The organism is Cytobacillus eiseniae (genome assembly GCF_017874625.1).
In the GTDB taxonomy this organism is placed as follows: Bacteria; Bacillota; Bacilli; order Bacillales; family Cytobacillaceae; genus Cytobacillus; species Cytobacillus eiseniae.
Map to the genome: position 1 here is coordinate 1 of NZ_JAGIKZ010000002.1, position 115343 is coordinate 115343.

At 35.6% G+C, this 115343-nt stretch carries 122 protein-coding genes and 1 tRNA gene (1 of these 123 running past the window's edge); 84 read left to right on the top strand and 39 right to left on the bottom strand.

From position 1 onward, the window contains the following. Positions 1–534 precede the first annotated feature (534 nt). The 4 genes from nhaC (at position 535) to J2Z40_RS02175 (ending at position 4582) form a co-directional block, all read left to right on the top strand. On the top strand, positions 535–1917 hold the full coding sequence (nhaC, locus tag J2Z40_RS02160; RefSeq protein WP_066393012.1) for a Na+/H+ antiporter NhaC: 1383 nt from the start codon (positions 535–537) through the stop codon (positions 1915–1917). A 140-nt stretch (positions 1918–2057) separates the two neighbouring features. Then, on the top strand, positions 2058–2534 hold the full coding sequence (locus J2Z40_RS02165; protein WP_066393014.1) for a hypothetical protein: 477 nt from the start codon (positions 2058–2060) through the stop codon (positions 2532–2534). Between the two features lie 162 nt (positions 2535–2696). Continuing rightward, positions 2697–3443, top strand: a complete 747-nt coding sequence (gene sigI / locus J2Z40_RS02170; protein ID WP_066393018.1) for an RNA polymerase sigma factor SigI — start codon at positions 2697–2699, stop codon at positions 3441–3443. Further along, entirely contained in the window at positions 3440–4582 is a 1143-nt protein-coding gene (locus tag J2Z40_RS02175) for an anti-sigma factor domain-containing protein (protein ID WP_066393031.1), read from the top strand. Before sigI ends, J2Z40_RS02175 begins: the two co-directional genes overlap by 4 nt. 54 nt (positions 4583–4636) lie before the next feature. Here the strand turns inward: J2Z40_RS02175 and J2Z40_RS02180 are convergent, their stop codons facing one another. Further along, positions 4637–4837, bottom strand: coding sequence for an alpha/beta-type small acid-soluble spore protein (locus J2Z40_RS02180; protein WP_066393034.1), 201 nt, complete (start codon positions 4835–4837; stop codon positions 4637–4639). A 269-nt stretch (positions 4838–5106) separates the two neighbouring features. Here J2Z40_RS02180 and J2Z40_RS02185 point away from each other — a divergent pair, with 269 nt between their 5' ends. From J2Z40_RS02185 to J2Z40_RS02210, 6 genes are all read left to right on the top strand, one after another. Then, complete coding sequence (locus J2Z40_RS02185; protein WP_157087808.1) at positions 5107–5259, top strand: hypothetical protein; 153 nt, start codon at positions 5107–5109, stop codon at positions 5257–5259. Between the two features lie 12 nt (positions 5260–5271). Beyond that, on the top strand, positions 5272–5733 hold the full coding sequence (locus tag J2Z40_RS02190) for a cytochrome c oxidase subunit II (RefSeq protein WP_066393041.1): 462 nt from the start codon (positions 5272–5274) through the stop codon (positions 5731–5733). A gap of 14 nt (positions 5734–5747) precedes the next feature. Next, positions 5748–7442 (top strand): cbb3-type cytochrome c oxidase subunit I, encoded by a 1695-nt coding sequence (locus J2Z40_RS02195; RefSeq protein ID WP_066393043.1) that lies wholly within the window; start codon positions 5748–5750, stop codon positions 7440–7442. Between the two features lie 508 nt (positions 7443–7950). Then, positions 7951–8583, top strand: a complete 633-nt coding sequence (locus J2Z40_RS02200) for an SCO family protein (RefSeq protein WP_066393045.1) — start codon at positions 7951–7953, stop codon at positions 8581–8583. Further along, positions 8583–9143 (top strand): hypothetical protein, encoded by a 561-nt coding sequence (locus J2Z40_RS02205; RefSeq protein WP_066393047.1) that lies wholly within the window; start codon positions 8583–8585, stop codon positions 9141–9143. The genes J2Z40_RS02200 and J2Z40_RS02205 overlap by 1 nt, the downstream gene beginning before the upstream one ends. A 107-nt stretch (positions 9144–9250) precedes the next feature. Further along, entirely contained in the window at positions 9251–10615 is a 1365-nt protein-coding gene (locus tag J2Z40_RS02210) for a TrkH family potassium uptake protein (protein ID WP_066393050.1), read from the top strand. A 95-nt stretch (positions 10616–10710) separates the two neighbouring features. On the opposite strand, the gene J2Z40_RS02215 is transcribed toward J2Z40_RS02210, so the two are convergent. Beyond that, a complete protein-coding gene (locus tag J2Z40_RS02215; protein WP_066393053.1) occupies positions 10711–11058 on the bottom strand; it encodes a DUF3905 domain-containing protein in 348 nt (115 codons plus the stop codon). A gap of 196 nt (positions 11059–11254) precedes the next feature. Between J2Z40_RS02215 and J2Z40_RS02220 the strand changes: the two genes are divergently transcribed. Then, on the top strand, positions 11255–11416 hold the full coding sequence (locus J2Z40_RS02220) for a hypothetical protein (RefSeq protein ID WP_162840477.1): 162 nt from the start codon (positions 11255–11257) through the stop codon (positions 11414–11416). A 48-nt stretch (positions 11417–11464) separates the two neighbouring features. Here J2Z40_RS02220 and J2Z40_RS02225 read toward each other — a convergent pair whose 3' ends face one another. Then, positions 11465–13219, bottom strand: coding sequence for a B12-binding domain-containing radical SAM protein (locus J2Z40_RS02225; protein ID WP_066393059.1), 1755 nt, complete (start codon positions 13217–13219; stop codon positions 11465–11467). A gap of 158 nt (positions 13220–13377) precedes the next feature. Next, complete coding sequence (locus J2Z40_RS02230) at positions 13378–13860, bottom strand: CBO0543 family protein (RefSeq protein WP_066393060.1); 483 nt, start codon at positions 13858–13860, stop codon at positions 13378–13380. 346 nt (positions 13861–14206) lie between these two features. Here J2Z40_RS02230 and J2Z40_RS02235 point away from each other — a divergent pair, with 346 nt between their 5' ends. Continuing rightward, positions 14207–14860, top strand: coding sequence for a glycoside hydrolase family 73 protein (locus J2Z40_RS02235; RefSeq protein WP_066393061.1), 654 nt, complete (start codon positions 14207–14209; stop codon positions 14858–14860). A gap of 47 nt (positions 14861–14907) precedes the next feature. On the opposite strand, the gene sinI is transcribed toward J2Z40_RS02235, so the two are convergent. From sinI to J2Z40_RS02255, 4 genes are all read right to left on the bottom strand, one after another. Continuing rightward, positions 14908–15036, bottom strand: a complete 129-nt coding sequence (sinI, locus tag J2Z40_RS02240) for a DNA-binding anti-repressor SinI (RefSeq protein WP_157087809.1) — start codon at positions 15034–15036, stop codon at positions 14908–14910. A gap of 589 nt (positions 15037–15625) precedes the next feature. Then, on the bottom strand, positions 15626–15814 hold the full coding sequence (locus J2Z40_RS02245) for a DUF4177 domain-containing protein (protein WP_066393064.1): 189 nt from the start codon (positions 15812–15814) through the stop codon (positions 15626–15628). 137 nt (positions 15815–15951) lie between these two features. Further along, positions 15952–16025: transfer RNA gene (locus J2Z40_RS02250), tRNA-Arg, on the bottom strand. Between the two features lie 86 nt (positions 16026–16111). Further along, on the bottom strand, positions 16112–17152 hold the full coding sequence (locus tag J2Z40_RS02255) for an acyltransferase family protein (protein ID WP_066393067.1): 1041 nt from the start codon (positions 17150–17152) through the stop codon (positions 16112–16114). Positions 17153–17525: 373 nt separating this feature from the next. Here J2Z40_RS02255 and J2Z40_RS02260 point away from each other — a divergent pair, with 373 nt between their 5' ends. Next, entirely contained in the window at positions 17526–18539 is a 1014-nt protein-coding gene (locus tag J2Z40_RS02260; protein ID WP_066393071.1) for a 2-oxoacid:acceptor oxidoreductase family protein, read from the top strand. After that, a complete protein-coding gene (locus J2Z40_RS02265; protein ID WP_066393074.1) occupies positions 18539–20833 on the top strand; it encodes a thiamine pyrophosphate-dependent enzyme in 2295 nt (764 codons plus the stop codon). The genes J2Z40_RS02260 and J2Z40_RS02265 overlap by 1 nt, the downstream gene beginning before the upstream one ends. A gap of 452 nt (positions 20834–21285) precedes the next feature. On the opposite strand, the gene J2Z40_RS02270 is transcribed toward J2Z40_RS02265, so the two are convergent. After that, the gene (locus tag J2Z40_RS02270) at positions 21286–21738 is read right to left on the bottom strand and encodes a GNAT family N-acetyltransferase (protein WP_083953997.1); all 453 of its coding nucleotides are present in this window, start codon (positions 21736–21738) and stop codon (positions 21286–21288) included. Positions 21739–21958: 220 nt separating this feature from the next. Here J2Z40_RS02270 and J2Z40_RS02275 point away from each other — a divergent pair, with 220 nt between their 5' ends. The 3 genes from J2Z40_RS02275 to J2Z40_RS02285 all read left to right on the top strand — a co-directional run bounded on the left by J2Z40_RS02275 (position 21959) and on the right by J2Z40_RS02285 (position 26089). Further along, complete coding sequence (locus J2Z40_RS02275; protein WP_245349958.1) at positions 21959–23764, top strand: methyl-accepting chemotaxis protein; 1806 nt, start codon at positions 21959–21961, stop codon at positions 23762–23764. Between the two features lie 439 nt (positions 23765–24203). Next, positions 24204–25643: a PAS domain-containing sensor histidine kinase gene (locus J2Z40_RS02280; RefSeq protein ID WP_066393079.1), complete on the top strand. Its 1440-nt coding sequence runs from the start codon at positions 24204–24206 to the stop codon at positions 25641–25643. A 179-nt stretch (positions 25644–25822) separates the two neighbouring features. Next, on the top strand, positions 25823–26089 hold the full coding sequence (locus J2Z40_RS02285) for an aspartyl-phosphate phosphatase Spo0E family protein (RefSeq protein WP_066399192.1): 267 nt from the start codon (positions 25823–25825) through the stop codon (positions 26087–26089). A 156-nt stretch (positions 26090–26245) separates the two neighbouring features. On the opposite strand, the gene J2Z40_RS02290 is transcribed toward J2Z40_RS02285, so the two are convergent. Next, positions 26246–26977, bottom strand: coding sequence for a ZIP family metal transporter (locus tag J2Z40_RS02290; protein ID WP_066393081.1), 732 nt, complete (start codon positions 26975–26977; stop codon positions 26246–26248). Between the two features lie 598 nt (positions 26978–27575). On the opposite strand from J2Z40_RS02290, the gene J2Z40_RS02295 reads away from it, so the two are divergent. The 4 genes from J2Z40_RS02295 to J2Z40_RS02310 are packed head-to-tail and all read left to right on the top strand — an operon-like array spanning position 27576 to position 31027. Continuing rightward, positions 27576–28400, top strand: coding sequence for an electron transfer flavoprotein subunit beta/FixA family protein (locus J2Z40_RS02295; RefSeq protein WP_066393083.1), 825 nt, complete (start codon positions 27576–27578; stop codon positions 28398–28400). Between the two features lie 26 nt (positions 28401–28426). Next, a complete protein-coding gene (locus J2Z40_RS02300; RefSeq protein WP_066393085.1) occupies positions 28427–29455 on the top strand; it encodes an electron transfer flavoprotein subunit alpha/FixB family protein in 1029 nt (342 codons plus the stop codon). Then, positions 29448–30743 carry an FAD-dependent oxidoreductase gene (locus tag J2Z40_RS02305; RefSeq protein ID WP_066393091.1) on the top strand — a complete coding sequence of 432 codons (1296 nt, stop codon included), beginning with the start codon at positions 29448–29450 and terminating at the stop codon, positions 30741–30743. The genes J2Z40_RS02300 and J2Z40_RS02305 overlap by 8 nt, the downstream gene beginning before the upstream one ends. Then, positions 30743–31027 carry a ferredoxin family protein gene (locus tag J2Z40_RS02310; protein ID WP_066393095.1) on the top strand — a complete coding sequence of 95 codons (285 nt, stop codon included), beginning with the start codon at positions 30743–30745 and terminating at the stop codon, positions 31025–31027. Before J2Z40_RS02305 ends, J2Z40_RS02310 begins: the two co-directional genes overlap by 1 nt. Positions 31028–31162: 135 nt before the next feature. Here the strand turns inward: J2Z40_RS02310 and J2Z40_RS02315 are convergent, their stop codons facing one another. The 3 genes from J2Z40_RS02315 to J2Z40_RS02325 form a co-directional block, all read right to left on the bottom strand. Next, the gene (locus tag J2Z40_RS02315) at positions 31163–31510 is read right to left on the bottom strand and encodes a hypothetical protein (protein WP_066393103.1); all 348 of its coding nucleotides are present in this window, start codon (positions 31508–31510) and stop codon (positions 31163–31165) included. A 258-nt stretch (positions 31511–31768) separates the two neighbouring features. Further along, positions 31769–33001 (bottom strand): MFS transporter, encoded by a 1233-nt coding sequence (locus J2Z40_RS02320; RefSeq protein ID WP_066393106.1) that lies wholly within the window; start codon positions 32999–33001, stop codon positions 31769–31771. Between the two features lie 155 nt (positions 33002–33156). Beyond that, positions 33157–34653: an ATP-binding protein gene (locus tag J2Z40_RS02325; RefSeq protein ID WP_066393109.1), complete on the bottom strand. Its 1497-nt coding sequence runs from the start codon at positions 34651–34653 to the stop codon at positions 33157–33159. A 171-nt stretch (positions 34654–34824) separates the two neighbouring features. Between J2Z40_RS02325 and J2Z40_RS02330 the strand changes: the two genes are divergently transcribed. From J2Z40_RS02330 to J2Z40_RS02340, 3 genes are all read left to right on the top strand, one after another. Further along, on the top strand, positions 34825–35265 hold the full coding sequence (locus J2Z40_RS02330; protein ID WP_066399195.1) for a MarR family winged helix-turn-helix transcriptional regulator: 441 nt from the start codon (positions 34825–34827) through the stop codon (positions 35263–35265). 247 nt (positions 35266–35512) lie between these two features. Beyond that, positions 35513–37207: a M3 family oligoendopeptidase gene (locus J2Z40_RS02335; protein WP_066393113.1), complete on the top strand. Its 1695-nt coding sequence runs from the start codon at positions 35513–35515 to the stop codon at positions 37205–37207. Between the two features lie 207 nt (positions 37208–37414). Then, complete coding sequence (locus J2Z40_RS02340) at positions 37415–38467, top strand: GerAB/ArcD/ProY family transporter (RefSeq protein ID WP_066393115.1); 1053 nt, start codon at positions 37415–37417, stop codon at positions 38465–38467. An 18-nt stretch (positions 38468–38485) separates the two neighbouring features. On the opposite strand, the gene J2Z40_RS02345 is transcribed toward J2Z40_RS02340, so the two are convergent. Together J2Z40_RS02345 and J2Z40_RS02350 are read right to left on the bottom strand one after the other, a co-directional pair. Beyond that, positions 38486–39154, bottom strand: a complete 669-nt coding sequence (locus J2Z40_RS02345) for a hypothetical protein (RefSeq protein ID WP_066393117.1) — start codon at positions 39152–39154, stop codon at positions 38486–38488. A 101-nt stretch (positions 39155–39255) separates the two neighbouring features. Next, a complete protein-coding gene (locus tag J2Z40_RS02350; RefSeq protein ID WP_066393120.1) occupies positions 39256–39867 on the bottom strand; it encodes a CPBP family intramembrane glutamic endopeptidase in 612 nt (203 codons plus the stop codon). A gap of 158 nt (positions 39868–40025) precedes the next feature. On the opposite strand from J2Z40_RS02350, the gene J2Z40_RS19705 reads away from it, so the two are divergent. After that, on the top strand, positions 40026–40139 hold the full coding sequence (locus J2Z40_RS19705; RefSeq protein WP_245349959.1) for a DUF6254 family protein: 114 nt from the start codon (positions 40026–40028) through the stop codon (positions 40137–40139). Between the two features lie 83 nt (positions 40140–40222). Here J2Z40_RS19705 and J2Z40_RS02355 read toward each other — a convergent pair whose 3' ends face one another. After that, the gene (locus tag J2Z40_RS02355) at positions 40223–40411 is read right to left on the bottom strand and encodes a YkvS family protein (RefSeq protein ID WP_066393123.1); all 189 of its coding nucleotides are present in this window, start codon (positions 40409–40411) and stop codon (positions 40223–40225) included. A gap of 204 nt (positions 40412–40615) precedes the next feature. Between J2Z40_RS02355 and J2Z40_RS02360 the strand changes: the two genes are divergently transcribed. From J2Z40_RS02360 to J2Z40_RS02390, 7 genes are all read left to right on the top strand, one after another. Next, positions 40616–41551 carry an AAA family ATPase gene (locus J2Z40_RS02360; protein WP_066393125.1) on the top strand — a complete coding sequence of 312 codons (936 nt, stop codon included), beginning with the start codon at positions 40616–40618 and terminating at the stop codon, positions 41549–41551. 2 nt (positions 41552–41553) lie between these two features. Then, on the top strand, positions 41554–42750 hold the full coding sequence (locus J2Z40_RS02365) for a DUF58 domain-containing protein (RefSeq protein WP_066393127.1): 1197 nt from the start codon (positions 41554–41556) through the stop codon (positions 42748–42750). Then, positions 42747–43982, top strand: coding sequence for a hypothetical protein (locus tag J2Z40_RS02370; RefSeq protein ID WP_066393129.1), 1236 nt, complete (start codon positions 42747–42749; stop codon positions 43980–43982). The genes J2Z40_RS02365 and J2Z40_RS02370 overlap by 4 nt, the downstream gene beginning before the upstream one ends. 69 nt (positions 43983–44051) lie before the next feature. Then, positions 44052–44318, top strand: coding sequence for a phosphocarrier protein HPr (locus tag J2Z40_RS02375; protein WP_066393136.1), 267 nt, complete (start codon positions 44052–44054; stop codon positions 44316–44318). A 304-nt stretch (positions 44319–44622) separates the two neighbouring features. Then, positions 44623–45084, top strand: a complete 462-nt coding sequence (locus J2Z40_RS02380; RefSeq protein ID WP_066393139.1) for a hypothetical protein — start codon at positions 44623–44625, stop codon at positions 45082–45084. 85 nt (positions 45085–45169) lie between these two features. Further along, on the top strand, positions 45170–46051 hold the full coding sequence (locus tag J2Z40_RS02385; protein WP_066393142.1) for an NAD(P)-dependent oxidoreductase: 882 nt from the start codon (positions 45170–45172) through the stop codon (positions 46049–46051). A 60-nt stretch (positions 46052–46111) separates the two neighbouring features. After that, positions 46112–46291 (top strand): hypothetical protein, encoded by a 180-nt coding sequence (locus J2Z40_RS02390; RefSeq protein ID WP_066393143.1) that lies wholly within the window; start codon positions 46112–46114, stop codon positions 46289–46291. A gap of 60 nt (positions 46292–46351) precedes the next feature. Here the strand turns inward: J2Z40_RS02390 and J2Z40_RS02395 are convergent, their stop codons facing one another. Then, positions 46352–46552, bottom strand: coding sequence for a hypothetical protein (locus J2Z40_RS02395; protein ID WP_066393146.1), 201 nt, complete (start codon positions 46550–46552; stop codon positions 46352–46354). Between the two features lie 283 nt (positions 46553–46835). Between J2Z40_RS02395 and J2Z40_RS02400 the strand changes: the two genes are divergently transcribed. Together J2Z40_RS02400 and J2Z40_RS02405 are read left to right on the top strand one after the other, a co-directional pair. Then, positions 46836–47369: an RDD family protein gene (locus tag J2Z40_RS02400; RefSeq protein WP_066393154.1), complete on the top strand. Its 534-nt coding sequence runs from the start codon at positions 46836–46838 to the stop codon at positions 47367–47369. A gap of 94 nt (positions 47370–47463) precedes the next feature. After that, positions 47464–48366, top strand: a complete 903-nt coding sequence (locus J2Z40_RS02405; protein ID WP_066399198.1) for a chemotaxis protein CheW — start codon at positions 47464–47466, stop codon at positions 48364–48366. Positions 48367–48516: 150 nt separating this feature from the next. Here J2Z40_RS02405 and J2Z40_RS02410 read toward each other — a convergent pair whose 3' ends face one another. Beyond that, positions 48517–48975 (bottom strand): YkyB family protein, encoded by a 459-nt coding sequence (locus J2Z40_RS02410; RefSeq protein ID WP_066393157.1) that lies wholly within the window; start codon positions 48973–48975, stop codon positions 48517–48519. 344 nt (positions 48976–49319) lie between these two features. Between J2Z40_RS02410 and J2Z40_RS02415 the strand changes: the two genes are divergently transcribed. Beyond that, complete coding sequence (locus tag J2Z40_RS02415) at positions 49320–51416, top strand: EAL domain-containing protein (RefSeq protein WP_066393159.1); 2097 nt, start codon at positions 49320–49322, stop codon at positions 51414–51416. Positions 51417–51482: 66 nt separating this feature from the next. Here the strand turns inward: J2Z40_RS02415 and J2Z40_RS02420 are convergent, their stop codons facing one another. Beyond that, positions 51483–52355 (bottom strand): metallophosphoesterase, encoded by an 873-nt coding sequence (locus tag J2Z40_RS02420; protein WP_066393161.1) that lies wholly within the window; start codon positions 52353–52355, stop codon positions 51483–51485. Positions 52356–52657: 302 nt separating this feature from the next. On the opposite strand from J2Z40_RS02420, the gene fadH reads away from it, so the two are divergent. The 4 genes from fadH to J2Z40_RS02440 all read left to right on the top strand — a co-directional run bounded on the left by fadH (position 52658) and on the right by J2Z40_RS02440 (position 57334). Continuing rightward, positions 52658–53422: a 2,4-dienoyl-CoA reductase gene (fadH, locus tag J2Z40_RS02425; protein WP_066393164.1), complete on the top strand. Its 765-nt coding sequence runs from the start codon at positions 52658–52660 to the stop codon at positions 53420–53422. 226 nt (positions 53423–53648) lie between these two features. Then, positions 53649–55064: an aspartate ammonia-lyase gene (aspA, locus tag J2Z40_RS02430; protein WP_425351353.1), complete on the top strand. Its 1416-nt coding sequence runs from the start codon at positions 53649–53651 to the stop codon at positions 55062–55064. Positions 55065–55202: 138 nt separating this feature from the next. Further along, on the top strand, positions 55203–56417 hold the full coding sequence (locus J2Z40_RS02435) for an EAL domain-containing protein (RefSeq protein WP_066393166.1): 1215 nt from the start codon (positions 55203–55205) through the stop codon (positions 56415–56417). Between the two features lie 257 nt (positions 56418–56674). Next, a complete protein-coding gene (locus J2Z40_RS02440; protein ID WP_066393168.1) occupies positions 56675–57334 on the top strand; it encodes a DUF3993 domain-containing protein in 660 nt (219 codons plus the stop codon). A 65-nt stretch (positions 57335–57399) separates the two neighbouring features. Here J2Z40_RS02440 and J2Z40_RS02445 read toward each other — a convergent pair whose 3' ends face one another. Continuing rightward, positions 57400–57645, bottom strand: coding sequence for a glutaredoxin family protein (locus J2Z40_RS02445; RefSeq protein WP_342590312.1), 246 nt, complete (start codon positions 57643–57645; stop codon positions 57400–57402). 268 nt (positions 57646–57913) lie between these two features. Here J2Z40_RS02445 and J2Z40_RS02450 point away from each other — a divergent pair, with 268 nt between their 5' ends. The 6 genes from J2Z40_RS02450 (at position 57914) to J2Z40_RS02475 (ending at position 62031) form a co-directional block, all read left to right on the top strand. Beyond that, the gene (locus tag J2Z40_RS02450; protein ID WP_066393172.1) at positions 57914–58150 is read left to right on the top strand and encodes a YkuJ family protein; all 237 of its coding nucleotides are present in this window, start codon (positions 57914–57916) and stop codon (positions 58148–58150) included. Positions 58151–58278: 128 nt separating this feature from the next. Then, the gene (gene cbpB, locus J2Z40_RS02455) at positions 58279–58728 is read left to right on the top strand and encodes a cyclic-di-AMP-binding protein CbpB (protein ID WP_066393176.1); all 450 of its coding nucleotides are present in this window, start codon (positions 58279–58281) and stop codon (positions 58726–58728) included. A 135-nt stretch (positions 58729–58863) separates the two neighbouring features. After that, on the top strand, positions 58864–59757 hold the full coding sequence (locus J2Z40_RS02460; protein ID WP_066399200.1) for a transcriptional regulator CcpC: 894 nt from the start codon (positions 58864–58866) through the stop codon (positions 59755–59757). A gap of 161 nt (positions 59758–59918) precedes the next feature. Continuing rightward, positions 59919–60461: a peroxiredoxin gene (locus J2Z40_RS02465; protein WP_066393178.1), complete on the top strand. Its 543-nt coding sequence runs from the start codon at positions 59919–59921 to the stop codon at positions 60459–60461. A 96-nt stretch (positions 60462–60557) separates the two neighbouring features. Then, entirely contained in the window at positions 60558–61016 is a 459-nt protein-coding gene (locus J2Z40_RS02470; RefSeq protein ID WP_066393179.1) for a redoxin domain-containing protein, read from the top strand. Positions 61017–61371: 355 nt separating this feature from the next. Continuing rightward, positions 61372–62031: an NAD-binding protein gene (locus tag J2Z40_RS02475; protein ID WP_066399201.1), complete on the top strand. Its 660-nt coding sequence runs from the start codon at positions 61372–61374 to the stop codon at positions 62029–62031. 627 nt (positions 62032–62658) lie between these two features. On the opposite strand, the gene J2Z40_RS02480 is transcribed toward J2Z40_RS02475, so the two are convergent. From J2Z40_RS02480 to J2Z40_RS02490, 3 genes are all read right to left on the bottom strand, one after another. Next, entirely contained in the window at positions 62659–63138 is a 480-nt protein-coding gene (locus J2Z40_RS02480; RefSeq protein WP_066393182.1) for a hypothetical protein, read from the bottom strand. A gap of 135 nt (positions 63139–63273) precedes the next feature. Continuing rightward, a complete protein-coding gene (rnjA, locus tag J2Z40_RS02485) occupies positions 63274–64941 on the bottom strand; it encodes a ribonuclease J1 (RefSeq protein ID WP_066393185.1) in 1668 nt (555 codons plus the stop codon). Positions 64942–64943: 2 nt separating this feature from the next. After that, positions 64944–65156 carry a DNA-dependent RNA polymerase subunit epsilon gene (locus J2Z40_RS02490; protein ID WP_066393188.1) on the bottom strand — a complete coding sequence of 71 codons (213 nt, stop codon included), beginning with the start codon at positions 65154–65156 and terminating at the stop codon, positions 64944–64946. A 512-nt stretch (positions 65157–65668) separates the two neighbouring features. Here J2Z40_RS02490 and J2Z40_RS02495 point away from each other — a divergent pair. Beyond that, positions 65669–66439: a Cof-type HAD-IIB family hydrolase gene (locus tag J2Z40_RS02495; RefSeq protein WP_066393193.1), complete on the top strand. Its 771-nt coding sequence runs from the start codon at positions 65669–65671 to the stop codon at positions 66437–66439. A gap of 261 nt (positions 66440–66700) precedes the next feature. Here the strand turns inward: J2Z40_RS02495 and def are convergent, their stop codons facing one another. Together def and J2Z40_RS02505 are read right to left on the bottom strand one after the other, a co-directional pair. After that, positions 66701–67255: a peptide deformylase gene (gene def / locus J2Z40_RS02500; protein ID WP_066393195.1), complete on the bottom strand. Its 555-nt coding sequence runs from the start codon at positions 67253–67255 to the stop codon at positions 66701–66703. Positions 67256–67423: 168 nt separating this feature from the next. After that, positions 67424–67555 carry a YjcZ family sporulation protein gene (locus J2Z40_RS02505; protein WP_083953871.1) on the bottom strand — a complete coding sequence of 44 codons (132 nt, stop codon included), beginning with the start codon at positions 67553–67555 and terminating at the stop codon, positions 67424–67426. A 263-nt stretch (positions 67556–67818) separates the two neighbouring features. On the opposite strand from J2Z40_RS02505, the gene J2Z40_RS02510 reads away from it, so the two are divergent. The 5 genes from J2Z40_RS02510 (at position 67819) to lpdA (ending at position 73907) form a co-directional block, all read left to right on the top strand. Next, entirely contained in the window at positions 67819–68484 is a 666-nt protein-coding gene (locus tag J2Z40_RS02510; protein WP_066393199.1) for a YkyA family protein, read from the top strand. Between the two features lie 482 nt (positions 68485–68966). Further along, entirely contained in the window at positions 68967–70082 is a 1116-nt protein-coding gene (gene pdhA, locus J2Z40_RS02515; RefSeq protein WP_066393202.1) for a pyruvate dehydrogenase (acetyl-transferring) E1 component subunit alpha, read from the top strand. 3 nt (positions 70083–70085) lie between these two features. After that, entirely contained in the window at positions 70086–71063 is a 978-nt protein-coding gene (locus tag J2Z40_RS02520) for an alpha-ketoacid dehydrogenase subunit beta (protein WP_209795144.1), read from the top strand. A gap of 105 nt (positions 71064–71168) precedes the next feature. After that, entirely contained in the window at positions 71169–72494 is a 1326-nt protein-coding gene (locus tag J2Z40_RS02525; RefSeq protein WP_066393206.1) for a 2-oxo acid dehydrogenase subunit E2, read from the top strand. Positions 72495–72497: 3 nt separating this feature from the next. Beyond that, positions 72498–73907 carry a dihydrolipoyl dehydrogenase gene (gene lpdA, locus J2Z40_RS02530; RefSeq protein ID WP_066393208.1) on the top strand — a complete coding sequence of 470 codons (1410 nt, stop codon included), beginning with the start codon at positions 72498–72500 and terminating at the stop codon, positions 73905–73907. Between the two features lie 343 nt (positions 73908–74250). Here the strand turns inward: lpdA and J2Z40_RS02535 are convergent, their stop codons facing one another. The 3 genes from J2Z40_RS02535 to J2Z40_RS02545 all read right to left on the bottom strand — a co-directional run bounded on the left by J2Z40_RS02535 (position 74251) and on the right by J2Z40_RS02545 (position 75947). After that, positions 74251–74628: a hypothetical protein gene (locus tag J2Z40_RS02535; RefSeq protein ID WP_066393209.1), complete on the bottom strand. Its 378-nt coding sequence runs from the start codon at positions 74626–74628 to the stop codon at positions 74251–74253. A 447-nt stretch (positions 74629–75075) separates the two neighbouring features. After that, positions 75076–75420 carry a hypothetical protein gene (locus J2Z40_RS02540; protein WP_066393210.1) on the bottom strand — a complete coding sequence of 115 codons (345 nt, stop codon included), beginning with the start codon at positions 75418–75420 and terminating at the stop codon, positions 75076–75078. Between the two features lie 92 nt (positions 75421–75512). Next, the gene (locus J2Z40_RS02545; RefSeq protein WP_180316797.1) at positions 75513–75947 is read right to left on the bottom strand and encodes a DUF1885 family protein; all 435 of its coding nucleotides are present in this window, start codon (positions 75945–75947) and stop codon (positions 75513–75515) included. Positions 75948–76105: 158 nt separating this feature from the next. Between J2Z40_RS02545 and J2Z40_RS02550 the strand changes: the two genes are divergently transcribed. Next, a complete protein-coding gene (locus tag J2Z40_RS02550; RefSeq protein ID WP_066393220.1) occupies positions 76106–76405 on the top strand; it encodes a DUF3055 domain-containing protein in 300 nt (99 codons plus the stop codon). Between the two features lie 308 nt (positions 76406–76713). Then, positions 76714–76836 (top strand): GapA-binding peptide SR1P, encoded by a 123-nt coding sequence (locus J2Z40_RS02555; protein WP_083953873.1) that lies wholly within the window; start codon positions 76714–76716, stop codon positions 76834–76836. Positions 76837–76921: 85 nt separating this feature from the next. Here J2Z40_RS02555 and J2Z40_RS02560 read toward each other — a convergent pair whose 3' ends face one another. Beyond that, positions 76922–78391, bottom strand: a complete 1470-nt coding sequence (locus tag J2Z40_RS02560) for an aminotransferase class I/II-fold pyridoxal phosphate-dependent enzyme (RefSeq protein ID WP_066393222.1) — start codon at positions 78389–78391, stop codon at positions 76922–76924. A 242-nt stretch (positions 78392–78633) separates the two neighbouring features. Between J2Z40_RS02560 and J2Z40_RS02565 the strand changes: the two genes are divergently transcribed. Continuing rightward, positions 78634–79599 carry an NAD(P)H-dependent flavin oxidoreductase gene (locus tag J2Z40_RS02565; RefSeq protein ID WP_066393225.1) on the top strand — a complete coding sequence of 322 codons (966 nt, stop codon included), beginning with the start codon at positions 78634–78636 and terminating at the stop codon, positions 79597–79599. A gap of 39 nt (positions 79600–79638) precedes the next feature. After that, entirely contained in the window at positions 79639–79911 is a 273-nt protein-coding gene (locus J2Z40_RS02570) for a UPF0223 family protein (RefSeq protein ID WP_066393227.1), read from the top strand. Between the two features lie 38 nt (positions 79912–79949). On the opposite strand, the gene J2Z40_RS02575 is transcribed toward J2Z40_RS02570, so the two are convergent. Beyond that, entirely contained in the window at positions 79950–80570 is a 621-nt protein-coding gene (locus J2Z40_RS02575; protein ID WP_066393229.1) for a YktB family protein, read from the bottom strand. A gap of 199 nt (positions 80571–80769) precedes the next feature. Between J2Z40_RS02575 and J2Z40_RS02580 the strand changes: the two genes are divergently transcribed. Together J2Z40_RS02580 and J2Z40_RS02585 are read left to right on the top strand one after the other, a co-directional pair. Next, positions 80770–80973: a hypothetical protein gene (locus tag J2Z40_RS02580; RefSeq protein WP_066399203.1), complete on the top strand. Its 204-nt coding sequence runs from the start codon at positions 80770–80772 to the stop codon at positions 80971–80973. Between the two features lie 214 nt (positions 80974–81187). Next, complete coding sequence (locus tag J2Z40_RS02585) at positions 81188–81988, top strand: inositol monophosphatase family protein (protein WP_066393232.1); 801 nt, start codon at positions 81188–81190, stop codon at positions 81986–81988. 510 nt (positions 81989–82498) lie between these two features. Here J2Z40_RS02585 and J2Z40_RS02590 read toward each other — a convergent pair. Next, complete coding sequence (locus J2Z40_RS02590; RefSeq protein WP_066393235.1) at positions 82499–82684, bottom strand: YlaF family protein; 186 nt, start codon at positions 82682–82684, stop codon at positions 82499–82501. A 338-nt stretch (positions 82685–83022) separates the two neighbouring features. Between J2Z40_RS02590 and typA the strand changes: the two genes are divergently transcribed. Genes typA through J2Z40_RS02605 form a run of 3 tightly spaced genes read left to right on the top strand, consistent with a single transcriptional unit; the run spans position 83023 to position 85506 of the window. Then, positions 83023–84861: a translational GTPase TypA gene (typA, locus tag J2Z40_RS02595; protein ID WP_066393237.1), complete on the top strand. Its 1839-nt coding sequence runs from the start codon at positions 83023–83025 to the stop codon at positions 84859–84861. 23 nt (positions 84862–84884) lie between these two features. Continuing rightward, a complete protein-coding gene (locus J2Z40_RS02600; RefSeq protein ID WP_066393240.1) occupies positions 84885–85199 on the top strand; it encodes a YlaH-like family protein in 315 nt (104 codons plus the stop codon). Between the two features lie 16 nt (positions 85200–85215). Further along, a complete protein-coding gene (locus tag J2Z40_RS02605; RefSeq protein ID WP_066399205.1) occupies positions 85216–85506 on the top strand; it encodes a hypothetical protein in 291 nt (96 codons plus the stop codon). Positions 85507–85760: 254 nt separating this feature from the next. Here J2Z40_RS02605 and J2Z40_RS02610 read toward each other — a convergent pair whose 3' ends face one another. After that, positions 85761–85961, bottom strand: coding sequence for a YlaI family protein (locus tag J2Z40_RS02610; RefSeq protein WP_066399208.1), 201 nt, complete (start codon positions 85959–85961; stop codon positions 85761–85763). A 133-nt stretch (positions 85962–86094) separates the two neighbouring features. On the opposite strand from J2Z40_RS02610, the gene J2Z40_RS02615 reads away from it, so the two are divergent. After that, positions 86095–86550, top strand: a complete 456-nt coding sequence (locus J2Z40_RS02615) for a pyridoxamine 5'-phosphate oxidase family protein (protein ID WP_066393242.1) — start codon at positions 86095–86097, stop codon at positions 86548–86550. Between the two features lie 23 nt (positions 86551–86573). On the opposite strand, the gene J2Z40_RS02620 is transcribed toward J2Z40_RS02615, so the two are convergent. Continuing rightward, positions 86574–87164 (bottom strand): YhcN/YlaJ family sporulation lipoprotein, encoded by a 591-nt coding sequence (locus tag J2Z40_RS02620; protein ID WP_066393245.1) that lies wholly within the window; start codon positions 87162–87164, stop codon positions 86574–86576. Between the two features lie 150 nt (positions 87165–87314). Between J2Z40_RS02620 and J2Z40_RS02625 the strand changes: the two genes are divergently transcribed. Further along, a complete protein-coding gene (locus J2Z40_RS02625) occupies positions 87315–88643 on the top strand; it encodes a PhoH family protein (protein WP_066393248.1) in 1329 nt (442 codons plus the stop codon). 43 nt (positions 88644–88686) lie between these two features. On the opposite strand, the gene J2Z40_RS02630 is transcribed toward J2Z40_RS02625, so the two are convergent. Further along, positions 88687–89184, bottom strand: coding sequence for a hypothetical protein (locus J2Z40_RS02630; RefSeq protein WP_066393250.1), 498 nt, complete (start codon positions 89182–89184; stop codon positions 88687–88689). Between the two features lie 160 nt (positions 89185–89344). Here J2Z40_RS02630 and glsA point away from each other — a divergent pair, with 160 nt between their 5' ends. From glsA to pyc, 4 genes are all read left to right on the top strand, one after another. Further along, complete coding sequence (glsA, locus tag J2Z40_RS02635; RefSeq protein WP_066393251.1) at positions 89345–90274, top strand: glutaminase A; 930 nt, start codon at positions 89345–89347, stop codon at positions 90272–90274. Between the two features lie 120 nt (positions 90275–90394). Further along, positions 90395–90676 (top strand): Fpa/YlaN family protein, encoded by a 282-nt coding sequence (locus J2Z40_RS02640; RefSeq protein ID WP_066393253.1) that lies wholly within the window; start codon positions 90395–90397, stop codon positions 90674–90676. A gap of 234 nt (positions 90677–90910) precedes the next feature. Further along, positions 90911–92071, top strand: a complete 1161-nt coding sequence (locus J2Z40_RS02645; RefSeq protein WP_066393254.1) for an FtsW/RodA/SpoVE family cell cycle protein — start codon at positions 90911–90913, stop codon at positions 92069–92071. A 124-nt stretch (positions 92072–92195) separates the two neighbouring features. Then, positions 92196–95636 (top strand): pyruvate carboxylase, encoded by a 3441-nt coding sequence (gene pyc, locus J2Z40_RS02650; RefSeq protein ID WP_066393262.1) that lies wholly within the window; start codon positions 92196–92198, stop codon positions 95634–95636. Positions 95637–95877: 241 nt separating this feature from the next. On the opposite strand, the gene J2Z40_RS02655 is transcribed toward pyc, so the two are convergent. Then, the gene (locus J2Z40_RS02655; protein ID WP_066393265.1) at positions 95878–96849 is read right to left on the bottom strand and encodes a COX15/CtaA family protein; all 972 of its coding nucleotides are present in this window, start codon (positions 96847–96849) and stop codon (positions 95878–95880) included. Between the two features lie 603 nt (positions 96850–97452). Here J2Z40_RS02655 and cyoE point away from each other — a divergent pair. The 7 genes from cyoE to J2Z40_RS02690 all read left to right on the top strand — a co-directional run bounded on the left by cyoE (position 97453) and on the right by J2Z40_RS02690 (position 104312). Continuing rightward, the gene (gene cyoE / locus J2Z40_RS02660; RefSeq protein ID WP_066393268.1) at positions 97453–98388 is read left to right on the top strand and encodes a heme o synthase; all 936 of its coding nucleotides are present in this window, start codon (positions 97453–97455) and stop codon (positions 98386–98388) included. 270 nt (positions 98389–98658) lie between these two features. Continuing rightward, the gene (gene coxB, locus J2Z40_RS02665; RefSeq protein WP_066393271.1) at positions 98659–99729 is read left to right on the top strand and encodes a cytochrome c oxidase subunit II; all 1071 of its coding nucleotides are present in this window, start codon (positions 98659–98661) and stop codon (positions 99727–99729) included. A gap of 24 nt (positions 99730–99753) precedes the next feature. Then, on the top strand, positions 99754–101628 hold the full coding sequence (ctaD, locus tag J2Z40_RS02670; protein WP_066393274.1) for a cytochrome c oxidase subunit I: 1875 nt from the start codon (positions 99754–99756) through the stop codon (positions 101626–101628). Then, positions 101628–102257 carry a cytochrome (ubi)quinol oxidase subunit III gene (locus J2Z40_RS02675; protein ID WP_066393276.1) on the top strand — a complete coding sequence of 210 codons (630 nt, stop codon included), beginning with the start codon at positions 101628–101630 and terminating at the stop codon, positions 102255–102257. Before ctaD ends, J2Z40_RS02675 begins: the two co-directional genes overlap by 1 nt. Positions 102258–102260: 3 nt before the next feature. Beyond that, positions 102261–102596, top strand: a complete 336-nt coding sequence (gene ctaF / locus J2Z40_RS02680) for a cytochrome c oxidase subunit IVB (protein WP_066393277.1) — start codon at positions 102261–102263, stop codon at positions 102594–102596. 150 nt (positions 102597–102746) lie between these two features. Then, the gene (ctaG, locus tag J2Z40_RS02685; protein ID WP_066393279.1) at positions 102747–103649 is read left to right on the top strand and encodes a cytochrome c oxidase assembly factor CtaG; all 903 of its coding nucleotides are present in this window, start codon (positions 102747–102749) and stop codon (positions 103647–103649) included. 195 nt (positions 103650–103844) lie between these two features. After that, entirely contained in the window at positions 103845–104312 is a 468-nt protein-coding gene (locus J2Z40_RS02690; protein WP_066393281.1) for a DUF420 domain-containing protein, read from the top strand. 89 nt (positions 104313–104401) lie between these two features. Here the strand turns inward: J2Z40_RS02690 and J2Z40_RS02695 are convergent, their stop codons facing one another. Then, a complete protein-coding gene (locus J2Z40_RS02695; protein ID WP_066393284.1) occupies positions 104402–104761 on the bottom strand; it encodes a YugN family protein in 360 nt (119 codons plus the stop codon). Positions 104762–104992: 231 nt separating this feature from the next. Between J2Z40_RS02695 and J2Z40_RS02700 the strand changes: the two genes are divergently transcribed. Further along, the gene (locus J2Z40_RS02700) at positions 104993–105622 is read left to right on the top strand and encodes a CAP domain-containing protein (protein ID WP_066393286.1); all 630 of its coding nucleotides are present in this window, start codon (positions 104993–104995) and stop codon (positions 105620–105622) included. A 173-nt stretch (positions 105623–105795) separates the two neighbouring features. Beyond that, positions 105796–106869 carry a CAP domain-containing protein gene (locus J2Z40_RS02705; RefSeq protein WP_342590313.1) on the top strand — a complete coding sequence of 358 codons (1074 nt, stop codon included), beginning with the start codon at positions 105796–105798 and terminating at the stop codon, positions 106867–106869. Between the two features lie 12 nt (positions 106870–106881). On the opposite strand, the gene J2Z40_RS02710 is transcribed toward J2Z40_RS02705, so the two are convergent. After that, positions 106882–107373 (bottom strand): PaaI family thioesterase, encoded by a 492-nt coding sequence (locus J2Z40_RS02710; RefSeq protein WP_066393290.1) that lies wholly within the window; start codon positions 107371–107373, stop codon positions 106882–106884. A gap of 136 nt (positions 107374–107509) precedes the next feature. On the opposite strand from J2Z40_RS02710, the gene J2Z40_RS02715 reads away from it, so the two are divergent. The 5 genes from J2Z40_RS02715 (at position 107510) to J2Z40_RS02735 (ending at position 109878) form a co-directional block, all read left to right on the top strand. Then, the gene (locus J2Z40_RS02715; RefSeq protein WP_066393292.1) at positions 107510–107926 is read left to right on the top strand and encodes a YlbD family protein; all 417 of its coding nucleotides are present in this window, start codon (positions 107510–107512) and stop codon (positions 107924–107926) included. A 16-nt stretch (positions 107927–107942) separates the two neighbouring features. After that, the gene (locus J2Z40_RS02720) at positions 107943–108182 is read left to right on the top strand and encodes a YlbE-like family protein (protein WP_066393294.1); all 240 of its coding nucleotides are present in this window, start codon (positions 107943–107945) and stop codon (positions 108180–108182) included. Between the two features lie 447 nt (positions 108183–108629). After that, a complete protein-coding gene (locus tag J2Z40_RS02725) occupies positions 108630–109055 on the top strand; it encodes a hypothetical protein (protein WP_066393296.1) in 426 nt (141 codons plus the stop codon). 56 nt (positions 109056–109111) lie between these two features. Further along, positions 109112–109555, top strand: coding sequence for a YlbF/YmcA family competence regulator (locus J2Z40_RS02730; RefSeq protein WP_066393298.1), 444 nt, complete (start codon positions 109112–109114; stop codon positions 109553–109555). Positions 109556–109602: 47 nt separating this feature from the next. After that, positions 109603–109878 (top strand): YlbG family protein, encoded by a 276-nt coding sequence (locus tag J2Z40_RS02735; protein WP_066399211.1) that lies wholly within the window; start codon positions 109603–109605, stop codon positions 109876–109878. Positions 109879–109965: 87 nt separating this feature from the next. On the opposite strand, the gene J2Z40_RS02740 is transcribed toward J2Z40_RS02735, so the two are convergent. Further along, positions 109966–110355, bottom strand: coding sequence for a DUF7147 family protein (locus J2Z40_RS02740; RefSeq protein ID WP_066393303.1), 390 nt, complete (start codon positions 110353–110355; stop codon positions 109966–109968). A gap of 214 nt (positions 110356–110569) precedes the next feature. Here J2Z40_RS02740 and J2Z40_RS02745 point away from each other — a divergent pair, with 214 nt between their 5' ends. From J2Z40_RS02745 to coaD, 3 genes are all read left to right on the top strand, one after another. Further along, positions 110570–111994: a stalk domain-containing protein gene (locus J2Z40_RS02745; protein ID WP_066393311.1), complete on the top strand. Its 1425-nt coding sequence runs from the start codon at positions 110570–110572 to the stop codon at positions 111992–111994. A 360-nt stretch (positions 111995–112354) separates the two neighbouring features. Continuing rightward, on the top strand, positions 112355–112906 hold the full coding sequence (gene rsmD, locus J2Z40_RS02750) for a 16S rRNA (guanine(966)-N(2))-methyltransferase RsmD (RefSeq protein ID WP_066393314.1): 552 nt from the start codon (positions 112355–112357) through the stop codon (positions 112904–112906). Positions 112907–112917: 11 nt separating this feature from the next. Then, entirely contained in the window at positions 112918–113400 is a 483-nt protein-coding gene (coaD, locus tag J2Z40_RS02755; RefSeq protein WP_066393317.1) for a pantetheine-phosphate adenylyltransferase, read from the top strand. Between the two features lie 29 nt (positions 113401–113429). On the opposite strand, the gene ylbJ is transcribed toward coaD, so the two are convergent. After that, positions 113430–114644: a sporulation integral membrane protein YlbJ gene (gene ylbJ / locus J2Z40_RS02760; RefSeq protein WP_066393318.1), complete on the bottom strand. Its 1215-nt coding sequence runs from the start codon at positions 114642–114644 to the stop codon at positions 113430–113432. Positions 114645–114879: 235 nt separating this feature from the next. Between ylbJ and J2Z40_RS02765 the strand changes: the two genes are divergently transcribed. Continuing rightward, a protein-coding gene (locus tag J2Z40_RS02765) for a patatin-like phospholipase family protein (RefSeq protein ID WP_066393320.1) crosses the window boundary here: on the top strand, positions 114880–115343 show its 5' portion. The gene runs 328 nt beyond the window's last position; 464 of the gene's 792 nt are visible here — the first part of the coding sequence; the start codon lies at positions 114880–114882; its stop codon lies off the right edge, out of view.

Genomic DNA, 115343 nt, shown 5'->3' on the forward strand with positions numbered 1-115343 from the left:
GAATTACGTTCTACCCCGGCTACCGTAATAATAAAACCATATAAAAAATGGTCAACCAGAAATATCTGGCTGACCTTATAATACGAAGCGGAATTTATCCGGTTAAATGCAAAATAAAGCTCTTTTTGGCGGAAATAAGCGGAACATTTCCGCTTATTTATTGAAAAATCCCCCGTTTTTGGGTTTTATAAGACAATAGGCGGAAAATTTCCGCTTATTCGGGCTTTTTTTATTAATAATTACGAAATAGACGGAAATTTTCCGTCTATTTCTCCGCCCGGATGCTCAACCTAATCCCCGACCGATTAGCACGAAGCATCTCGATCCTAGTCGAACGACTGACAATATATGGAGCCTTTTTTCATCTAAACGATCTTTCTTGTTCTCAACTTTAGCATTGACAACTCGGTTGAAAAATAATATAGTAGCATCATGTTATTTCGCTTTAACGCTAAAAAGCGTCTAAGTGAAATAGATATGTTCGCAGATCAATAGAATGAATGCGGCGATTATCATACTAGGAGGACACACAATATGCAGCATGACCATTCTATTCTAAAAATGAAACCTATGGAAGCTCTTATGATTACTATTATTATTTTTGGTGGGATCAGCTACGCCATTATTATTGCTGGTGTAGTTCCGCATGTTCCTATTGTATTAGCAATCATTTCATTGCTAGCTTATGGATTGATGAAGAAAGTAGCAATTAAGGATTTAGAGGCAGGAATTATAGATGGAGCAAAGTCAGGTTTAGGTGCTGTCTTTATCTTTTTCTTTATTGGGATGTTAATTAGTAGTTGGATGGCGAGTGGAACGATTCCAACATTTATTTATCTTGCTTTAGAAATGGTAGACGGTCGATTTTTCTATTGTATTGTATTTCTTGTCAGCTCTCTAATAGGCTTGAGCATCGGCAGTTCTTTGACAACGGCTGCTACCATTGGAATTGCTTTCATGAGTGTTGGATCTGCACTTGGATTATCCGAAGCAATCACTGCTGGAGCAGTAATTTCAGGTGCATTTTTTGGTGATAAAATGTCTCCATTATCAGATACGACGAATCTGGCATCAATGATTGTAAAGGTGGATATTTTTGAACATATTAAAAATATGGCCTGGACGACTGTTCCAGCTTTCGTGATTACGATGATTATATTTGTGATCTTATCACCTAATGAAGCTTCCGCTAGTTTCTCAACCATTACCTTATTAAAAGAAACACTAATAGAACTTGATTATGTACATTGGTATTCCCTCATTCCCTTTCTTTTATTAGTTATTCTAGCTATTAAAAGAATATCAGCTATGATTACTCTTTCGGCAGGAGTAATAGCTGCGCTTATTATAGGTTTCTTTGTACAAAAGGATTTTGGAATCGAAGGGATGTTGAATCTTTTATTTTCTGGCTTTCATTCAGCAAGTGGAGTCGAAGAAATTGATTCTCTATTGACTAGAGGAGGCATGGAGGGAATGATGTTTTCTATTTCATTAGTTCTATTAGCCTTATCAATGGGTGGCCTATTATTTAAACTAGGAATTTTACCAGCTTTATTAGATGGTATGAAAGGGTATTTGAAAAATGTTCCTGCATTAATTGCCTCAACGGCAGGTACAGCGATTGGGATAAACGTCCTGCTTGGAGAGCAATATTTATCTATTTTGATCACGGGGAATGCCTATCAGTCATCGTATGACCATGCAGGACTTGAACAAAAAAATTTATCAAGGGTATTGGAAGATGCGGGAACGGTCATTAATCCTTTAGTACCATGGAGTATTTGTGGTGTTTTCTTAACGAGTGTATTAGGTGTTGCAACGATTGATTATTTGCCATTCACCTTTTTCTGCTTATTATGTCCGTTATTGACAGTTATTTATGGAATGACAGGTTTTTCAATTACGAAAAAGGTATAAAATAAAAATTTTCCGTTAATCGCTGATTAACGGTTTTTTTATGTAAATGGAGAAATAATAGTAATATTGAATCGGTAGGTGACAATAATTAGATTGCATGGATACATTAGACCATAATTAGAGCAGTTGGTGATTTTCGGATGAAGAGATTAAGTAAACTTGAGGCTGTTTTATGGAGTATCGCATTGCCGGGATTCAGCCAGTTATTATCAGGGCAATTTGTAAAGGGCGTGCTTTTTGTTATCCTTGAATTTATTATTAATATGTACAGTAACTTTAATACAGCAATAATGTATAGTTTTTTAGGTGAAATTGATCACGCGATTGATGTGATTAATTTCCAATGGTTAATGTTTTACCCATGTCTTTATATGTTTGCAATGTGGGATGCCTATCGCGAGGCAATGCCAGAGGATGAGAAGTTGTCATTCCTCCCGTTTGCCTTTTCTGCTTATACAGTAACAGTAGGACTAATGTATTCCACTAAATTAACTATTTTCGGTATTCTTTTCGGACCGATTTTTTTACCTATGCTTTTTGTTATCCCTGGATTGCTTATTGGCTTTTTTATTAGGTGGATTCTTCTTACAATAAAAAAGTCTCAATTGGTTAATTAAATATATTGTTTTTATTACCCCCAATCCCACAAAGATCATTACGTACATTTGTAATGAATAAGAAATATTTCAGCCTCTTTATTTCAATTATATTACACGAATCCTTGTCCGATTTTAAAGGGAAATCGTATGATATAATATTTTGAATGAAGAGGTGAGGCTATGCTTAGTATGCTGTTCATGGCAAAAAAACAAAAAAAATCACTAGAAGAAACGGTTCTTTTAATACAGCAGGGTGATGATCAATTACTTAATGAATTGATTCAATCATATAAGCCATTTATTGCGAAGACCGTTTCGTCTGTTTGTAAGAGATATATTCATGAATCTGATGATGAATTTAGCATTGGTCTCATTGCATTTAATGAAGCGATTCAAAAATATAATTCAGATAAAGGAAATTCATTAATTAGCTTTTCAGAAATTCTTATTAAAAGACGGGTCATTGACTATATTCGTACACAAGTAAAATATCAAAACATAAAAAGAACGATTGATCATGATCTTAACGAGGATGATCAATCAGGCAAAGCGATTGAAAATGACCTTTCCATTGATGCTTTTAGAAAAATGACAGAAGAAGAACGAAGAAGAGAAGAAATTATTCAATTTACGAAAATTCTGCAAAAATTTGATCTTAGCTTTCAGGACTTACTTGAACAGTCCCCTAAGCATGCAGATGCAAGAAGGAATGCAATGCTAGTAGCTAGTAAGCTTGTAGAAAATGAGAAACTTAAAGAGAGTTTAATAGAAAAAGGGAAACTTCCAATTAAACAGCTTGAAAAGGAAGTATCCATTAGTCGAAAGACAATTGAGAGAAATCGAAAATATATCATTGCTATTTCACTTATTTTAATAGGTGATTACGTGTATCTTAAAGATTATATAAAAGGGGTGTTGAAAACATGAAAACAGGAATCATAATGGAAGTGGATGACCGGTTTTTAACAGTTTTAACCCCAGAAGGAGAATTTCTTCGCGCGAATAATCATCATAATCAATTTCAAATTGGCGAAGAAATTGAATTTATCCCGATTGAATTAGATAATCCAAAGAAATCATTTTCTTCCTTATTTACTATGAATATGAAGTGGAAAGCAGCACTTTCAGTGGCGATTATGCTTTTAATTGCCTTTGTGGTCGTTAGTCCACTATCTAGCAATAATAAAGTGTATGCCTATTTATCGATAGATGTGAACCCTAGTATTGAAATTGGGATAAATGAACAATTCGAAGTAATTGAAATTTCTTCTTTTAATGATGAGGGAGAACAAATCATCAATCAATTAAACGGATGGAAAAAGAAAAATATTCATGTCTTAACAAATGATATTCTTCAGGAGATGAAAGTACAGGGGTATATTAAGGACAGTCAAGAAATAATAATAGCCACTGTATATAAAGAAGCACAATCGAAAAAGGACCCTCGTTTGGAACAAGAATTAAATGAAGTAAAGAATATCATTAATCAGGAAAACCTTGAATTGAAAATGGTAGAAGGATCTTCAGAAGAACGCGTAAAAGCAAAAGAAGAAGGTCTAACAATAGGTATATATAAGGAACAGAAACAAATTCAAACACAGAAGTCTGTCCCAAAAGAAAAAGAGAATCTAATCGTAAATGAGCAAAAATCAGAGTTGAAAGATACAGAAAAAAGAAATTCAACCCAAAATGATGTAAAGAAGTCTCCAAGTCAACAAAAAAGAAATCCAGCAACTCGAGTTGAAAAAGATTTGAATCGAGAGGACAAAAATGAGCTAAAGAAGATCCCATCAGCTCAAGAGAAGAAAAAGATTGATCGAGAAAGACCACATAATCATGAGAAGAAAAATGAAAACCGGGAAAACCATATTAAAAAGGATCAAAAACAGGATGATCGATGGAAACAGAGAAAAAATGATGGAAAAGATCAAAAACAATATCATAAAGAGCGAACCACTCAAAAGCATAAAGAAGGAAGAGAAAATAAACAAAAACAGAAAAATGATAAAAATAATGGTCAAAAGCATAGAGATAATCGTCATAAGCAAAATGAGCAGAAGAGATGAGTAAGAATGAGAAAGTCCGGAGAAATCCGGACTTTTTTCCATGTTTATTTAGTTTTAAGGGTTTTGTTTTCCCGCCATTTGTGCCTGTGCTTGCTGTACTAGCCTTTTTGTAATTTCGCCCCCAACTGAGCCATTAGCACGGGAGACTGTATCAGAGCCTAAGTTTACCCCAAACTCCTGGGCAATTTCATATTTTACTTGATCTAAATATTGTTCTATACCAGGAACTAATAATTTATTGCTGCTTCGTGCCATTGTTTTTCCACTCCTTTAATTTACTCTTACAGAGTTTGCTTTTCTCTGTACATGTATTATTGGCAAATTTCCTTTAATTATTGATGGGAAATTTACGAAAATTATTATTAGTTTTAAATTAGAATGACTCTTGAACATTTTGTGAAAATCTAATCCTCTTTATGAACAAATTTTTAAAATCACAAACGCTATGTGATATTACGCACTATTCGTCATATAACCTTCACCTATAATGAGAACAGATATCAAACAAGGAGGGGATTAGTTCTATGGAAACAAAGGTCAATAAATCAAATACAGAAGTCGTTTCAGCAACAGAAGAAGAAACAACAAAAGGCACTATGTTTTCTTTAGGTATAGTAGGATTGGTCATTCTTATCACATATATAGTTCTATACGGACTATTTATGGCTAGATTTTAGGAGGGGAAAAATATGCATCGTTCTGAGAAAGTTTGGTTAACATTAAGTTTCGGTATGATTATGGCATTCATGATTTTTGCTGGGTATCAGACATTTGCTTTAGAAATGGGACCACCAAGTCATGGCGAAAGAATAGATCCACAAAAAGTAGATGAAACAGCACCATTTAATGAACCTGGTGTAAAACAAATTGGAGAAAATGAATATGAAGTAGTTATGACATTACAAATATTTAGCTTTACTCCAAGTGATATTGAAATTCCTGCAGGATCAACTGTACATTTCACATTAACATCTAAAGATGTGGTTCACGGATTCCAAGTGGCAGAAACAAATATTAATGCAATGGTTATGCCAGGATACGTACAAAAAATCACACAAAAATTTGACAAAGCTGGCGAATATTTAGTGCTTTGTAATGAATATTGTGGAGCTGGTCACCAATTGATGGGGACTACTATTACAGTTAAATAAGGGGGGAAGCTAGAATGGAATCAGTCATCGCACAAAACACAAATACATCTTTAAAAGAAAAAACAAATAAAGTTCTTGGTGTAAATCTGCAAGATGCCAAATTATCGAAATCGTACTTATCTGTAGCATTTATTGCATTACTAATTGGCGCCACTTTAGGATTACTACAAGGATTAAACCGTGCAGGATTACTCGAATTACCAGCATGGCTTAACTACTATCAAGTTCTTACAGCTCATGGATTACTATTAGTAGTAGTATTTTCAGCTACCTTTACAATTGGATATTTCTATGCAGGTATGTCCCATACTTTAGGAGGACTTCTTCCGAAAGTTAGAACAATGGCATGGATTGGTTTTTGGCTTAAAATAATCGGTGTAGTATTAGTTGTGATTCCGATTTTAATGAATGAAGCTTCTGTTATGTATACATTCTATCCACCGATGGCAGCACATCCAGTATTCTACTTTGGTTTAGTACTTGTAGTTCTTGGTGTATGGATGGCCTGTTTTGGAGGATTCATTCAAGTAGCTAATTGGAGAAAAAATCATAAAGGTCAACATCTTCCAATCTTCTCATTCTTTGCTACTGGAGTATTTATTCTCCTAGTTGGCGGAACTGCATTTGTTGCAGTCGAAGTAATTTTCATGATCATCCCTTGGTCACTTGGCTGGGTTGATACAATTAACGTTATGGTTGCTCGTACACTATTCTGGGCATTTGGTCATACAGCAGTTAACATTTGGTATTTAACAGCAGTTTCTGCATGGTATGTAATCGTACCGAAGATCATCGGCGGAAATCGCTGGAGTGACGTTTTAACTCGTGTCGTTGTAATTGCTTTAGTTATCATGAATATTACTGGTGGATTCCATCACCAAATCGTTGACCCTGGTATTTCATTATCAGTTAAATACATGCACGTATTCATGAGTTTAGCGATTGGATTCCCATCATTGATGACAGCTTATGCGTTATTCGCAGTATTTGAAAAAACAGCTAGAAAAAAAGGTGGAAAAGGCTTAATCGGCTGGTTTAAAACATTACCTTGGGGCGATGTTCGTTTCCTAGCACCATTTATCGCAATGGCAGCATTTATTCCAGCAGGTGCAGGTGGTATTGCTCAAACTACTAACCAATTAAACCAAGTTGTTCATAACTCACTTTGGGTTGTTGGTCACTTCCACTTAACATTAGGTATGTCTGTAGCTATGACATTCTTTGGTATTAGTTACTGGTTAGTTCCACATTTATCAAAACGTGTATTAACGAAAGGCATGAACCAATTCGGTGTTGTAACAACAATCATCTGGACAATTGGTATGATTACAATGTCAGGTGCAATGCACACAGTAGGTCTATTTGGGTCACCACGTAGAACGTCATACTCAACATATTTTGATAATGCAACAGCATTAAGCTGGGATCCATATTTAATCTTCCTAGCTATCGGTGGTACAATGCTTATGGTTGCTGCAATCATGCAAGTATATTCAGTATTTAACTTAATGTTCTTTGCTCCTAAAGGTGAAACTGAATTCCCGATTGCAGAAGAAGAAAAAGGAGCTTCAAAAACTCCATATTGGACAGAACGTTGGGGCGTTTGGGTAGTACTAATGATAATCGTTGTCGCAATGGCTTACGTCATACCGTTAACAGACTTTATCGTCAATGCACCACCAGGATCCCCACCATTCAAAACTTGGTAAAAAGAAAAGCGGAGGCGCCTTGTTAGGGGCGACAAGCATAAGACGGGCTGGATGGAAGGATGTACTTTAACCTTCAAGCCAGTACGGCTTATGACTCGAGCCCCTAGGTGCTGGAGCTGGACAAAGAAAAGCGGAAACGGCTTGTTCAGATCCGACAAGCATAAGATGGATCGGATGGAAGGTTGTACTTTAACCTTCTAGCCGATACAGCTTATGACTCGAGGGTCTAGCCGCTGGAGCTGGACAAAGAAAAGTGGAAGCGCCTTGTTCAGGGGCGACAAGCATAAGACGGGCTGGATGGAAGGATGTACTTTAACCTTCAAGCCAGTACGGCTTATGACTCGAGCCCCTAGGCGCTGTAGCTGGACAAAGAAAAGCGGAAACGGCTTGCTTGGATCCGAATAATATTGTTCTTTCAAAAAAGGAGATAGCTCGATATATTGGGCTATCTCTTTATGTTAAGATAGAAGGATAGTTGTTAACAAAAATAGATCTAGGAAGTGATCTCATGATCAAAAATCGAAATAATACGATTGCATCTATTATTGTTCTATTGTTTGGTGTTGTATTATTTTTCTTTGGCACTGATGGCTTCCAAGCATACACTGCAGAAACTGCAAGGGTAAACCAATTAATTGATGATAAACCTATCTTTCCTGAAGTAACTCTTGAGGATAGCAATGGAAGAACATATTCTATTGATGAATTTAAGGATAAATACGTATTTATTACATTTTTATATACATCCTGTGCAACGGTTTGTCCTCAATTAGAATTAAATATGTCGCAAGTGTATGACCTGCTGCCACCTAAATATATTGGCGAGGACATTGTCTTTTTAAGTATTAGTTTTGATCCGGAAAGAGATGACCCAGCTACATTGGACCGTTATAAGGATGCCTTTAATAGTGATGGGGAAACGTGGAGAATGGCTAGAGTTCCTGATCAAAGTGAATTAGAGTCATTGCTGGAGAAGTTTGGTGTGATCGTCATCCCTGATGAAACGGGGAACTTTGCTCACAATTCAGCCTTTTATTTAGTGGATAAAGAAAGCCGATTGATTGATGTAATGGATTATACGAAAATTAATGAAGCAGCAGAAAAAGTGACACAAATTCTTGAAAATGAAGGAGGAGAATAATGATGAATCAATCAACATTGGGCCTTCTCCTACTTGTTTTCCTCATTATTCCTCCTGTTGCTAATTTGATGGAATCAGTCATGATCATTCATATGCATATGCAAATGCCATTACTTATCATTGCAGGGTTTTTGATGGGGAAGTTTTTCCAAATGCGCTTTCCACGTTTTTTCGAAAAATGGAACAATAATGGGATACCAGGAGTTCTTCTATTTATTATTATAATGGCCTATTGGATGCTGCCACGAACAATGGATGAAGCATTGAATTTAACAAGTATTGAGATCTTCAAATTTATAAGTTTGCCATTTTTAGCTGGGGTACCGCTTCGGGACAGTTGGAGGAAGCTAAGTAAATTTGGCAAAAATACACTTATCGTTCTTTTTACACTCGCATTTATATTCATGGGTTGGTTATATATTAATTCACCCATTCAGTTATGTAATAATTATCTAGTCATTGAGCAAATCATCCTTGGATGGGGTTTTTTAACAATGGGAATTGGTTTAATAGTCTATTTAGGGTATACATTCTTCGTCGACCCTTCAGATTATGTTTAAGTAAAAGGGATAGCCACTTAAATAAGGCTATCTTTTTTTTGTCTTTCAATCCTATCCTTAATTCATTATTATAGGGATATGAGAAATTTTGAAAGGAATTGTATTCCATGTGGAGAAAGATTCGTATTTGGCTCGATAAATTAACACCTGCTCAAGTGATTACAGGGTATTATTTATTAGCTGTAACCATCTCTGTATTATTATTAAGTATTCCGGCTGTTCATAAGCCTGGAGTAAAGGTGGCATTCATTGATACTGTTTTCACAGCAGTTAGTGCAGTAAGTGTAACAGGATTGACCGTTGTGAATATTTCCGAAACATATAGTGTTTTTGGTTATTTTGTAATCATGGTGATTTTACAATTTGGCGGGGTTGGCATTATGGCGATCGGTACGTTCTTCTGGATGCTGCTTGGCCGGAAAATTGGACTCCGCAGTAGAAAATTGATAATGGTTGACCATAATCAATTTGCTTTAGCGGGGCTCGTGCATTTAATTAAGGAAATTATTAAAATTATTTTTCTTATTGAATGTATTGGCGCTCTTATCCTAGGGTTTCACTTTTTAAGTTATTATTCTACTTGGGAAGAAGCTTTTCTTCAAGGCTTGTTTGCAGCAGTTAGTGCTACAACAAATGGCGGCATGGATATTACCGGAAAATCCCTCCTTCCGTTTGCTGGGGATTACTTTGTTCAATTGATGAATATTATTTTGATTACTTTAGGTGCAATTGGTTTCCCTGTCCTAATTGAGGCAAAAGAGTATTTGTTTAGGAAGAGAAGTGAACATGAAATTCCTTTTCGCTTTACGCTATTTACAAAGCTTACAACATTAACATTTGCTGCTCTACTTGTATTTGGGACCGTTATTTTGCTTCTTTTAGAATTTCAGCATTATTTTAAAGGAATTGAATGGCATAAAAGCTTCTTCTATGCATTCTTTCAAGCAGCTACGACGAGAAGTGGTGGACTTTCTACAATGGATGTCAGTCAATTTACTTTGCCAACACAATTAGTCTTAAGCATTTTAATGTTTATTGGTGCTTCTCCAAGTTCTGTAGGTGGAGGAATAAGGACTACAACCTTTGCATTAAATATTTTATTTCTATTCCACTTTGCTAAAGGGAACCGGGAAGTAAAAATATTTAATAGAGAGCTCGATCAAAATGATATTATAAAATCATTTGTTATTACTACTTTGGCTACGATTATGTGTTTTGTATCCGTCTTATTGATAAGTATTTCAGATCAACAGCTTCAACTAATTGAAATTATTTTTGAAGTTTGTTCTGCTTTTGGAACAACAGGACTTTCAATGGGGATTACGTCTAGTATGAGTGATTTCGGTAAATGTGTGCTGATGGTTTTAATGTTTATCGGAAGAATCGGGTTAACATCCTTCTTATTCATTATTGGTGGGAAGGAAAAGAAAGCGAATTATCATTATCCAAAAGAACGAGTAATTATTGGTTAAGCAAAAATAAGAGGAATCATTTAATTAAATAAAGCTCCTTTTTAATGAATAAGGTTAAATAAAAAAACGCTCATTTTGAGCGTTTTTTCATCTGTTTAATCTGTTCCTCGTCCAACGTCTTTCGTTGGATGCATGAAGGGAACGGCTTTAGGCGGCTTTTTGCTTTCCAGTAACTCCTTATTTTCTGGTGTGTTCCATCCAATATCATTCGTTGGGTGAACCCATTCATCTCCAGCCATGATCGAAGGATCGGTTTCATCACTCCAATTTTCTAATGGAGATTGTTTCGATGCGTAGAAGCTGTCACCAATTATGACTCCATGTGAATTCTTAAATGGCGGTTCCATCTTAATTCCTGTGTGTTTAAAACTCGGTGCCTCAATCTGATGTGGAAGGGTTTCATCAATATCTAATTTTTGATTTACTTGTTTTTTCTCGTCCATTTAGGTATCATTCCTTTTTGAAAAAATCGAAAATTTTATTAACTGCTCATTTCGTTTATATGAGACCTATAATTTTCTTCTTATTGTTTGGATTAAAAGTGATTTTATTAATACAATATAAGGAATTTTGTTGGTGAATGAAAAAAAGCTGCAAGCAGAAAATAAGAATGTACTAATATAAATAGGAGGCGTTCATATGGCAAAAAGAAAAGCACAATTTGATGCCGTTGAAAAATATAGCAAAACACCGAAGAAAAACTTAGCAGAAACTGAATTTTCAGCAGAGTTCAGTCAGGGAGAGAACCCAATGAAAGGTGCTAATCGAAATTCGAAGCAGGGAAGAAAAGGCAGAGCTTAAATAAGAAAAAGCCGATTTCAATGAAGTCGGCTTTTTGAAATTCATTATTTATTTTTTAAATGCAGTTGCAAAAATTGTAGACCTTTCTATACTAGAATCAAAATAGGATAAAATAGTCGTCTCTCTTTTTTCGATGATTCCTTCTGCAAAATATTTATCCAGATTAAATGAGAGTTTCTCAACAAGTGTATGCTTGTATAAGTCCTTTTCGGAAAGCTTTAGCTGGATGAAATCAGTTCCTAACTGATTAGGGTTTTGGATAATTTCTTGATAAATGGCCGATCTTTCAGGTTTTTCATAACTTGAGGCAGCCCCCCACCATGGTTTACGAGGCTTATATTTCTGTCTAGTTAAATAATCATATTTCATTAGTCCTTCGATCACGTCAAGATTAACGATGTCTTTTGTTTCTAAAAATTCATAGAGCCGCTTGTATAAATCCTCTAATTGGTGACCAATTCTTGACCAGCCTTTTTGCTCCCAATAACTTCCGAATTCTTGGAAAAAGTCAAAAGGGGAAGGGAAAGATTCGGTTACAAGGTATTCGATTGTGAAGTCCATCCGGTGGTCATTCCAATATTTTTCAAGTACATCCTCTACCTGTTTAATACGAATAATATCATCAAAGGATAGGACATTGTTTCCGAGCATTTCATATGGAGAATGATCCATATAAATATATTTATGTGCATCCGCATTTAATCGAAGCCCTGTACCTCTTAATAACTTCAGAAATCCAAGCTGTAATTCCTCCGGACGCATAGCAAATACATCATTAAATGTCTTTCTAAATGAGTAATAATCTTCTTCTGGAAGACCTGCAATTAAATCAAGATGCTGATCTATTTTTCCACCATTTTTCACCATCGTTACAGTGCGTGATAACTTCTCAAAGTTTTGTTTTCTTTTAACAAGTTCGTTTGTATAATCATTGGTTGATTGAACGCCGATCTCGAAGCGGAATAACCCAGGGGGTGCTTCCTCATTTAGAAATTCAATAACTTCTGGTCTCATAATGTCTGCCGTAATTTCAAATTGGAAAACCGTTCCTGGTAAATGTTCATCAATCAAAAAGCGGAACATCTCCATTGCATAGCTTCGGCTTATATTAAATGTACGGTCAACAAATTTTATCGTCTTTGCTCCATTTTTCATTAAATAGCGAATATCATCTTTCACTTTTTCTCGATCAAAATAGCGGACACCAACTTCAATTGAAGAAAGACAGAATTGACAGCTAAATGGACAGCCCCTGCTTGTCTCAATATAGACGACTCTTTTTCCAAGATGAGGGATATCTTCCTCAAATCGAAAGGGGGAGGGGAGTGTACGAAGATCGAGTTTGTTTCGCTGAGGATTAATTTTCACTTTTCCTTCACTGCGGAAAGCTATGCCATGTACATTTTCCATATGCATTTCACCGGCAAGCTCTGTGAGCAATTGCTTAAAAGTTTCTTCGCCTTCACCAATGGCAATATAGTCAAATTCATTTACATTTTCCATCCATTCGTGTATATCATAGGAAACTTCAGGTCCGCCTACAATAATATGAATGGTTGGATCGATTTTTTTAATCATTTTTACTACCTTAATGGTTTCTTCAATATTCCATATGTAGCAGCTAAAGCCGATGACATTCGGCTTTTTCCGGATTAGATCAGTAACTATATTCATGATCGGATCTTTAATTGTATATTCTACAATTTCAATATCAAATTCAGGCTGTGCAAATGCTTTTAAATAACGAATAGCAATATTCGTATGAATGTATTTCGCATTCAAAGTTGAACAAATTATCTTCATAGCAGAAAACTCCTTTAGAGTAATGAACATCAGCTAACTATTATAACATATTGTCGTCAAATACAAGAAAAGAGATTCAAATCAGTACAATAAGAAAAGCCGTAATCCTTTGAACTGGATAATACGGCAATGTATCGAATGCGAGGATGAATGAAAAATCAGGATGTTGAATTTATCTTGAAAAACCAGCGATGGAAAATTCTCGAAACAAAATAGGTCAGCCATATAGTGGAAAAGCTCCAGTACCAACTCCATTTTTTGTACTTAATTAGTTTTGTATATTTAACAGCATAAATTTCAAAAACAATAATAATGGAAGTATGGATCGCATAATAAAGTGTTTTTATATAATAATTTCTCTTTTCAGGGTAATGCAAATTAAATAAGGAACATAAAGCAGGGTAAACAAAGTATTCGAATGTAAAGCTAGTCTTGCTTGCTTTCTTAAAAAACAGCCTGGATGGATAAGAAATGAGTCCTCTTTCAACTACTAATAAACCAAAGAGCCAAGTGATTATGTGTTTAACTAAAAATGATACGCTGGCCTCTCGAATTCGGTTTTTAGGTACAAAAATAAATAATAATAATGTTGTAACAACCCAAGCAGATAATTCAATTTTTTTTTCAAATTTTTGTTTCATTTTTTTCACCTTTTCATTTCCAAGTTTTCCTTCTGCTAAGGCTATTTATCGACTTTACACCTCACTAATTTCATTCATGGGAATGAACAGAAGCTTATGGATGAATCCATTATATTTCTCAATATAAAAGTCCAATTCATCACCTTCTGTATAGTGATTATTCTTAGATTATCCGTTGAAGTAAATCTTATTCTCCGGAGTGAAGGTTGTTAATATAGAAAAAATGCTGTCAATCTCTTTCATACTAAGGGCTGTTTAATCAAATTAAAATGATCTCGAAAATGAACGATGATATTGGTACAAGCATTCCATTATAGTCATCATAAAATAGCAGGAGGTGATAAAATTGGCATTTATTGAAGAGATTTCATCTTTTGCTGTTAAATATATGAAGCAGGAAGGAATACTTGCTTCTTTAACCCTTGCTCAAGCGATATTGGAAAGTGACTTTGGTCAATCAGAATTGGCTGTGAAAGCAAATAATCTATTTGGAATGAAGGCACATTCAACTTGGAAAGGTCCAGTCTATCAAAAGAAGACAAAGGAATTTTCAAGAGGCAAATGGGTTGAAGGGCTCGCTGTATTTTGCAAATTTGCGAGCGTGGAAGAATGCATTGAATACCGAAGTACCGTATTCTTGAAAAAAGCACAATACAAGCCTTTATGGGGTGTAACAGATTATAAAGAAGCATGCCGCATCATTTGGCAATGTGGCTATGCAACAGATCCCAATTACCCGCAAAAGCTCATAGATGTAATTGAGAAGTACAAACTGTATGAATTTGATAATGAGTTGAAGGCTATGCCTGAAAGGGGAGAAAGTGCGAGTACTGATACAAAAAAGGAAGCTGCCTTAGAGGAATTACAAAAGGAAGCAATCCGTTTAGGAATCACAGATGGAAAAAACTCACTAAGGAAATTAAATCAATTTTATACTTGGGCTGCGACAGTTCCTTTAGTCCAACGAGTGGTGGAGCTGGAAAAGAAATTAAAGGGATAAAGCCCCTTTTATAAAAGTATTAAATCAGACATAAATAAAAAAGGGACCTACTTTGGTCCGACAGAAGCTTGGGCAAAAAACTCTCTAATTTCTTTTAAGGGAATGCCCATCTTAAATGCAAGTAGAATAAGTTCTTTCCATTCATTATCTACTTTTTCATTTTTGATTTCACTCATTTGCATCCTCCTGGTTATGGGTATATTTTGGTATTGTTTATAAATAATGGGAGTACTGTGGATATATTGTAAATTTCCTATCTTTACAATTTCTATACAATTAAGATTAATGAGTCAACGGAAGGAAATTTATTACCGTTTAATCATTTGCAAATAGTTAAATCAGAAAAGTTGGTGAAAAGTATTTATAGTGATTTTGGGGATTATTGACAAATTAGAAGTCGTGATCAAGATTTTAGGTATGTTACGACAAAAGTATCCTACATTCAATTTGAAGTCAGATTTACGAGTGTAAGATTCAAACGAAAAAATGTTGAGAGAACAGAGAATTCAATATGGGAAATTTAACAGTCCGTTATGCCCAAAATAAAGACCGCTAACACCTTATATATCAAGGGTTAGCGGTTTTATTTTTACATCCCAGAAAGGAATTGAAAATACGACCAAGCATAGGTGGTGAGGAAATTGTGGGAAACTAATACAAAGTCATAGTCTTGAAGTTAACGAATCATAAAATGAGATGACCTTAGAGATTATTATGATATACGTTTTGTAATGTGTTTTTAAAAATAAAAAACCCCTACGAAAACTAATTAAGGGGTCTCTCGAAAATCAATTCAAAATAAGCGGCTGAACCATATCCTTTAGTTGAAGGAGCAAAGATTTGAACAAATCTCCATCCGTTTGATGCATGTTTGTTAATAATTTCCTGGTAGTTTTCTTTAGGTTTACTGCTCCAAGTACTTAATTCGATTTTAACGTATTTGTATTCGTACATGAATATCACCTTTTTTCAGTAATGTTGTCTTGGTTAATATACGAATTAAGTGGTAGATGGTTTCATATTGAATGATAAGAATTAAAAACAGCCGACAGTCCCTTAAGTAGTAAGAGTTGACGGCTGCTTTTAATATACGTCCCAGATAGGAATCGAACCTACGACCTACAGCTTAGGAGGCTGTCGCTCTATCCTACTGAGCTACTGGGACAGTAGAATATATTATAAACGGATATTTATAGTGTCGTCAATGGATTTGTATCGATTAGAGACGAAAGAGGCGGTCGTAATCTAGCATTAATTCATTAATTTCCTTCTATAGAAATGTAGAAGGGATCTTACTTTTATTTTTAAGCTTTTTATTTTCGAAGTATTTAATTCAATAATCGGCTGGGTTAATGAAGTGATCAATTTGCTTGATAATAAGAATGTGAGCAATAGAGAAACGCCCGCAAGCAGTAAAAAATTTTCCGGTGTTGTGAAATAATCCTGCACGGCACTTTCTCTAAAGATCCGTACGAAAAAGCCATGGAGCAAATACACATAAAATGTATTTTTCCCGAGACTTGTAAAAAAGTATTGTCTTTTAGGCATAAGGGAGAAAAAGCTTAATACGATCGCTAGGCTAAGGATATAAAAACCTAATCGAGTAAAAAGGGCAGTAATTGTTGCTGCACCCATTTCTGCATAAGGTTTAGACCCAAGGAGCCATTCATAATTAATGTCTGGAAAATAATAAAAGCCTGTAAAAGCAAGGATGAAAATAGTTATGGCAACACCTTTTATATGAGGCTTTAATAAAGATCGAAACTGTTCTTTCTTCATATAATAGCCAATTAAGAACAAAGGAAAGAATACAAAAGTTCGAGATATGCTTAAGTAACTTGAAAATCCTTCTATATATCCAATGGCTAGGCCGATTATTAAGGCCGTTGCAATTGAGTAAGTAGGTTTCATTTTTGCAAAAATCAACAGCAACATATTCCAGAAAAATAAACTAATTAGAAACCATAATGACCAATGCGGTGTAAGTGGATCCATTTGGAAATTTGATTTATCAAATAGAAAATAGTAAAAAATTGAATAGATTAATTGAAAAATAATATATGGCAGGATAAGTTTTTTTGCGATCTTCGGCAAATATCCTTTTTTGTGATAGCCTTTGGCAAAATACCCTGATACGAGTATAAAAGCTGGCATGTGAAAGGTGTAAATCACCTTATACAAAGTGAAAATTGTTTCACTTTCAGTAATATATGAACGTAGGAAGTGACCGAAAACGACCAAGAATATCAAGATGAATTTTGCATTATCGAAGTAAAAATCACGTTGCTTCATAATATCCTCCTCTTTTATAGACCCCCCTATAAAAGATTCCCTCCGATTCTACTTACCCACATTAGTATGAAGAATAAACAAAATAAAAGAAAGAAAGAGAGGAAGATCGACCAAAGTCTGGCTAAACAAGAAATTGCAGCTCTCTGTTATAGTACAAAAATAAACTGTTATATAATTGTGAATTCGTTTTCAATTCTTATTGTTTCAATGATTTTCGATAATTTATTAAATCTGTTTCACTAAAATCGAAGAGATGTTTGACTTTTGTCACAGCTTAACATGAAACAATTACATACAATGAGAATAGGGGAATATTGTCATTGCTTTTGAAAAGGCAATATAAATTAGTTGTTTTCATAATGGGAGGGAGAATATGTCAATTTTGCCAAAGAAGAATGAACTTGGATTCTTCGAAATAAGACTGGAATCAATCGGTGGACTTGGTGCTAATTTAGCCGGGAAGATGTTAGCTGAAGCTGGTGTGCTAGGACTTGGATTAAATGGATCGAACTTTTCTTCATATGGGTCTGAAAAGAAAGGCTCCCCTGTTAAAAGCTTTATCAGGTACTGTGATCCAGATGTAGAAATACGTGCCCATAGTCCAATTGAACAGCCACATGTTGTTGGTGTGTTTCATGAAGCGCTATATAAAACAGTTGATGTTGTCAGCGGCTTAGAGCCAGATGGAATTTTATTAGTGAACTCAACGAGAGAATTTGATGAAATAAAAGAAGATTTAAAGTTAGAATTCGGAACATTAGCAATTGTAGATGCGTTGCAAATTGCCGTCGAAGAAAAAACAAAAGTGAATACAGCGATGCTTGGCGCTTTATTCCGTATTTGCGATTTTCTTGATCCAGAAGCAATGAAAACCATTATTCGTAAAACATTTGAAAAAAAATATCCACACTTAGTTGAACCGAATATTCGTACATTTGAACGTGGATATAATGAAGTTCAATTTAAAACATATGAAACACCAGTGGACGCTGTTGGGAAATTATTCTCCAGACCAGTGCCGCTACTTGGCTATGAAACACAAGAAATGGGTGGTGTAATTACCGCTCAAGCGAATAGTGTGTTAAAGGATTTAAGTGGTTCAAGACAAGGTTTCCTGCCAAAATTTGAGATTGAACAATGTATTAACTGTGCAGCCTGTGATACTGTTTGCCCGGATATGTGTTTCGTATGGGAAGAAGGCGAAGATAAAAGAGGCAGAAAGCAAATGTTCCTAAAGGGAATTGACTATCAATACTGTAAAGGCTGCTTAAAATGCGTAGAAGCATGCCCAACAACTGCATTAAGTGATTTGCGGGAGATGATTGGCTATGCTGAAACAAATAGTGTTAAGCACAACTTTCCTTATGTAGCAGGAGGGGTTTCTTAATGGCAATGACAGAAGAAAATTTAAAAGTAGCAAATAAAACAGAGCAGTTAACTACATTTGAAAGTGGAAATGAAATGGCTGCGATGGCAGCTGCACAAATTAATTATCATATAATGGGGTATTTCCCGATTACACCTTCTACAGAGGTTGCACAATATTTAGACCAAATGAAAGCGCGTGGCGAGCATGATGTGAAATTAATACCAGCAGATGGCGAGCATGGTTCAGCAGGTATTTGTTACGGGGCAGCAGCTACAGGTGCAAGGGTTTTCAATGCGACAAGTGCTAATGGTTTTATGTATATGCTTGAACAGATGCCGGTACAAGCAGGAACTCGTTTTCCGATGGTCATGAATTTAGTGACTCGTGCTGTTAGTGGTCCTCTAGATATTAGAGGAGATCACTCAGACTTGTACTACGCGTTGAACACAGGCTGGGTTATTTTAACTGCAAGAACACCACAGGCTGTCTATGATATGAATATTATGGCTTTGAAAATTGCTGAGCATTCGAAAGTTCGATTGCCTGTCATTGTAGCATATGATGGATTCTTTACTTCTCACCAGAAAAGAAAAGTAAATTATTTCAAGGATCGCAAGGTCGTACAAGAATTTGTTGGAGAATGCCCAACAGAATATAACTTTGCCCGTGATCCGAAGCTTCCGGTAACAATTGGTGCACATATGAATGGCGAAGACTTAATGAATAATCATTTCCAACAGTCAGAGGCTATGTATGCAGCAGGTGAAGTATATCAAGAAGTAGCGGCTGAATATGCGAAACTATCTGGACGTAACTATGAAGTACTTGATTTATATGGGATGGAAGATGCGGAAGTTGCTCTATTTTTATTAAATTCTGCTGCTGAAACAGCAAAGGATGTTGTTGATAAACTGCGAGCACAAGGGATTAAAGCTGGAGTAATCAGCCCAAATATTATTCGTCCATTCCCCGCAAAGGAAATTAGAGAAGCATTAAAAAATGTAAAAGCTCTATTAATTGGTGAAAGAGCAGACTCCTATGGTGGTCACGGACCAAACCTAACACACGAAGTGAAATCAGCATTACAAGAGGATAAGAACAATGAAACGATTGTTCTCAGCCGTGTGTTTGGTCTCGGAGGAAAAGATTTTTATGCTGATGATGCAGAGAATTTCTTTCAAGCTGCAATCGTAACAATGGAAAAGGGCTATGCCGATAAGCCATTTGATTATTATGGTCATGTTCCTGGCAATCCAGAGAAGGTTCTAAAGCCAGTCATTACACCTCAACACGGTGATGTATACAATTCAGGACTTATTCATGTTGAAAACGATCCTGAAACGAATAAATTAAAAGTGAAAATACCGCCATTACGTTCTCTTACTTCCAAACCAAAGCGGATTGCTTCAGGTCATGGTGCATGTCCAGGATGTGGGATCTTTACTGGGCTTGAATTGTTCTTTAAAGGGATTGAAGGTGATGTCGTTGTTCTTTATCAAACAGGCTGTGCCTATGTAACGACTACGGCTTATCCATATACTTCCCATAAACAAACGATGATTCATAACTTATTCCAAAATGGTGCTGCCACATTATCAGGTACGGTTGAAGCATTCTTTGAACTGAAAGAACGCGGGGAAATAAATGTATCTGATGATGCAACATTTGTCATGATAACAGGTGACGGTGGAATGGATATCGGAATGGGGTCAGCAATCGGCACCGCACTGCGAAATCATAAGTTAATCATGCTAGAGTACGATAATGAAGGCTATATGAATACGGGCTCTCAAATGTCCTACTCAACACCAAAAGGTCATATGACAAGTACGAGCAATGTTGGCAAATCGCAACAAGGGAAATCATTCCATCATAAGGATACAGCCCAAATAATGGCTTCAACAAATATTCCGTATGTATTTACAGGTGTCGAGGCTTTCCCGCAAGATTTAATTAAGAAGGCAGCAAAGGCACAATGGTACGCACAAAATGTTGGTACAGTATACGGGAAAATTCTAATTACCTGTCCGTTGAACTGGAAGTCAGAGGATCGGTACGGGGAGAAAATTCTTGAGGCTGCTGTGAACACTTGCTTCTTCCCACTCTATGAAGTAGAAAATGGAATAACAACGATTACTTATAACCCAGATGAGAAGAAGAAAAGAGTCTCTTTAGAAGAATGGTTAAAGTACATGGGAAAAACAAAGCATTTATTAAAAGAAGAAAATCATGAATTACTTGTTGAATTAGAAGAAGAAATTGAACATAGATGGCAGCGAATACTTGCGAAACATGAAAATCCTCACTTATAAAATATTTTGGATTATGAAATAGAGTATTGACAGTAGAGGCGCTTGGAGAGAATTCTTCTTCAAGCGTCTTTATATAACATATTATTTGTACCTTCGAGGTAACCTTTCTTCTTTTTCATTCGTCTATTAATAGAATAGATGAATATTAGATAAGGATGGGATTTTTGTGCTATATCCAACAGTAATGTGTCATAACGGGCGTATTCATGCAGTGAAAGATCAAACATCATGTATTTGTGGTGTGAGTTACCAAATTCAACATGCTAAAAATCAAAGAGAGATTTTGAAATCCATTCATTTTAGACATATTCATACGATCGATTGTCGAAAATGTAAATCAAAATTGAGTGAGATGGTGCAAATCCTTTGAGGAAGTATGAATAATAAAAGAAGAAACCATGTATTCCCTCTTTTATTAGTATATTCAAAGTGATTGATTTAGTAGGATTAATCTAATCATTAATTGATAGTTCCAAATCGTCATCCACTTCAATAAATCCAAATTTCTTATATACTGGTTTGCCCATTTTTGATGCAGTGAGCCATATTTTTGTAATGCCCAATTGTTTCACTTCATTTACTAATGTAGATAATAACTTCGTAGCTATCCCTTGCCCCCGATAATGATCCTTCGTATACATATTGGCGATGTACGCCCTTTTTCCAGTCCTATTCGTATAACTTGGTGGAAATTCATAAAATATAATAGCCCCGCAAGCAATGATGTCTTTGTGATCTTCTACTAGCCATTGAATAATTGTTCCGTCACCAAGTTTATTTTTGAAGAACATAGATAGTTCAGCATCGATATTGATACTTGGCTCAATACCCTCATCAATTAATTGCAGTTTTCTTAAATTAACCAGTTGATTGCAATCATCAATGGTTGCCTTTCGAAATTTCAACATTCATTTAATCTCCCTTCTATTTACTCATTATTATACCATTTCCCTGCTATGAAAAAGGTTTCCAAGCATCCATTAGTTCGTTAGTAATAATAAAAATGCAACATTCTCTTCAAAAGTAATTATGATTGAATTATAATGAAATAATAAACTAGTAAAAATGTTTCATATCTTTACATATTTTAGTATATTGAATTGGATATACAAAGGAGTGCAATGTATGAAAGACATTAAGGGGAGCAAACAAAAAAGAGAAAAAAATTCAAAAAGGAGTAAGCAATTAAAGAAAAAAACAAAGAATAATATGTTATTAAAATTAACTCAATTAAACATTTGGAAAAAGTTAAAGTTGGGACAAAAATATGGAGTAGCCCTCTTTATCACAATTGGCCTCTTTACAATTTCCACCATAATTACCTTTATGCTTTTGAGCATTGCCAATTCCAATATGGATTTAGTAGAGGAAACTGGTGAAAAGGCGATTAAGATTACCGAAGCAACAGCTATTTTCCATTATAAGGGAAGTGCGATTGGGAATTTCATCATAGATTCAAATCCCAAACACTTGAAAAGCTTTGATGAACTAACTGAAAAATTTAATGAAGTAAAAAAGGAAATTACTCCAGCACTTAAGACGGAGGAAACAAAACAGTTATTAACTGAAATTAGTGAAAATGATGAAAAAATAAATAAAGTTTTCTATGAAGTCATTGAACCTGAGGTGAAACTTCATCATGTAAGGGAATATCGACTAGGAAAATTGCAGGCTGATGATGCAATTGCAGAAACAGTAGTAAAATTAGACGCATTAAGTAATGCGTTGAAGACTGAACAAGCGGAAGCAGTAAGTTCTGCAAAATCAAGATTAATTCTTACATTGATTGTATTAGGTGTATCGATCATCGTTTCTGCTGCATTAGGAATTGCCAGTATCTTATTTATTGGACGAATTATTTCTAACAAGCTTGGACAAATTGTCCAACTTTCAAATGAAATTGCTGCAGGAAACCTACATGTAGATGCAGTTGAATATGATGGAAATGATGAAATTGCGGAACTTAGTAAAGCAACAAACTCAATGAAAGAACGACTTCAGTCTATGATTCAAGAAATTTCTGCCGTCTCTAGCTATGTGACTGAAAGAAGCAACGAGTTAAATATTGCTGCAAATGAAGTGAGTGCTGCGAGCGAGCAAGGTGCATCCACTATGCAGGAACTTTCAGGTGGTGCAGAGGATCAAGCGAGTGCTGCTACAGAGTTGGCACGAATGATGGATGATTATTTACTTAAAGTGGAAGAAGCAACAAAGAGTGGATTCATGATAAAATCAGCATCAAATGAAGTATTAACAATGACAAAATCTGGTGATACACTTATGAAAGAATCACAAGATCAAATGACTGTCATTAATGATATTATGAAGACATCTGTTGAACGAGTGAACGGATTAGATGAGCAAACACAACAAATTACTAAACTCGTACAAGTCATTCATGAGATTGCCAATCAAACCAATTTACTTGCATTAAATGCTGCAATTGAGGCTGCGCGTGCTGGGGAACATGGAAAAGGGTTTGCTGTTGTTGCAGATGAAGTTCGTAAACTTGCTGAGCAAGTTTCATTATCTGTATCCGATATTACAACAATTGTTAAAGGAATTCAGACTGAATCTAACAATGTGGTATCCTCCTTACAAACAGGTTATTCACAGGTTGAGAAGGGCACTGAAAAGATTCAGCTTACAGGAGAAACATTCCAGAAAATATATCAAGCTGTAAATGTCATGTCAAATAATGTGAATGATATATCGAAGAGTCTTGAGCATGTTTCAGAAAGCTCTACATTAATGAACCAATCAATTGAAAATATTGCTGCAGTATCTGAGGAATCTGCTGCTGGAATCGAGCAGACAAGCGCAACAATTACACAAACAAATCATTCCATGGAAGAAATCTCTGAAAATGCGCAATCATTATCAGATCTTGCTGACCAATTGAATGCGATGATCGCAAAATTCAAACTATAAATTTAACTTCTTTAAGTGTCAAAATTACTAGCTAATACACTTACAATCATAAAATAGATATAAAAGCATGTGAAAGAGTTATTCTTCACATGCTTTTATAATTTTAAGGCTCTATTATAACTGAATGTTGGTTTTACTCTGTTTTAAAAATAAACAGAGAAATTCCGGCTAAATTAGGAAATGCCTGTATTTCCTTAAAACTAAGTAGTTTTTCCACTTATTTGATCAAAATCGATGGATTTTGTCTAATATATTGCTGTTAACCGGAAATTCTCCGCCTATTACTCCCCATACATAATTGTACATTTTCGAACGAAAAGGAATGGGTGGAAAAATAGTAAATAGGTTAGAGCGTTGAAGTTTCACATATTAAAAGGAAGGGATTTTTTCTTATATTGTAGAAATAGTCAATTGTATATCCCAATAGGAGGGAAGACCAATGACTTTGAATGAGGGCAACATTAAAGAACAAAAATTAAATGAGAAAATTGATAATGATTTATATAAAGATTTATTTTTTGAAGCGCTTGAAGGGATTGTCTTTTGGACTGGTTATGGAAAGATTGTAAAAGTGAATGAAGCAGCCTGCCGAATTTTCGAATGTGAAGAAGATGAATTATTAACAAAAAGTATACAAGACTTCGTGTTCTTAAAGGATGCTAAATATGACCGGATCGTGGATCGCCTTTTTCAGGAAGGCTCCATACGAGAAGAGCTTGCTTTCCTTATGCCAAATGGACAAATGAAATATTTAGAATTTACTTCAAAGCTTCATTCAGTAGAAAATTTTCACATGACAATCTTTCGAAATGTTACAGATCGAAAGCAAATCGAACAGGAGCTTCGAGAAAGCGAATTGAAATTTCGTAAAGTATTCGAAGGTGCATTAGAAGGAATGATCATGTGGAATGGGAATGAAGTCGTTGATATCAATCAGGCAGGCGAGAAAATGTTTAATCTACCGAGGGAAAAGATCATTGGCCGTTCATTAATGGAGCTATTAACTAGTTTTAATATTGAAGAAGAAGAGCTTATTAGCCATTTTGAGAACCTAAATATGAATGGATATACGAATGAGATGCTTCAAATTAATACGGAATCAGGCAGGAGAATGTACTTTGAGTTTTCAGCGAAACAGAATGTATTCTCGAAGCTTTCGGTCATCCTTTTTAAGGATGTAACAGATAAAAAAGAAATGGAGGAGCAGCTCAAAAAGTCTGATACGCTCAATGTAGTTGGTGAACTTGCAGCAGGAATCGCTCATGAAATACGGAATCCGATGACTGCCTTGAAAGGTTTTATCCAACTGTTGGAGGATAGTATTAAGGAAGATCATTCAATGTATTTCAACATCATCTCAACTGAATTAAAACGAATTGAATCAATTATTAATGAATTTTTACTGCTTGCGAAACCACAGTCACTTAAATTTTTTGAAAAAGATGTCACGAAAATTATGCAAGAAACGGTTGATTTCTTAAAAGCACAAGCGGTTTTACATAATGTCCAGATTATTAGCGAATATGAAAAAGAGTTGCCGCTTATTTATTGCGAGCCTAATCAATTAAAAAAGGTATTTATAAACTTAATTAAAAATGCAATCGAAGTGATGCCTAATGGGGGAAACATCACCGTAAGCATGGAAATATCACAAGATCATTTCATCCATATTTCCATAAAGGATGAGGGGATCGGCATCCCGAAGAATATGCTTGAAAAGCTTGGGCAGCCTTTCTATACAACGAAAGAAAAAGGAACGGGTTTAGGATTAATGGTCACTTATAAAATAATAGAAGAACATAAAGGTTTTATTCAAGTAGAAAGTGAAAGTGGAGTAGGAACAGAATTTCACATTTATTTGCCGTTTGGAAGCAGATGAAAAACCTTGTTTTCTGTCGGATAATCCTAAATTTTCATCTAAAATTGTGTCGAATAAAATAATTTTCTAAGAAGTTTGTCTAATATTGCGAATCTATTTACTTTTATGAAAAAAATTGTAATAATCCTTCAAGTAACACTTATTTTAGAGAATAAGCAATGGATTGGATGGGAGAAAACATGGAAAAGAATGAAGAGGAAATATTAATGGAAATACAAAAAAAGAGAGAAGTAATGATAAATATTGCAAAAAAACACGGCTATAGAAGTGATTGTACAATACGATGCAGTGAAGAACTCGATCAATTAATTTATGAATATCAGCGGGAAAAACATAAAGATAAAAAACAAAGACAAAGAAAGAGACAAAAGGCAAAGTTTTCGATTAAATATCTATTTACATCAAACCATGAAAATATAAATCCAAAGTATCAATTATATTCATAAAAAGATCCCTAAGCTGATAGTAAGGGCTTAGGGATTATTTATTGACTTAAATCTCAAGAAATGTTCTTTTTAAAAGATTATAGCTTTCCATTTAGGATGTAATAAGTAAGAAATTTTACGAAAATAGCCATTTATAAGAGGATAAATAGATTTATTTTAGAAAATATCAATTAGGAAAATCATAAATAATAGGCCAATAATAAATGAATACGTAGAAGACTTTTCGTGTCCATCGCCATGACTTTCAGGAATCAGTTCCTTATAGATAATAAATAACATGGCACCTGCAGCGAAAGACAGTCCGTATGGTACAAGGAAGTCTACAAATGATGTTAAATAATAGCCTAACAACCCAGTAACAATTTCAATTGCACCAGTTAATGTTGCGATAATAAATGCCTTCCATCTAGAAATCTTTTGATTAACTAGGAATAATGCAACGAGAAATCCTTCTGGAGCATTTTGCAAGCCAATTGCAAATGCAATAAGATTCCCTGTTTCACCTGCACTTGAAGCATAGCTAACTCCGACAGAAAGCCCTTCAGGGATATTATGAAGAGTGATAGCAGAAATAATTAGCATCGCTTTCTCGTCAAACTCAATCCCGCTTTTAGAGTGCTGCAAATCAATATGTGGAATGTTTTTTTCTAAAAGTGTAAGCACGAGGACTCCGAGAAAGATTCCGATAGAAAGTTGGAGAAATCCTCCGCTGCTCAATGCCTCTGGAATAAGTCCCATTGTCGAGGCAGCCATCATGATTCCAGCAGTAAATGCTAATAAAATATCACGCCACCTATGGGTAACGGATTCAGACATAAAAAGAATAACCAAAGCGCCAAGACCAGTCGAAAGGGCTGAGAGAACGCTACCGATGATTACTTCACTCATATTTTTCCCTCATTTCTATTTGTAACATTATTATAAGAGTGAAATCCCTATGAGACAAATAATAAATTTTATTTTGAAAGAAAAAGATTGATGTAGTGTGATATTTATCATAGTTGAATCAGAATTTTCCTAATAGAATAAAACAATATATGGTAACTTTTTTACTATATATACCATCCTAGTTTTTACTTCAAGCATGCTCCTTTGCGTCCGCACAATCATGGTCTAATTAGAATCATCATGGACTCATACAAAATCTTCACCTTTTCTATTCTGCATACTCAAACATAATCGCTGACAAACAATCACCTTAGCGTACGAGGGAATTTCTTAATTAACCTATATTTATGCTGAAATAGCTAAAAAATTGAAATGTACTTTTAAGATTTTTTTCAATCTTGCTAATCATCTGTATAAATGTTAGTACTATGCTTGTGTTGCGAAACATATATCGTAATACATAGTATTTTTTACATACAATTAAGTAAGCGTTTCCAAAGGCGGTGTTCATATGGATAAACCCTTTTTAACTTGAGATTTTGAATGAATGATGATTACATGCGTTCTATTGCATGATTCAAAAGGAGGGAATTCATTTATGCATATTGTCGTTTGTGTGAAGCAAGTACCAGATACTAAAATTATCAAAATTAATCCAAAGACAAATACATTGGACCGCAGGAGTGCACCAGCCATTTTAAATCCATATGATGCACATGCAGTACAAGAGGCAGTGAAAATTATTAAGATGGTTGGTGGAGGGACAATATCAGTTCTTTCAATGGGGCCTCCCCAAGCTACTGAAGTCATTAAAAAAAGCATTGAAATCGGTGCAGATAAAGGCTACTTAATTTCTGACCGCGCATTTGCAGGTGCTGATACTTTAGCAACTAGCTATGCCTTATCCAAAGCACTTGAAAGGATATCAAAGGAAGAGCCAATCGATCTAGTCATTTGTGGACTTCATGCAATTGATGGAGATACTGGTCAGGTTGGACCAGGAATCGCTAGAAGATTGGATATACCGCCTGTAACAAATGTAATTGAAGTATCAGAGTTAAATGAAAAAGAAAAAACAATTCTTTTAAAGCGAAAAATTGCCAATGGCTATCAATTAATTCAAGCAGACTATCCATGCTTATTAACGGTAGGCAAAGAAATCAATGAGATTGAGTATTCTCCATTACCAAATATGATTAAAGCAGCAAGGTATGAACCAGTGATCTGGACGGTAAATGATCTTGAGAACGTCAATCGGCCACAGCTAGGACTTAAAGGTTCACCGACTATTGTTGGAAAGATGTTCACTCCTCCAAAGCCAGAAGGTGGAATGAAGCTAGAAGGGAATTCAGATGAACAAGTCAAGCAGCTCATTGAACTTTTAACTGATAAACAGGATTTGTTTTTTACACACGTTAATTGAATAGTCCGTACGAAGGAGGGGTCTGTATGATGGAAGAATACCGTGGGGTGTGGGTATTCATAGAACAAAATGATGGTGATATTGAGGGAGTTTCCCTTGAGCTTCTTGGAGCGGGCAGAAAGCTTGCAGATAAGCTAGAAGTGCCGTTAGCCGGGGTTTTATTAGGGAATGCAATTCAATCACTTTCTTCAGAAATTATTGCATATGGTGCGGATGTAGTCTATCTCATTGATCATCCAGTGCTGAAAGATTATCGTACTGAATCTTACATGAAAGGAATTATGCTTCTTGCTGAAAAGTATAAACCAGAAATATTCCTTTATGGTGCAACTCCAAATGGAAAGGACCTTGCAAGTGCAGTTGCGACAGATTTGAACACCGGCTTAACTGCGGATACTACCATGCTTGATGTTGATCTAGAAAAAAGATTATTAGAAGCTAGTCGCCCAGCGTTTGGTGGAAACATTATGGCAACGATATTATGTAAAAAACATCGACCACAAATGGCAACTGTTAGACCTAAGGTTATGAAAGCATTAGAACGAGATACAAGTAGAACAGGAAACATAATTGAGGAACAAATAACATTAAATGAAGATGCTATGCGAACAAAAGTACTTAAGATTGTGAAAGACGTAACAAAAACAGCTAGTTTGGCTGATGCCCATGTAGTTGTTGCTGGTGGAAAAGGAATGGGAGATTTGCAAAGTTTCCAGCTGATCCATGAACTTGCAGAAACAATTGGTGCGAGTGTAGGGGGCACAAGGGATGTAGTTGAGGCTGGCTGGCTGCCTCATGAACTCCAAGTTGGGCAAACCGGTGAAACGATTACACCAAAAGTATATTTTGCTATTGGTATTTCTGGAGCTATACAGCATGTAGTTGGAATGAAAAATTCTGAATTTATTATTGCCATAAATAAAGACCCTAATGCCCCGATATTTGATGTTGCCACTTATGGGATTGTCGGTGATGCAATGGAAATCGTCCCTAAGTTAATTGAACAGTTCAAGGAGCTCCGTAAAGAAAAGGGCGGTGAAGTAAGTTATGTCTGAGAAATTTGACGTAATCGTTGTTGGCGCAGGACCAGCAGGAACATCCTGTGCATATACATGTGCGAAAAATGGGTTAAGAGTATTACAGATTGAGAGAGGCGAATATCCAGGCAGTAAAAATGTAATGGGTGGCGTATTATACAGGAAGCAAATGGAGGAAATTATCCCTGAGTTCTGGAAAGAGGCACCGCTTGAAAGACCTATAGTTGAACAGCGATTTTGGATGATGGATAAGGAATCAGTCGTTACATTTGGCTATAAAGGCCTTGAATGGGGTGTTGAGCCATTTAATAACTTTACTGTACTTCGTGCTCCATTTGACCAATGGTTTGCTAAGAAGGGCGTAGAGCAAGGTGTTTTACTCATTACGGAAACAGTTGTACTTGAATGTATTGTGGAAGACGGGAAAGTAATTGGTGTGCGAACGGACCGTCCAAATGGTGAAGTATATGCAGATGTAGTTGTCCTAGCAGACGGTGTTAATTCCCTTTTAGGAAAGCAACTTGGATATCATAATGAATTCAGACCAGATGAAGTGGCATTGACTGTTATGGAAGTAATTAATTTGCCAAAGGGAAAAATTAATGACCGTTTTAATTTGGAGGATAATCAAGGATGTACGATCGAGCTTTTTGGAGATTCTACGAAGGGAAATCTCGGTACAGCCTTTATTTATACGAATAAAGAAAGCATAAATATTGGAGTAGGTACAACACTGTCAAGCATGATTAAAGCAAAGCTAAAGCCATATGATTTATTAGATTATTTAAAGACACATTCGATGGTAAGACCATTGATCGAAGGTGGAGAATCGGCTGAATACTTAGCCCATTTAATTCCAGAAGGGGGCTATCATTCTGTACCTAAAGTAGCAGGGGATGGGGTGCTTTTAGTAGGAGATGCGGCACAGCTTGTAAATGCTATTCATAGAGAAGGATCGAATATGGCGATGTCATCTGGAAAAATGGCTGCTGAAACAATTATTGAAGCGAAAAACAGAAATGATTTCAGTGCATCTAGCTTAAATCTTTATCGAGAAAAGCTGTATGATAGCTTCATCATTAAAGATCTAGAGAAATACAAAGATGCTGCACATACATTTGAGAATAATCCGCAATATTTTAATGACTATGTACCAATGATGAATCGTGCCGCAAGTAAATTTTTCACTGTGGATGGCACACCGAAAAGGGAGAAACAAAAAGAAATTATGCGTAGCATAACAGGAGAAAGAGGGACGTTCAAGGTAATCCAAGATGTATATCGTGCATGGAAGGCGGTGAAATAATGTCGACAAAAACGATAGAGGAAAAACAGTATTTAATTCGTTTTAAGGCAGATACGAAATCGCATTTGACGGTATTAGATCATGATGTATGTATGACACAATGTCCTGATAAGCTCTGTACTATTTTCTGTCCAGCGGAAGTGTATAAATGGGAAGGATTAAGAATGCAGGTTGGCTATGAAGGTTGCCATGAATGTGGAAGCTGTCGAATTGGCTGTCCGTATCAAAACATTAAGTGGGAATATCCAAAGGGTGGACATGGAATTGTCTTTAGGCTTGCATAAAGGGGAATTATAAGAGGTGGAAAGGCGATGTGAAAAATATGCATCGTCTTTTTTGTTTGTGAAGATATAACACTATATGTATGTTTTTTCACAAATATTGTTAAAAAGAGTAAAGCTTCAAAAAGGTGGGAGCAGTTAACTGCTAATTGCCTTGTAAGCGGCTATTTCTAGGAGTTGGTCGCTTTTTCCGGCCAGCTCCAAATTGGATGCATGCTTATAAGCCTCATGGATACATTCATAAATGGTGGAAATATAGCAAGCGGTGTTCCAATTGAAATTTCCTTTTTCATTTGAAGGATACACCGTTACCTTCCAAATATAATAATCTATGTTACTATCTTTTTGCTGCCCCTCTAGTGCAATGAGCCAATGGGAAGCCGGTAGATCTAAAACATGATTCATTTCATGTAAACGAAGTAAATCATTTGTACAGATAGGTATCAATGCTTTTTGATAGAAATCCCGATAATTTGGCATGTTCATTTATTTTCCCCCCTATTCGATTATAAATTTAGGCAGTTTGGCCGTAAGAGATAAGTAGGTACAAATCCATTTGCTGATGGAAAAGACATGGTGTTTAAAGAAAATACATCTACTTGTCATTTCCCTTCATTTTCTTATTCTATTTTTATTATATGTCATTCGCTCCATTTATTTCGGATGAAATGTTAAAATTTTTCGAAAATTTAAAACCATAAGGTAAAAAGAAATGAGGTGAACCGATTTGATTCACCTCCGTAGTTATGAATGCCATTTTTTTAATGTTTGATCAGATGGAAGGAGTAATGTGAGAAGCCCCAGAAGAGGCAAGAAGCCAGTTAAAACCATTGTACTCACAATCCCAATTAAATCAGCCAAATATCCGATTACAATGGCTCCAATGGCCCCCATGCCAAAAGCGAGCCCAACTGTTAGACCTGCCATTGTTCCGATCTTTCCAGGGACTAATTCCTGTGCGTACACAACAGTAACTGAAAAACTCGACATAAGAATGAATCCCGTCAAGAACAGTAGACAAAAAGCTGCAACGGGCGGGACAAATGGAATGGCAATTGTTAATGGAGCTGAGATAATCATTGAAAGGAAGATGATCATTTTTTTACCAAATCTATCGGCTAATGGACCGCCAAAAAATGTACCTAAAGCACCTGCTACTAAAAAAGTAAAGAGAAAAATCTGAGATTGCTTGATTGAAAAGGAATATGTTTCAATCGTAAAAAAGGCATAATAGTTTGTCATTCCTGCGATATACCAGGAACGAGCAAAAATGAGAAAAAGAATGAGAAATAGTGCAAACCAAATCTTTCGAGAAATTCGGTTGTGATTTCCGGCTGTCTTTTCCTCTTTTTTGTATTGAGAAGTTTGTTGAAGCTTCATCGTATTTGAATACCAAAAGGCGATGTATAAAAGAAGGGCAACAGCAGCACCAGCTACGATCGTGAACCATGCTGCACCAATTTGGCCTAGTGGAACGAGAATTAATGCTGTTATTAGCGGAGCCATGGCTTGCCCGCTATTTCCGCCAACTTGATAGATTGATTGAGCTAGCCCCCGTCTTGAACCTGCGGCTAAATAAGCAACTCTTGAACCTTCTGGATGAAAGATGGCAGAACCCAAACCGATAAAAAGGACGGATAAGACAATTAGTTCAAAATTGGGTGCAAGTGATAAGCCTAATACGCCAACCATCGTACAGCTTAAGGCAATTGGTAAGGCAAATGGCATTGGTCTTTTATCGGTTACCATCCCGATCACTGGCTGAAGGATGGAAGAAACGATATTTAAAGCGAATGCAATCATTCCAAGCTGTGTGAAGGTTAGCCCCATTGATTTTTCTAGAATGGGAAACATTGCAGGAATAATTGCTTGGATTGAATCATTTAATAAATGACAAATTCCAATAATAATTAAAATTTTATAGGAAGTTTCGCGTTTTTGTGAAACCTGTTGTAAGGCTATTGCTGTATTACTCATTGTATAGGTCTCCTTTATCGCAGCTTATTAAGTTCCAACGAAAAATAAGCCACAAGAGCTCGTGTGGCTTATAAAATGCCGTTATTTATGATTCTATCATAAATGTTGTGAAATAAATAATTAGTGGAGGTGAGAATCCCCTACTAATTATTTATTCACTTTGTTAATGGCAAGAATATATCGACTTCCGTCCCTTTTTGGACTTTGCTAGTTAAATTTATTTCTCCGCCAAATGACTGAATAATTCTCTTACAAACAACAAGTCCCAATCCAGTGCCTGATTGTTTAGATGTGTAAAAAGGCTGAAAAATTTTATCGATGACATCATCAGGAATTCCTGTTCCTGTATCCGTAATTTTTACATGGCATTTATTTGACAGCTCAATAAGATTGATTGACAACTGGCCTCCAGCCTGCATTGATTCAAAAGCATTCTTTGTTAAATTAAGCAATACTTGCTTTAATTGGTCTTTCGTACAATCAACTAGCAATGGCTTTTCTGGAATTGACGATTGATAATGAATATTAGTTAAGTTTGCTTCTGAGTATATTAAAGGTTCAATTTCCATAATTACTATTCGTAAATCTACAATGTCCGTTTTTTGTGCTGTTGGTTTACCTAAAATAAGAAACTCACTTACAATTTCATTAATACGATTAATTTCATCGTTGATAACGGAAAAATAATATTGATCCTGCGAATTTGTATATTTTTCACTCAATAATTGGATAAGACCTTTAATTCCTGTTAACGGATTTCGAATTTCATGTGCAGTACTAGCAGCTAATGTACCAACAAGCTCTAACTTTTGGAGTTCATTTTCTTTATGTTCCATTGCAGTTCTTCTCTTCAGCATAAAGTATTTAAAGACTAAGAAAAGGATGTGAAAGATAAAAATGATTTGAAAGATTGTAAGTATCGAATGCTGAATGATTTCATTCATATCTCTTTTAGAAATTTCTACTTTAATACTCCAAGGGAGCCGCTCAATTGGCAATGAAATGGATTGATTAGGAGAGCGTTCTGTTGACGCCCCTTTATTAATATCTAAAATAATTGTTCCACTCGAATTTATAATTGAAATATCCGTATCAGGGGTTAGCATTCTCATAATATTTTGAATGTAATCCACTCTTAAATGTGCAATAAGAATGGCAATTAATTGTCCGCTATTGTCAATAACGGGTTCCCCAATCCCAATAACCTCTTGCCCATTTATTAATGTTTCTTGTTGATTGGAAATAATTAAGTCTCTCGTTTGACTAATTTCCATTATGTAATCATTATTTGATAAATTTGTATTTTTAAGAAACTCATTTGAACCTGTAAGGACTGTTCCTTCAGGATCTAGTAAATAAAGACCACCGTATCGTGAGTCTCTCCAATGTGTTCTCTGCAATAAAGGCTGCATTTTTTCTGGGGTATTCATGACTGTCTCTGCTGTTAATTCAAGTATGTCTAAAGATGTGACTGTTTCAGAAATTAATTGATCCCAGCTTTTTTGATGGATAGAAGCAATCCAAATGGCATGTGCTTTGCGTTCTTCATTATCTTTCTTAATTGCAGTATTTAATTGATATGAAATACATATAACGATCGGGATGATAACTAATACAATATAAAGGTAATAGTTATTTTTATGTTTTTTCATAAAATAGACTCCATTTTTTTATTGAGAAAGTATGAATGTTTCTTATGAGTTTGTGCTTTCTAATTAGTATACATGAAATAGCCAAACATTGACATGTGGGAATTATTTTTCTATAATTTACTTAGAATTCAAGATAATTTTGAAGACATTATAAAAAAGGATTGGATAGAAATGAATTCAGAACAGGTTAACCAATCACTGAAATTATTTATAGTATTGTCACGAGCATATCGTGCGGTAAATGAGAATGTGAATAAGCTCATTCAGACATATGGGCTTAATCCGACTGAATTTGCTGTAATGGAACTGCTATATCATAAAGGGGATCAGCCGCTTCAGCAAATTGGCGGAAAGATTCTACTAGCAAGTGGGAGTATTACGTATGTAGTAGATAAGCTGGAGCAAAAAGGATTGCTATCTAGAGTCGCTTGTCCTAAAGATAGAAGAGTCACATATGCACAAATTACAGAACAGGGAAAAGCTTTTATAGAAGATGTTTTTCCTGATCACGCCAAACAAATTGATGCTTATATGTCTGAACTATCTCCTGAAGAAAAAGATATGGCGATTGGTTTATTGAAAAAGCTTGGTATGTCACAAACAAATCAATAAGAGAAAAACAAAACACGATTCCAATAGAATCGTGTTTTGTTTATAGAAAAGAGAATAAAACCTGGTAAACAGAAGGTTCGTCATTGGCTAATCTGTCCAAGGAGGGAAGAATGAATCTATTGATCTGCTAGACGTTTGAAGCTGAACAAGTCATTTGAAGTTTTTACTCTCAAGTTTGCAGGAATTAATAAATAGCTGTCGAAAATATCTTATGGGATTAAAAAAAAGGAATCAGGGAGGCAATGCTATGAGCTTTAGTAGCTATACATATACGCGGCCGAATATGGACGAAATTAGCAATCGTTTTGAAGTAGCAATTAAGAGATTTACAGAGGCAGCTACTGCAGATTTACAAAATCAAGCAATGAATGAAATTAATGAGATCCGCAATGATATTGGAACGATGTTTAATCTATGTTATATTCGTCATTCAGTGGATACAAATGATGAATTTTATAAAGAAGAGCAAGACTTTATGGATGAGATCGATCCTGTCATTGAAGGATTTGTAACAAAATACTATAAGGCGCTTGTCTCATCTCCTTTTCGTAATGAGCTTGAGGAGAAATGGGGAAGTCAGTTATTTGCTTTAGCTGAAGCGCAGTTAAAGGTCTTTTCTCCAGAAATTGTTCCATATTTGCAAAAGGAAAATAAACTATCGACCGAATATACGAAATTGATTGCGTCTGCAAAGATTGAATTTGAAGGCGAGGAACGAACGCTTGCACAGATGGAACCCTATGCAGAATCAACTGACAGGGATGTGAGAAAATGGGCAAATGAAGCTCGATTTGGATTCTTTGCTGAACATGAAGAAGAATTGGACCGTATTTATGATGAATTAGTAAAGGTGCGTACAGAAATTGCACAGAAATTAGGATATGATAATTTTGTTGATTTGGCCTATTTACGTATGCAGCGTACAGATTATGATGCTTCAATGGTAGCGAAATTCCGTGACCAGGTAAAAGAATTTATTGTTCCAATGGCAACGAAGCTAAAAGAAAGACAAAGAGAGCGCATCGGTGTAGATAAATTAGCTTATTATGATGAGGGCTTCAATTTCAAGACTGGAAATGCAACACCTAAAGGGAGCCCAGAATGGATTGTTGAAAATGGGCAAACAATGTATGATGAGCTTTCAAATGAAACAGGCGATTTCTTCTCCTATATGCAACAAGAAGAATTGATGGATCTAGTCGCTAAAAAAGGCAAAGCCGGCGGAGGCTATTGTACGTATATTGAAAACTATAAATCGCCATACATCTTCTCTAATTTTAATGGTACATCTGGAGATATAGATGTACTAACACATGAAGCTGGCCATGCTTTTCAAGTATATACAAGCCGGCATTTCGAAATTCCTGAATATAACTGGCCAACATATGAGGCTTGTGAAATTCATTCTATGAGTATGGAATTCTTCACATGGCCATGGATGGATAAGTTCTTTAAGGAAGATACGGAGAAATATAAATTCGCCCATTTAAGTAGTGCATTATTATTCCTCCCATACGGAGTAGCTGTGGATGAATTCCAACATTGGGTATATGAAAATCACATGGCAACTCCTAAAGAAAGAAAAACGGCATGGAGAGAGATCGAAAGAAAATATATGCCGCATAAAGATTATGATGGAAATGAATATTTAGAAAATGGCGGATTTTGGCAGCGCCAATCACATATTTATAATTCCCCATTTTATTATATTGATTATACATTGGCTCAAATTTGTGCATTCCAATTTTGGAAGCGTTCAAGAGAAAATCAAGAAGAGGCTTGGAAAGACTATGTACATCTTTGTGGACTTGGTGGAAGCAAAGCATTTACTGGACTTGTCGAAGAAGCGAACTTAATTTCCCCATTTGAAGATGGCTGTGTGGAATCCGTCGTAGAGGTGATAGAAAACTGGTTAAATTCAGTTGAGGATAAAAGTCTATAATGAAAGAAAGGGCTAGGCATTATGTCTAGTCCTTTTATTGTGGTTGAGGTTTGATTCGGTCCTCTTTATTTTTATTGTTATTTGAATGAAGCGGGAGAATTTTACTGAATGATTCTCCTCCTTCCTCTATATGTGCGATGAATTGGAAAAAAGCTCGTCTTTGTTTGTCCCAATGCTCATATAGTGATAGGGAAGGAGGAGATTTCAGTGAAAACAAACTGGGGAGGAGCCTTTCAAATTGCTGCTGTATATGTAGGGACAGTAGTCGGGGCTGGTTTTGCAACGGGACGAGAAATTGTCGAATTTTTTTCTCGGTTTGGATTTATTGGATTTATTTCAATTTTAATGAGTGGTTATATATTTATCTTTCTAGGGTCAAAGGCAATGAGAATTTCTGCTCAGATTCAAGCTACCTCTTATCAAGAATTGAATGAATATCTATTTGGAAAGTTCTTTGGCCGCATGATTAATCTATTAATGCTACTCATGTTACTAGGTGTATGTGCGGTTATGCTAGCAGGAGCTGGAGCTGTTTTTGAAGAACAAATTGGGTTGTCAAAGGAATTTGGTATTTTTCTAACAATTGGTTTATCAATTATTGTGATGATTGTCGGGATAAAAGGTCTATTTGCTGTGAACTTATTTGTTGTTCCAATGATGATTATCTTTAGTTTTCTTTTACTGATTCTGTCAATGAAGCTGCCTCACTTTATGGATCAATTATTGTTTATTCCGTATGCTGAGGATGGGTGGAAGGCTGTTGTTGCTCCATTCTCCTATGCTGCATTGAATTTGACATTGGCACAAGCTGTTTTAGTTCCAGTTGCGGCAGAAATCAAGGATGATCAAACGATCAAAATGGGAGGAATGTTAGGAGGGCTGGCATTAACGATTATTCTTATATCCAGTCATATGACATTAGTTATGCTGCCTAATCTGGAAAGCTATGAAATTCCAATGGGCGTCATTATGCGGACCATCGCATCATCTTTTTTCTGGATATATGTATTTATTATTTATGGAGAAATCTTTACATCAGTAATTGGAAATGTATTTGGTGTGGAGCGTCAGGTGAGAAAGTATATTTCTATTCCTACAATCGTGACGGTAAGTGTTATTTTTGTTATATGTTATTTAATTAGTTTGATTAATTATGGGACATTGCTTTCGTATTTGTATCCTACTTTTGGTTATATCAGTATTATATTTATTGTTTTATTATGGATGAAGCCTTTTGAAGAGAGAAAAGACCCGAAATAGTTCGGGTCTTACATTACACTACTCGATTGTTGAAATTGTTTTTGCCATTTGAATATATGCGTCTTTATTATCGGAATCAGATTTGGTGAAGATTGTTAATTTGATTGGCTGCTTTTCATTTTTAATTAATAAAGCTGTTACAACATCCATATCCTTTGCTGTCTCTAATGCAGTTGTTTCTTGGAAGAAGTCGTCATCTGGAGCATCAATTGTTTTTACTTCTGCATTCACTGACTCAAGCTGCGCTTTAGCAGTTTCAATAACCGTATCCCAATTTGCATCAGCAGGAAGTAGCTCAATTCTCATAAAGCTTTGTTCGTTTTCAGTATAGTAGAGCACATCTTTATGTGGTTCTTCTGCAGTTAGTACGTATTCAGGAAGCACATACAAGGAGAAATTTTGATTATCACTTTGTGTTAGTTTGGCCGTTGCTTCTTTTTGTTCTCCATTAAATTCATACTGCAGATTTTGCTCGTCATTTCGAATCGTTTCATCTTCGGTGACTTCCTCTTTGACAGGATCGACATTTTCTTCAGCTTGGTCTTCTGTATTTTGCTCTTCTTGCTCCACATTTTCAATAGGGGTTGTCCCATTTGTTTCTTCTTTAACTTCCTCATTTGTCCCACATCCGGTTAGAATCATTGCTAATAATCCGGATAAAAGCAACCATTTAGCAAACTTTTTCATATTGTTCTCCTCCATTGTACTTGAAAATTTGGTACATATTCTTCATTGTACATACATTAACATTCCCATCCATTTTCAACAACCTATCCCGAGAAATTGTTCTAATAAAAAGGAAGAATAACAAATAAAAATAAATCAAAAATTAAGTGAGAAACAATAACGAGCGGCATACTCTTTTTCCAAGCATATAGGATACCCCAATATATTCCTGCAATTAATGCTGCAAATGCTAAAATCCAATGTGTCGCGTAAAAATGGACAGATGCATAAAGAATAGAAGATAGAATAATTCCAATTGGAATATTTATATGTTTTAATACCCTTTTTTGTACAAAGCCTCTCCAGAATATTTCCTCACCAGGAATAATCACGAGGATGAGGACGATATAATGCCAAAGCAATGATGGCGATAAACGGCTATAGAGCTTTGATATTTCTTTTGAAAAAGGAAGATTGAGTAGCTCAATTAAACTGTTTCCTAGCCAAAAAACACCAAATAGAGCAAAGCCAGAGACGGCTCCATACATGATAAAACTTGAAAAAGGAACTTGGTCCTCTAATTCTTCATTTAAGATCGCATAGCTAATCAAAAATAATAATGATGCAGTAAAAATATACCAAAATACTGCTTTGTCCTGAAATGTGAAATACATTAATATATGGGCTAAAACGAATCCAATAATTAGTCGTATATCGGTTGTAAGCTTTTTCAACCGTACAAACTCCTTTCTATAGCTCCCTATCCAATCTGCTTCCTATAATACCATATCTATATTAACAAAATTAAATCTTGAATAGGAAGGGAAAAGGTATTTATAAATAAAATAGCTATAATTGCTTATTCTAATACTTGAAGAAAGGGGTGAAATGGATGACAAAAAATAAGCGTGAGAAAGAACGAGCATGGACAGTTAGGAAGCAGGATCAGAATCCTCATGGAAAAGTTAAATCATTAAAGGAGCTTTCACGAGAAAAGGAGCAATAATAAAAAAGCAGCTGAAAGCTGCTTTTTGTTGATTTTACACCAATTGTATTATTCTGATTGTGTATGCGTTTTCAAAAAAATGTTTATATGTTAGTTTCCTTAATCACTTTATAGTTTTTATGATTAACAACTGTTCTTTGTTCGATCTCGAGATTTTGAAAATTGTCCATATAGGATAAATCAACAATGACGGAGTTTTCATTTACCTTTTCGACAATTCCCTGTAAACCATCACGAAATTCAATTACATTGCCAACCTCAGCTTTTTTCAAATGCCTCTCCCCTTTTCTATAAATGATTACTAACAGTTTGCACTAAATTTTACTGTTCGTAAAGAAAAAGCACTCTATTTTGTTAATATCGCTATTATTAAAGTTAAAAATATAAATGTATTTTAAATTTTCAAAATAGAGGAAAATGATATATATTTATTATAGTGAAATATTCATAAATTTATATTCTACTAGGAGGCATTTATGAAAGAACTAGAAAAGCTAAAAGCAGAAATACGCAAGGTAATGATTGGAAAAGAGAAGGAAGTGGAGCTTTTTATAATCTCACTATTGTTTAATGGCCATATTCTGATGGAGAGTGTTCCGGGAACGGGAAAAACGATGCTTGCAAAGACATTTGCCAAAACGATAAATGGCGTATTCTCAAGAATTCAATTTACTCCAGATGTTCTCCCAAGTGATGTAACAGGCATTCAGTTCTTTAACCCAAAGGAACAGGAATTTGAATTTAAACCTGGTCCGATTATCGCTAATATTGTTCTTGCTGATGAAATCAATCGGGCAACACCAAGAACACAATCAAGCTTGCTTGAAGTAATGGAGGAGCAACAAGTTACAGTTGATGGCCATGCGATAACTATTCCTGAACCATTTATGGTTATTGCGACGCAGAATCCAGTCGAATCGCAACAAGGTACCTTTCCATTGCCAATTGCCCAAATGGATCGTTTTTTCATCAAATTATCAATGGACTATCCGACATTGGAAGAGGAAAGGGAAATGATTCAAATTTTTAAAGGGGATAAAGAGAAGGAAGAAGTGGATGCCGTTCTTTCAGCTTCATCGATCGAAAAGCTGAAAAGTGCAGTGAAGGAAGTAAAATGGAACAATGAAGTGGAATCTTATCTATTACATCTCGTTAGAAAAACAAGAGAACATCCATCCATTGAATTAGGCGTCAGTCCCCGTGGTACATTGGCTCTTATGAAGGCATCTCAAGGAAAGGCATTATTGGAAGGAAGGGAATACGTAATCCCGAATGATATTAAAGCAATGGTTCCATATGTTCTCGGTCATCGTATTTTCTTAACGACGGAAGCTTCATTAACGAAAACAGTGGAGAAGGTTCTTCAAGAAGTGATTGAAATCATCCCAGTACCAGTTGAAGCAGGAGCATAGGAATGGAATGGAAAAAGTATTCAATTGAAGATCAGTACTTATCGCTGACAGCAGCCTTAGCCCTTTTTCTATTTTTTGCAAGCATGTACTTCCAGTCTTTAGTTATCTTTTTTGCTGCCGTATTCCTTTTAGTTTTCATTTTGGCTAATTCCTTATATTTAAAATATATTGGTGAACGATTGTATTTTGAAAATAAATGGCAGAGAGAGAAGTTCTTCCCTAATGAGAAAGGTGAGTGGATCTTGCCTTTTGTTAATAAAGGCCTACCAATCATGAAAGGGGAATTGCGCGTTTATTTCGATGATATTGTGACCCCCTTGGATGAATTTGGTGTTAAGAGAACTTCTCAATATGAGTTCTCTATTCCATTATCACTAAATTATAATGAAAGCAATATAGTGAAAATTCCTTATACAACACGTAAACGAGGCTTGGCAAAAATAAGAAGAATTGAATGGCATATTCCACATTTTTTTGGGATTGGAGAAACGGTTTTAGAATATAAAGGTTTAGTCATGCAGGAGGCACTTATTTATCCGATGCCAGCACCTGTGAAAAATGTACGTTCTTTTCTTTCAGAGCGATTAGGTGAGTCGCTTGTATCCCACTCTTTATATGAGGATTATTTATCACCTAGTGGGACAAGGGATTATGTTTATTCGGATAGTTTTAACAGAATCAATTGGAAAGCAAGTGCTGTGATGCAAAAATTACAGACGAAGTTGTATGATCGTGTACAAGAAACTGGCTGGAATTTATCCCTTAATATTGCCGATCGACATGCTATTACGAATCATTTGGAATTGCTGTTAAGCTGTGCTGCTGAACTGGCGTATTATTCAACAAAACACAATATTCCATTCTCTTTTTGTATGAATATTCGAATTGCAGGGTCGATTCCTTTTTATTTTATTCCGGCAGGGACAGGAAAAGAGCAGCTGCAAAAGGTACTTGAAGCATTAGCGATTGTTGATCAGCACTCATCTGTTCTTCCTTATGAAAAAATGCTGGCATTTTATCACCGTCATTTACCTGTACAGCCTTACTTTATTCATGGAGGAAAAAGCACTGTGAAGACGGAAGATGTATTCCAAGCAATTAGTAAGAAGGGTGCAACGTTAATTGAACTGCAATTACATGAAAATGAGGCGGTGCTCGTACATAAACAATCAGTGAAGAAAGAAGTGGTAGGAACATGATAAAAAGTAGTTGGAATGTGATGTATTTACTGATCATCGAAATTATTTTTGGTGCACTTTTGATCCTTCCATTTTTTTCATTACAGGAGAAGCAAATACCGCTCGTTGCCTATTTTTTAACGATGATATGTAGCTGTCTCGTATTTTCCTTACTTTTGCAGCGGTATAAAGAAATGGGGAAAGTGCTATTTTTTGTATTGATTTTACCAGCAGTATTAATTGGTGGAAATGTAATGGACTTTCCGATTTTTCTTAACTTGCTTATAAGCTTCCTAATCTTTTGGCGTACATTGTCCCATTTTCATGAGCCAGATAAGCAAAATATTGCACTATGGCTATTATTCACGATTTTACTTGGAATTGTTCTTTTGTTTTTTGCCGGTGTTTCGTCCTCAGAATATATGACGATCATTGGTGGATTAATGATTGCTCAACTACTATTTATTATTAGTGGCGGATTTATTCGGAAATGGTTAGACCTTTCAGAAGCTGGTAAAAACAAAAAGCAGTTCTTTCGGCCATTTATCGTTATCTTTTCAGCGATATCTCTGCTTTGTCTCTTAATAACTATAGGGATGAGTACAATAAGATGGCTGTTTTTTTCAATAATAAGTGGCGGAGTTAGCTTAGTGGCATTCATTGCCAAACCATTCTTTAATTGGGCAGAGTCTAGGGATTGGTCAGAACAATTTAATAAGCTGAATAAAAATCAAGGTCCAGAGGAATTTTCTGCGGCACAAAATGAATTAGATCCATTAGAGAAAAATATAATTTTTGATCCGACTATCATTGTCACTATTCTATTTATCGCTTGTTTATTATTTTTGTTTTACTATCTTTATAAAAATAAAAGAAAAGTAAATGAAGCAGAAAAAATCAGCAGTGAGACGGCTTATACCGTAGAGAAAAGAATGAACAATGGGAGTACATCATTTTTCCAAAGGGGAAAGGCGCTATCTCCTAGTCATCCAATTCGGAAGGAAATATTTGCTTTTGAGCGCTATGCCGAAAAACTTCAGTTAGGAAGATGGCCATTTGAATCATTATCAGATTGGTTAACTCGAATTGGGATGTATGACTTTAACGAAATTAATAGGATATATGAAAAAGTCAGATATGGGGATCAGCACTATTCAGATAGTGAGAAAATGCAATTAAAAGAAATGCTTCATAAGAAAAAGCTTGAATTAAAAGAAATGAATAAGCAAAAAAAGCGAAGGGGAAAAAAGTAGGTACTATACATGAAAAGGCTATATTCGTATAAAATAATTAAAATTTATAATTGAAGGAGTTTGTTTCAGATGATTGAAAAAACATTTAAAGTGACAGCCGATACAGGAATTCATGCTCGTCCTGCTACAATTCTGGTGCAAGCAGCAAGTAAATTTGATTCAGAAATTCATCTAGAATATAAAGGGAAAACAATTAATTTAAAATCAATTATGGGTGTCATGTCTTTAGGCATAAGGAAAGGTGCAGAAATTAAAATTATGACAGATGGCAATGATGAACAGGAAGCAATGAATAATCTTGAAGCAACCATGAAAAATAACAGTCTTTCTGAATAAAAATATGTTTATGCAAAGAAATCAGCGGGTATAGCTTTACTATGCACGTAAGAAATCTGTGCAGACTGCTCAATCTATTTCCCCCCTTTTTAACCAGCCTTCATGATGAAGCTGGTTTTTTTCTTTGAGTTAAAGAATGGCCTTGCACAAGCGATCCAATCGTTGAAGTTAAAAGGAAACTTTCTAGCCAGCTTGTTTTAACTATGGCTTGAGAGTAATTAAACAATTTCCCCTGTTCGATTTCTATGTTTGGAGGTTTATCTATACTAGTGGATGGATATGGTAGGAATAAGGGGTGAAATATATGTATAGAAACAGGGGAATATTTTTCTTGCTTTTACTTTGCTCTCTACTCGTATCAGGCTGTTCGATTGGGATGCAGGAATTAATTGTTAATCAGCATGCTGAAGCATTTTTGACGAAAAATAATGAGCTCCAATTTCGTTTTAAGATTAATGAGCGGATCTTGAATGAGCAGCAAGTGTACAAAGTAAAAGTGACGATTCATAATGATAGACTTGCTTCTGCCTTAGGGATGGACGAGATTATTTATGGTGGCCAAACAAATTATAATGGGGAATATATTGAAGTGAGACAGGATAAAGAAAATGTTATCTTTATGACACCGATCCCATTGTTGAAGGATTTACATGTATTCGAAATTGAAGAGATGATAATGAATGAAGAGGCCGTATCTATTGAAGTTTTCAATGATGAAGAAGTATTTGCAAAAGCATATTTAAATAATTTCTCCTCACAGCTATAAATAGCCTATATTTAAAATATTCACAAATAATGCTAGAATATAAGTGGAAATTTGGCTATAAGTCAATTATGTGAGGGGATAAAAAATGATACGTCCAGAGAAAACAGTCATTGGTTTTGTAGGTACAGGTGTAATGGGGAAAAGCATGGCTACACATCTTTTGCATGCAGGTTATCCATTAATTGTCTATTCACGGACAAAGGAAAAGGCAGAGGAACTAATCGAGAATGGGGCACAGTGGGTGCATTCACCAAAAGAAGTGGCTGAAAAAGCGAATATTATTATCACAATGGTAGGTTATCCTGAGGACGTTAGAGATATTTATTTAGGTGAGACTGGAATAATAAAAAGCGGGAATGAAAATACATACCTGATTGATATGACAACATCCACACCAACACTAGCCATTGAAATATACGAAGCCGCGAAGAAAAAAGGAATGCATGCATTGGATGCACCAGTTTCAGGTGGAGATATTGGGGCGAAGGAAGCAAAGCTTTCGATCATGGTCGGAGGAGATCAACAATCCTTTGAGGCAATGGAGCCGCTATTTAAGCATTTAGGAACAAATATTATTTATCAAGGTCAAGCGGGTTCTGGGCAGCATACAAAAATGTGCAATCAAATTGCTATTGCCTCAAATATGATTGGGGTTTGTGAAGCAGTCGTCTATGCTAAAAAGGCAGGGTTGGATCCTGATTCAGTGCTTAAGAGTATTTCAACTGGTGCGGCAGGCAGTTGGTCCTTGTCAAATCTAGCACCAAGAATGATTAATGGAAATTTCGAACCAGGTTTTTATATTAAGCATTTTATGAAAGATATGAATATTGCCCTGCAGGAAGCGGAGGCGATGGGAATGGAAACACCTGGCTTAGCGCTTGCTAAACAAATGTACGCTAGAATAGTAGAGCAAGGAGAAGAAAACAGCGGCACCCAGGCACTCTTTAAGTATTGGGAAATGGAATGAATAATTAAGCTCCATTTAAACGATAATAGTAGGGATCGTTTGATAAAAGGGGGCATTTCAATGGCAAAAAGAACAAAGAAAAAAGATCCGCAGCAAAAAAACAAAAAAGGCTTTGATTCAGCCGTAGTAGATTCCGAATTTGCACATGAGTTTGGAAGTGCTGCAGCGAATCAAATCCATAAAGATAAAGCAAAGAAGGAAAAGGCCACAAAAAATAACGGGACATATAAGGGGCAATAAAAAAGAGAAGCATCAACGTCTAAAATGACGCAGGTGCTTCTTTTTTTATATAGGTTATATTTAATATCCGTAATCCCAATCGACATCTTCTTCGTGCCAAAAAATTGGAGAAATAGGACCAAATTCTACGATTTTATTATCAAGTTTGCAATTGCATTGTTCATTTCCACACTGAGCTTTGAGCTCCTCGTATACTGTATGGTCAATATTCTCAATGAACGTTACTTCATTTTCTTGAAAAAGGATCGCTGTGCCCTTCATCGTTTCATCGCCTCTTTATCATTATTGTGAGGGACTTTCTTGTACTCCCTCATTACAGCTCCATTATATTTTCGAATAGACTGAATGTCTATATATATGTGAAAATGTTCACAAAAATATCACTTCATTGTCGTAAAAAGCTTAATAGTATGTAGCAGCCATTGATTTCCATGAAAATGGGAGAATAGTAGTGTTAATAAAATGGAAATGTTGAGTATAATTAAATAAGCTGTGGAGAGTGTTAATGTGCTCAATTTTTTAATATGCAATTGGAGGTTTGGTTATGGAAAATATGCTTGAGAAACAAGTTTATGAAGAAAGAAAGGAATATGGTGGATTTTGGATTCGATTTGCAGCTTACTTAATTGATGGGATTATTGTTGGAATTCCACTTGGAATCATAATCGCTCTTATTTATATGCTCTTTATTTTGCCAACAGGAATAATTGATTTAATAAATACAGATCCTGCATATATTGATCAAGTAATAACAGATGAGCAAATATGGATGTTTATGGGTTCCTATCTTGGAGCAACATTCGTATCATTATTGATTGGTTTTGCTGCCTCTATTGCTTATTTTGCTGGATTACATGCATCGAAATGGCAGGGAACAGTTGGAAAGAAGCTACTTGGATTAAAGGTAACTGACCTCAATGGGCAACGAATCACATTTTGGAGAGCATTAGGAAGATATTTAGCCATGTCCTTTTTGTCAGGCATCTTATTAGTTGGATATATTATTGCTGGATTTACAGAAAGAAAGCAATCACTCCATGACTTGATCGCCAGTACAATCGTAATAAAAAATTCCTAATAATTATTGAAATGTTTTCATCAAAATCATACGTATTCATGATATAGTATTAGGTATAATGGACCAGTCTACAAACAGGAAGGGCGAAATGGCAGTGGAGCACAAAAAAGGAATATTACTTGAAAGTGGTACAAATGAGTTAGAGATTGTTGAATTTAGTATTGGTAAAAATAAATTTGGGATAAATGTTATAAAAGTGAAAGAAATTATTAATCCTGTTTCAATTATTCAAGTGCCACATGCACATAGAAATGTAGAAGGGATTATTGAACTGCGTGGGGAAGTATTACCAGTTGTCAATGTTGCAGCTGCATTAGGATTTCCACCTTCGGAATCACCTGAACAAGATAAGTTCATTGTTGCAGAATTTAATAAGCAAAAGATTGTTTTTCATGTTCACAGTGTGACACAAATTCATCGGATCTCTTGGGATCAGATTGAGAAGCCATCTGAAATGTACCAAGGACCCGATAGCCAAATCATTGGCGTAATAAAACTTAACGGGGAAATGATTCTCCTGCTTGATTTTGAAAAAATAGTAGTAGAAATTAATCCTGAAACAGGGATTAATGTACAGCAAGTGAAAAAGTTAGGTAAGCGTGAACGTTCTAATAAACGTCTAGTTGTTGCTGAAGATTCTCCTCTTCTTCGAAAATTATTACACGATACATTAACAGAGGCTGGATTTGAGTACATTGAGTTTTTCGAAAATGGCCGTGATGCATTAAGCTATTTAGAAGGACTTATTCAAGATGGAAAGAATGTAACAGAGGAAGTTCAATTAATTATTACGGATATTGAAATGCCACAAATGGATGGACACCATCTAACGAAAAGAATCAAAAATAATACAGAGTTAGCTAAAGTCCCTGTAGTTATCTTCTCTTCATTAATTACAGATGATCTTCGCCATAAAGGAAAAATGGTTGGGGCAGATGCACAAGTAAGCAAACCAGAAATAGCAGAACTTGTTTTATTAATTGACCAATTGGCATAATAATAAACAAATAAAAAATCTAGGAAGGCAATCTTCCTAGATTTTTTATTTGTTAGGGTGAAAAGGAATCAAGTACTGACATTCCCTGGCAGTTTTACAGCTAGCTATTTCATGGTTCTTATGTAACCAAGAGATCCTTTTGAACGATTCTTAATAGCTTTCCCCTAGTTTTTTAAACACAGGCTTATTGTATTGCCGTTTCGGTTGATTCGGATTGTCTTCCTTTAAACCAGTGTAGGAGATCAATAATTTCTTGGCATTATTCAGTGAAAGGGAGGACCTTGGGTTTCGTATATAATCATTCAAATGACCTAAATGGGGCAATTGTTCAAAATCAATCTTTGTTGGTGGCAAATGAAATGTATATAATCCACATTCAACTAAAACATCTGATTGCTGTTGGCTGAACTTTGGATTCCCTGAAAAATGCAGGCCAACCTTTTTCGCTTTTCCTTCTTTTATAAGCTTTTGTAATGCTTCTTGTTTTAGTTTATATAAAAATTTTGGATTTGGTGCTGTTTTTGCATGGCGATTAACGGTGAAGATTGCTTGAGAGAGGTTATCTACCGTTGGGTGCAGATGAGGATGTATGGTCCTATCGGGTTTCAATATAAATAGCTCCTTTCTAATATACAAGAATATAGTTATTATACCTTTTTTCTTAAAAGTAAGAAAGTATATTTTTACTCATCAGATTATTGTTTAGCATAAGCAGAAGAATTGAAAAATGAATGGAAAAGAGATTGAGCTGTGTGCAATCCATAATAACAATTAGGGAACACTTTAAGTTTAGAATTTCATTATATTTATTGATCCTCAGGAAAAGAAGCATGTGTTTTTTTGTCGATTTATATTATAATAGGAGAAAACTTACTTAAGTATGAATAATTAGTGAATATTTTTCAAGTAAGCACTATTCCTGTTTATGGAATGAATAATATAAGGATGATTTGATGGTGACCATGAAGGAATTATTGTCAAAAGAATTAAATAATATACAGATTAGTAATCGAATAGAAAAAATAATCTTTGAAGTGATCTTTAATCATATAAAAGATTTGATCTTCATAATGAAGGTAGAGGAAGGGCCAGAGTTCCGATATATATTTGCTAATGAACCAGGTCTGAATCATGCAAGTTTATCAGCAGGTTTTATTGGAAAGACGCTAAAGGAAGCTCTTTCGGATAAGCGTGCTTTGCCACTGCAAGCAGAATATGAAAAGACACTCATTAAGAAAGAGACTATTGCTTACTCTGACGAAGTGAAGCTTTCAGATGGAAGTACAATGGTTGGTGAATCCTTCCTAACTCCCATACTTGATGATCAAAATCAAGTTCGGTTTGTTGTATCTGTTACGAGAGATATTACTCATGCATTAATAGAGAAAAAGCGATTAATAAAAGAAGAACAAAAGTATCGATCCATTGTTGATCATAATTTAGATGGAATATTATCTGTTAACCTGAAAGGCTCAATTCTTGAAGTGAATCCAGCTGGTAATAAAATACTTGGATATACAGAAAAGCAGCTTTCAAATCGCTCCATCTTTAATTTAATTCCTGAGCTGGATATTGGTGAATTTAAAGAGTTGTTTAATAAAACGAAATACGGTTATCCAACAGAATCGATTGATATTCGTTTCGTTCATCGAAAAGGCATTTATTTAACGATTCATTTAAAAACGGTTCCAATTGTGATTGATTCCGAAATTGAAGGCATTTATTTAATTATTAAGGATCTTTCCCAACAAGCCCAAAGTGCGGAGAAAATTAAATATATGGCCTTTCATGATCAACTAACGGGACTTTTAAATAGGAGAGCGTTATTAGGAGATTTAGGTGATTATATTGCTGAGGCAAAAAAGAGCGGAAATACCTTTGCCCTTCTTTCCATTGACTTGGACCGTTTCAAATACTTAAATGATACTTTAGGACATCTTGTCGGTGATGAAATACTAGTCAAAGTTGGTGAAAGATTAAGTGAATTTAAATTGAATAATTGCTCCGTATACAGACAAGGGGGAGATGAGTTTATCATTATTCTTCCAAATGCGGATCGACGTAAGGTTAGTAAGTTTGCCCAAAGTATTCTTGCAAGATTTGCTCATTCATTTTACTTGAATTCAAAGGAGTATTATATCACTCCAAGTATCGGTGTAAGTATGTATCCACATGATGGAAACAAGGCTGAAATATTAATTAAAAATGCGGATGAAGCATTATTTCGTGTGAAAGAAAAGGGGAAAGCCCATTTTCAATTTTATCGATCGGAAATGAATTCATTTATTACTAACATTGTTGAATTAGAAACGAATTTGCGAAAGGCGATTGACCGGAATGAATTAACGCTGCATTATCAGCCGCAAATTGAATTAGCTACAAAAAAAATAAAAAGCTATGAGGCATTATTACGCTGGAATAATCATGAATTAGGCAATATATCTCCCGCGGATTTTATTCCGCTTGCTGAGGATACTGGGTTAATCATCCCAATTGGGAATTGGGTGATTGAGACTGCATGTAAGCAAATTAAAGACTGGGTAGATAAAGGGATGGAAGATTTTAAGGTTGCAATCAATATATCTCCTAAGCAATTTCAACAGCATAATTTATTATTGAAAATTCGATATGCTCTTGAAAAATATCAAATTCACCCGAGCTTTTTAGAAATTGAAATAACGGAAGGTGCAATGCAGGATACGGAGGATACGATACCGATTCTTTCTGAACTGAAGGAACTAGGTATTTCGATTTCTGTTGATGATTTTGGGACAGGTTATTCCTCCTTAAATTATTTAAAGCAATTTCCAATTGATGTATTGAAAATAGACAAATCTTTTGTTGATGATGTTCTATCGAATGAAAAGGATGCGGCCATAACAACGACAATCATTCATATGGGCAGAAGTCTTGGCATGGAAGTTATTGCAGAAGGGGTAGAGAATGAGGAACAGGCAAAGTTTCTTTTAAATGCGAACTGTCATAAGGCACAGGGTTTCTTATTTGCTAGACCGCTGCCAGCAGAAGAAATTGAAAAGAAATTCTTGTAGTATTCTAGATAGCCTACGTTATTAATGTTTATTTAATAAAGAAAAAAGGAAAAGTAGTGTGCAATGCTACTTTTCCTTTTTTAATGATTTGAGAGTAAATACGGTCAATTCTGGCTTGGAAAGAAATCGGAACGGAAGTCGAGTCGTTCCCAGCCCCCTATTCACATAGAGAGTCGTTTGTCCAATTTGATAAAAACCTTCATGATATTTTTCACCAAAAGGAGGCTTTACGAGTGCACCGACTAATGGGACCTGTACTTGTCCGCCATGTGTATGTCCACTTAATTGAAGCTGGACATTATAGGCTGAGGCTTCATCTGCAAAATCAGGTGCGTGGGATAGAAGGATTTTATAAGAATCATCGGGAATGCCATGAACCGCAGAAAGAATATCTGGCTTACCTAGCATGGCATCATCAACCCCAATGATGTAAATACTGCTTTCATCTACTAGGTTAATTTTGTGATGGCTATTTAGTAATAGCTGAAAATCTGTTTTTTGCATAATCGATTTATATATATCGGTTCCATATCCCCCGTGATCATGATTTCCATATATGGCAAATTTTCCAAAAGGTGCTTTTAGCTCTTTCAAAATTGGAATGATAATGTTTTCCTCATCGTATTCATTAGGTGCATCCATTAAATCTCCTGTAAAAAAGATAACATCTGGATTTAACCGATTTATTCTTTCGACAAGCTTTTTTAATTGTTGAGAATTATATTGAAATCCTAAATGTGTGTCACTGAATTGTACAATTTTGAAATCATTGAAACTAGTAGGTATTGCAGGGTTAATGATCTCATGATAAGTGACATCTGTTAATTTCGTCTCAATTTCTTTTGAATAATAATACGTGCCACCGCCTAAACCAAATATGGCGATAATTGAGCCAAATGTTCGTTTAAGAAAGGATCTTCTTGTTATTTTTTTCGGCATATTTGTATCCAACCTATCATTGTATTTCATCCCTTTTTATACTATCAAACTATTGTTTTAAAAAGAAGTAGGAAAATAATATACAGGGGATTGCCTTTATAAGGAAAGATATATTATCAAGGAGTATTATACGTTCTTCTCGAATCAATCGAGTTTTTTACTAACAGTATCATTCAGACCTTCATTCAAATACAGCAAACTATTTAGAAAAGAGCTTATAGAAATAAAATAATTATTCGAAAATTCGATAATTAATGGTAAGATAGAATATGAATGATGATTCATTTTAGGAGGGGTCGTGAATGAAAGGGAAAGTAGTTATCATAACAGGTGGATCAAGCGGGATGGGGAAATATATGGCGAAACGATTTGCTAAAGCAAATGCGTCTGTAGTGATTACTGGCAGGGATGCAGATCGTCTGGAAGAAGCGAAGAATGAGATTGAAACATATCCTGGACAAGTTCTTACTATCCAAATGGATGTTCGTGAGATTGAGCATGTAAAGCATATGGTAGATGAAACGATTAAACAATTTGGACGAATAGATCACTTAGTGAATAATGCGGCTGGAAACTTTATTTGTCCTGCTGAAAAGTTAAGTGCGAATGGCTGGAATTCAGTCATTAATATTGTCCTTAATGGCACATTTTACTGTTCAAGCGAGGTTGGGAAGTATTGGATCGAACACGGAATTAAGGGCAGTATGATTAATATGGTTGCTACTTATGCATGGGATGCTGGTCCAGGTGTCATCCATTCAGCTGCAGCAAAGGCTGGGGTATTATCAATGACAAGAACATTAGCCGTTGAATGGGGCAGGAAGTATGGAATTAGAGTGAATGCAATCGCACCAGGACCAATTGAACGAACAGGTGGTGCAGATAAACTTTGGGAATCAGAGGAGGCTGCTAAAAGAACAATTACGAGTGTACCTCTTGGAAGACTTGGAAAACCAGAAGAAATTGCTGAATTGGCATTTTTCTTATTCTCTGATCATGCTACCTACATGAATGGTGAATGTATTACGATGGACGGCGGACAGTGGCTCAATCAATATCCATTTTAAAATGGGAATAACAAGAGTCCTCAATAAGGAAGTAAGAACAATGTGTCGAAGTTTGCGCTTCTTATGGATATGAATTCATAGCCTATTCTGGCTAATCCGAATAATATAATCGTGAAAAATCTATCGAATAGTAGTATACTTAAGCCGTGGTTGAAAGATACACTCAATCATGGTTTTTAGTTTTGTATACAATCGGTTCAAATATCATTATTTGGAGGCAGTCATAGTGAGTACATACAGAATTGAAAAAGACTTTCTTGGGGAAAAGCATGTCCCTATTGAAGCATATTACGGAATTCAAACATTAAGGGCAGTTGAGAATTTCCCGATTACAGGCTATAAATTGGACAAGGATTTAATCATTGCCATGGCCATCGTAAAAAAAGCAGCAGCACTTGCGAATGCAGATGTTGGCAGATTATACAAAGGAAAAGCGGATGTCATTTGTCAGGCGGCAGATGAGCTCATTGCCGGAAAATGGCATGATCATTTTCTCGTGGATCCGATACAAGGTGGAGCAGGCACGTCCATCAATATGAATGCAAATGAAGTGATAGCAAATAGAGGCTTAGAACTGTTGGGCAAAGATAAGGGTGATTACTTCCACCTTAATCCAAATATAGACGTGAACATGGCGCAATCAACGAATGATGCTTTTCCAACAGCCATTCATATTGCTGTCTATCGTGCGCTTGAATCCTTACTTGTTACAATGAAGGAAATGAGAGAGGCATTTAGTGCAAAAGCAGATGAATTTGATTCTGTTATTAAAATGGGAAGAACCCATTTGCAGGATGCTGTTCCCATTCGACTTGGCCAAGAGTTTAGAGCCTATACGAATGTAATCGAGCGTGATATAAAGAGAATTGATCGATCAAAGGAAAACTTACTTGAAGTAAATATGGGTGCTACAGCAGTTGGAACAGGATTGAATGCAGATCCTAATTATATTGAAAAGGTTGTTCAATATTTGGCAGAAATATCTGGAATCCCTATTGTTCCTGCACAGAATCTTGTAGATGCCACACAAAATACGGATGCATATGTGGAAGTTTCAGCTGCTTTGAAAATATGTATGGTAAATATGTCGAAGATTGCAAATGATCTAAGACTGATGGCCTCAGGACCGAGAGCAGGCTTATATGAAATTAATTTGCCTGCACGCCAACCAGGATCATCGATTATGCCTGGAAAGGTAAATCCAGTCATGCCTGAGGTTATGAACCAAATTGCTTTTCAAGTGATTGGGAATGATCATACGATTTCACTTGCTTCAGAAGCAGGACAATTTGAATTAAATGTCATGGAACCTGTCTTATTATTTAATTTATTGCAATCGATTACAATTATGAATAATGGCTTCCGTGTATTTACTGATTTCTGTATCTCAGGGATTACAGCAAATACGGATCGCTTGAAGGAATACGTCGAGAAGAGTGTTGGCCTATTAACAGCAGTGAATCCTCACATTGGCTATAATGTGGCATCCGATATTGCAAGAGAATCCATTGTGAATGGCAAGTCTATTCGTGAGCTATGCTTACTTTATGACGTATTGACTGAAGAAGAATTAGATTTAATATTAGATCCATTTGAAATGACAAAGCCTGGTATTGCAGGGGCTTCATTACTTGATAAATAGCTTCAATAATAAAAAATACCGATGTAAATATCGGTATTTTTTATCGAAGTCCTATTGTGTAAACTCCTAGATTTGCAAACTGGTAACAAGTAAAAAATAGTGTAAGGTATAATGATGGGGAAATGGAGGTTTATGAACATGGATGCACTGGAAATCCTGACAGATTTAGATAATGTATTCCCGTATTTTCAACCGATATTCAGTGCGGATGAACATCGTGTCATAGGCTATGAAGTATTTGGGAGATATCGAGGAGAAGAAGGAGTCATAAGTCTCGGTCCATTTTTCCTGGATGAAGGAATTCCAGAAGAATATCGATTAGAAGTGGATCATGTGATTTTAAAAAAGGCGCTGGACAAATTAATTGCACTAGATGAAGATGTCCTATTATTTATTAATAAAGATGCAGATCTTCTAATGTATGATAATGCTGATTCATTTTTAGCGCTCATGTTAGAGTATCAGGATAAAGGTATAAAGCTTGATCGAATTATCTTAGAATCGACTGAACGTGTATATAAAGGGAATATGGAGCATTTAGACCATTTGATGAATTACTTGCGTACATACGGGATTAAAGTGGCGATTGATAATATGGGCAATGAAAGAAGCCATCTTGATCGAATTGGGCAGCTTGCACCGAACATCATTAAAGTTGATTTGAATGAGCTGCGTTCAACTGCTTCAGCCCATGTGTTACATGATATTCTCTATACACTTTCTTTATTAGCAAGGAAAATAGGGGCTACCTTGCTTTTTAAAAATATTGAAATGGATTATCAGCTGCAATTTGCTTGGCGAAATGGTGGAAGATATTATCAAGGCTATTATTTACATAAACCGAATGAAGACTTTATTGATCGAGACTTCATGAAAGAGAAGCTAAGAGAAAAATGTCACCAATACATTTCATATGAAAAGAAAAAACTAGAAGCCTTACATGTGATTACAGAGAAGTTTAATGATCATATTAGCCAATTCCTTCAGAAAAATCGGAAAGGCTTAGAGTATGAGGAATTAATCAAGTTACTTTCTCAATTTCTTGACCAAGTAGCATTTCGGTTATACATATGTGATGAGAATGGGTTCCAAAAGTCAGCAAATATTTTCAAGAATAATCAAAGCTGGATGATCCAAAAACAATATTTAGACAAAAATTGGAGCTGGCGTCCTTATTTCTTAGAGAATATTATGAAGATGAGAGTGGACAAAAGAGGCATCTTGTCAGATTTATACAGTGATATTGAGACAGGGGAAACGATACGAACATTTTCTTATCCACTAAATGACAGTGATTATTTATTTGTAGATTTATCCTATGAATATCTTTATGAACGTGAAGGACTACTGTAGGTGAACAGTAAAACAGTAAGTTGGAGGAGAGTCTTCTTTTAAGAAGGCTTTTTTTCATGCTACAATGTGAGTCGTTTGTACATAAATAAGATGGTTTGAGATTTCGTATTATTGTCAAATGCGGTTGATTTAAGACAAGAAAGAAAAGAATCTGTCTGAATTTGCTAGTTTATTACGAACGAAATTATTAAATGATATGTATATTTATTGATAGAATAGGGTATATACAAAAAAATAGTTATGAAAGGGAGAGTGAGATGAAACAGTATATCATTAAATTCATACTTTTGATTGTTTTCCTAAATGCAATCTCTCCGATTACAAGTGCAAAAGCAGAAATGGTTCCATCAGATCAACAGTCGGTTTTTCAATTTTTGCAGGATGCCTTTCATGCTCAGGTCACGTTAAGTGAAAAACCTAGAAGCATGAAAGAAATAAAGGAAATATTATCCCCATATTTTATCGAAAGCTTCACGGCAGAATTTTTAAAAGAAAACCTTGAATCTGAAAATGGAAAATACATTACGTATGGAACAGACTTTCCTATTTATTATATCCCTTTTTTTCTTTATTCGGAGGAAACGAAAATTGTTCAAGCTGACGACCATGTGTATATTTATGAGTTTTTATCACAATTTGATGAAGGACCCGTTTCATATGATGATCATTATGAAGCGGTCAGGCTAGATTTTGTAGAAGGTGAATGGAAAGTAGCTGAAATATATTATGATGGGATTCCTAGTGAAATTCTTGAACGGGAAAATAATGATCAGCACAATCTTTCAAGTAAAATGCTTATGATCCAATCAGCCATTCAAACATCCTTTTTTCTAAATCCAATCGAATCCTTTTATACGTATGGAGGATTTGTTTTACTCAATAAAAATGAGCAAATTCAAGTGAAGATTGCATCTTGAATTTGCTTTTTTTTATTTTGATATTTGTTTGCCTTATAAGGATGAGTCTGACTAGATGTCCTGTTTTAGTCTTGAATATGTAATTCTTGTTTTAATTTTTCTAGGTTGAAGCCAGTAATGATGATTGTATCATCAATAATAATTGTTGGGGTGGAAAATGATTGATACTTTTGAATTAATTCCTTATTTGCTGCTTGATTTTGTTTAATATTTTTCTCTTCATAACGGAATCCATATTCTGTAAGAAATCTTTTGGTTATTTCGCATGGTGGGCATTCGGGCTGGGTATATAAAATAATTTTTCTCATCATGACATTCCTTTCAACATGAGTATTATAAGGAATTTAGTATAAAATATCAACGAATAACAAGTCCTCAAATGCATTTTTTATGAAAAAAAAATCTCTGTTTGATTATATTTTACTTGTGTATATGACCAATATTAATTTATGCTGTTAGTATTGGTATGAAAAGCGATGAAAAATGAATAGTCAATATTCAAATCTAATTGGATAGAAACATGCCAAAAGAGTAACATAAATATATATCGTTTTTGTTTTTTGTGAAAGGAGAGGGAGCATGTCACAGCTTCAAGGTATAATAACTCGATTGAAAAATCTTCAAGAACAATCTAAAGATGGAGAGCCAATGCAACGTTTTTTTGAGGTGAATGGTGAAAGAAAATGTCAAGTTACATACCAACCCAAAAATGAAATGTTTGAATTGGAAGTTTACCATGACAAGGAAAAGCCGAAGAGATATCAATTTGATAATATTGATATGATTACAATTGAAATATTTGATCTAATTCAATAACAAGTGTTAAAAAGGAGCCAGCATTGGTTCCTTTTTAATTTCTGATAAATAATTAATAAGAGCATACTAAAGGATAATATGTTACACTAATAGGAGAGAGAATACATTAACCTGAGGAGTTTTCGGTAATGATTAGTCTTCATAGTGGGGAGTATTTAGAAAGTAATATTCGAAATTTAATGATACCTTCTGAGCGAGTTGCCCATGTGCAGCTCGGCAATAGTCTTGAACATGCGCTATTAGTTTTAACAAAAAGTGGCTATACAGCTATCCCTGTTTTGGATCCATATTATAAATTGCATGGCTTAATTAGTACGCCAATTATAATGGATTCTATACTAGGTCTAGAACGAATTGAGTTTGAGAAATTAGAGGAAAAGCGTGTAGAGGAAGCAATGAATCGAAAGATACCAAGATTATCCATTCATTCATCTGTACAGGATTCCCTTCCTTTATTAATTGATAATCCTTTCCTCTGTGTCGAAAATGAAGATGGGCTCTTTGAAGGCATATTTACAAGAAGGACAGTATTAATTGAAGTAAATAAGCTAGCTCACAAATTAAAAAAGAATAAATGAATGGGCTCCCAGAAATGGGAGCTTGATTTTTTTAATTCACAGGAGAAATTGCTTGAATACAAAGAGCGATTCTTAGGAGAAGGCAACATCGAATTACATGTAGAATTACATTTACTTAAATTAGGGGGAGATCTTGTGTCTTCACTATCAGAGTTTCACCTGCTTTCAGTACTTGCCCAGGAAATGAATATGAGGAAGGCAGCAGAACGATTATTCGTTACTCAGCCAGCCTTATCCCAAAGATTACAAACGATTGAGAAGGAATGGGGAGAAAGGCTTTTTATTCGTTCTCAAAAAGGCTTATCATTAACTCCAGCTGGGGAACTCGTCATTAAATTTATTAATGAAGTGTTAGTCCAAGAAGAAAAGGTTCGAGAATCGATTCAGGCACTAAATACTGAAATACATGGAACATTGAAAATTGCTGTAGCCTCAATCGTTGGACAAAATTGGCTTCCACAAGTATTGAAAAAATATGTTACTCGCTATCCAAATGCGAAAATCTCACTTATAACAGGCTGGAGCAGTGAAATATTGAAATCTCTTTATGAGGACCAAGTACATATAGGAATTATCCGTGGAACGCCTGATTGGAAGGGTGTAAAAAAACATTTGTTTCAAGATACACTCTATCTTGTTGATACTGAAATAACGAGTCCCAAGCAAGTCCTAGAAACAGATCGCCCATTCATTCAATTTAAAAGCGATTCTAATTATTATCAAGAAATCCAAGATTGGTGGCTAAGACATTTTAAAACAGCACCAAAAAGGACGATTGTTGTTGATCAAATAGAAACATGTAAGCAGATGACCTTTAATGGAATCGGTTATGCCATTCTTCCTGCCATTACATTAAGTGGTGCTGAAAAGGATATTTTCAAAATCCCTTTATTAGATGAACATAATTTGCCGTTGAAGCGTGATACATGGCTACTTGGCTATGAATCCGCATTTCAATTGAAACAAGTCCAAGCTTTTGTAGAGCTAATTAAAGAGCATATTGATGAGGAAGAAAAACATAGCAAGTGAGCAATTAATTTGCTTGTTAAGCAAACAATTCGAATTAAATCAATTATTATATAATATTGACTTAAATTGTCGAAGAGCCTATAATTTATTTTGAGATAATTTTGAAAATAGGAATAAAATTAACTTATTCTTATTTATAAAAGCTAATGGAGGGATTACATATGCCTGAACGTATGGTAGGTAAGCAAGCACCACGTTTTGAAATGGACGCAGTAATGCCAAATAAAGAATTTGGTAAAGTCAGTCTTGAAGAAAACATGAAAAATGATAAATGGACTGTGCTTTTCTTCTATCCAATGGATTTTACTTTTGTATGTCCAACGGAAATTACTTCATTATCTGATCGTTATGAAGAGTTTGAAGATCTAGATGCAGAAGTCATTGGAGTTTCTACTGATACAATTCACACTCACTTAGCTTGGATTAACACAGATCGTAAAGATAACGGCCTTGGTGATTTGAATTATCCACTAGCTGCCGATACAAATCACGTAGTTGCTCGTGATTATGGTGTATTGATCGAAGAAGAAGGGATTGCTCTCCGTGGATTATATATTATTAGTCCAGAAGGTGAGTTAATGTACTCAGTTGTTAACCACAATAATATTGGCCGTGATGTGGATGAAACATTACGTGTTCTTCAAGCCCTTCAAACTGGTGGACTTTGCCCAGCAAACTGGAAGCCAGGACAAAAAACACTCTAATATGTCAATGACAATGTATGAAGGCCTAACGTTTGTTAGGTCTTTCTTTCAATAATTAGAAGCGGTTGTAAAATTGAATAATTAGGAGGAATAAGCATGAAATTACGAGCACCAATGCCTGAACTTGTAGGTGCAACAGAATGGTTAAATGGAGAAGTGACGAAAGATCAACTAATCGGTGAAAAGCCAACACTTATCCATTTTTGGTCTGTGAGCTGTCATCTTTGTAAAGAGGCTATGCCAAACGTTAATCAATTTAGAGATGAATATCAAGATCAATTAAATGTCATTGCTGTTCATATGCCCCGATCTGAGGATGATCTTGATTTAGAAGGAATTAAGAAGGTAGCAGCTGAGCATGAAATTACTCAGCCGATCTTTGTTGATAATGAACACAAGCTAACTGATGCATTTGAAAACCAATATGTACCGGCATACTATGTATTTGATAAAGAAGGCAATCTTCGTCACTTCCAAGCAGGTGGAGGCGGAATGAAAATGCTTGAAAAACGTGTAAATCGTGTATTGGATGAAATGAAAAAAACAGCAGAATGATATAAAAATGTAGTAAAATAAGATAGATTGAAGGATCAAGCTTAGCTTGATCCTTTTTTTAAAAGGCTATGTTCGAAAGGGTTGTTATTTTTAATCTAAAAGTTTAGAATGGATGATTACCAAATAGGTCAGTTGATTGAATTGGAAATCAATCATTACTGATTAAGTGTAAAATAGCAATAAAGGTTGCAAAGCAGTCTTTTAAAAACAGATGGTATTTTTTAGAGTCAGAGGATTGTCTAGTGGCATTGCTGAGCCTTAGCTAGGTGATGGGGGAATATGTGTGTATCTCTTAGCAAAGGTACACCCCTTAGGGATCGAGTATGGAGCTTGGATAGTTTTAGGAGGTTTAATTGTGAAGAAGGAATTTGCTGTAATCGGGCTGGGGCGTTTTGGAGGAAGTATTTGTCGTGCACTCGTTGAAGAGGGAATGGAAGTATTAGCAATTGACAATAATGAGGATCGGGTAAATGAATTCTCTATGATTGCTAGTCATGCGGTTGTTGGGGACACAACAGATGAATCGGTTGTAAAAAGTTTAGGGATACGAAATTTTGATCACGTAATCATCGCTATTGGTGATAATATTCAAGCAAGTATTCTGACTACCCTTATTCTTAAAGAATTAGGGGTGAAGAAGATTACAGTTAAGGCACAAAATGATTATCATGAAAAAGTATTAAGGAAGATTGGTGCAGACCAAGTAGTCCACCCAGAGCGTGATATGGGAAGAAGAATTGCGCATAATATCGTTTCAAATAATGTACTTGATTATCTTGAATTATCTGATCAACATAGTATTGTGGAGATAGTCGCTAACGAGAAGCTTGCAGGTTACACACTCATTGATCTAGACATTCGAGCTAAATATGGAATTAATATTGTTGCGATCAAACGAAAGCAGGATATAATCGTTTCTCCAATGGCAGATGAAAGAATTCAAATAAATGATATTCTCATTGTTATTGGTGCAGATATTGATATCAATCGATTTGAAAAAAAAGTGATGAGTTAAATAAACCAGAAGAAGCTCCACGAAAGCAAAGGAGCTTCTTTTTTGTTTTTATAAAAGGTTCTGTTATTTTTCATTGTTGATTTTCGTGTATGTAAGAGAATTTATACACGGAGGATGTCTACCGAGAAAGCTAAATAGCAATATATAAGCGGAATAATTCCGGTTAATGTTAAAAAGAACGCTTTAAAAGTGAATATAAGCGGAGAAATTCCGCTTAACTTCTTTAAATAATCCAAAATCCATCCATTTGGTCCATATAAGCGGAAAGACTCCGCTTATATTGAAGGAAATAGAGGTATTTCCCAATATAGCCGGAATTTTTCCGCTTATTTTTCAAATATTGTAAGATCAACATTCAGCTTTAATAGAGCCTTATAAAAAGATATTTACTAATGTTGTTTCTAAATCAATTGGTACATAAAGGACGGTTGATTGAAGTGGAAGGGGGAAGATCCTCGAAGATGCTTTCGTATTTCCTTCGTGTGGTGTCTTTTCAAAAAACTGATTCAATGTCCCGTAAGAGATACGTAAGACAGCTGAGGCTTATGCAGGAGTGTCCACAAAAAAGGGAGCATCCCATTAACGAATTCACCCTTTATCAATTAGATTCTAAATAGAAAACAGTCTTTAAAAAACTTCATTTCCTATCTTAGTTGTCCTTTCTTCCCAATCGCGAGTGATGGTTAATTCTTTGATCGTTAATTGCCCTTTTTTCTCAATCGTTTCACTGGAATTCTCATCATAAAACTTCAATTTTAAAATATAATTATAATCGATGGATCCGTCTTCCTTTTTCTTTTCTTCTTCAAGCACAATATCTTCTAATTCGATGCTTTTATTTGTTTTTTTTGCAATTAAAGGCCCTGTTGCAAAAACTCTGTTTGCCATTTGTTTTTCAAATTCTTTTTCCGAAAAGTAATTCTTCACTTTTTCGCCTATTTCAATTTCTGTTGGCGGATTTGAAGGGTCTTTGATGTTATATTGTACTGTTTTGTAATCTTTTACTAGTTTCAATATATCATCCTCGCTTACAGATTCTTTGCTGCTGCACCCAATTAAACCTAATAATAAAGTAAATAATATAAATAATAAAAAAGGCTTTTTCATACTTTCTCCCCTCGTTTCAATATTTTTCTTCCTAATTAAAAGTACGTTTAAAGGAATAATTAGTTTCCTTTTTATGCAATAAAAATAAGGCAAAGTAAAAACAGACTAAATCATAAGATTTAGTCTGTTCACAAATCATACTTCCATAATAATAGGTAAAATCATTGGACGGCGTTTTGTTTTTTCGTATAAGAAAGGTGCAAGAGTATCAGTAATTTCATTTTTAATTTCTGACCATTGCGTCGTTTTACGTTCCATTACCTTGTTTAAATGCTTCGTAATAAGCGATTGTGCATCATTAATTAAATCACCAGATTCTCTCATATAGACAAACCCGCGAGAAATTAAATCTGGGCCAGCTGCAATTTTGAAGTCCTTCATATTAATGCTTACAACGACGACAACTAATCCTTCTTCTGAAAGAATACGGCGATCTCTTAATACTATATTTCCGATATCACCGATGCCGCTTCCATCAATATATACAGAACCAGATGGGATCTTCCCAGCAATCTGTGCTGCATTATCGCTTAAAGCAAGAACTTCCCCATTATCCATAATGAAGCAGTTTTCTTCTTCAACCCCACAATCAACAGCTAATTTTGCATGCATTTTTTGCATTCTATATTCACCATGGATCGGCATAAAGAATTTTGGTTTGATTAGTCGAAGCATTAGCTTCTGTTCTTCTTGACCACCATGACCTGATGTGTGAATATCACTTAATTTACCGTAGATTACTTCTGCACCTGCACGAGAAAGTCTATCAATTGTTCTGCTTACACTAATTGTGTTTCCTGGAATTGGTGAAGATGAAAAGACAACAGTATCTCCAGGAATAATTTGAATCTGACGATGTGTGCCATTGGCAATCCTAGAAAGAGCTGCCATTGATTCACCTTGACTACCCGTACATAAAATCGTTACTTGATTAGCTGGTAGGCGATTGATTTGTTGTGCATCAATGAAAGTATCTTTAGGTGCACTAATATAGCCAAGCTCTTGTCCGATGTTGATTGCGGCTTCCATACTGCGTCCGAAAACAGCAATTTTTCTTCCGTTTTGTACGGCTGCTTCTGTTACTTGCTGAAGTCTATGGATATTTGATGCAAAAGTAGCAAATATCACACGTCCTTCTACTTTGCGGAAAATATCATGGATGCTTTCTCCCACTCTTCTTTCAGACATTGTGAATTCGGGAATCTCACTGTTCGTACTATCTGATAGTAAACAAAGGACGCCTTCTTTTCCGATCTCAGCCATTTTTGTTAAGTTTGCTGGTTCACCAACTGGAGTGAAATCAAACTTAAAATCTCCTGTATGAACGACTTGTCCAGGAGGTGTCTTAACAACAATCCCATAAGAGTCAGGGATACTATGTGTCGTACGGAAAAAGGATACAGATGTCTTTCGGAATTTAATTACATCATCCTCTTTAATTTCGTGCATTGTCGTTCTTCTAAGTAAACCATGCTCTTCTAATTTGTTTTTAAGTAAGCCTAATGCCAGTTTTCCGCCGTAGACAGGAATATTTACTTCTCTTAGTAAATAGGGTATGCCGCCGATATGGTCCTCATGTCCATGGGTAATGAAAAGACCTTTAATTTTATCTTCATTTTTTACTAAATACGTGTAATCAGGAATGACATAATCAATCCCAAGAAGTTCATCCTCAGGAAATTTGATGCCCGCATCAATTAAGATAATTTCATCCTGGAATTGAACGGCATACGTGTTTTTTCCGATTTCGCCAAGTCCGCCTAAAGCGAAAACCGCTGTTTGATCATTTTTAACAAATTTCATATTTATTCGATCTCCAATACTTTAAAATCTTCATTCTGTTTTTCGTATTCTAGAAACGCACCTTCAAGACCAGTTATAAACTCAATATTATAAGGTTTATTTTTTAATTTAATCCTTACATCTCTTTCAGATTTCCCTTCAAGATAAATCGTTTTTGTTTTTTCACGAACGGGTACTTGCGTTTTTGAATCCTGAAAATAAACTTTGAAAATCATCTACTATCTCTCCTTATTCCGATATAACTTTTTCTATTATATAAAAAATTAACATGTTTTACATGTTTTTTCTTATTTAAGTTTAAATAACCAATTATTTTTTATTTTATGGATACCTTTGATGGGTAATAACTAGCTTTTGCTTTCAGATAACGAAGGAGCCCTTCACAAATTTGAAGGGCTCAAAAATGATTAGGCAATTGTTTTTTTTCGAAGTAAATCTCTCCATTGTTTTAAAAGCTTTTTTCTTAGCTTTTTTAACATGAGGATCATCTCCTTACTTACTATTTTATACCATCCTTGTCCAATGTAAAGCGAATATGGTATTAATAATGAAAATATACTGCCTTCATACCCTTTATTTATTAATATTATTATATGAGGATATTGGTATATCTCTCATGGGTAATTATGTTAAATTGACATTTTTTCATTCAACCATTAGTGTGATAGTGTCATAAGAATATAAACAGCACTGGATAGTCTGTAATAAAAAAGGAAGGTTATAAAATATGAGCAAGATTGTTTTTTTTGATATAGATGGGACATTATTGGATCGGAATAAGCAATTGCCGGCTTTAACAAAGAAGGCAATTGAACAATTAAAGCAAAATGGTGTGTTTGTTGCGATTGCAACAGGAAGAGCCCCATTTATGTATGAAAGTTTACGTGGAGAATTAGATATTGACTCCTATATTAGCTTTAATGGTCAATATGTGGTATTTGAAAATGAGGTTATCTATAAAAATCCAATGCAAACAAAAGAAATTGAGAAGCTACTGCATTTCACAAAAGAGAAAGAGCATCCAATGGTTTTTCTAGATGAATTAGCGATGAGTGCAACGGTACCTGATCATGAATTTATACATACAAGTATTAGTAGTTTGAAATTCCCATATCCAATGGTGAATGCTGATTATTACATAGACCGAGATATTTACCAATCCCTTGTTTTTTGTGAGGAAGAGTTTGATGAGCTTTATGAAAGGAATTTTCCTAATTCCCACTTTATACGCTGGCACAAATATTCCACAGATGTACTTCCAGCTGGGGGCTCAAAAGCAGAGGGAATTAAGCGGATGATAAATCGACTTGGCTTCCGTATGGAAGACGTATATGCCTTTGGTGATGGGTTGAATGATATTGAGATGCTTCAAACAGTAGGAACAGGTGTTGCGATGGGGAATTCATCGGAACAAGTAAAAAAAGCTGCGGATCTAACGACAACATCTGTAGATGAAGATGGCATATGGAATGGTTTAAAGAAGTTGGATTTAATCTAAAGAGAAGAGCCTGAACAAAATGTGTTCAGGCTTTTTTTGTTGTATAGGGAAATATAAATTTAAATGTTGTGGACACCTTTGCGACAAGTTCTGCGTCCAGCTCCAGCGCCTACCCCCTCGAGGTCACAAGCCAATCCTCCCAGAAAGGTAAAGGACACCTTTCCGTGAGGCTCGTCTTGTGCTTGTCGGGGGTGATCAAGGCGCTTGCGCATTTGTTCTGTTAAATTCATTTGAAATACACATACACATTTCAAATATATTTTATCGATCAAGTGGAAGTGCATTTTCAATTGGTTTTAATGGATTTTTTGAATCAATATGGTCATAGAACATAACTCCGTTTAGATGATCAATCTCATGTTGGAAGACGATAGCGAGTAAGCCTTTCAATCTTACTTTTACTTCGGTCCCATCAATTGCTATACCTTTAACGGTTATGCGGGCGTGTCTAGGGACAAAACCAGGAATTGCTTCATCAACTGAAAGACAGCCTTCACCTGCAGAAAGGTACGCTCCTTCAACAGAATGACTGATGATTTTAGGGTTGAAGAGTGCATAGCTATGTATCTTTTCATTTTCATCCTTTAGGTAAATAGCGATCATTCTTTTTGCTATATTTATTTGTGGCGCAGCCAGACCAATTCCAGAACGAAGGCCATATTTCTCTGCTATTTCTGGATTTTGACTATTAATTAAAAACTCCAGCATGCTTTTCAGTGTTTGAATCTCTTCCTCTGATGGGGGGAGAGTAACTTCCTTAGCGACTTCCCTGAGTGTTGGGTGCCCATCTCGAATTATATTTTCCATTGTAATCATGATACTCTCTCTCCTTTATATCGATAACTATTCAATTGTATAAGTAATGCGGGTCATATTTCTTAGTCTATCAAATCATCTGAGAAATGTTAATATAAAGAGAAGGCACATATATATGATGCCTTCTATAGAGGGGGGTGTTATGCTTCTATATTGATTTCGATATGTTTATCTCCAGCAAGAGCATCCTACAATAATCAGTAAAATAAACAAGACAACAACTAATGCAAATCCTCTGCCGAATCCACCTGAATTACTTGGATAGCAACAGTTATAACCATATCCGCCATATCCGTACATGATGGATAACCTCCCTAAAAAGTTAGATTATCGTCCATAGCAAGGGTATTTATCTGTCAGTTGGACGATTAGTATAGCCTATGTCATTTGCATTTTTTATGTGTAGGCCCATGCCTAAGACATAAATGAAAAATATTTTGAATAGGATATGAAATGGGACAAGTCTATCGTTTTTTCGTAAGAATTGAGCGAAAACAAGACTATTGCCAAATTTTGAAACAACCTATATAGTAGGGATTGTTACTAGTTAAGGAGGTCAAAACGTGTCAAATTCCCGCAAAAGCTGCCTTTTTTTTCTCATTGTAATTGGAGCTTTATTGTTAGCAGGATGCCTCAATAAACAAACACCTGTTGATAAGATGTATGAAATTCTCGAAAAAGTGGTTTCTTCAGAGGAAGGATTCAAGGAACAACAGGAGCCACTAGTTGAATTGGAGAAACAGGAAAAGAAAATATATGATCAGATTATTTCATTAGGAATGAAGGAATTTGAAAAAATCAATCAGCTTTCTAACGATGCGATCGTAATTGTTGATAAACGCAAGGAACATATGGATAAAGAACAGGAAAGCATTAATGCTTCTCAAAAAGAATTTCAAACGATCTCTCCTCTTATAATGGAAATAGAAGAATCGGCATTGAAAGATAAAGCAAATGAGCTATATGAAATAATGATTGAACGATATGAAATTCATGATCAATTATATCAGCATTATTCTGAAGGCGTAGAATTAGACAAAGAACTATACACAATGTTTCAAAATGAAGAGATTCAAATGGAGCAATTAGATTCACAAATTACGAAAATTAATGCTGTTTATGAAAAAATCCTCGAAGATAATAAAAGATTTAATGAGAAAACAGAAAAGTATAATGAAACGAAATTAGCCTTCTACAAAGAATCAGGATTGAAAATTGAAACAGAATAAGAGTAGTAAATGACCAGTGTCCAAATGGATGCTGGTTTTTATTGTATATGCTGATTTATATGATTTGAAGTGTTTGTTCAGAGTCAGGAATAGCGAACTCATTCTATCGATGTGTTATAACACATTTTGGCAATTGATTAATTTTATATAACACGTTTGCTGAAGTGATAATACAGATATAAGTTATTCGATTATTATAAAAAAGGTGGAAATGGTGAAAAAACGGTATATAAACAGATTTATAACGTACTTTTTAAATAAAAAGAAAAATCTATTAATAAATGTGTATCAATTTAGTTGCAAAAAATACTAATACAGAATATGATGGTAGTGGATAATAACATACAGACGTTTAAATTAAAGGGTATACAAGAAATGCTTTCTTTCTGAGTTTTTTTAAATTGACTTCTTTTTGGGCAATCTAGATTCTGTGTACTAAACTCTATTAACGTCTTTTTTAAAGAAAGGAAAGGGTGACTAAAATGGCTTCTAAAACAAAGAATGCTCGATTCGATGTGAAAGAGCAGTTCGAAAAAGTGGAAGAACAATTTCAAACACTACAAATTATAAATGAAGAGGGTAAGGTTGTTAATGAATCAGCAATGCCTGATTTAAGTGATGAACAGCTTCAAGAATTAATGCGTCGTATGGTCTACACTCGAATTCTAGATCAGCGCTCGATATCATTAAATAGACAAGGTAGACTTGGTTTCTACGCACCTACTGCAGGACAAGAGGCATCTCAATTAGCTTCACAATTTGCTTTAGAAAAAGAAGATTTCATTTTACCAGGATATCGTGATGTTCCACAAATGATTTGGCATGGCCTGCCATTATCACAAGCTTTCTTATGGTCACGCGGACATTATGAAGGTGGAAATATTCCTGAAGGTGTAAACTTGATCGCACCGCAAATTATTATCGGTGCACAATACATTCAGACTGCTGGTGTTGCATTAGGGATGAAGAAACGCGGAAAGCAATCTGTTGCAGTAACTTATACAGGTGATGGAGGAACTTCGCAAGGGGACTTCTATGAAGGAATTAACTTTGCAGGAGCATTCAATGCACCAGCTATTTTCATCGTTCAAAATAACCGTTTTGCTATTTCAACACCTGTCAGCAAGCAAACTGCAGCTAAAACCTTAGCACAAAAAGCAGTTGCAGCTGGGATTCCTGGTATTCAAGTAGATGGGATGGATCCGCTTGCTGTATATGTAGCAGTTCGCGAAGCACGTGAGCGCGCAGTAAATGGTGAAGGACCAACATTAATTGAAACCCTTACTTATCGTTATGGTCCACATACAATGGCTGGGGATGACCCAACACGATATAGAACATCAGATCTTGATAATGAGTGGGAAAAGAAGGATCCACTTGTACGTTTCCGTAAATTCCTAGAGGATAAAGGACTTTGGGATGAAAATAAAGAAAATGAAGTAATTGAAAAAGCAAAAGAAGATATTAAAGTAGCTATTAAACAGGCAGATGATACACCTAAGCAAAAGGTGACAGATTTAATTTCGATTATGCATGAAGAAATGCCTTATAACTTAAAAGAACAATATGAAATATATAAAGAAAAGGAGTCGAAGTAAGCCATGGCACAAATGACAATGATTCAGGCAATTACAGATGCATTACGCACTGAATTGCGCAATGATCCGAATGTATTAGTATTCGGTGAAGATGTGGGCGTAAATGGTGGCGTGTTCCGTGCAACTGAAGGCCTTCAAAATGAATTTGGCGAAGACCGTGTATTTGATACACCACTAGCTGAATCAGGAATCGGCGGTTTAGCAGTTGGTCTTGGTTTACAAGGCTACCGTCCAGTACCTGAAATCCAATTCTTTGGATTTGTTTATGAAGTAATGGATTCCATTTCTGGTCAGCTTGCGCGTATGCGATATCGTTCTGGCGGCCGTTACAATTCACCAGTTACTATTCGTTCACCATTTGGGGGAGGCGTACATACCCCTGAAATGCATGCAGATAGTTTAGAAGGGTTAATGGCCCAGCAGCCCGGCTTAAAGGTTGTTATTCCATCAACACCTTATGATGCAAAAGGATTATTGATTTCTGCAATTCGTGATAATGATCCAGTTATTTATCTTGAGCATATGAAACTATATCGTTCTTTCCGTCAAGAAGTACCTGAAGAGGAATATACAATCCCATTAGGTAAAGCTGATATTAAGCGTGAAGGAAATGATTTATCAATTATCACATACGGTGCAATGGTTCACGAAGCTTTAAAAGCGGCTGAAGAACTTGAAAAAGAAGGATATTCTGCTGAAGTGATTGATTTACGTACAGTTTCACCGATTGATATTGAAACGATTATTGCTTCAGTTGAAAAAACTGGTCGAGCAATCGTTGTTCAAGAAGCGCAAAAGCAAGCTGGGATTGCTGCAAATGTGGTAGCAGAAATTAATGATCGTGCGATTCTTAGCCTAGAAGCACCAGTCCTTCGTGTGGCAGCACCAGATACAGTATTTGCTTTCCCGCAAGCAGAAACAGTATGGCTTCCGAACTACAAGGATATTATTGAAACCGGGAAGAAAGTATTAACTTTCTAAGCTTGTATAAAATATAATTTTAACTTTTATTGAGAGTGAAAAAACGGGACTAGTAGGCCGATGATTTCACTCTCACATCTAGTAAGTGTAGGAGGATGATTCCGAGTGTCATTTCAATTTAAATTACCTGACATTGGTGAAGGGATTCATGAAGGTGAAATCGTCAAATGGTTTGTAAAATCAGGTGATCAAGTACAAGAAGACGATGTATTATGTGAAGTCCAAAATGATAAAGCGGTTGTTGAAATTCCATCTCCTGTTGCCGGAACTGTCGAAGAAATTCTAGTCGGTGAAGGGACGGTCGCAACTGTAGGTCAAGTACTTATTACTTTTGATGCGCCAGGTTACGAAGACCTTAAATTCAAAGGTGATGAATCAGACGAGAAAGAAGATAAAAAGGAAGATTCAAAAGAAGCTGTAGTGGAGTCTGCTCAAAAAGAATCTACTGCTGCACTAGCTGCAACTAATACAGCTCCTACACAGGGAGACGCTGATTCGAATCGTCGCATTATTGCGATGCCATCGGTTAGAAAATATGCACGAGACAATGGTGTGAATGTACAGCAAGTAGCAGGCAGCGGAAAAAATGGCCGTATTTTAAAAGCGGATATTGATTCATTCTTAAATGGCGGCAATCAAGCTGTGGCACAAGAACAGGCTGAACAAAGCACAGAAGCACAAGCAGTACCAGCAGTGCAAGCAGAGAAACAAGCCATTCCACAAGGGCAATATCCAGAAACTCGCGAGAAAATGAGTGGCATCCGTAAGGCGATAGCTAAGGCAATGGTAAATTCAAAGCAAACAGCACCACATGTTACATTAATGGATGAAATTGATGTAACAAAACTTGTTGCACATCGTAAAAAATTCAAAGAAGTTGCTGCAAGCAAGGGAATTAAACTAACGTTTTTACCGTATGTTGTTAAAGCGTTAACAAGTGCACTGCGTGAATTCCCAACTTTAAATACATCAATTGATGATGCTACTAGTGAAATCGTTCATAAGCATTATTATAATATTGGAATTGCAGCAGATACAGATAAAGGGTTATTAGTACCTGTTGTTAAGGACGCTGACCGTAAATCTACGTTTGCTATTTCAAATGAAATTAACGAGCTAGCTACTAAAGCACGTGATGGCAAGCTTGCACCTGACGAAATGAAGGGTGCGTCATGCACGATTACAAATATTGGTTCTGCTGGCGGGCAATGGTTTACACCTGTTATTAACCACCCTGAAGTAGCGATTTTAGGAATTGGTCGAATTGCAGAAAAGCCAATCGTGAAAGATGGAGAAATTATTGCTGCACCAGTCCTTGCTCTGTCATTAAGCTTTGACCATCGAATCATTGATGGTGCAACAGCTCAGAATGCATTGAATCATATTAAACGTTTATTAAACGACCCAGAACTATTACTAATGGAGGCATAAATTATGGTAGTAGGAGACTTTCCAATCGAAACTGATACTCTTGTCATAGGTTCTGGCCCTGGAGGTTATGTTGCAGCGATTCGTGCGGCACAGCTAGGTCAAAAAGTGACAATCGTAGAAAAAGCGAATCTTGGTGGCGTATGCTTAAATGTTGGCTGTATTCCATCAAAGGCATTAATTTCTGCAGGACATCGATATGAAAATGCAAAACATTCAGATGCAATGGGGATTATTGCTGAAAATGTAACAGTTGATTTTACAAAGGTTCAGGAGTTTAAAGCTGGTGTTGTGAAGAAACTTACCGGTGGAGTTGAAGGGCTTTTAAAAGGCAATAAAATTGATATTGTACGCGGAGAAGCATACTTTGTTGATGCGAACACACTTCGGGTAATGGATGAAAACTCAGCACAAACTTATACATTCAAACATGCAATTATTGCAACAGGTTCCCGTCCAATTGAACTGCCAATATTCAAATATTCTAAGCGTGTTCTTGATTCAACTGGTGCGCTCTCTCTTCAAGAAATCCCTAAGAAAATCGTTGTTATCGGCGGTGGGGTCATTGGGATTGAACTTGGTGGTGCCTATGCAAGCTTTGGCTCACAAGTAACGATTCTTGAAGGTGCTGATGATATTCTTGTTGGATTCGAAAAGCAAATGTCAACACTTGTGAAACGATCACTTAAAAATAAAGGCGCGGAAATTGTAACTAAAGCACTGGCTAAAGGTGTGGAAGAAACTGAGAATGGCGTAACGGTGAAATACGAGGTAGCAGGAGAAGAAAAGTCTGTTGATGCTGATTATGTATTCGTTATGGTTGGACGTCGCCCAAATACTGATGAAATCGGATTGGAACAGGTTGGCATTAAGATGACAGATCGTGGCCTCATTGAAATTGATAAACAATGCCGCACGAGTGTAAACAATATTTTCGCAATTGGAGATATTGTTAAAGGACCACAATTAGCTCATAAAGCTTCTTATGAAGGAAAAATTGCTGCAGAGGTCATTTCTGGACATAATTCGGAGATTGATTATTTAGGTATTCCAGCGGTTGTTTTCTCAGATCCAGAACTTGCAACTGTCGGCTACACGGAGAGCCAAGCAAAAGAAGAGGGAATTGAAGTGAAAGCAGCGAAATTCCCATTTGCGGCTAACGGTCGTGCACTAGCGCTGGACGCAACTGATGGATTTGTGAAGCTAATAACAAGAAAAGATGATGGTCTTGTTATTGGAGCCCAAATTGCTGGTGCAAGTGCTTCAGATATCGTTTCTGAATTAGGATTAGCGATTGAAGCAGGAATGACTGCTGAAGATTTAGCTATGACAATTCATGCACATCCAACATTAAGTGAAATTACGATGGAAGCAGCAGAAGTTGCTCTTGGAACACCGATTCATATCGTAAAATAAATAGGCTCTTTTCTAAAAGATTGCTGCTTTTGAATTAAGTGTTTGACCAACTAGGTCGGTTGATTGGAGCGGAAGGTGCGAGACTCCTCGAAAATGCTGTCGCATTTCCTTCGTGCGGTGTGAATTCTAAGAAGTCTACTCAATTCCTGCGGGATGCGTGGGACAGCTGTGACTTATGCAGGAGCGATTGCACCGAGGAGTCTCAGCGCCCACCCCTCGGAAAGGGAGTAACCTGGAGAGGAAATCAACCTTTACCCAACTTTATCTTTATAAGCAATAATATTTGTGAAAACAGCAAAATAAATAAAAAGCTCCAACGCCTTTTACAAGGCGTTGGAGCTTTTTATTTATTTTTGAGCACTTTTGCTATCGGATTGACAATTTGATTTACAGTTGCGTCACCATCAACTTTTACTATCACTTCTTCATTATATATGAGCAGAATGGCTGGGCAGCTTTGAATGTCAAATACATTAAAATATTTTTTAGCATTTGGTGCAGTTATGATGACCATGTTTTTTATCTCGTTCGGAAATTCCTTTTTTAGTTCAATAATTGCATCATAATAAGAAGCTTCCTGTTTATAAGCCTTTTCATCTGTGAAAAATATAAGTTGTTTTATATTATGTTTGATCATCCAATCGATATTTGGTTCTAATTGATTACAGGAAGAGGTGACAAAAAAGAGAAAAGCGATAATTGTTAGTAATAACCCTTTCATTTTCCATTCCTCACCTTATTAAATAATAGGAGTATTTTATCATAGGAAAATTCAGATTAGGTACTTGTCACTTAAATGTTACAGAAATGAAAAATAAGATGCTGCCTTTCTACATATATTATTAATACAAGAATATACTTCGTGCAATGATTGTCTGGATGCAACAGAATTATTTTGGCGGTGAGAATAATGAAGGTATATACAACGCTGTTAATGCAGCTTATTATCTGGAGTGGCTATACATTTATAGAATGGTTATCAAAATATGATCAGTTGCATTATAAGATTCTAATGTTTTTTGTCTTTTTTTACATTGCCATCATCTTAGGAAATAGTATTATGAAATCAGTGAAGAAGACTTTTTTTATAACTTCTGTCAGTCTTACCTTATATTGTTCCTTTCATTTGACAATGAGCGTTTTAAGCTGATAAAAAGAGAAAAAGAGCCTATTCTTCCGGCTCTCTCACTGGTTTTCTTGTGAAAAATCTTGCAATGATTGTATATAAAGCGAAGAAAAATAAGAAAAGGCAAATATATGAAAAGATAAATGGTGTAATCTTATATTTTGTCTCTTTCTCAAAAGGAGATTCAAAATGGACTTCTAATGGGTATTGATTCTCCTCATCAGGAAGTGTAAATGTTTGTTCAGCAAAAGGAAATGGACCACCAAATGCCAACTTTTGATTGAGAGAATCAGGTAGAGCTTCAATATAGGATACGAAATAGAATGGAGACAGGATTGTAATAATAAGACTTATAATCCCGATAATAATTATTTGTTTTTTTAACATATGTATCACCTCATTGTTGAATTGCAAAATCGGAAAAATAGAAGAACAGCAAGGGAGCCGTCCTTCTATTTTAACAACTAGTATATCATAAATTATTTTCTTGGATAAAAATACATGATTCGACCATTAAATAAATGTAATTCACCTTTTAATTTCTTAGCTAAAAACCGGCAAAATTCATTTGCCTTTCCTTTATCCCCATAAGTTGAAGTTTCAGGCAAGGTTATTTGTATGTATGTTTGCTCGTGTTCTGACCCATCTTCATTGTGGACCGTTTCTTTATCAACACCTAATAATATGATGTTGTAACGATCATTTGCTGATTTCAGATAGAACCATTCCCCTTTTCCATCTTCCATTTCTTTTAACTCATAAGGAAATGCTGCTTCATTATACTTCCAGTCGACCTGTTTTCCAGTTTTTGCAGTGATTTCTTTAAAATATTGAAATAAATCCTTAACTTCCGCCGTTGATATATCACCTTTAGCTGATGAAGGCACGAGCTTAATATATGCGTTACTTGCCACCATCCATCCCCCCATATCATGTATACTTTCCTATTCATTCTAGCATTTAATAAAAACTTCTGACAACTTAATCAGTAGAATTATAAAAAATAGTTGAAATAAACCAAAAAACAAATTATAATAATATTCTAAATATTAAAATATAAAGGAGGGTAAAGATGAATTTATTTGATAAGCTTTATGATGAACATGAAAATGCGAAAGTTCGCTTTATCGGTTTTACAACTGATCAAACAAGATACGATTTCGGTATTGTATTTACAAATCTCTTCTTTGGAAAGCCTCTTGTCGTTTGTATGCAGACTGGCCGCTCCACTCTCCTCGACCCTAAAGACCTCGATGACACAGAATTTTTACAAAAGGTATTTAAGATGAGTACAATTCAGCAGGCACTTGATTTAAGCCAATTTTTTAAAATTGTTATCCCGACACCTGTATTTGAGACGCAGTATGAATAATATAAATAGGCAGATGGATTGCCTGTTTTTTTTATGGTTAGTTTAGAACAGCGATAGTAAAAAAGGGATGAACGAGTAAAATTTTTGCTCGTTCACTTTTTTCTTACATAGAATACGATTCCTATGTTATTTTAATGTGTCATACTAATTGAGTATATTAATCGTATTACAATAAAGGTATATGCGTATTTTTTCAATAGGTGTTATACAATTTAGGCTTGAAAAAATAATAATGTTATATTATTATGTAATTAGGTGATAAAAGCGCTTTCATTAGATGCGAAAACACATTGAAAGGGAGAATGAAAATGGGCACACTTGTATGCCAAACTTGTAATTCGACAATTGATCACTTCGAGGATGAGAAGGTAACAGTTTTATATTCGAAATGTAATTGCTGTGATGAAGAGAAAAAGAGAGAAAACAAATAATATTTATACAAAGCTGAATGAAGCTGTTAATTAATATAAAGAGCCTCCTGAAAATTGGAGGCTCTTTCTTTATTTTTTTGGATTCTTACCTTATTGCACGGTGTTCTTTGATTACACGTAAGTATTTAAAATCATAATCTTCAGGTCCTTGTACTGGAAGACCTGCTTCCATATTTGTTTTAATATAAGTTAAGTTTTCTGAGGTGATTATTTCACCTGGAATAAAGATTGGTATTCCAGGAGGGTACACCATAATAAATTCAGCGATAATTCGACCAACAGATTGGTCAAAAGGGATCAACTCAGTGTCAGCATAAAATGCATCTCGAGGAGAAAGAGCTAATACTGGAATATCAGGTAATAAGACATTGGCTTTAAGCTCCTGAGGTGAGTGGTGTCTTTCTTTTGATAGTTCCTTTAAAGCTTGAATCAAAATATCCGCTTCTTTTTCAGTATCTCCAGGTGTAATAATACAAAGAATATTATATAAATCAGACATTTCCACTTCAATCTGATAATGTTCACGGAGCCACACTTCCACCTCAAATCCACTTAGGCCTAATTCCTTAACAGAGATGATTAGTTTTGTTGGGTCATAGCCAAAAGCTGCGTTTGTTTCTAATATTTCTTCTCCTACACAATAAAGATGCTCAATTTCATTAATCCTGCTTCGAATAGATTGAGCTAATGAGATTGTTTGATCAAGTAATTGCTTCCCGTTAATCGCTAATTGTTTCCTTGCAACATCTAATGACGCAAGTAGCAAGTAGGAGGTAGAAGTGGTTGTCAGCATACTGAGTATGGATTGAACTCGTTTTGCTGAGACGAGATTGCCTTTCATATTAAGAATCGAGCTTTGTGTCATCGATCCACCTAGCTTATGGACACTAGTTGCAGCTAAATCTGCACCAGCCTGCATCGCGGATAATGGCAATTCATCATGGAAATGAATATGAACACCGTGTGCTTCATCTACAAGAACAGGTACATTATAGCTGTGCGCAATTTCTACAATTCTTTTTAGGTCCGCTGAAACGCCGAAATACGTTGGATTAATCACTAGTACACCCTTTGCATCAGGATGCTGCTCAAGTGCTCTAGAAACTGAATCTGTCGTTATGCCATGAGATATCCCTAAGTCCTTATCAATTTCTGGATGAATAAAAATAGGGGTTGCTCCAGAAAAGACAATTGCCGACATAACCGATTTATGAACATTTCGAGGAACAATTATTTTTTCTCCTGGTCCACAGACAGCCATAACCATTGTCATGATTGCCCCGCTCGTTCCTTGTACTGAAAAGAAGGTATGGTCTGCACCAAAAGCTTCAGCAGCTAGATCTTGAGCAGCCTTAATAATTCCTTTTGGCTGATGGAGATCATCTAGTGGGCCAATGTTAATTAAGTCTATCGCAAGAGCATTGTCACCAATATATTCTCTAAATTCGGGATCAATTCCAGTTCCTTTTTTATGACCGGGTATATGGAATTGAACTGGATTTTTTTTTGCGTGAGTTAGTAAACCGCTAAATAACGGTGTTTCGAATTGTGACAATTTAATGTAACACCTCTTTAACTAAAAGTAATAAAACATATGAATTATAGCATTATTCGATTTCTTTGCATAGAAAGTTTTAATAAGATGAATGGTTTCATTGATTCATGCTTCGGTATTTTTTAATACAGCCTACTTTTTTTGCTTAGATCCTTTTCTAAATAGTTTCTGATATAGACAGGAAAATATAACATTAATATAGAATTATTTAAAGGGAAGGTGCAAATGAAGGAGGTTTTATTATGCAGTGGAATACTAGAGTAACGGAATTACTTAATATAAAGTATCCAATTATTCAGGGCGGCTTAGCCCATCTAGCCTACTCAGACTTAGCTGCAGCTGTATCTAATGCTGGCGGACTAGGGCAAGTAACGGCAATGTCTCTTGATAGCCCTGAAGCACTTAGAGAAGAAATTCAAAAGGTTAAAGCATTGACTGATCAGCCATTTGGTGTGAATTTTGCAATCGGTCAGCATGGCAGGCCCTTTTCACATTATTTAGAAATAGCAATTGAAGAAGACGTTCCTGTGATTTCGATGACAGGGGGAAATCCAGCCCCGCTTTTTGAACAATTAAAGGGGACGAAGATAAAGAAACTTGTACTTGTAGCTGCAAAAAGGCAAGCGGTAAAGGCAGAAGAACTTGGTGCAGATGCAGTTATGGTTGTTGGTCAAGAGGGTGGAGGGCATTTAGGAAGGGATGATGTCGGCTCCATGGTATTAATTCCTCAAGTGGTCGATGCTGTTTCTATCCCAGTCATTGCTTCTGGTGGAATAGGTGACGGCAGAGGAATGTTAGCTGCTATGTGCTTAGGTGCAGAAGGGATTGAGATGGGGACTAGATTTGTTGCAACGAAAGAGTGCATCCATGCATCTGACTTATATAAATCAAGACTAGTTGAGGGAAGTGAGCAAGATACAACAGTCATTAAACGATCCATTGGTGCCCCTGCAAGAGTGATTTCGAATAGTTGGGCAGAAAAAATCCTTGATATAGAAAATAACGCTGGTGGCTACGATCAATTAAAAGATTATATTAGTGGGAATGCTAATAAAAGATATATTTATGAAGGAAAAGAAGATGAGGGGTATGCCTGGGCAGGACAAGTAATGGGATTAATAAAGGATGTGCCGACTGTTAAAGAACTCTTTGAGCGAATGATATCTGATGGTGAGAAGATTCGAAAAAAATGGATGGTTGGACAATAATAAAACATACTAACTAGAACTACATATGGGGTGAAGCAAATGGAATATCAGTATCCAATTGATCATGATTGGTCAACAGAAGAAATTATTGACGTAATCAGCTTTTTCCAAAAGGTTGAACAAGCTTATGATAAAGGTGTTGATCGTGATCAGTTTTTAGAAATATATAGACGCTTTAAGGAAATAGTGCCTGGCAAAGCACAGGAGAGAAATATATGTCGAGAGTTTGAAGAGGTAAGCGGCTTTTCATCCTACCGAACAGTTAAGACCGTTAAAGAAGCAGAATCTGGTATGAAAGTAAAAATAAAATAATAAAAACCTCCTTTATGGAGGTTTTAGAAAAAAGAGTGTTAATTCATTTGATAAAGCGGCACTAAAGTCTTAAAGACTGATTCTGCTGTTTTAAGAAATTCTTCTGGCTCCATTTTTATTGCATCCTCTTTAGCGATAGTTAACCCGCATAAGATTTCTGATTTTTTAACCTTTTGCAGGCGCACGAACATGGCTTGGAGTTCATCCTTCGTTACATCACTTTGCTGTATAGCATCTGGTTTTGTATGGTCAACAGACCAAACGAAATGATTAGGAATTTGCTGATAGATTTTATCCGTATTTACTTCTAGCTTTTCTCCAAAAGCGACTTTATTCGGAGCTTCATATATAAGAGCAAACCAGATAAATACATGTGTTTCCCACAGTCCAATTTGAAAGTGCGGGAGCATTTTATACCCACGTGGATTACTCGCAAATGCTACCCAAGTATCTTTTGGTGGATTTTTCGTACGTCTTGCATGTTTTGCTACATGAGGAAACATTTCATTGCCAACTTGCATGGCCAGCATAGGTGTGAAATATCGACCTAATTCTTCAAGCTTTGGTCGAATATGTGTTTTTAATGCATCCATCCGCTCTTCAAGCCCATCAATGGTAAAAACATTAAAATCAGTATCTGTAAATCCTGTGAATGACATAAATTAACCTCCTAGGTATTATCAAATATTGTAGCATATTGATGAAAAAACAGTAATTTTCATGCTTATTAAATAATATATATGTAAAATTAGGTAATCGCACAAATTTGTTGCAAGTATACAAGATTCTTCATAATATAATAGTAAAAATAATCAGATTAAACAAAAAATAAGATTATTTGGAAGGGGTGTAATGGCAATGAAACAACTGATGAACTCGGTCAAGAATCAAGCTGGTGAAAAGGAAAGGATGGCTGTACTGCGATTAGAAATGGATTATGAACTTGCAACATTATATGAGGCAATGTCAGATCAGAATGAAGAAATGAAACAAAAAAGCAAGAAAAGGCTAGAAAGAATTAGAGAGGAATTAGTAAGACTTAAAGCCTTTAAAATCCATTAAAAAAGAACGGACACTGTAAAAGGAGAAAGCTTGAGAGAAATGTACAATGAAATAAGATGTAATCAATAAAAACGAACTCCTATATCATATCGGGGGTTCGTTTATTATTTTTCCGGAAGGGAATGTTATGCTTGAAGCAAATGTCGATTTCCATTAAGCTAATGATATTTCATTTACTGGATGGATTGTCATTAGTGTACTCGGAGGGAAGAAAATGGCCAATTGGCTTGAAATTGATAAGAATGCAAAGACATGGGTGAAAGAAGCAAGTCAAATGATTAAACAATCTTTTAGTAAAACACTAACGATTGAAACGAAATCAAATGCAAATGACCTTGTTACAAATATTGACAAACGAACAGAGCAATTTTTTATTAACAAAATTAACGATCATTATCCAAATCATAGGATTGTCGGTGAAGAAGGATTTGGTGATTCGCTCAGCAATTTAGATGGGATTGTTTGGATTATTGATCCGATTGACGGCACAATGAACTTCATCCATCAACAGCGGAACTTTGCCATATCTATCGGGATTTACGAAGATGGAGTCGGACAAATAGGATTAATATATGATGTCGTACATGACGAGCTTTATCATTCAATAAAAGGGAATGGTGTATTCTTAAATGATTTATCTCTTCCTAGGCTCGAAGATGTGAATGTTTCTGAAGCGATCATTGGGATGAATGCAACATGGGTTACTGAAAATAAACGGATAAACCCTTCCTTGTTAGCCCCGCTTGTTAAAAATGCACGTGGCATACGCTCCTATGGGTCTGCAGCCATCGAGATGGCTTATATAGCATCAGGAAGATTGGATGCATATATATCATTAAGGCTCGCTCCATGGGATATTGCGGCAGGGATCATTTTAATTGAAGAACTAGGAGGCATTGCCACAACATTAAAAGGGCAGCCACTCGATCTTTTAGCAGAAAATTCACTGTTCATTGCAAGGCCAGGTCTACATGAAGAAATAATCCAGAAGTATTTAAATAATGGGGATTGGTGAAGGTTTTTTTGAAAATATAAGGTTCTTTTCTAAAGGCTCTTTTCTAAAAGATTGTTGTTTTTATATCAATTGTTAGAATGAATGGTTTACCAAATAGGTCGGTTGATTGGAGCGGAAGGTGCGAGACTCCAGCGGGATGCGTGGGACAGCTGAGACCTAAGCAGGAGCGGATGCTCCGAGGAGGCTCAAGCGGACTACCCCGCGGAAAGGAGCACACGTACGTGGAAATCAACCCTTACCAAAATTATGTGTGAATAGCAACAATGGTTCCGAAAACAGCCAAATAAAAAGAGGAGAGTCCATCATTATAAGGTGATGGACTCCATTTGATTAGGGAAGAGAAAAAATTCTTCTATATGTGATATAACGTGATAGGAGAACAGAAAAAAGTCCATCATCAGAAAGACGACAGACACATGATCTAGAGCAGCGTTAAAGTGAAGATCATCAAATTAACAATGGAAGTTTTTTATTTTAGATGTGGGCCTTCTGTAATTATATGAAGGCTCATTATAAGCTTCCATTTTCACGTAATTTCTTTTTTGTTTTAAAGCCAAATCCCATGATGAATATAAGCACAAGAATGCATGCAAGGATTCCAACTACACTTTCTTCAGCAATTGCAATTCCAACACCCATGATGCATATAGTTGCTACAATCGCAAAAGCTAATAATGGCCATTTAATATTCTGCATATTCCAAAACCTCCTTATTTGGAGCAATATGTAATAACGGCAATCATCAAAGGTTTTGCATCACCGAATAATGATTGTTCGTTGAATGAATCGAGCATTTAGTGGCTGTTAATCACTCGCCAAGAAGTGATTTTCTTTCTTGAAGTGAAAAATTAGAGCTCGATCATTTGCAAAAAAGGTTATAAAAACGAAGGTTAAAGCAGCACTAGGTAAATTAATTTTCGTTTATCTTTATATTTTACACAAAAAGCTTATAGGTTTCCACAGTAATTATGGTATAATATTTCAGTTGTACGAAAGAACTTGAAATTGTTTAAATACAGGTAGGAGGAACTTCCTTGAAATTGAGAGAAGACATTCGTAATATTGCCATCATCGCACACGTCGATCATGGAAAAACGACTTTGGTTGATCAGCTTTTGAAACAGTCTGGAACATTCCGTTCAAATGAGCATGTAGAAGAACGTGCAATGGATTCAAATGATATTGAAAGAGAGCGCGGTATTACAATATTAGCAAAAAATACTGCAATTCAATATAAAGATACACGTATTAATATTCTTGATACGCCAGGACATGCTGATTTTGGCGGTGAAGTAGAACGAATTATGAAAATGGTTGATGGAGTTTTGTTGGTTGTCGATGCATATGAAGGATGTATGCCACAAACACGCTTTGTATTAAAAAAGGCATTGGAACAGAATTTAACTCCGATTGTCGTTGTTAATAAAATTGACCGTGACTTTGCTCGTCCTGACGAAGTAGTTGATGAGGTACTGGATTTATTCATTGAACTTGAAGCCAATGAGGATCAGCTTGATTTTCCTGTAATCTATGCTTCAGGAATTAACGGAACTTCAAGTAAAGATCCAAGTCAGCAAGACGAAAATATGCAGTCTTTATATGAAACGATTATTGAAAATATCCCAGCACCAATTGATAATAAAGAAGAACCACTTCAGTTCCAAGTAGCGTTACTTGATTACAATGATTATGTGGGGAGAATTGGGATTGGACGTGTTTTTCGAGGAACGATGAAAGTTGGACAACAAGTTGCTTTAATGAAAATAGATGGTTCAGTTAAGCAATTCCGTGTAACGAAAATTTTCGGTTTCTTTGGTCTAAAACGTCAGGAAATACAAGAAGCTTATGCAGGTGATTTAATTGCGGTTTCTGGTATGGAGGACATAAATGTTGGTGAAACTGTTTGCCCAGTAGAACATCAAGATGCATTGCCGATTTTAAGAATTGATGAACCAACATTGCAAATGACTTTCCTAGTTAATAACAGTCCATTTGCAGGAAAAGAAGGAAAATATTTAACATCTAGAAAGATTGAGGAAAGATTACGTGCTCAATTACAAACAGATGTAAGTCTTCGTGTAGAAAATACTGAATCACCTGATGCATGGATCGTATCTGGTCGAGGAGAACTCCATTTATCAATATTAATCGAGAATATGCGTCGTGAAGGTTATGAGTTACAAGTATCAAAACCGGAAGTAATTGTTAGGGTTATTGATGGCGTGCGCTGTGAACCTATTGAACGAGTACAAATCGAAGTTCCTGAGGAACATACTGGTTCAATTATGGAATCAATTGGTGCACGTAAAGGTGAAATGCTCGATATGGTTAATAACGGGAATGGTCAAGTTCGTTTAGTATTTAATGTACCAGCTCGTGGGTTGATCGGGTATACTACTGAATTCTTAACACTAACTCGTGGTTTTGGAATCATCAATCATACATTTGACAGTTATCAGCCAATGGCACAAGGGCAGGTTGGTGGAAGACGTCAAGGTGTTCTTGTATCTATGGAGAGCGGAAAAACTTCAACTTATGGTATTATGCAAGTAGAGGACCGTGGAATTATCTTTGTTGATGCGGGAACTGAAATTTATGAAGGGATGATTGTCGGAGAACATACTCGTGAAAATGACATCACTGTGAATATCACGAAAGTCAAACATGCAACGAATGTCCGTTCAGCTAACAAAGATCAAACATCTACAATGAAAAAGCCGCGTATTATGACACTTGAAGAGGCTTTAGAATACTTAAATGAAGATGAGTATTGTGAAATTACACCTGATTCAATTCGTTTGCGCAAAAAGATTCTTGATAAGAACGAACGGGAAAGAAGTGCTAAAAAGAAAAAATATGCTGAAATGAGCTAAGGAGTGAAGGGGGAGGAGAAAAAGTGGATGTAACCTCGCGTCTATCTTTTTTCGCTGCTTTATTCAAAGTCCAGGAAAACTCTGATGTTGGAATGTGGATGCTTTATTTAACAATTGTTGTTTTATGTATTATTGTTTTTAAATTAGGCTTTGCAAAAAAACTACCAATTGTTAAATCAATCGTTATTTATCTTTTTCTTATTTTTGGATGTACCATACTAACTTTCTTTGCTGTTTTTTTACCAATTACAGAAGGCTTATTAGTAGCCGCATTAATTTTGATCATCTACAAAATTCGACTTCAACAGACAAAGAAACATGAAGGAAGAGAAATTTAGGGATGGGGAAATGGATATGAACTCATTACAAGATGCGTTATACAATTGGTTGACAATCAAAATTGTTTGTGATGAAAGACCTGATGATCATGCAGCAGCAGAAACAGAGGCGATGTTCTGGGGAATGTTAGTGGATGATCATCATCTAACGAATATTGAAATTGAAACCGATGAGATTATGTATTATGTCCATTATGATCATAATGGGGAAAGAAAGAAAACACGTTACCCAAGAGAGCTCATAGAAATTATGCTTAATCAAATTAGTGCGAATCCAGAAAAGTACGAAAACTATCCAGAAGAATAAGAAAAGGCCCGTTCATTAAAACGGGCCTTTCCTGTCTATATTTGTTTAGGAAATATTAAATTTGGATGTTGTGTATAACTATATGAGTAGTTTAGTCTACGTCCAGCTCCGGCGCCTATCGCCTACCAAACTTCAGTACTGCTCCCTACGATAAGTCAACATCGGTTCGCTATCGCTCACCGTGTTTCCTTTATCTCAGTCACAGTCCTTCCAGTTTGTACGGCGATGATCAAGGCGCCTGCGCATTTGTTCTTTTACCACTCGTCATCTGGTGCTTTGCTTTCATAAAGCTTGAAATTTCCGGTTTCAAATCTTTTCTGTGTTTTTTCTGTGATTCTTTCATTGCATTCATTACACATATACGTATGTATAGGTCGATTGCGAAGTTTCTTTGCTTGTAAAGATTCATTTTCAATGGATTCAATTTTATCACATAATACGCATTTTACTTTCATTTTGCCACCCCAAAAATCCTTATTTTTCTTCATACATTCATTATATATGAAGGAGGATTTCATTTCGAATTTCTTTTGTGAACTTGAAAGTTACTAGATCTCATAATAAGATGAGTATAAGGGGTGAATGCAGATGGCAAATCAAGTGGAACCAAAATTAGAGAAAGCGTTATACGATAAGCTGCAACAAGAATGTTTTGTCACTATCGCTACTGTAGACTTTGAAACAGGTGGTCCCAATGTAAGTGCAATCTCATGGGTTTTTGCAAAGGATGAAGAAACCATTCATTTTGCTGTAGATAATCGATCTAGAATTGTACATAATATCATGCAAAATAATAAAGTGGTTATAACTATGATTGCAAATGAGTCAATATATTCTATTGGTGGCAAGGCGATTGTAAAAAAGGAAAAACTCGATCATGTTCCGTTAAAGCTTGCATTAATAGAATTATCAATTTCTGAAGTTCGCGATGTCATGTTTTACGGATCGAAAATATCAATTGCTCCAGAATATGATAAAACATATGACATAGCTGCTGCTACACGTTTAGATAGACAAGTGATGGAGGCAATGAAAAAAGCTTAGTTCAACTAAGCTTTTTTCATTTATTAATTTTTATGATGATTAGATTGTTCATTTTGTTCTTTATCTAATATTTTCTCTTCGTTATTATTCAGCTTCTTTTTAGGTTTTTCGGTCGCATCTTTTTCATTCGGATCAATTATATCCGCAGGTATTTCAGGCATAAGTCTACCAGTAATATCTGCTAATTCATTCATGATGCCTTGAATAGGCCTACCAGCTTGAATATCTTCAGAAACTTCTTTAAGGCGAGCATTCAGGTCAGGATCTGCAATAATGATCGCTCTTGCCCCATGTGGATCGTTTTTTAAGCTTTCTGCAACTGAATATTTAATTGCCCCAACCTCAGAACGTTCCAAGTTTTTATTCACATCAATGCCAACGATTGCATATTTTCCTAAAACAATTGCAGTTGCATCATTTATATTAGGAATACTTGTTGCAAGAGAAACTAGATGTTTAGAAATATCTTGTCCAGATGAACGATCGACCTCTTGAATTGCGCTATTTTTTACATTTACGATCGTTTGATCTTGTTTTTCTTGTGATTGATTATTATTTGCCCCGCAACCACATAGTACGAAAGAAGCAATAATAACAAATAGCCATTTTTTCATAAAGTATCCACCTCCAAAGATATACTTCTCCGTAATCTTATGTATTATTGTGCAAAATTTCTTCTATCTTTATTCGGAAAAACATATATTAAATCAAAGTTAAATTCGTTCCACTGTTAACATGACCTAATAGGAGCAGGAGGCATCGAATTGAATAAAATTTATGTATTAGATACAAATGTCTTATTACAAGACCCGAATTCAATTTTTTCATTCGAAAATAATGAAGTAGTAATTCCGGCAGTGGTGTTAGAGGAGGTTGATTCAAAGAAAAGATATATGGATGAAATCGGCAGAAATGCAAGGCAAGTCTCAAGATTAATTGACGGTTTAAGAGAGACAGGCAGGCTACATGAGAAAATACCTCTTGAAAATGGGGGAAGCCTAAGAATTGAATTAAATCATCGATCATTTCAGCAATTACAAGATATTTTTATAGAAAAAACAAATGATAACCGGATTTTAGCTGTAGCGAAGAACCTTTCTCTAGAGGAAGGAATGAAAGAAAATGGCCGTACGGTTACTTTAGTTAGTAAGGATACGCTTGTTAGGGTAAAAGCGGATGCAATCGGTCTAAATTGTGAAGATTTTTTAAGTGATCGTGTTGTTGAAAATGATCACTTGTATACGGGCTTTGCGGAAATCCATATTTCAAAGGATCAATTAGATGTCTTCTATGAAAAAGGAGAATTACCAATCCAGGATTTTGTGCATGTCACACTATATCCTAATCAATTTATATTAATGAAAGATTTACTTGGTTCTTCTGCTTCCGCATTAGGCATAGTAGATTTAAAGGGGAAAAAAATTAGAAAATTGATTTTTGAGTTTGATCATATTTGGGGGATTAAGCCTAGGAATGTGCAACAAACAATTGCGATGGAGCTTTTATTAAGAAGGGATTTGCCATTAGTTACTTTAACAGGGAAAGCTGGTACAGGTAAAACATTGATGGCATTAGCCGCAGGATTAATGCAAACTGAGGATTTTGGCTATTATAAAAAACTTCTCGTTGCTCGCCCGATTGTTCCTGTAGGAAAGGATCTAGGGTTCCTTCCAGGTGAAAAGGAAGAGAAGCTCAGACCATGGATGCAGCCGATTTTTGATAATTTAGAGTTCCTATTTAATACGAAAAAACCAGGTGAATTAGATGCAATCTTGGCAGGAATGGGATCAATTGAAGTGGAGGCATTAACTTATATTCGGGGAAGAAGCATACCTGATCAATATATCATTATTGATGAAGCGCAGAATTTAACAAAACATGAGGTGAAAACAATCCTAACACGTGTAGGTGAAGGGAGCAAAATCGTCTTAATGGGCGATCCTGAACAAATCGATCACCCGTATTTAGATGCATATAACAACGGCTTAACATACGTAGTAGAAAGATTTAAAGAGCAAGCGATTTCAGGACATATTAAGCTTATAAAGGGAGAACGCTCTGGCCTTGCCCAGTTAGCTGCAGATCTCTTATAAAATGATTGAAAGGGCGATTAGTGATAATCGCCCTTTCTCATTTTTATTCTACTCGAAATGTCTTCACTTTTTTGATTGGCTGGTCTTTATTACTTCCATCCCCAAAATAGACATAAGCTGGTCCATCTTTCAATAATGGTTTCCCATTTTCTGAAAAACCTAAAATTAATTCTTCCGCCTCAGAAAGGGGCAAATGAATCTCTTCACTTTCTGTTACAATAACAAGGCTTTTCGCTGAAGAATCCGGTTCAGCATTTTTAAGAAAAGGTTTAAATGGAATACCGAAAGTTCCTGTTAACACTTTTTCCTTTTCGAACTTTTTTTCTGTTTTTAGTGTAGGTGGAAAGATTGCTCCCTCCATAATTTCTCTATCCCAATGCTTCGAAATTGATTTCGTATATTCCTCTAACTCGTCTTTTCTTTCAGTCTCTGAATCAAAATATGTAGTCAGGTCCACTCGACGGTCATCAAATATCCAAACACCTGGATCAAGTGTGATCGTATATGTAACTTTTCCATTCAGTAAAATAATATTTTCCATCTTATAAACCTCCTAAAGGACAAGATTAAGCACTAGAATATATAGGTAAGTATAACAGTTATTAAGTAAATTTGTCATATTCGTTTCAAATATACAGGAATGAATATATTTGATAGACTAAGACTAAAGACATAATATTATTTTGTTTGGAGGAAAACATATGATGTGTAAATCCAATACAGATTTACAGACAATCGTAGATGAGGTGCGTTCTATTTCTGAAGCAGGAAAAGTAGCTGATTATATTCCTGCATTATCAAAAGCTGATAAAAATGATTTGTCCATTGCCATTTATGATAAGAATAATACATGCGTTTATGCAGGAGAATATACGAAGAAATTCACATTACAAAGTATATCAAAAGTACTAATCCTTGCACTTGCACTACAAGATCGAGGCACTGATTATGTTTTTGGAAAAGTAGGAATGGAACCGACAGGTGATCCGTTCAATTCAATATCAAAACTTGAAACATCGATTCCATCTAAACCACTTAATCCGATGATAAATGCAGGGGCTCTTGCAGTTACAAGTATGATTGTAGGCAAAAGTGAGGAAGAAAAATGGGAGCGGATGCTTCAATTTGTTAGATGTTTAGTCAAAAACGATGAGATATCTTATAATGTGGAAGTAGCAAAATCAGAATTGGAAACAGCATCGCTTAATCGAGCACTATGTTATTTTATGAAGCAGCATCAGGTGATTGACGGGGATATTGAAGAGCTAATGAGGTTATATACGAAACAATGTGCAATTGAAATGAATTGTTTTGAGCTTGCAAGAATCGGTGCCGTTTTTGCATCAAACGGATTAGACCCCGAAACAGGAGAACAGTTAATTCCTATACATATTGCACGGATTTGTAAAACATTTATGGTTACATGTGGAATGTATAATGCTTCTGGAGAATTTGCGATAAAAGTGGGCATCCCTGCAAAAAGTGGTGTTTCAGGCGGGATTCTGGGAATTGTTCCAGATAAGTATGGAATTGGAATATTCGGCCCCTCACTTGATGAAAAAGGAAATAGTATTGCAGGAATTAAGCTATTAGAAATTCTTGCGAATAAGTATAATTTCAGTATTTTTTAATAAATTCAATATAAGTTGCAATTCTATTCCCTATGTACAAGGTATTATCCTTGCTTTTTTCTTCTCTTAAGTATAAAATTTATAGATAGGATAATCGCTCGGAAACGGGGGGATTGAAAGTTGACTTCTGAAACAATATTAGATCATAAGAAAAAAGCAAACGCCCTGTTGAAGGCTGATGCGGATAAAATATTAAAATTAATTAAAGTGCAGATGGACAATCTCACCATGCCACAATGTCCTCTATACGAAGAGGTTCTTGATACACAAATGTTTGGATTGTCTCGTGAAATAGAATTTGCTGTTCGACTCGGATTAATTGAAGAGTCCGAAGGAAAAGCGATTTTAGGTCAATTAGAGAAAGAGCTTTCTATTCTGCATGAAGCATCAGTAAGAAAATAATGAAAAAAAACTCAAACATTCTAATTAGATTGTTTGAGTTTTTTTAATCATTGCAATAAATAGAAGAAGATATCATGCACACATTATGTATCATATATACTTTATAGTATGACATAATAATAGATTTTTGGTAAATAGTATGATACATTAAATATATCTTCTCTTCTTTGCAGGATATTTTACTACTTTAGACGAATAAATAAAACACCAAGAAGATAAAGGGAAGAGTGTTAGATGGTTAAAAAAATTTTAAAATCATATGATTACACATTGATTATTACAGTATTAATTCTATCTATATTTGGACTTGTTATGGTATTTAGCGCGAGTATGGTTACTGCCGTACAAATTAATCATGTGGAGAGTGATTATTTCTTCAATAAGCAGCGGCACCATCTAGTAATTTCAGCTGTTGCTTTTTGTATAATGGCTATTTTCCCTTATAAGGCAATGCTAAGTAACAAAATTCTTGTTCCGATGGTATTCCTTTCATTAGGAGGGTTACTTGCCCTTTTCGTTTTTGGACAAGCTACAAATAATGCGCAAAGCTGGTTTGAGCTAGGAACTAGGAGCTTACAGCCATCCGAGTTTGTCAAATTAACAGTTATTATTTATTTGTCTGCTGTGTATGCGAAAAAGCAATCCTATATTAATGAATTTAATAAGGGAGTTGTCCCGCCACTTGCCTATCTATTTCTTGCCTGTGTGTTAGTTGCTTTGGAGCCGGATTTTGGATCTGCAGCGATAATTTTTGCCATTGCAGCTACGATTATTTTTACATCAGGCATGAATTATAAGAATATCTTTAAGCTCGGATTAATTGGAATTGTGATTGTTACTCCGATTGTCCTTGTAATGAAAGATAAAATTTTCACAAAGGTACGGATGGGGCGTATCGAGGCGTTTCAAGATCCGTTTTCATCTGAATTTGGCTATCAGCTAGTCAATTCTTATTTAGCTTTAGGCGCAGGTGGATTAAAAGGTTTAGGCTTAGGAAATAGTGTCCAGAAATTAGGCTATTTACCTGAAGCCCATACAGACTTTATTATGGCTGTTATTGCTGAAGAGCTTGGTATTTTGGGGGTTTGTTTTGTCCTTTTATCCCTAGGTTATATTGTGCTTAGAGGCGTATTTATTGGATTAAAATGTAAAGATCCTTTTGGCAGCTTATTAGCAATTGGGATTTCTAGTATGATTGGTATCCAATCTTTTATTAACCTTGCTGGTATTTCAGGGGTAATTCCATTAACAGGTGTAACATTACCATTTGTTAGCTATGGGGGATCCTCGCTTTTACAATTAGCATTGGCTATGGGAATCCTTGTGAATGTGTCGATGTTTGTGAATTATGAGGAAAAATATAAGAAAAAAGAAAGCGATAGTCAGACTGTATAAGGACAAAGGGCTTCTGGCAGTGTTTATGATTATCGTAAATAAATTTAAGAGAAATAGGATGGTTAAATGCAGACCATCCTATACATAAGATTCTGTATAAATCAAACAAATAGGGGTGTTTTCTTTGAGCCAAAGAATTAACAAAGTGTTAGTAGCAAACAGAGGAGAGATTGCCATTCGAGTATTTCGTGCATGCTCGGAACTACATATAAGAACAGTGGCCATTTATTCAAAAGAGGATTCTGGCTCATACCATCGATATAAAGCTGATGAAGCCTATTTAATAGGAGAAGGTAAAAAACCAATTGATGCCTATTTAGATATTGAAGGCATCATTAACATTGCAAAGGTTAGTGATGTAGATGCCATTCATCCTGGCTATGGGTTTTTATCAGAAAATATCCATTTTGCTAGACGTTGTGAAGAAGAAGGCATCATTTTCATTGGACCTAAATCAAAGCATTTAGATATGTTTGGTGACAAGGTAAAAGCTAGAACACAAGCACAACTCGCAGAAATACCAGTTATACCTGGAAGTGATGGCCCGGTTCAATCTGTGGACGAGGTCATAAGCTTTGGCAATATTTATAACTATCCTATTATCATCAAAGCATCACTTGGTGGTGGTGGAAGAGGGATGAGGATTGTCAAAGAGGAAAAAGAGGTTGTAGAAGCATTTAATCGTGCAAAATCAGAAGCAAAGGCTGCATTTGGTAATGATGAAGTATATGTTGAGAGGTTTATAGAAAAGCCTAAGCATATTGAAGTTCAAATTTTAGGGGATCATACTGGAAATATAATTCACCTATTTGAAAGAGATTGTTCGGTACAGCGCCGACATCAAAAGGTTGTTGAAGTAGCCCCATGTGTATCTTTATCTGCCAAGCTAAGAGAGGATATTTGCGAAGCAGCGGTCAGGTTAATGAAGAATGTAAATTACATAAATGCGGGTACAGTTGAATTTCTAGTTTCTGGTGATGAATTCTATTTCATTGAAGTGAATCCACGTGTACAAGTTGAACACACGATTACAGAAATGGTTACTGGTGTTGATATCGTTCAAACACAAATCCTTGTTGCTGCAGGACATGATCTACATGGTGAAAAGGTTGGCATTCCAACACAAGAAAATATACATGTAAATGGATATGCGATTCAGTCTCGAGTAACGACTGAGGATCCATTAAATAATTTCATGCCAGACACAGGGAAAATCATGGCCTATCGTTCTGGTGGAGGTTTCGGAGTCCGTCTGGATGCTGGAAACGGCTTCCAAGGAGCTGTAATTACACCATATTATGATTCTTTGCTTGTGAAATTATCTACTCAAGCTATGACGTTTGAGCAAGCTGCATCAAAAATGGTTCGTAATCTTCGCGAATTTAGAATTCGTGGGATAAAAACAAATATCCCATTCCTTGAAAATGTTGTGAAACATGAGAAATTTATTAAAGGCGAGTATGACACATCTTTTATTGATCAAACGCCAGAATTATTTATGTTCCCTAAAAGCAAAGACCGTGGAACAAAAATGCTTTCATATATTGCGAATGTAACGGTTAATGGTTTCCCTGGCATTGAGACGAAAAAAAGACCCGTCTTTGATGCGCCTCGAGTGCCTAAATTAAATTACAGCATGGACTACCAAAAGGGCACGAAGCAAATTTTAGATGAGCAAGGTGCTGAGGGGTTAGTGAAATGGGTGAAGGATCAAAAAGAAGTGCTATTAACTGATACTACATTCCGTGATGCGCATCAATCTTTACTTGCTACACGTGTTCGTACAACAGATATTAAGCATATAGCTGAACCAACAGCAAAGCTTTTGCCAGAAATGTTCTCATTTGAAATGTGGGGCGGGGCAACATTTGATGTAGCTTATCGCTTTTTAAAAGAAGATCCTTGGGAAAGATTGCTTACTTTAAGAGAAAAGATGCCAAATGTTCTCTTCCAAATGCTTTTAAGGGCTTCAAATGCAGTAGGTTATACAAACTATCCAGACAATGTCATTCGCGATTTCGTTGAGAAATCGGCACATGCGGGTATTGATGTTTTCCGAATCTTTGATAGCTTAAACTGGGTTAAAGGGATGGAAGTAGCAATAGATGCAGTTAGACAAACGGGAAAAATAGCAGAAGCTGCCATTTGTTATACAGGTGATATTTCTGATCCTACTAAATCAAAATATGATTTAAATTATTATAAACAGTTAGCAAAGGAACTTGAAAACCAAGGGGCACATATTTTAGGTATTAAAGATATGGCTGGCTTACTTAAGCCACAATCTGCCTTTGAATTAATTTCTGAATTAAAAGCAACGGTTGATATTCCAATCCATCTTCATACACATGATACGAGCGGAAATGGAATTTTCACATATGCGAAGGCAATTGAGGCAGGCGTTGATATTGTTGATGTTGCGGTAAGTTCGATGGCAGGATTGACATCGCAGCCAAGTGCAAACTCACTCTATTATGCTTTAGAAGGTACAAACCGCAAACCGAAAATTAATATTCAAGCACTTGAGCAATTGTCTTATTATTGGGAAGATGTAAGAAAGTATTATAAGGATTTTGAGAGTGGCATGATGTCTCCTCATTCTGAAGTTTATCAGCATGAAATGCCAGGAGGACAATATAGCAATCTCCAACAGCAAGCAAAGGGTGTTGGTTTAGGCGATAAATGGGATGAAGTGAAGGAAATGTATTCTCGAGTAAATCAAATGTTTGGTGATATTGTCAAAGTTACCCCTTCTTCAAAGGTAGTTGGTGACATGGCATTATACATGGTTCAAAATCAGCTGGATGAAGAATCGGTGATTAAAAAGGGTCATTCGTTAAATTTCCCTGATTCAGTTGTTGAACTTTTTGAAGGGTATCTCGGTCAACCTTATGGTGGTTTTCCCAAAGAGCTTCAAAATGTAATTTTGAAAGATAAAAAGCCAATTACTGTACGACCAGGTGAATTATTAGAGAAAGTTGATTTTGATATAATTAAAGAAAAATTATTTAAAGAGCTTGGCAGACCAGTGACAAGCTTTGAAAAATTAGCATATGCTCTCTATCCAAAAGTTTTTATGGATTATAGGAAAACAGTGGAACAGTTTGGCGATGTATCTGTACTTGATACACCTACATTCTTATTTGGGATGAGGTTAGGAGAAGAAATTGAAATTGAAATTGAGACAGGTAAAACATTAATTGTAAAATTAGTTTCGATTGGTGAGCCACAAGCTGATGGAAATCGAGTTGTTTATTTTGAGTTAAATGGTCAACCACGTGAAGTCATTATTAAAGACGAAAGTATTAAGGCGACAGTCGCATCTAAAATAAAGGCGGATCCTCATAATGAAACACATATCGGTGCATCGATGCCAGGAACTGTCGTAAAAGTAGTAGTTGCAAAGGGAGAAAAGGTTGCAAAAGGGGATCACCTAATGATTACAGAAGCAATGAAAATGGAAACAACAGTACAGGCTCCATTCTCAGGAGTCATTGGTGATATATATGTTAAAAATGGAGAAGCTATTCAAACAGGCGATTTATTAATTGAATTGATTAAATAAACAAGAAGAGTTGCAGCAAAGGCTGCAACTCTTCTTGTTTATATTTGTCTCTTTTCAAAAGATTGTTGTTTTTAAAACAATTGTTAGAATAAATGGTTTACCGAATAGGTCGGTTGATTGGAGCAACCTGGAGTGGAAATCAACCTTCACCAAAATTATGTGTAAAATAGCAACAATGTTTACGAAAACAGCCTTATTTTTAAGCGGAAAATAGTATATATTTTCTCAATAATTGATATTTTTATTGTGCAGTAACAGGTGGAGTTGGTACTAATTTGTCCTTATTAGATGTTACTTCTTCTAATGCAAGCGCATTTCTCTTGCTTCGTGATACTAATAGCAGGAGATAGCTCAAAATCCCGAATAAACAAGAAATGAAAAATGCATGGGCAAGTGCAATAAATAAGTTCAATCTAGTCAGTACAACTAATGCACCAGAAATTACTTGCAGTGTAACGAGTGCAAAGGCAATGACGGAGCCCCAATAAATAACCTTTTGTCCTTTGTAATGTGTAATTGCTAAGTAAGCGATGTATGCAATCCAAATAAAAATTAACCCTGCCGCAGCGCGGTGTCCCATTTGTACCCATTCATGCATATTTCCAGGAAGGGCAAAAGTTGAATTAATACATAGTGGCCAATCTCTGCATACTAGACTTGCTTCGACGTGGCGGACAAGTGCACCAGTATAAACAACGATATAACTATAGATAGAGACTCCGATAATATGTGCTTTCATTCGGGGATCCAAGATAACTTTTTCAGCTTCAAATTTCTTATCCACCTCAAAAATAAGTAGTGTCAATAATAATACTGTTGCAAAGGAAATTAAAGAAATTCCGAAATGAAGTGCTAGAACAAAATCAGATTGTCCCCAAATAACAGCAGCTGCACCAATCAAACCTTGTAATAATAGAAAGAAAAAGGAACAAAATGATAAGAATTTTGTTTCTCTAATATGGCCGATTTTTTTCCATGTCCATACAGATAATACTAATACCATTATTCCTACGACACCTGAAACGACGCGATGAGCTAGTTCAATTACTAATTCAGCTGTAATTTCTGTAGGGATTAACTCCCCGTTACATAGTGGCCAGGATCGTCCACACCCCATCCCAGAATCAGTTTTTGTTACAAGTGCACCACCTAGGAGGATTAATAGCATTCCAATTGTTGATAATACAGCCAACCATTTTAATGATCGTTGCAAATTATTTCACCTTCTTTAAATAATAAAAGCTATTTTTCATTTTTTATATTCCTCTTGATTTCTTTTACTGCTAACTTATCTAATGTAAAGAAAAAAGAGTAGAAAATACATGGAGCTTTACTGATAGTAATGGATAAAAATATGTTTTTCAACAAATTTGCTACTTTTTCACTATTTTTATAGTATTAAGGGTTGAAAGTTTAAATAGAGTTTGTTAGAAATAGAAAGAGGCAATATGATAAATAATGAAACCAGTCTAAGTAAATGAATTAATTTTATCTATCATTTTATATTATGGCAGAAAAACAACAAATCTTTAACAAAAAAAGAAATCTGACACAAAACGTTCACAATTTATTCAATAAACGTTCACAAAAAACACAAAAAGTGTGATTTAATATACAGAGAGAGGTGTAATGTTTTTTACGGAAGAAATTAACAAGGTTTACACTTTGGTTATAGTAAAAATTATTGCACTCATAATATATTTGATGGGCCCTTCGTTTTTTATTGCAAATATAGCAATGCCAGCTCGAATGATTTATAGTAGTTGTAGTGTATAATGGTGTATTTGTAATAAGGGATAAAGGAGGAAATAAAAATATGTCGAACTCGAGGGCTGCCATTGAATCAGCAGTTAAAAACAATGGTCAAAGTCTAGAAAATGAAGTGACAACGACTGCTTGGAAGGATTTTCTTGATTTAATTAAGATTGGTATTGTGAATTCAAACCTAATTACAACCTTTACAGGTTTATGGCTCGCACTTCATTTCTCAGGTATGGGGTTTTTTGGTAATTTACATATTGTTTTCTTTACATTAATAGGTTCGGGGTTAATTATTGCTGGCTCTTGTGCTTTAAATAATTATATTGACCGTGATATCGATCCATTAATGGAAAGAACAAAGAAAAGACCAACAGTAACGGGGAAAACAACCCCAAAGAAAGTCGCAATTATGAGCTTTATATTGATTATTGCAGGTACTATTTTCTTGATGTTAACGACTGTAACTGCAGTAGTTATTGGATTAATAGGTGTATTTAGTTATATTGTACCTTATACAATTTGGTCGAAGAGAAGATATGTATCAAATACGGTTATTGGTAGCTTTTCAGGCGCAGTTCCGCCCTTAATTGGTTGGGCTGCAGTTGATGCAAACCTAGATATTATGGCATGGACACTATTTTTAATTATGTTTTTCTGGCAGCCGCCACACTTTTATGCACTTGCAATGAGAAGAGTGGAAGAATATAGAGCTGCAGGGGTACCGATGCTGCCGGTTGTCAAAGGTTTTAAAACAACGAAGCGCCATATTTATATTTGGATAGCCGCATTAATGCCACTTCCTTTTTTTCTTCCTAAATTAGGATTACCATTCATTATTCTGGCAACATTGTTAAATATAGGATGGATTGCTACAGGTATATATGCTAGAAAGTTCAATGACGATATCAAATGGGCAACTTTAATGTTTGTATATTCATTACAATACCTTACTATCATGTTTGTTGCTATGGTAATAATCACACTTTTATAAAAAAATATGAAGTGGATAAGGTTTTTGTTAAAGATGAAAACTAGTATGAATAAGTTTTATATAAAAACTTCTTTTATCTACTTCTATATTAAATTAAAAAGAATAATTGTTTTAATTTAATAGTAATTATTATTAGATGACTACATAAAAGTCATACTTCAACTTTGTTAGGAATTCTTTCTGTTCCTAAGTTATAGAAAGAATTTATTCATAATTTTCTATTCGAAAAATTCTAAAGAATTTCAAAAGAAAGAGGGGATTGATTTTTTTATGAAAAGGCTTGCGAAATGGCGTCTAGTTTCATTGTTTGCACTAGTATCGCTTATACTTTCCGCTTGTAGTGGTCAACCGCATTTATCAACGCTACAGCCTGCTGGTGAGGTTGCTCAAAAGCAATATGATTTAATGGTGCTTAGTACCGTTATTATGCTAGCAGTAATGGCAGTCGTTGCAGTGATCTTTGTTGTTGTTTTGGTGAAATTTCGTCGTAAGGATGATAAGATCCCAAAACAAGTTGAAGGAAATCATGCTTTAGAAATTATTTGGACTGTCATACCGATTTTATTAATTCTTATTATTTCTGTTCCAACTGTTGTATCAATCTTTAAATTTGCTGATGTTGATGCTATGGAAAGAAAGAATGAAGATGGGACAGTTGATGCAACTGTTGTCAATGTTCGTGCCAGCTTATATTGGTGGGAATTTGAATACCCGAATGAAGGAATTGTAACTAGTCAAGAATTAGTTGTTCCTACTGATGAAAAAGTATATTTCAATTTAATTGCTTCAGATGTTAAGCATTCATTCTGGATTCCAGCTGTTGGAGGAAAGATGGACAATAACACTGAGAACGTCAATAAATTTTGGTTAGAATTTGATAGTGAGCATGTTGACCCGAATGAATTATTCCAAGGAAGATGTGCAGAGTTATGTGGACCATCACATGCTCTTATGGATTTTAAAGCAAAAGCACTTCCAAGAGCTGAGTATGATCAGTGGGTAAGTGATATGAAGAATGTAGAAGAAGCTGAAGTTGCAACGACAGATTTAGCGCAGCAAGGTCAAGAAATCTTTAACCAAAGCTGTATTGGTTGTCACGCAGTTACACCTTCAAATGGTACACCAGCAGAGGCGCGTCTAGCACCTAATTTAACTAACTTTGGTGAGCGTTCAATTATTGCAGGTTACTTAGAGAATAATGAAGAAAACTTAAAAGACTGGCTGAAAGATCCAGAAACATTTAAGCCAGGGAATAAAATGACTGATACGTATGGTAAATTAACGCCTGAGCAATTAGATGCGTTAACTGCATATTTAATGGGATTAAAAGTTCAGGATTAGTTATTTTGAAGGGGAGGTTAAATTGTGAGTACCATTGCTCAGAAAAAAGGATTTGGGGCAACGTTATGGGACTACTTAACAACAGTAGATCATAAAAAAATTGCCCACCTTTATCTTATAGCTGGCGGATTTTTCTTTTTGGTTGGTGGTTTAGAAGCCTTATTTATCCGTATTCAGCTGCTTAAACCAAATAATGACTTTGTAAGTGCAGGTTTCTTTAATGAAATATTAACGATGCATGGAACGACGATGATCTTCTTAGCTGCCATGCCACTTGTTTTTGCTTTTATGAACGCGATTATGCCACTACAAATTGGTGCGCGTGACGTAGCTTTTCCGTTTCTTAATGCTTTAGGTTTTTGGTTATTCCTATTTGGTGGAATCTTCCTTAACCTTTCATGGTTTATGGGAGGCGCGCCTGATGCAGGTTGGACTTCATATGCTTCTCTTTCCATTACTTCGGAAGGGCATGGGATTGACTTCTACGCATTAGGCTTGCAGATAGCCGGCTTAGGGACACTAATTGGTGGTATTAATTTCCTTGTAACAATCATTAATATGAGAGCTCCTGGTATGACTTATATGCGTATGCCAATGTTTACTTGGACGACATTTATCGTATCAGCATTAATCTTGTTTGCTTTCCCGCCACTAACAGTTGGCTTGTTCTTAATGACTTTTGACAGAATGTTCGGCGCAAATTTCTTTGATGCTGCAATGGGTGGAAATACAATTATTTGGGAGCATTTCTTCTGGATTTTTGGTCACCCTGAAGTGTACATTTTAATTTTACCTGCATTCGGTATTTTCTCAGAAATCTTTGCGATTTTCTCAAGAAAAAGACTTTTTGGATACTCATCAATGGTTTTTGCTACAGTATTAATTGGATTCCTAGGATTCATGGTATGGGCTCACCATATGTTTACAACTGGTCTTGGACCAATTGCCAACTCCATTTTTGCAGTTGCGACAATGGCGATTGCTGTACCGACGGGTATTAAGATTTTTAACTGGCTATTTACTATGTGGGGCGGAAGTATTCGGTTTACAACACCGATGCTTTGGGCGATTGCCTTTATTCCTTCCTTTATCATGGGTGGGGTAACAGGCGTTATGCTAGGATCTGCGTCTCAGGATTATCAATATCATGATACGTATTTCGTTGTTGCTCACTTCCATTACGTTATTGTTGGAGGAGTAGTATTCGCATTATTCGCGGGCGCACATTTATACTGGCCGAAAATGTTTGGTACGATGTTGAATGAATTCCTTGGGAAGATTACATTCGTGTTATTCTTCGTCGGATTCCATATGACTTTCTTTATCCAGCATTTCTTAGGGCTTTGGGGTATGCCGCGTCGTGTATTCACATACTTACCTGGCCAAGGTTTTGAAACCTCGAACGTCATTAGTTCAATTGGTGCGTTCTTAATGGCTGCTGGGGTTATTGTATTATTAGTGAACGTTGTTATTACAAGTGTTAAAAATGAAAAGGTTGGAAATGATCCTTGGGAAGATGGACGTACGCTTGAATGGGCGCTTCCTTCACCACCGCCATATTATAACTTTAAGCAACTTCCACTTGTTCGTGGATTAGACGCTTATTGGCTAGAAAAAATGGATGGGAAAAAAGGGATGACACCTGCTGAACCAATTGGTGACATTCATATGCCAAACAATTCATTCATTCCGTTTACGATCTCTTTAGGACTATTCATCGCTGCATTTGGTGCAATGTTCCACGGAGATGAAGGGAATACATGGGGAGTTCCAGTATTGATCTTTGGTCTATTATTTACTTTAGGATCAATGTTTGTTCGCTCAATTAAAGATGATCATGGATACCATATTCCGAAAAAGGAATTATTAGATGATAAAGATTTGGGGGGGAAGGCATAATGCATGTTGAAGAAAAAATGACAGTTGAAAAATGGCCTGCTTCGCCTGAAAAACAAACCCTCGAAGCAAAGAATAAATTTTTAGGTTTCTGGTTTTTCTTAGGGGGAGAGACCGTACTTTTCGCCTCTCTCTTTGCCACATATCTTGCTTTAAAGGATTCTGTTCCAAGAAGTGATATGTATTTAGCAAAGGATTTATTTGAGATTCCGTTAGTATTTGTGATGACGATGATCCTTTTAACAAGCTCATTAACGAGTGTATATGCTATGTACCATATGAAAAACTTTGACTTCAAGAAAATGCAAATATGGCTAGGGATTACAGTTGTTCTAGGATTATGTTTCTTAGGATTAGAAATTTATGAGTTTAATCACTATGTACATGAATTTGGGCATACATTTACTAGTAGTGCATTCGGTTCTGCTTTTTATACTTTAGTTGGATTCCACGGAGCACACGTTGCGTTTGGATTACTGTGGATCACTACTTTGATGATTCGAAACAGTAAGCGTGGATTAAACTTATACAATGCACCTAAATTTTATGTTGCTAGTTTATATTGGCACTTTATCGATGTAGTATGGGTATTTATTTTTACAGTAGTATATTTAATGGGAATGGTGGGATAACTGATGACAAATGAACAATTAAATTCAGGCAATCCTCGTGTAGACATTGAATATCGCCGTAAAAAGAATGCGGAAGAAATGAGACACCAGGTCATCTCATTTGCATTAATGATTTTCTTAACATTAATTGCTTTTGTTGCAGTTGCATATGAGGAGTTTTCTGGTTGGTTCGTTGTTCCGTTTATTCTTCTACTTGCAGGTGTTCAAGTGATCTTCCAATTATTTTACTTCATGCATATGAGTCATAAAGGACATGAGGCGCCAAAGTTATTTATGTATGCAGGGATGGTAGTAGCATTTGTTACGATTCTTTGCTATACAACGATTATTTGGTGGTAAAAAATAGAAAAGAAATCGGCTGAAAAGCCGGTTTCTTTTTGTATAGAAGAAATATTGCTAATAATCAAATAGCTGATTTCTTTGTTTTTTAATAGAATCAACGTATAATTAAAGTGTAGTTAGAAGTGAGAGTGAAGGGGTGAAAATCATTTGTCTATTTCTATCTTTGGCTTTCGAGCATTATGGAGCCCATACTTTGCAATTTCCCTAGTCCTTATTCTAATTGGTTATTTTCTTTTTATGACTAAATATCGAAAGAAGTTCATAGAAAGTGAACGACTAACAATAGGTCAGGCAGTTAATTTTTCGTTAGGGATCATTCTTTTATATATTATTAAAGGGTCTCCGGTTGATTTATTAGGGCATCTTACGTTTTACGCACATATGACTCAAATGGCTGTCCTATGTTTAATCATTCCACAATTGTTTATCTATGGTATTCCCAAATGGATTTGGCGAACTTTGTTTAAAAATAATGTCATTAAAAAGATGTTTAATCTTTTATCAAAACCTGTTGTTGCATTAATAATGTTTAATGGGATTTTCTCAATCTATCATATTCCGTTAGTATTTGATTTAGTTAAAACAGATATTTGGCTCCATGCAGGTTACACGAGCATTTTATTTATCGTTTCCTTTTTCTTCTGGTGGCCACTTATTAATCAGCTTGAAGATCAACATACATTAAGTGGTCTAAAGAAAGTGGGATATATCTTTGCTGGTGGTGCTTTGCTTCTACCTGCGTGTGCGTTAATCATTTTCTCGGATGTCCCATTATATGCAACTTTTTCGGATCCAAATGCATGGGCGAAAGCGCTTGAGCTTTGTGTACCAGGTACGACTTTGGCCGGCTTAACATTAAGTGGACCAGAAGTATTCAGTTCAATGTCCCTCCTAGATGATCAGCAGCTTGGTGGAATTGTGATGAAAATTATTCAGGAAGTTGTTTATGGCTTTGTATTAGCAAAGGTTTTCTTTAGCTGGTATCGTAATGAGCAGGGTGAAACAGAGGCGGAAAAGCAGCATCGGTTGAATCCACAATTGATCGAGTAAGATAAGCCCTGTCCGTCTGGATAGGGCTTTATAACAATTGTGGTTCTTTGGGAATGTAAAATATCACGATTCTTAATAAATATGTGAACATTTAAGCACTATTTTTCATAAAAAGGCTTAGTAATTGATTAGATAAGTTATAATGACAGAATAAGCAAAAATACATAGCAACATTAATTGGAGAGGGAGACAGGTATGGAATTTTCATTACCAATTTTACCAACGATTAGTACAACCTTTATTGTTTTAAGTGCGATTTTTGTGGCGATCGGATGGGGACAAATTCGCAAGCGTAAGATCGATGCACATAAGAAAACAATGACATTTGCAGGGATATTTGCGATTATATTCTTTACTATTTATATGAGCAGAACAGTGTTTATTGGCAATACCGCTTTTGGTGGGCCAGATAATCTTAAAATATACTATACGATCTTTCTGATCTTCCATGTTACATTAGCGACTATTGGAGCTGTTTTAGGCTTGATTTCATTAATTTCTGGTTATCGAAATAAATTGTCACTTCACAGGAAACTAGGGCCAATCACAAGTATTGTATGGTTTATTACCGCAATAACAGGTGTTGCAGTATATTTATTATTATATGTATTTTTCCATGGTGGAGAAACAACCTCAACTATTAAAGCTATTTTAGGGTTTTAATAAAACTACTCTCGAAAAAGTGTGAAATTAGTTGATGGAAATCAGTTTAAATAAAAAAGAAAAGACGCATATTAAATGCGTCTTTTCTATTAGTTGGAAAATTTTTCAATTTCAGCAGAAACGTTTGCTAGAATTTTTTCACATTGGCTTACAAGTGTTTTTGGGTAAACCTCATCCTCGCCATATTCAACACCATGAGGATAGTAATGTTTGCCTAATGCTGGTGTCATTAATTGAATAACTGCTTCATCAGCGCCAACATCACCTTCAGATGCATAACCAAATACTCGTAAGTAGTAAGTGCCTTCTTTTAAAACAAATTTACGGTCGTATGTAACTCTTTCATAATCCCATTGACCTGCACGTACAAGTCCATAAGAATCCATTAAATCATCTAAACGATTTAAATCTGCTTTCATTTTTTCTAAACCAGTATTTTCGAACTTCATATTTGTCCCTCCTAAAAAACAATTCATTAAAGCTAACAGTAGCTTAGCTGAATTAATATTACAAGTTTTATCCCAAATCTAATAATAGTTCAAATAGGGCGATTATGCAATGTATTCATGAAAGAATCCCATTCATTCATTTAAATATTTCATTAAATCGTAAAGATTTTCAATAATAGCAAGAAAAAATAGTAATTGGGAAATGATAATGTTGGATGGAGGGATTATTAAATGAGAAGGAAAATTGCTAGTCTTTTTTTCCTCATTTTCTTTTTCGCATTTGGAATGAATATATCTGCCCAAACAAAATATATTGTCAATGATGGAGATACACTTTGGGAAATTTCTATTCATTATGATATAGACTTAGAAATGTTAATTAATAGTAATCCCCAAATTATCAACCCAGATATTATTTACCCGGGGCAGATAGTGATCATACCAGGGAAAGTTGATTTACGCGAAAATAATAATGTTTTGAATAAAGAAGAAAGCGAGCTGATTGAACTTATAAACAAAGAAAGATTGAAGGCTGGTTTACTTTCATTAAAAGTTGACTCCATCATTTCAAGGGCTGCCTCTCTTAAATCGATCGACATGATGGAGAAAGAATATATTTCTCATCATTCGCCTACATATGGGAGTCCGGGTGAAATGTTAAAGTACTTACATATTTCTTATCAAAATGTAAATGAGAATATAGGGGCTGGCTATCGATCTGCAAATGAAATGTTCATATCTTGGATGAATTCTCATGAAAATCGTAAGCGAATATTAAATAAAGGGGCGAAAAAAATTGGGGTAGCTGTTTCTGAAGGTGGGCCTTATCATTATTATTGGACAATATTAATTGTGGAATAATAGCAGAATGGAAGATGAGCATTGTAATAATAGGAAGAGCACCATAATAGGTGTTCTTTTTGCGTTATCAGAAAATTCTTTTTTTAAGTAGATTTGGATAGGAATAATGATATACTTTCCTTAAGAAAAGAATATATAATTAATACAGTATAGATAGAAAGGAGGTAATCCTTGTGCGAAATCTTGTTCGGATTCTAGTCCTTATTTCCGGATTGCTTGCAATTGTCTTTTTATTTAATATTAATTTTGATAATAATGGAGATGTATTGGTAAATGGAGTACGTCAACAACCAAAACTTGATCAATCATTGGACGAATCTGTCGATGTTCAAGATGTTTCACAATTAGACTATCCTCAAGAAGGATTAATTAGTCTGGTAGGAAAAACGAGCAAGGAATTGATTCATACATTAGGAGAGCCATTGAGACGAGATCCAACCTTTTATGGCTATGACTGGTGGATTTATAAAACTAATTTACATAATTATGTTCAAGTAGGTGTGGCTGATGATAAGGTAGTAACGATGTATGCAACTGGTGCAGAAGTAGATATTCCCCCATTTAAGATTGGTCAGTCTATTGCTGACATCTATCATTTAACATCGATTGAAGCCAATATAGGCCTTGATTATGAAGGCAGTTCTTACATGTTTGAGTTATCAGAAGATGATATGAATACACGACCACTGATCACGATTGGTCATGCATATATACAGTTGCATATTGATAAGTTTACAGGCACTTTATCAAGTATTCGAGTTCTAGATATAGAATCCTTAATTAAACAACGTCCCTATGAAATGGTATATAGAGGTGAGCTGCTAGAATCGACGCCGCCTTCATCTATTTATGAAGAAGAAATCGAGAAGAGCACAGAAAAACAGATTTTTGATATTACAAATGTTTTTCGTACAAGGTATGGCTTTCGGCCGATAGAGTGGGATGAACAAACTGCGGATGTTGCATTTGCGCATAGTAAGGATATGTATGAAACAAATGATTTTTCACATACATCAGTAAAATATGGAGAATTATCAGATCGGCTTGATGCGGCAGAAATATTTTATCAAACAGCTGGTGAGAATATTGCTGCAAATTATATGGATGCACCAGCTGTCATGGAAGGTTGGCTCAATAGTAAGGGACACCGAGACACCTTATTAAATGAACAATTTACTCATCTAGGAGTAGGTGTGTTTAAGAAGCATTACACACAAAACTTTATTGAAAAGTGGCAGGAAGAATGAAGGGCTTAGTATTTAAGCTCTTTTTTTCTTTATGATGAAAAAACTGCCTGTTGCTTGAGCGATTTTCTTGCCATCGGATCGATAGACTGCAGCTGATAAAACCATGCTTTTTGTCCCTTTATGATCGATATTTGCCTTACACTGCAAATAATCTCCTTTCCCAATCGTCAAGTAATGAATATTTAATTGTGTAGTTACTGCGCCATATCCTTCTGGCAGTAGCGAATTTGCAAGAGTGCCCATTGCAGAATCAATAATTGTTGCGGTAATTCCGCCATGAACGATCCCTAAATTATTATTTAATAGAGGAGTTAAAGGAACGGTAAGTTCACATATTTCATCATTCATCGTACGGTCCATATGAAGAAGGCCGCCGATATATGAACTATTCAGCTTCATTTGCTTTTTGTTAAACCCTTGTAAAATATCTTCTAATACTTCCATTTCCTCGTCTGAGGCTTGTTCCATGCAATTTTCTAATAGCACCCTAAGTTGTTCTTTCATTTCTATTCACCTTTTTCGAATTTATCTGCATTCATATCGTAACATTAAAGATTCCTTTTGGCATTTATCTTTTCACCATTTTCTTCATCATTCATAAAGTATAGTAGGTAATTGTAACAGGAAGAGGTGAACGGAAATGGTGAAAAAAAATCTCCATCCTTCTGTTGAACAATTCAAATCGTTTGTGAAAGCAAATCCTAAGATTGTTAAGGAAGTCAGGTCGGGAAAAAATACATGGCAGGAATTATATGAAGACTGGTACTTGTTAGGTGAAGACGATTCTAGATGGGATGCGTACCGAATGGAATCAAAGCAAGAAGCGAAAACGGAAGCAAATGCTGGGGAAAATAAAACAGATTGGCTTGGTACGATCTTAGGCGCGATGAAAAAGATGGATCCGAATGAAATGCAGGGCTATGTTCAGAATATTAGTCAAGCGCTAGGGACCGTGCAAGGTGTATTGGCGCAATTTCAAGGGGGATCTGGTTCAACAGTCAGTTCTAAGGTGACTGAGACAAAATTGAGCAGCCCTTTTGTGTTTAATAAGGATTAAAGAGGAGGTACGATAGATGAGACAAGATATTATTAATTACTTAGGACAAAATAAGCAATTACAAAAGTTCGTTCGAGAGCAGCCGATTTGGTACAGAAGATTATCACGTAATCCTCATGAAATTCAGACATTAGAAGTGGCTGCTCTAAATTATTATAAAAATACAATCCCACATAAGGTAGAAAAGTTTTCTAATGGTGTTCAAATGGCATCTATGATGATGGGGATGTTTCAAGCAATGAATTCACAATCCTAATAAAAGCTTTCTCTATGAAGGAGAAGGCTTTTTATTTTTTTCAATGGCTCTTTACTAAAAGATTGTTGTTTTTAAAATAGTTGTTAGACTGAATGGTTTACCAAATAGGTCAGTTGATTGGAGCGGAAGGTGCGAGACTCCTCGAAAATGCATTCGCATTTCCTTCGTGCGGTGTGAATTCAAGAAGTCCATTCAATATCCTGCGGGATGCGTGGGACAGCTGAGACCTCGCAAGAGCGTAAGCGATGAGGAGGCTCAAGCAGACTACCCCGCGGAAAGGGAGCACACGTACGCAGAAATCAACCTCTACCAATTTTATCTTAATAAGCAACAATGTGTACGAAAACAGTCTTCTCAATTTTTCCTTAAAGAGTAAAAAGATTGGTCAAGGAACACAATAATTACATATCAAAAAGTTGAGCATGAACGAATAAAGGAGAGATTATCTTGAAAGGATTTATATTCACCGCTATAGCTTTCTCAATATTAGCAATCACCGGCTGTCAGAAAGATATCCCTGAGCCGGAAGCAAAGATAAGTGTACAGCCACTACAAGTTGTTCAAATGAATAATGATATTCCTGTTTCTGTATTTGAAATAAATGAGATTGAGCCATTTTATGTTAATCATAAGGTGGATGGTCAAAATGTATTTATTGAATGTATTATACAAGGAATTTCTTTTAGAGAGACAGCTGCTAGCAACAGAGGGAAAATTATATTGTATGTAAATGGAATAAAGAAGGAGGAAATCTCTTCAGCTGCTTTTATTGTCAAAGGGTTGCCTATTGGGAGGAACCATCTGAAATTAGTAGTTGTAAAGGCAGATAATTCAGCCATTGTGATAGAAAAGGAATTTGATGTGACGATTTGATAACTTTCACTTTGCCTTGTTTCATGGTAAAATATGAAACGGAGGTGAGCTTTATTTTGCTTGCTACAATAGAAGGAATAGAAATTTTAGATCGAGCAGATCAACTAGCTAATATGATTATTGATTCTGAGGAGGCGGAGTATTACCGCCAATGTTTATATAGATTGAAAAAAAGTAAAAAAACACAAAAAAAAATCCATGAATTTGTTAAAATGAAGGACCTTTATGAGGAAGTTCAGCGATTCGGAAAATATCATCCAGATTATAAAACAGTGATGAAATCGATTAGAGAATTAAAAAGAGAAGTAGATATGGATGAAAATGTTGCTGAATTTAGACGTGCAGAGAATAGCTTACAAGCAATTTTAGATGAGGTAAGTGCAATCATTGGACGTTCTGTCTCTGAGCAAATTAAAGTTCCAACTGGAAATCCGTTCTTTGACAGTTCATCGAGCTGTGGCGGGGGATGTGGCAGTGGAGGAAGTTGTGGCTGTTCATAAATCGGATTGACATGGGGGAAATCCATGTCTTTAAAGGGGAAGAAATGATGGAAGGTCAAAGACAAGGAATTATTGTTTGGCTTTATTCTTTAAAGCAAGCAAAAATGTTACGCCGATTCGGTAATGTCCATTTTGTTTCCAAACGGTTAAAATATGTAGTCGTATATTGTGACATTGAGGAAACGGAAAGCCTGATGGCGAAAATCAATGCCTATTCATTTGTAAAAAAAGTGGAGCCTTCGTATAAGCCGTTTCTAAAAATGGAATTTGAAAATTCGAAACCAGATAAAGCAAAAGAGTATGATTATAAAATGGGTATATAAAGTAAAGCTTCAAACAATAAAGGGATTGAGGCATATATGCTGGCAATAAAAAAGTTGAGAGTAGATAACTCTCAACTTTTTTATTGCCTAGCAGAGAGGTGGAATATAATGATTTAATCGTAAAATCCCAATTAAATATTGATAGAATAATTCCTTTTCAGCAAACATGATCGAAGGTTTAATATCAAGCTGAATGATCTCTTTTTGCAGTTCTGTTGCTGCTTCGGCAAACAGATCGAAGCGCTTATTAGGGATTGAATGTGGATTTGGGATGCCTTCTCTGCAAATATAAAGTGGTTGAAAGTTACCAGGATTTGTTGGTTGTAGGATCACAACAAGAGAAGTAACTTCTTTTTTATTGATCGTTGTATGAAAAGCCATCATATGGCTTAGTCTTGCTTCATTTGCCTTTGCAATTTCAATTAATTCATAAATATCGGAAAAGCCTTCTCCGATTTCAATAAAACGCTGAATCAAGTTATATTTCCTCCTCTAATTTTAAGTGGAACTTAAGCTGTCTAATTTTGCGTACACCCTCCATACTGTATCATCTTCTTTTTGAAAATAGAAGTATCCATCCAATATTCCTAAAAAAACGACAATTTTTGCGAAATTGATGAAAATTTCATGTGACTGTTGCTCTCCGATTTGATATGGTTAGTATAAAGAAATAAAGGTAAGGGGAATTCCAATGTGGAGAACAGCTAGTCTGATTTTTGTCGTTCTAACTACGGCTATTGGAGGAATGTTATCGTGGCAATGGAAGGCGTACTCTAAGCAGGATAACCATATAAATGAAGATGCTGTAATGGTAGAACAGGAGATTACGGTTGAATCAAGTGAGAAGGATTTGCATATTACTCAAGTCATATCTGGCTTATCAGCAAAGAAGCCATATCAGGTTATTATTCCTAATGATATCTTTGATTGGTCTTGTACGGATGAGAATGGGGGAATATGTGAATCAAAGGATGAAGATCCACAAACTTTGATACCTAATCATAAAGAAATGATTTTTCAATATAAAATCCCAATCGAAAATAGTCATTCTGCGTTTTTGCTCGAAAATTGGACAATCACGATTTTTGATGTCAAGATCAACAGCTCTGATATCGAAATTATTGACACAATTAGAAGAGAGGGCACATGGATAGTCGGTGCACCTAAAAAGGGAATAAAAGAACTGGATTTCATTGATTATTATTTATTTACAGCAGTTGGTGATGCCCCTGCTCTTTATTGGCAGCCTATTGAATTATTCAAATCAATAAATGAAAATGATATTGCTTTTTTCACAGAACAAAAGGATGCTGAAAAAAAGTCTTCATTCATGGTGGAGCTCGATAGCTTAGGTGATTTCCCTTATGTTTCGGTAGTCTTTACGAATGAGATTGGCGAGAAAATGGCTAATGGGATGATCTTTACCTCACCTAATACAAATGAGGATAATTTGAAGCGGAAATTTATTCAGTATTATTATGAATGGAAATTTGGTGGATTCTCAGTTGAAGAAGAGTGGATTTTAGATGTTTTCACTTCTTACAAGGCAAAACTGCAACCAATAACAAATAAGGCGAAGGCTATTTTGAATGAATTAACGGAAAAGCTGTCAGAAGAGGAGCTTACTTCATTTTTCAACTATATAAATAATGAAACAAGAGAAATAAATGCGGAAAAATTGGATCAGTTTATTTATCAAATAAAAGGGTTACATACATATTTCTTCAAGATGAATACAACTGAACATGCGAAGTTTTATCCACTATATTATTATGATACAAGATCCGTGTATATAGCTGATACTAAGAATGAGGAAATAGAAGTAATCTATGATCATGGAACGATGCTGTATCCATTTGTAGAAACTATTAAGGGGTTTGGCTTTGAAGTGAGTGAACTTCAAGATCAAGAAATGATGCTCGTGATTAGGGAGAATAGCACCTATCGATTTTATTTAAATAAGAATATTTTTATTTATAATGAGGAAGATTATGGATTGCTTGAAAATCCTTTAACGAAACTGAATGGAAAGTACTATATAAGTAAAGAATGGCTTAAAATGATTTTTAATGTTCAGTTTAAAGAAGGAGAACAAGAGATTAAATTATCTTTATAAAGATCTATATTAGGCGACTATAAGACTCGAAAGTATAAATGAAAAAAGAAAACCCTGCAGAATTTTCTGCAGGGTCCTTCTATATCCTTATCTTAGGATAGAAGGCAAAGGGAGAGGAGAAACCGGAGGAAGAACTTATGGGGAAACGTAAGTCTTCTCCGCGGTTGGCAACAACATCCTCGAATAGATGCTGTTATACACATTATTTCCATAATAGAAATGGATATACACAAATAACAGATATTTTTTCTTGTCGCCCCTGAACGATGCGCTTCCGCTTTTCTATTTGGCGATAGGAATGAATTGTGGTAGGATAGGAGGGAAAAAAGATTAAATTGGAATAGTTATGTGGTGATTTAAATGCGTGTTGTCTCAGGAACGAGAAAAGGGAAGCAATTAAAGGCAGTGCCTGGTCATTCGACGAGGCCAACAACAGATAAAGTAAAGGAAGCAATTTTTAATATGGTTGGCCCCTATTTTGAAGGTGGGGTATGTCTTGATTTATTTGCTGGCAGCGGAGGTCTTGGAATAGAAGCTTTGAGCAGAGGGGCAGATAAGGCTATTTTTGTGGATAGGGATGGCAAAGCGATTCAGACTATTCATGAAAATGTGAAAATATGCGAATTTGAAGATCAATCGGAAATTTTTCGAAATGATGCTGAAAGAGCATTAAAGGCAATATTGAAAAGAGAACTTACTTTTCATAGAATATTTTTAGATCCACCTTATAAAAAACAACAGTTATTGAAATTACTGGAGTTCATTCAAGCTGAGGATTTACTTGAAGAGGATGGATTAATTATTTGTGAGCACGGTTCAGAAATTGTTCTGCCTCCTATTGTTGGACAACTCGTTCAGCGAAAACAGGAGAAGTATGGAATGATTGCAATAACGATATATGAAAGACAATAAGGGGGATATATATGGGGGCTATCGCTGTCTGCCCTGGTAGTTTTGATCCAATTACATACGGACATTTGGATATCATCAGAAGAGGGGCAAAGGTTTTTGATCAAATATATGTCGTTGTATTGAATAATTCTTCAAAACAACCACTTTTTTCAGTTGATGAAAGAATTAAATTAATTAAAGAAGTTACTAAGGATATACCAAATGTGAAAGTTGATTCTTTCCAAGGGCTTTTAGTTGATTATGCTAAAAGTGTGAATGCAAACGCTATTATTCGTGGTCTTCGTGCAGTGTCTGATTTTGAATATGAAATGCAGATTACTTCAATGAACCGAGTGTTAAATGATGAGATTGAAACTTTCTTCATTATGACGAATAATCAATATTCTTTCTTAAGCTCTAGTATTGTGAAGGAAGTTGCGAAATATAACGGAGATATTTCAGAACTTGTCCCAGCTTATGTTGAAGAAGCATTAAAGGACAAATTTGCTAAATAGAGAAAACGAGCACATTAAGTGCTCGTTCGTTAATTTTTAGCCATTTGTTTGGCTAATAAGAGTACATAGCATGCTAAAGCAAAAATGGTAATAAGTGGCCCGACTTCAACTAATAGTTTATACATCTTTTGCAACCAGGATTCTTCACTGAAAAAGCTGACTGGGATTGCGTTGGATGGCTGCTCTGTGTTATAGAATCGTTCATAAATTGGGTTCCAGAGAATAGCAGCATAGATGGCAGCAAAAAAACCATGAAAGATCCTTGCAATAAAGAAAGGTTTAAAGCTAATATCAGACTGAGCTAAAATACTTGCAACTTGTGCCTGAACACTAAATCCACTAAAGGCTAAAATAAAACTGGTAATGACAATTTGTTCCATTAATGTCGCCTGTTGAATCTGACTCGTCATTTGGCTTCCAAGCGTAATTTCAAATAATCCAGAGATAAAAGGAATGCTTAATTCAGTAGGTAAATGAAGTGCTGATAGAAGATACTCTAGTCCACTTGCTAATATACCTGTAATGCCTAAATGGAATAGCAATTTATTAATGACTGAAAAAAGGATAATGAAACCACCGATCATAAGTAATGTTTTAATTGAAGACATTACAGCATCACCGAGGAGCTTACCGAGTGGGCGATTATCATTTATTCTTGTACGATGTAGTGCAGAAAAGGCTAATCGAAGTGATGGCTTTCTTTTTTGTGTTTTCTTACTAGTTTCTTGGTTTCGCCCATAGAATCTCATAAGGAGACCAACCGTAAAATTGCCGAGATAATGGGCAATAGCAAGGATAACACCTACTTTTGCATTATGAAAGAAGCCAACAGAAACCGCTCCAAAGATAAAAAGTGGATTTGAGCAGTTTGTGAAGGAAACAAGTCGTTCTGCTTCCACTTTCGATAATTGCCCTTCTTGTCTTAATCTCGTAGTTAATTTAGCACCAGCGGGGTATCCGCTTGCCATACCCATTGCCCAAGCAAAACCACCAACTCCAGGTACACGAAATAATGGTCTCATAAGAGGTTCGAGCAGGACACCTATAAATTTTACAACTCCGAAACCAATTAGCATTTCTGATACGATGAAAAAGGGCAAAAGTGAAGGAAAAACAATTTCCCACCACATATTTAGTCCTCTTATGGAGGCATCGACAGATTCTTGGGGAAATAAAATAAGTGAAATTGCCATCATTGACACGGTTAGAGCAAGAATAATTGTTTTTAATTTCGATCGGAACACGGGCAGTGCCTCCCTCAAAAGGTGAACTTACATTTTGAAAATAGCTTTTCATTAAATTTGCTAATATAATATAAAGAAGCCAAAGCCTTTCAGACTTGTCCTCATATAAATTAATATACTCATAGAATGAAAAAAAAGACCATAAGATTGAACAGAGGATGCACATTATCCAATCTATTCATTTAACATATTAACTCCTAGTTTTGTATGATTTTCACATAAAGGAGGAATTCTTTTGCATCGCCCAAAGATAGGTCTGGCACTTGGTTCTGGTGGAGCGAGAGGGTTCGCTCATTTAGGAGCAATTAAAGTCTTGAAGGATGAGGGAATACCGATTGATTTAATTGCTGGAAGCAGCATGGGAGCAATGGTCGGTAGTTTTTATGGTGCAGGACTTGATATTGATCGACTTTATAAATTATCAACGGCTTTTAAACGAAAATATTATTTGGATTTTACTGTTCCAAGAATGGGTTTTATTGCTGGTGCACGAGTAAAAGAGCTCATTCGAATTTTCACTCATGGGAAGACGTTGGAGCAATTAGATATTCCTGTTCGAGTGGTAGCGACAGACTTGATGACTGGAGAAAAGGTCGTATTTGACCAAGGGCCAATTGCTGATGCAGTGCGGGCAAGTATTTCTATTCCAGGAATATTTGTTCCTGAAAAAGTGAATGGACGTTTATTAGTAGATGGTGC

What these genes read in the sequence shown, in the direction of transcription:
- nhaC (WP_066393012.1), top strand. Translation starts at nt 535, where the DNA reads ATGCAGCATGACCATTCTATTCTAAAAATGAAACCTATGGAAGCTCTT.
- J2Z40_RS02165 (WP_066393014.1), top strand. Translation starts at nt 2,058, where the DNA reads ATGAAGAGATTAAGTAAACTTGAGGCTGTTTTATGGAGTATCGCATTG.
- sigI (WP_066393018.1), top strand. Translation starts at nt 2,697, where the DNA reads ATGCTTAGTATGCTGTTCATGGCAAAAAAACAAAAAAAATCACTAGAA.
- J2Z40_RS02175 (WP_066393031.1), top strand. Translation starts at nt 3,440, where the DNA reads ATGAAAACAGGAATCATAATGGAAGTGGATGACCGGTTTTTAACAGTT.
- J2Z40_RS02180 (WP_066393034.1), bottom strand. Translation starts at nt 4,837, where the DNA reads ATGGCACGAAGCAGCAATAAATTATTAGTTCCTGGTATAGAACAATAT.
- J2Z40_RS02185 (WP_157087808.1), top strand. Translation starts at nt 5,107, where the DNA reads ATGGAAACAAAGGTCAATAAATCAAATACAGAAGTCGTTTCAGCAACA.
- J2Z40_RS02190 (WP_066393041.1), top strand. Translation starts at nt 5,272, where the DNA reads ATGCATCGTTCTGAGAAAGTTTGGTTAACATTAAGTTTCGGTATGATT.
- J2Z40_RS02195 (WP_066393043.1), top strand. Translation starts at nt 5,748, where the DNA reads ATGGAATCAGTCATCGCACAAAACACAAATACATCTTTAAAAGAAAAA.
- J2Z40_RS02200 (WP_066393045.1), top strand. Translation starts at nt 7,951, where the DNA reads ATGATCAAAAATCGAAATAATACGATTGCATCTATTATTGTTCTATTG.
- J2Z40_RS02205 (WP_066393047.1), top strand. Translation starts at nt 8,583, where the DNA reads ATGATGAATCAATCAACATTGGGCCTTCTCCTACTTGTTTTCCTCATT.
- J2Z40_RS02210 (WP_066393050.1), top strand. Translation starts at nt 9,251, where the DNA reads ATGTGGAGAAAGATTCGTATTTGGCTCGATAAATTAACACCTGCTCAA.
- J2Z40_RS02215 (WP_066393053.1), bottom strand. Translation starts at nt 11,058, where the DNA reads ATGGACGAGAAAAAACAAGTAAATCAAAAATTAGATATTGATGAAACC.
- J2Z40_RS02220 (WP_162840477.1), top strand. Translation starts at nt 11,255, where the DNA reads ATGGCAAAAAGAAAAGCACAATTTGATGCCGTTGAAAAATATAGCAAA.
- J2Z40_RS02225 (WP_066393059.1), bottom strand. Translation starts at nt 13,219, where the DNA reads ATGAAGATAATTTGTTCAACTTTGAATGCGAAATACATTCATACGAAT.
- J2Z40_RS02230 (WP_066393060.1), bottom strand. Translation starts at nt 13,860, where the DNA reads ATGAAACAAAAATTTGAAAAAAAAATTGAATTATCTGCTTGGGTTGTT.
- sinI (WP_157087809.1), bottom strand. Translation starts at nt 15,036, where the DNA reads ATGAGTGAAATCAAAAATGAAAAAGTAGATAATGAATGGAAAGAACTT.
- J2Z40_RS02245 (WP_066393064.1), bottom strand. Translation starts at nt 15,814, where the DNA reads ATGTACGAATACAAATACGTTAAAATCGAATTAAGTACTTGGAGCAGT.
- J2Z40_RS02255 (WP_066393067.1), bottom strand. Translation starts at nt 17,152, where the DNA reads ATGAAGCAACGTGATTTTTACTTCGATAATGCAAAATTCATCTTGATA.
- J2Z40_RS02260 (WP_066393071.1), top strand. Translation starts at nt 17,526, where the DNA reads ATGTCAATTTTGCCAAAGAAGAATGAACTTGGATTCTTCGAAATAAGA.
- J2Z40_RS02265 (WP_066393074.1), top strand. Translation starts at nt 18,539, where the DNA reads ATGGCAATGACAGAAGAAAATTTAAAAGTAGCAAATAAAACAGAGCAG.
- J2Z40_RS02275 (WP_245349958.1), top strand. Translation starts at nt 21,959, where the DNA reads ATGAAAGACATTAAGGGGAGCAAACAAAAAAGAGAAAAAAATTCAAAA.
- J2Z40_RS02280 (WP_066393079.1), top strand. Translation starts at nt 24,204, where the DNA reads ATGACTTTGAATGAGGGCAACATTAAAGAACAAAAATTAAATGAGAAA.
- J2Z40_RS02285 (WP_066399192.1), top strand. Translation starts at nt 25,823, where the DNA reads ATGGAAAAGAATGAAGAGGAAATATTAATGGAAATACAAAAAAAGAGA.
- J2Z40_RS02290 (WP_066393081.1), bottom strand. Translation starts at nt 26,977, where the DNA reads ATGAGTGAAGTAATCATCGGTAGCGTTCTCTCAGCCCTTTCGACTGGT.
- J2Z40_RS02295 (WP_066393083.1), top strand. Translation starts at nt 27,576, where the DNA reads ATGCATATTGTCGTTTGTGTGAAGCAAGTACCAGATACTAAAATTATC.
- J2Z40_RS02300 (WP_066393085.1), top strand. Translation starts at nt 28,427, where the DNA reads ATGATGGAAGAATACCGTGGGGTGTGGGTATTCATAGAACAAAATGAT.
- J2Z40_RS02305 (WP_066393091.1), top strand. Translation starts at nt 29,448, where the DNA reads ATGTCTGAGAAATTTGACGTAATCGTTGTTGGCGCAGGACCAGCAGGA.
- J2Z40_RS02310 (WP_066393095.1), top strand. Translation starts at nt 30,743, where the DNA reads ATGTCGACAAAAACGATAGAGGAAAAACAGTATTTAATTCGTTTTAAG.
- J2Z40_RS02315 (WP_066393103.1), bottom strand. Translation starts at nt 31,510, where the DNA reads ATGAACATGCCAAATTATCGGGATTTCTATCAAAAAGCATTGATACCT.
- J2Z40_RS02320 (WP_066393106.1), bottom strand. Translation starts at nt 33,001, where the DNA reads ATGAGTAATACAGCAATAGCCTTACAACAGGTTTCACAAAAACGCGAA.
- J2Z40_RS02325 (WP_066393109.1), bottom strand. Translation starts at nt 34,653, where the DNA reads ATGAAAAAACATAAAAATAACTATTACCTTTATATTGTATTAGTTATC.
- J2Z40_RS02330 (WP_066399195.1), top strand. Translation starts at nt 34,825, where the DNA reads ATGAATTCAGAACAGGTTAACCAATCACTGAAATTATTTATAGTATTG.
- J2Z40_RS02335 (WP_066393113.1), top strand. Translation starts at nt 35,513, where the DNA reads ATGAGCTTTAGTAGCTATACATATACGCGGCCGAATATGGACGAAATT.
- J2Z40_RS02345 (WP_066393117.1), bottom strand. Translation starts at nt 39,154, where the DNA reads ATGAAAAAGTTTGCTAAATGGTTGCTTTTATCCGGATTATTAGCAATG.
- J2Z40_RS19705 (WP_245349959.1), top strand. Translation starts at nt 40,026, where the DNA reads ATGACAAAAAATAAGCGTGAGAAAGAACGAGCATGGACAGTTAGGAAG.
- J2Z40_RS02360 (WP_066393125.1), top strand. Translation starts at nt 40,616, where the DNA reads ATGAAAGAACTAGAAAAGCTAAAAGCAGAAATACGCAAGGTAATGATT.
- J2Z40_RS02365 (WP_066393127.1), top strand. Translation starts at nt 41,554, where the DNA reads ATGGAATGGAAAAAGTATTCAATTGAAGATCAGTACTTATCGCTGACA.
- J2Z40_RS02370 (WP_066393129.1), top strand. Translation starts at nt 42,747, where the DNA reads ATGATAAAAAGTAGTTGGAATGTGATGTATTTACTGATCATCGAAATT.
- J2Z40_RS02375 (WP_066393136.1), top strand. Translation starts at nt 44,052, where the DNA reads ATGATTGAAAAAACATTTAAAGTGACAGCCGATACAGGAATTCATGCT.
- J2Z40_RS02380 (WP_066393139.1), top strand. Translation starts at nt 44,623, where the DNA reads ATGTATAGAAACAGGGGAATATTTTTCTTGCTTTTACTTTGCTCTCTA.
- J2Z40_RS02385 (WP_066393142.1), top strand. Translation starts at nt 45,170, where the DNA reads ATGATACGTCCAGAGAAAACAGTCATTGGTTTTGTAGGTACAGGTGTA.
- J2Z40_RS02390 (WP_066393143.1), top strand. Translation starts at nt 46,112, where the DNA reads ATGGCAAAAAGAACAAAGAAAAAAGATCCGCAGCAAAAAAACAAAAAA.
- J2Z40_RS02395 (WP_066393146.1), bottom strand. Translation starts at nt 46,552, where the DNA reads ATGAAGGGCACAGCGATCCTTTTTCAAGAAAATGAAGTAACGTTCATT.
- J2Z40_RS02400 (WP_066393154.1), top strand. Translation starts at nt 46,836, where the DNA reads ATGGAAAATATGCTTGAGAAACAAGTTTATGAAGAAAGAAAGGAATAT.
- J2Z40_RS02415 (WP_066393159.1), top strand. Translation starts at nt 49,320, where the DNA reads ATGGTGACCATGAAGGAATTATTGTCAAAAGAATTAAATAATATACAG.
- J2Z40_RS02420 (WP_066393161.1), bottom strand. Translation starts at nt 52,355, where the DNA reads ATGCCGAAAAAAATAACAAGAAGATCCTTTCTTAAACGAACATTTGGC.
- fadH (WP_066393164.1), top strand. Translation starts at nt 52,658, where the DNA reads ATGAAAGGGAAAGTAGTTATCATAACAGGTGGATCAAGCGGGATGGGG.
- J2Z40_RS02435 (WP_066393166.1), top strand. Translation starts at nt 55,203, where the DNA reads ATGGATGCACTGGAAATCCTGACAGATTTAGATAATGTATTCCCGTAT.
- J2Z40_RS02440 (WP_066393168.1), top strand. Translation starts at nt 56,675, where the DNA reads ATGAAACAGTATATCATTAAATTCATACTTTTGATTGTTTTCCTAAAT.
- J2Z40_RS02445 (WP_342590312.1), bottom strand. Translation starts at nt 57,645, where the DNA reads ATGATGAGAAAAATTATTTTATATACCCAGCCCGAATGCCCACCATGC.
- J2Z40_RS02450 (WP_066393172.1), top strand. Translation starts at nt 57,914, where the DNA reads ATGTCACAGCTTCAAGGTATAATAACTCGATTGAAAAATCTTCAAGAA.
- cbpB (WP_066393176.1), top strand. Translation starts at nt 58,279, where the DNA reads ATGATTAGTCTTCATAGTGGGGAGTATTTAGAAAGTAATATTCGAAAT.
- J2Z40_RS02465 (WP_066393178.1), top strand. Translation starts at nt 59,919, where the DNA reads ATGCCTGAACGTATGGTAGGTAAGCAAGCACCACGTTTTGAAATGGAC.
- J2Z40_RS02470 (WP_066393179.1), top strand. Translation starts at nt 60,558, where the DNA reads ATGAAATTACGAGCACCAATGCCTGAACTTGTAGGTGCAACAGAATGG.
- J2Z40_RS02480 (WP_066393182.1), bottom strand. Translation starts at nt 63,138, where the DNA reads ATGAAAAAGCCTTTTTTATTATTTATATTATTTACTTTATTATTAGGT.
- rnjA (WP_066393185.1), bottom strand. Translation starts at nt 64,941, where the DNA reads ATGAAATTTGTTAAAAATGATCAAACAGCGGTTTTCGCTTTAGGCGGA.
- J2Z40_RS02490 (WP_066393188.1), bottom strand. Translation starts at nt 65,156, where the DNA reads ATGATTTTCAAAGTTTATTTTCAGGATTCAAAAACGCAAGTACCCGTT.
- J2Z40_RS02495 (WP_066393193.1), top strand. Translation starts at nt 65,669, where the DNA reads ATGAGCAAGATTGTTTTTTTTGATATAGATGGGACATTATTGGATCGG.
- def (WP_066393195.1), bottom strand. Translation starts at nt 67,255, where the DNA reads ATGATTACAATGGAAAATATAATTCGAGATGGGCACCCAACACTCAGG.
- J2Z40_RS02505 (WP_083953871.1), bottom strand. Translation starts at nt 67,555, where the DNA reads ATGTACGGATATGGCGGATATGGTTATAACTGTTGCTATCCAAGTAAT.
- pdhA (WP_066393202.1), top strand. Translation starts at nt 68,967, where the DNA reads ATGGCTTCTAAAACAAAGAATGCTCGATTCGATGTGAAAGAGCAGTTC.
- J2Z40_RS02520 (WP_209795144.1), top strand. Translation starts at nt 70,086, where the DNA reads ATGGCACAAATGACAATGATTCAGGCAATTACAGATGCATTACGCACT.
- lpdA (WP_066393208.1), top strand. Translation starts at nt 72,498, where the DNA reads ATGGTAGTAGGAGACTTTCCAATCGAAACTGATACTCTTGTCATAGGT.
- J2Z40_RS02535 (WP_066393209.1), bottom strand. Translation starts at nt 74,628, where the DNA reads ATGAAAGGGTTATTACTAACAATTATCGCTTTTCTCTTTTTTGTCACC.
- J2Z40_RS02540 (WP_066393210.1), bottom strand. Translation starts at nt 75,420, where the DNA reads ATGTTAAAAAAACAAATAATTATTATCGGGATTATAAGTCTTATTATT.
- J2Z40_RS02550 (WP_066393220.1), top strand. Translation starts at nt 76,106, where the DNA reads ATGAATTTATTTGATAAGCTTTATGATGAACATGAAAATGCGAAAGTT.
- J2Z40_RS02555 (WP_083953873.1), top strand. Translation starts at nt 76,714, where the DNA reads ATGGGCACACTTGTATGCCAAACTTGTAATTCGACAATTGATCACTTC.
- J2Z40_RS02565 (WP_066393225.1), top strand. Translation starts at nt 78,634, where the DNA reads ATGCAGTGGAATACTAGAGTAACGGAATTACTTAATATAAAGTATCCA.
- J2Z40_RS02570 (WP_066393227.1), top strand. Translation starts at nt 79,639, where the DNA reads ATGGAATATCAGTATCCAATTGATCATGATTGGTCAACAGAAGAAATT.
- J2Z40_RS02575 (WP_066393229.1), bottom strand. Translation starts at nt 80,570, where the DNA reads ATGTCATTCACAGGATTTACAGATACTGATTTTAATGTTTTTACCATT.
- J2Z40_RS02580 (WP_066399203.1), top strand. Translation starts at nt 80,770, where the DNA reads ATGAAACAACTGATGAACTCGGTCAAGAATCAAGCTGGTGAAAAGGAA.
- J2Z40_RS02585 (WP_066393232.1), top strand. Translation starts at nt 81,188, where the DNA reads ATGGCCAATTGGCTTGAAATTGATAAGAATGCAAAGACATGGGTGAAA.
- J2Z40_RS02590 (WP_066393235.1), bottom strand. Translation starts at nt 82,684, where the DNA reads ATGCAGAATATTAAATGGCCATTATTAGCTTTTGCGATTGTAGCAACT.
- J2Z40_RS02605 (WP_066399205.1), top strand. Translation starts at nt 85,216, where the DNA reads ATGAACTCATTACAAGATGCGTTATACAATTGGTTGACAATCAAAATT.
- J2Z40_RS02610 (WP_066399208.1), bottom strand. Translation starts at nt 85,961, where the DNA reads ATGAAAGTAAAATGCGTATTATGTGATAAAATTGAATCCATTGAAAAT.
- J2Z40_RS02615 (WP_066393242.1), top strand. Translation starts at nt 86,095, where the DNA reads ATGGCAAATCAAGTGGAACCAAAATTAGAGAAAGCGTTATACGATAAG.
- J2Z40_RS02620 (WP_066393245.1), bottom strand. Translation starts at nt 87,164, where the DNA reads ATGAAAAAATGGCTATTTGTTATTATTGCTTCTTTCGTACTATGTGGT.
- J2Z40_RS02630 (WP_066393250.1), bottom strand. Translation starts at nt 89,184, where the DNA reads ATGGAAAATATTATTTTACTGAATGGAAAAGTTACATATACGATCACA.
- glsA (WP_066393251.1), top strand. Translation starts at nt 89,345, where the DNA reads ATGATGTGTAAATCCAATACAGATTTACAGACAATCGTAGATGAGGTG.
- J2Z40_RS02645 (WP_066393254.1), top strand. Translation starts at nt 90,911, where the DNA reads ATGGTTAAAAAAATTTTAAAATCATATGATTACACATTGATTATTACA.
- cyoE (WP_066393268.1), top strand. Translation starts at nt 97,453, where the DNA reads ATGTCGAACTCGAGGGCTGCCATTGAATCAGCAGTTAAAAACAATGGT.
- coxB (WP_066393271.1), top strand. Translation starts at nt 98,659, where the DNA reads ATGAAAAGGCTTGCGAAATGGCGTCTAGTTTCATTGTTTGCACTAGTA.
- J2Z40_RS02675 (WP_066393276.1), top strand. Translation starts at nt 101,628, where the DNA reads ATGCATGTTGAAGAAAAAATGACAGTTGAAAAATGGCCTGCTTCGCCT.
- ctaF (WP_066393277.1), top strand. Translation starts at nt 102,261, where the DNA reads ATGACAAATGAACAATTAAATTCAGGCAATCCTCGTGTAGACATTGAA.
- J2Z40_RS02690 (WP_066393281.1), top strand. Translation starts at nt 103,845, where the DNA reads ATGGAATTTTCATTACCAATTTTACCAACGATTAGTACAACCTTTATT.
- J2Z40_RS02695 (WP_066393284.1), bottom strand. Translation starts at nt 104,761, where the DNA reads ATGAAGTTCGAAAATACTGGTTTAGAAAAAATGAAAGCAGATTTAAAT.
- J2Z40_RS02700 (WP_066393286.1), top strand. Translation starts at nt 104,993, where the DNA reads ATGAGAAGGAAAATTGCTAGTCTTTTTTTCCTCATTTTCTTTTTCGCA.
- J2Z40_RS02710 (WP_066393290.1), bottom strand. Translation starts at nt 107,373, where the DNA reads ATGAAAGAACAACTTAGGGTGCTATTAGAAAATTGCATGGAACAAGCC.
- J2Z40_RS02715 (WP_066393292.1), top strand. Translation starts at nt 107,510, where the DNA reads ATGGTGAAAAAAAATCTCCATCCTTCTGTTGAACAATTCAAATCGTTT.
- J2Z40_RS02720 (WP_066393294.1), top strand. Translation starts at nt 107,943, where the DNA reads ATGAGACAAGATATTATTAATTACTTAGGACAAAATAAGCAATTACAA.
- J2Z40_RS02735 (WP_066399211.1), top strand. Translation starts at nt 109,603, where the DNA reads ATGGAAGGTCAAAGACAAGGAATTATTGTTTGGCTTTATTCTTTAAAG.
- J2Z40_RS02745 (WP_066393311.1), top strand. Translation starts at nt 110,570, where the DNA reads ATGTGGAGAACAGCTAGTCTGATTTTTGTCGTTCTAACTACGGCTATT.
- rsmD (WP_066393314.1), top strand. Translation starts at nt 112,355, where the DNA reads ATGCGTGTTGTCTCAGGAACGAGAAAAGGGAAGCAATTAAAGGCAGTG.
- coaD (WP_066393317.1), top strand. Translation starts at nt 112,918, where the DNA reads ATGGGGGCTATCGCTGTCTGCCCTGGTAGTTTTGATCCAATTACATAC.